The organism is Casimicrobium huifangae (assembly GCF_009746125.1).
In the GTDB taxonomy this organism is placed as follows: domain Bacteria; phylum Pseudomonadota; class Gammaproteobacteria; order Burkholderiales; family Casimicrobiaceae; genus Casimicrobium; species Casimicrobium huifangae.
Genome location: NZ_CP041352.1, coordinates 3,389,992 through 3,503,884, shown reverse-complemented (window position 1 = coordinate 3,503,884; position 113,893 = coordinate 3,389,992). Strand labels below are relative to the sequence as shown.

The window sequence follows — 113,893 nt, the reverse complement described above, 5'->3', positions numbered from 1 at the left end:
GGACTATCTGCTGAAGCCGGTGGAGATTGCCCGACTGCGCGAGACGGTGGCGCGCCTGCGCAAACGCATCGAGCAGCAGCCGGCCAGCGCGCCGGCTGACCTGACGGCGCTGGTGAAATCGCTGCTGGAACAGGCGAAGCCGGCAGCGCATCTCAAGTGGATCCGCGCGTCGGTGGGCAACGTCACGCGGCTGATTCATACCGACGACATCCTGTTCATCCAGTCCGACAACAAATACACGCGGATTGTCTGCAAGGGCGCCGACGCCTTTGTTCGCACGCCGATCAGCGAGCTGCGCGAGGGGCTCGACCCGGAGCGGTTCTGGCAGGTGCATCGCGGCGCAATCGTCAACGCCCACGCCATCGACCGCGCGGTGCGCGAGGAAAGCGAACGACTGGTGCTGCACTTCCGTGGCCACCACGAAAAGATCGTCGTTTCGCGGCAGTATTACCCGCTGTTCAAGCAGGACTAGCTGCGGCGCCTGCGGCGGTGGCTACGTCGCGCTGAAAGCTGGCCAGCACCCGGCATCAACTGCCCGAAACTCGCGCCTGTTCTCGCGCACCGGCACACGACGCATGCACACGGATCGGGTGCGTTCGGCGGTCACGCAGCAAAAACGCAGCAGTAGCTTTTTCAGAAAAGTGCCGTTTGAATCGAGCTAATCGGCTAATTAAGCCGAAAGTCGACTTCATGGCGTTCAGCGCTTGAGGCCCAATGAAATGGTGATTTGAAGAAAAAGTTGATGCACTTTTCGGGTTCTGCGATGACTTGTGTATTATTGTAGTAATACAGTAATTTATGACCGTCTTCAGATACCTCCAACGTGTTCCGCTTCGAGCTGCAACCTTCGTCCGCCACGCCGCTGTATCGACAAATCGTCGAGCAGGTGACACGCGCGGTCGCGGCTGGCGTACTGCGCGACGGCGAAGAGCTGCCCTCGGTGCGCGCCGTGGCGCAGGAGTACGTGATCAACCCGATGACGGTGTCAAAGGCGTACTCGCTGCTCGAAGCGCAAAGCATCGTCGAGCGGCGGCGGGGGATGGGGATGTTTGTGCGCACTCGCGAGGCGACCGCGGAAAGCGATCGTCTGGCCCTGCTGCAACCGGCACTGGAGCACGCAGCCCGCGTCAGTCGCCAGCTTGGTATCAGTGCCGACGAAGCTATCGCCGCATTCCAGCAAACACTCGCTCACTTGCAACCGGCGTCCGCCATCGGCGGGCAGGAGACTTCGGATGAATGAAGCTACGACGGTGTTCGTCGAAAAACCGATACCTGCGGGTAGCTTGCCAGCGATAGTGGCAAGCGGTCTGACCTTGCGGTATGGCACGCGCACGGTGCTTGATAACGTGACTTTCGAGCTAGCAGGCGGATCAGTGCTGGGACTGGTAGGGCGCAACGGAGCAGGCAAGACATCACTGCTGCATTGTCTGCTGGGCTTGACCGCACCGACTTCAGGACAGTCCCGCGTGCTGGGCTGTCCGAGTCTTGATCTCGACAATGAGACGAAAGGCAATCTTGGCTTCGTCGGCCAGACTCCGGAGCTGTTCGAGTGGCTGCGCGTACGTGAGCATGTTTCGCTGCTGGGGCCGATGTACCCAAACTTCTCTGCGAGCCGGGCGCAAGATTTGTTGCGACGCTTTGAGGTGCCTGATCTTCGCGCCGGCAAACTCTCACCGGGGGAAAGGCAGCGCCTCGCCATCGTGCTCGCGCTGATGCACCGTCCAAAGTTGCTGATCTTCGACGAGCCGGTGGCAAGTCTCGACCCGATGGCGCGGCGCGACTTTCTGCGCGCGTTGATTGAGCTCGACGCTGACGATGCGCAGGCGCCGACGGTGGTGATTTCAAGTCACCTCCTCGAAGACCTTGAGCGCGTGGCGACACACCTGCTTTTCCTTCGGGACGGACGGGTGCAGCTGATTGGGGATCGCGAAGAGCTGTCCGAAAACATTGTCGCGGTGTACAGCGAGTCGCCGCCGTCAGCGTCGCCGGGGGTGATCAATAGCCATCGGCTGGAGAGCGGTGGCTGGCGAAGCCTTCTGGATCGGCGGCTTGCGGGCGCTGCCGCGAACGATGGCGAACCACTCGCGCTCACCGACTTGTTCCTCGCATTGAACACGTGAGCGTACAGTGATCAGTTCATCCGCCGTTGTCTGTGCTGGAACGCGACACCATGGTCTGACACTTCAGCAATGGTGGCAATTCGCAGCTGGCTTGCTGGGCGGTCGCCTGATGCTGATCATGGCCTCGGCTTTGCCGCCGTTGGCTTGCGCCTATGCTGCTTACCTCGCTATACATCCGGTAGCCGTATTGAGCGGGCATGGAAGTGCGATAGCTGCCGCGGTTGCCATTTCGTCGTATGCGTTTATTGGCGGCGTCGCGGCATTCATGACTTGCCGGCGATTCGTTCGCCAGCACGCGATCGCACGACTCACTCCGAAGGTTGGTGCGAGCGTCCGCAGTTTGCAGGTCCTGGCTTTGGCCTACTCAATCGTTATGCTTCCAATTGCAGTAGCGCTACGTACCTACATGCAGGCGCCGCACGTGTATCTGCCGGGGGCAATGATGTCATTCGCAGACGTCCGAATGCAGGACGTTGCCGGTCAGGTGGCAGTGCTGCTGTTTGCAGCGGTCATGCTCGCGGCCTATCTGGCGCAGCAAACGGTTCGACCTTGGCTTGGTTACCTGATTGCCTACTACGGTGTTGCCCCCTGGGGTACGACGACATTCGCTGTCGGCGTCACCCTGATCCTGGCTGTCGCGGTAGTCATGGACCGGCTGTGGTTCACGCCTGTCCAGCATCGTCGATTTGGGCGCGGGCCGAAGGTGGAGAGACTGCTTACAAAGAGCGATATCGAACAGTTGATCGCTCGCGAAGTAGGCTGGCCAGAACGGCTATACCAGTGGCGCATCGCTCGTGCAGCGCGATCGGCGCGGAAGTCAGGTGCTGCAAGGCTTGTCGCATTGCTTGGGACTCGCGATCAGCCCCTCCAATACGGGCTTGCGATTGTGCTGACACTACTGTTCTTCATACAGACAGGCGGCGCGAGTTTTATGGGACGATTTGCGTTGCTATACCTTCCCATGGTTGCAATGACGCTCGCCATGCCATTGCCACAACCGCTTACGCGGATGTGGCTGATCCCGGGCGGTTGCGCGCGCCCAATGCTTGGACGCCTGGTATTGCGCGTGTGGCTGGCAGATGCCTGGCGTCGTTTGGCTGCGGGAGTCGCGTGCTGGCTGGTGCTGAATACACTCTTCTGGGTCGTCGGCTGGCGCCCGCTCAACTTCGCTGCGCTTTTGCCGAGACCGCCAACCAGCCTCGAAGTGCTCGTTTGGCTACCGCTCACCCACACAGCCGCTCTGGCCGGGTTCACGCTTGCCACTTGTCTGCTCATGGCGGCTTGGCCGCGCTTGCTGGCCAAACCAGGAGCGATGCGTGGCGCGGTATTTGTTTCGGCTCTCGCGGCTGGCGCCCTGGCAATCGTCTTGATGCGAGTGTTGTCGGGCCCTGGCGAGGCCAGCTTTTTCCGCCCACAGGATGGTGACGACCTGCGCACGTATCTGCTGGTCAACGCCTTGCTGCTGCCGCTATGTGCTGGTACGGTTTTTGTTGCATTGCAGCCAGCCTGGCGGCGGGCAAACATCGCGCAAATGTCCGCATCCATGCAGAAGTTCAGTCAACGACTGGAGATGCTGCACAAACAGGGTTGGTGAAATCCCGAAATGGCCCGTCACAGCCCGTCAATCACCGCCAGATGCCGCGCCTTCTGCACCTCGTGCAACCAGCTGGCGCGGATGCTGTTGGCGGCTAGTTTCTTGAGGTCTTCCGCCGTGAGGTCGAGCGCTTTTGCGGTGGCGCGATAGTTTTCGCCGACGTAGCCGCCGAAGTAAGCCGGGTCGTCGGAGTTGATGGTGACCAGTACTCCGGCGTCCATCAGTTTCTTGATCGGGTGCGCCTGCATCGACGACACTGCACAGAGCTTCACGTTGGACAGCGGGCACACCGTCAGCGGCATCTGCGCGCGGGCGAGGCGTGAGACCAGCGCCGGATCGTTGATCGACCGGATACCGTGATCGATGCGGGCGACGTGCAGGATGTCGAGTGCTTCAACAATGTATTCCGGCGGTCCTTCTTCGCCGGCGTGTGCAACTACTGGCAGGCCGCGGGAGCGAATCTCCGCGAATACACGCGCGAACTTGGATGGCGGGTGTCCGACCTCGCTGGAATCAAGCCCGAAGCCATGGAAGTTATCCATGTAGGGCTCCAGTTCGGCCAGCGTGTCTATCGCGTCCTGCTCGGTGAGATGGCGCAGGAAGTTCGGGATGAGCCGCCAGGTGATGCCGAGTTCGGCCTCGCCGTCATGCAGCGCCTGGACGATACCTTCGACGAAGACTTCGGGATCAATACCACGTGCGGTGTGCGTCTGCGGGTCGAAGAAGATTTCCGTGTGCACTACGCCGTCGGCCTTGGCGCGCTGCAGATACGCCCAGGTGAGATCGTAGAAATCGTCCTGGTCGCGCAGCACATCGGCACCGGCGTAGTAGAGGTCGAGGAACTCCTGCAGGTTGCCGAAGTTGTAGGCAGCGCGCAGCGCCTCGACGTCGGCATAGGGCAGGGTGATGCCGTGCTTCTTGGCCTTGGCGAACATCATCTCCGGCTCCAGCGAGCCTTCAATGTGCAGGTGCAGTTCGGCTTTGGGCAGCCGCGCAATCAGCGTGTCAACGCCGGCGCGGTCTTTCTGGAGGAGGTCGGCGAAGGAAGTCATGGCCGCAGTGTATGCCGCCGCATCCGCCTTCGCCAGACGTCAGGTCGTCACCACTACGCGCGCTTTTTCGGGGCGCGCCAGGCGGCGAGCTTTTCCTGCACCACTGGGGCGAAGCGGGTGCCGGTGCTCTGCCCAATCTGGATGAACGCGGCGCGAGCATTGAAATCGGTGCTGGCGATGCGTGCGGTGTCGGGGCGTATCACCACATCAGCCTGCTCGGCTTCCAGCTTGGCCAGTGAGCGGCCCATGATGTCGAAGCTGTGCATCACCTGCTCATAAATGCCCACCGGCGTGGCGTTGAGCGGGCCGCTGCTGACGTCCACCGCGATCACGAAGTCGGCACCAGCGTCGCGCGCAATGCGCACTGGTACGGGCGCTACGAGGCCGCCATCGACATATTCCTGATCGTTGATCTTCGGTGGAATGAACACGCCCGGCACGCTGCAGGACGCACGCACGGCGAGACCGAGATCGCCACTGCGGAATGTCTTCACCTCACCGGTACGCAGTTGCGTCGCCACCGCGATGAACGGAATGCCCAGCGATTCGATCGGACGCTCGCGGGTGGCCTTGTTGACGAACATCTGTAGCGTGTCGCCCATCACCATGCCGCGTTTGGCGCCTGTGCCCATGTCGACGATGTCGATGTCCTTCACCCGGATGGCCAGCTCCTCCATCTGCGCGCCGGTGAATCCGGCAGCGTAAAAGGCGCCGACCAGGGCGCCAGCGCTGGTGCCAACGATCAGATCGGGCTTGATGCGGGCGGCCTCCAGCGCCTTGATCACGCCGATATGCGAGAAGCCGCGGGCTGAGCCACTGCCGAGCACCAGAGCCACGCGCGGGCCGTCTGCGCGGGCTGGCGCCTTGCCTGGCTGCGCCGAGGCGGCGCCAGCCAGCAGCAGCGGGGCCGTGGCGAGCATGCGCAGGCTGTTGCGACGGTTGCGGTCGTGATTGCTGGACTCGGACATCAGCCTTTCCCCTTCCCGGCTTCAAGGGCGGCCTTGACGCGGGCGGCGGCGTCCTCGAACGAGTTGGCGGGCTCGCCGGCGGTTAGGGTTTCGACTTTTTCGTCAATGACGATCAGCTCGGTGCGGCGATTGAGGCGGCGGCCCGCTTCGACGTCATTCGGTGCCGCTGGCTGGGTGAACGAAAGCCCCCGGCGCGACAGCCGTGCCTCGGGCACGCCGCGAGCGATAAGCGCGGCGGCGACAGCATCGGCACGCTGCTCGGAGAGCTTTTGATTGAGCGCGGCCGCGCCGACGTTATCGGTATGGCCCTCGACGGCGACGCGCTTTTGCGTCTTGCTAACCAGCAGACCGGCGATGCGATCGAGGTAGGCGCCACTTTCCGTTTCGTTCAGGTTGGCCTTGCCAGTTTCAAACAGCACAGTATCGGGCAGCACGATCTGTACGCCGCGATCGAGCTGGGCGATTGGCAACACCACTTTCGGACGCGCCGCCACCGGGGCTGGGGCAGCGGGCGGGGCCGACGAGCAGCCGGCGAGCAGGGCGCCAGTCAGCGCGAGGACGGTGAAGACAAGGGCGGTACGCGCAACGGCGGGCGCCGTCGCGGCGTGAAATCGGGTCATTGGGAGCTCCGTGCAGTAAGGGCGGTAAGGGCCGGGCAGTGGACTGCCGGTCTGTTTTTCTTTGCGGTATCAGCGCGGCGCGAAGCGTAGAAGAGTGCACCGGCCGGTGCAAGCCAACGGCCGATGCCATTGTCCTGTCAGGCCCGCGGTTGCAGCTTGTCAGGTGGGCTCAAGTAATTGATTTATCGAAATAATTTCACCAATGGCCAAGCGTCACACGGGTATGATGTGGGGTGAATTTCTAGATTTTTCCTAAGCTTGCTGGCAAGCCCGGTTGCTGCCTTCGACAGGTAACCGGGGCTCGCCGTCTTGACCCGCGTCAGAGACACGCAAGCGATTTCGGGCAAACTGGGAACATATTCCGCATAGTAGAAAATGTGCGTTTTCGTCGGCCGTCATCAGACGCCTGACGTGTACCAGACTGACGCAAGAACGGACGAACCCAGGAGGATCGCGATGAGCACCCAGCAGCCGACAATCATTTACACCCTGACCGACGAGGCCCCGCTTCTGGCGACCCGTGCCTTCCTTCCCATCATCCGCACGTTCACCGCGCCGGCGGGAATCAACGTCGATACGGCGGACATCTCGGTCGCCGCGCGCATTCTGGGCGAGTTCCCGGACTACCTGACGCCCGAGCAGCGGTTGCCGAACACGCTGGCCGATCTTGGCAAGCTGACCCTGCGGCCGGAAGCCAACATCATCAAGCTGCCCAACATCAGCGCGTCGGTGGCCCAGCTCAAGGCTGCCATCAAGGAGCTGCAGGGCAAGGGCTACAAGATCCCCGATTTTCCGGAGGCGCCGAAGACCGACGAAGAGAAGGAAATCCGCGCCCGCTACAACCGTTGCACGGGCAGCGCGGTCAACCCGGTGCTGCGCGAAGGCAATTCAGACCGTCGCGCGCCCAGGGCGGTGAAGGAATACGCCCGCAAGAACCCGCACAGCATGGCCGAATGGAGCCAGGCGTCGCGCTCGCACGTGTCGCACATGCATCACGGTGACTTCTACCACGGCGAAAAGTCGATGACGCTCGACCGCGCGCGTGACGTCAAGATGGAGCTGATCACCAAGAGCGGCAAGACCATCGTGCTGAAGCCGAAGATTTCGCTGCTGGACCGCGAAGTGATCGACAGCATGTTCATGAGCAAGAAGGCGCTGCTTGCGTTCTATGAGAAGGAAATCGAGGACGCGCGCAAGACGGGCGTGATGTTCTCGCTGCACGTCAAGGCGACCATGATGAAGGTGTCGCACCCGATCGTGTTTGGCCATTGCGTAAAGATCTTCTACCGCGAGGCGTTCGAGAAACACGGCGCGCTGTTCAAGGAGCTCGGCATCAACGTCAACAACGGCATGATCGACCTCTACACCAAGATCGCATCGCTGCCGCAGAGCAAGCAGGACGAAATCAAGCGTGATCTGCATGCTTGCCATGAGCATCGTCCGGAATTGGCGATGGTCGACTCGGCCAAGGGCATCACCAACTTCCACTCGCCGAACGACGTCATTGTTGACGCCTCGATGCCGGCAATGATCCGCAATGGTGGCAAGATGTGGGGGGCCGATGGTCGCCTGAAGGACGTCAAGGCGGTGATGCCGGAATCGACCTTCGCCCGCATCTATCAGGAGATCATCAACTTCTGCAAATGGCACGGCGCGTTCGACCCGAAGACCATGGGCACGGTGCCCAACGTTGGCCTGATGGCGCAGCAGGCCGAGGAATACGGCTCGCACGACAAGACCTTCGAAATCACCGAAGACGGCGTGGCCAACATCACTGATCTCGAGACGGGCGAAGTGCTGCTGTCGCAAAACGTCGAAGAAGGGGACATCTGGCGCATGTGCCAGGTGAAGGACGCCGCCATCCGCGACTGGGTGAAACTCGCTGTCAACCGTGCCCGCAACTCCGGCATGCCGGTGGTCTTCTGGCTCGACAGCTACCGTCCGCACGAAGCGCAGCTGATCCGCAAGGTGAAGATGTACCTGCATGAGCACGACACCACTGGCCTAGATATCCAGATCATGAGCCAGGTGCGCGCAATGCGCTACACGCTGGAGCGGGTGATCCGTGGCATGGACACCATCAGTGCCACTGGCAACATCCTGCGTGATTACCTGACCGATCTGTTCCCGATCATGGAGCTGGGTACTTCGGCCAAGATGCTCTCGATCGTGCCTCTGATGGCCGGTGGTGGCATGTACGAGACCGGTGCCGGTGGCTCGGCGCCCAAGCACGTGCAGCAACTGGTGGAAGAAAACCACCTGCGTTGGGATTCACTGGGTGAGTTCCTGGCGTTGGCGGTCAGCCTGGAAGACCTTGGGCTCAAGAACAAGAACGCGCGCGCGCAACTGCTGGCGAAGACGCTGGATGCTGCCACCGGCAAGCTGCTCGACAACAACAAGAGCCCGAGCCCGAAGACGGGCCAGCTCGACAATCGTGGCAGCCAGTTCTATCTGGCCATGTACTGGGCGCAAGAACTTGCGGCGCAGACTGAAGACAAGGAACTGGCAGCGCACTTTGCGCCGCTGGCCAAGGCACTCGCCGACAACGAAAAGGCGATTGTCAGCGAGTTCGCCGCAGTCCAGGGCAAGCCGGCAGACATCGGCGGCTACTACTGGGCAGACGTTGCCAAGGTCGAGGCCATCATGCGTCCGAGCAAGACGCTGAATTCAGTGCTGGCGTCGGCCAACGCGTAAAGCTGCCGCCACGCGGACCGCCGCGCCAGTGTGGCTGGCGCGGACAACAAAAAAGGGCCATCACGGCCCTTTTTTTACTGGTCGCTACCGACCCACCCCGCCAGGCGAGGTACCGCTTATTGCGGGTTCTGGATGTTGGATGCCTGCTTGCCCTTGGGGCCGGCAACGACTTCGAACGAAACCTTCTGCCCTTCTTTCAGCGAGCGGAAGCCGTCCATCTGAATCGCGGAGAAGTGCGCGAACACGTCATCCGAGCCGTCGTCGGGCTTAATGAAGCCAAATCCCTTGGCATCGTTAAACCACTTCACCGTACCTGTCGTCATAAATACTCCCTGAACTACCTGGATTTGTAAGTTTTCTCTGCGGACTGACTGCCGCGCCGTGCGTCGTGCGACGCTCGTCTGGAGCTCCGAACTGGCGCTTCGGCGGGTGTTGTACAGTCATACAACCTTGATCGTCAAGGGGATAAATCAAGGTTGTGGCAATGATGTCTCCCGAGCCAAATTTTTGTTTTTTGGTCAGCAATTGGTCAGGTTGGGTCAAGCTTCCGCGTGCTGTCAGGCCGGCTGAATCGTTCCTTCGCGGTCCGCGCCGCACTTCGCAGCGACGCACTGGCATACCGTATGCTCTTGAAATCGTGATTTTGTGACCGACATTTGCCGGTATTCCCAGTTTCGTATGGCCGTTCATCACAACCGCCCCCACGACGATTCGGTGCTTGAAGCCGAGCGCGTCGATGTCAAGCCGCCACCGATGTACCGTGTGCTGCTGCTCAACGACGACTACACGCCAATGGATTTCGTGGTGGGTGTGTTGCAGCAAGTGTTCGCGATGACTCGCGAACAGGCGACACACGTCATGTTGCAGGTGCATCGTTCGGGCATGGGCACCTGTGGTGTCTTTACGAAGGAAGTGGCGGACACCAAAGTGGCCCAGGTGGTCGATCTCGCGTCGCAACACCAACATCCGCTTCAGTGTACGATGGAGCCTGAATAGTTTGCAGGGCAGCTCGCCCGCAAGGGTGATACCAAGCCTGCAATCTGCAAGGCGATCCCGCACAAGTTGCTATGGTGCAGCCGCGGGTACGAGCCGGCCAACCGCCGGCAGTGAAGGCAGTAGTCAATGATCGCGCAAGAGTTGGAAGTCAGTCTGCACATGGCGTTTGTCGATGCCCGGCAAAAGCGCCATGAGTTCATCACGGTCGAGCACTTGCTGCTGGCCATGCTGGACAACCCGAGCGCCGCCGAGGTGCTGCGCGCCTGCGCGGTTGATCTTGATGAACTGCGTACGGCGCTCGCCAACTTCATCAACGAACACACGCCCCGGCTGCCGCAGAACAGCGAGAGCGACACCACGCCCACCCAGGGATTCCAGCGCGTGATCCAGCGCGCCATCCTGCACGTGCAATCGTCTGGCAAAAAAGAAGTGACCGGCGCCAATGTGCTGGTGGCCATCTTTGGCGAGAAGGACTCGCACGCCGTCTACTTCCTGAATCAGCGCGGCGTCACGCGCCTCGACGTCGTCAACTACATCAGTCACGGCATCAGCAAAGTGCCGAAGGACAAGACCGAGAAGGCCGAGGCAGGTAGCGGCGAGCAGGAGAAGGAAGAGGCACCGCAGGGCGCGCTCGAAAACTTCACCGTCAATCTCAACGCGCAGGCCAAGGCTGGCAAGATCGATCCGATGATCGGCCGCGCCGCCGAACTCGAGCGACTGGTGCAGGTTCTGTGCCGCCGCCGCAAGAACAACCCGCTGCTGGTCGGTGAGGCCGGCGTCGGCAAGACCGCCATCGCCGAAGGCCTGGCCAAGCGCATCGTCGACGGCGAAGTGCCCGACGTGCTCGCCGACTGCGTCGTCTACTCGCTCGACATGGGCGCGCTGCTCGCGGGCACCAAGTACCGCGGCGACTTCGAGGCGCGCCTCAAGGCCGTGCTCAAGCAGTTGGGCGAGAAGGCCAACGGCATCCTGTTCATCGACGAGATCCACACCATCATCGGCGCCGGCGCCGCCAGCGGTGGCACGCTCGACGCGTCCAACCTGCTCAAGCCCGCGCTCGCCAACGGTGGCCTCAAGTGCATCGGTGCCACCACCTATGCCGAGTTCCGCCAGGTGTTCGAAAAGGACAACGCGCTCGCGCGCCGCTTCCAGAAGATCGATGTGGTCGAGCCCACCGTCGGCGAGACGGTGGAGATTTTGCGTGGACTGAAGCCGAAGTTCGAAGCGCATCACCACGTGAAGTATTCGCCGGCGGCCATCACCGCAGCGGCCGAGCTCGCGGCACGCCACATCAACGACCGTCACCTGCCCGACAAGGCGATCGACGTGATCGACGAGGCCGGCGCGGCGCAGAAGATCCTGCCGAAGTCCAAGCAGAAGAAGACCATCGGCAAGACCGAGATCGAGGAAATCGTCGCCAAGATCGCGCGCATCCCGGCCAAGAATGTGTCCAGCGACGATCGCAATTCGCTGAAGACGCTCGACCGTGATCTGAAGAACGTGGTCTTTGGCCAGGACAAGGCGATTGACGCGCTGGCTGCTGCCATCAAGATGGCGCGCAGCGGCCTGGGTAATCCGCGCAAGCCGATCGGCTCCTTCCTGTTCTCCGGCCCGACTGGCGTCGGCAAGACCGAGGTGGCGCGCCAGCTGGCGTACTGCCTGGGCGTCGAGCTGCTGCGTTTCGACATGAGCGAATACATGGAGCGTCACGCGGTGAGCCGCCTGATCGGCGCGCCTCCGGGCTACGTCGGTTACGACCAGGGCGGCCAGCTGACCGAGGGCGTCACCAAGCATCCGTACTGCGTGCTGCTGCTCGACGAAATCGAGAAGGCGCATCCGGACATCTACAACGTGCTGCTGCAGGTCATGGACCACGGCACGCTGACCGACAACAACGGACGCAAGGCCGACTTCCGCAACGTCATCATCATCATGACGACCAATGCGGGCGCCGAGACGCTGACCAAGAACGTGATTGGTTTCACCAACACGAAGGAGGCCGGCGACGAGATGGAATCGATCAAGCGCATGTTCACGCCGGAGTTCCGCAACCGGCTCGACGCCACCATCAGCTTCGGTGCGCTGACGCACGAGGTGATCCTGCGCGTGGTCGACAAGTTCCTGCTCGAGCTCGAGGCGCAACTGCACGAGAAGAAGGTTGATCCGGAGTTCTCACAGGGCCTGCGCGACTACCTCGCGAAACATGGCTTTGACCCGCAGATGGGCGCTCGCCCGATGGCTCGCCTGATCCAGGACACCATCCGCAAGGCACTGGCCGACGAACTCCTGTTCGGCAAGCTGGTGGGTGGCGGCAAGGTCAGGATCGATGTCGACGCGGACGGCAAGGTCAAGCTGGCGTTCCCCGAGAGCGACGCGCCGCAAGAGCCTGCGGAGGAGGCGACGGCTTGATCGTCACATTGTGACCCAACGAAAAACGGCAGCCAAGGCTGCCGTTTTTTTATGGTTTCAAGGACTATCAGCTTTTCGCAGAAAGCCCCATTCAATAAGGGCCAAGTGCCACAAAATACCAAATACCGACTTTGTGACTATTTGCCGCGTTTGCCCAATTCAGACGCGGGTTTCGTACAAAAGCTGAAGTGAGCTCGCGGCCGATCAGCCCAAGCGTTTGATCAGGCTCGACGTGTCGAGCCGCCCGCCGCCGGCTTGCTGCACGTCGGCGTAGAACTGGTCCACCAGCGCGGTGACCGGCAGCCGCGCGCCGTTGCGCTTGGCTTCTTCGAGGCAGATGCCGAGATCCTTGCGCATCCAGTCCACCGCAAAACCGAAGTCGAACTTGCCGTCGACCATCGTATTGCCACGATTTTCCATCTGCCAGCTTTGCGCAGCGCCCTTGCTGATGACGTCAAGTACCAGCTTCGGATCGACACCAGCCTTTTGCGCAAAGGCGAGCCCTTCCGACAGCGCCTGCACGAGCCCGGCGATGCAGATCTGGTTGACCATCTTGGTGAGCTGGCCGGCACCGGCGTCACCAATGCGCACCAGCGCCTTGGCGTAGACGTTGAGCACATCCTTCACCCGATCGAAAGTGGCCAGATCACCGCCGCACATGATGCCCAGCTTGCCGTTCTCGGCGCCGGCCTGCCCGCCGGACACTGGCGCGTCGATGAAGCCCTTGCCTTGCGCCTTGGCTGCCGCGTCCAGTTCGCGCGCCAGCGCCGCCGACGCCGTGGTGTGATCCACCAGCACCGCACCGGCCTTCATGCCGGCGAGCGCGCCGTCGTTACCGTAAACCACCGAACGCACATCGTTGTCGTTGCCGACGCACATCAGCACGATGTCGGCACCGGCTGCCGCCTCGCGCGGTGTTGCCGCCGAGGCACCGCCATGGGTTGCCACCCACTTCGCCGACTTCTCTGCGTTGCGGTTGTAGACAGTCACGCTGTGGCCTGCCTTCTGCAGGTGGCCTGCCATCGGGAAGCCCATCACACCAAGGCCGAGGAACGCGAGTTTCATCTTGGATCTCCGATATCCTGTTTGTCAAAACGGTACTTCATCACGCAGATTGCGAGCGACAGCACGAAAGTGATGGCATTGGCAATGATGATCGACGGCGCGCCGATCAGCACCCCGTAGACCAGCCATAACGAAACGCCGACGCAAAACACGGCCGCCATGCCCCACGACAAGTCGCGCGCCGAACGGGTCTTCCAGATCTTCAGCACCTGCGGCACGAACGACGCGGTGGTGAGGGTGCCGGCGATAAGGCCGATAGTTTCCTGATTCATCGATATTCAGTGCAGGGGCCGAGTCGCCGCGACCTTGTGATGGCTACGGTCAGTCAATATTGGTCGCGGCATGGCCGCTGCTACAGGGAGGCCAGGCGCGCTTTCGCCAGCGCAATCTCTGCCAGCACGCGCTCCGGCGCAGTGCCGCCAATGTGTTTGCGTGCGGCGACCGAGCCTTCCAGCGTGAGCGCCGCGAACACGTCGTCGGCGATGACCGGCGAGAACGCCTGCAGCTCGGCGAGCGACAAATCTGAAAGGTCAACGCCCTTGACCTCGGCAGCCTTGACGGCGCGAGCGACGCATTCGTGCGAGTCGCGGAACGGCACGCCCTTGCGCACCAGGTAGTCGGCGAGATCGGTTGCCGTCGCAAAGCCCTCGCGCGCGGCTGCGCGCATGCGATCGGCCTTGACGCGGATGCCGCCCACCATGTCGGCGTAGATGATCAGCGTCTGCGTGATGGTGTCCACCGTGTCGAACAGCGGTTCCTTGTCTTCCTGATTGTCCTTGTTGTAGGTCAGCGGCTGGCCCTTCATCAGTGTGGTCAGCGCCACCAGGTGGCCCTGCACGCGCGCCATCTTGCCGCGCACCAGTTCGGCGACGTCGGGGTTCTTCTTCTGCGGCATGATCGAGCTGCCGGTGCAGAAGCGGTCGGCGATGTCGATGAAGCCGAAGCGCGGGCTCATCCACAGGATCAGCTCCTCGCTCATGCGCGACAGATGCATCATCGTGATCGTGCAGGCGTTAAGGAATTCGATCGCGAAGTCGCGGTCGCTCACGGCGTCAAGCGAGTTGCGGCAGACGGCATCGAAGCCGAGCGCCTTCGCGGTCATCTCGCGATCAATCGGGAAGGTGGTACCAGCGAGCGCCGCCGCGCCCAGCGGCGACCGATTCACACGCTTGCGGCAATCAAGCATGCGCTCATGATCGCGCGCAAACATCTCGACATAAGCCATCAAATGATGACCCAGCGTCACCGGCATCGCGACTTGCAGATGCGTGAAGCCGGGCAGGATGGTTTCGGCATGCTGTTCGGCCAGCGCGACGAGCGATTGCTGCAACTTCACCAGCAGCATCGCCACGTTGTCGCAGGCAGCGCGGGTGTAGAGGCGAACGTCGGTCGCTACCTGATCGTTGCGCGAGCGGCCCGTGTGCAGGCGCTTGCCGGCATCGCCGACCAGCGCGGTCAGACGTTTTTCAATGTTGAAGTGCACGTCTTCGAGATCAAGCGACCACTCAAACTTGCCCGCTGCGATCTCGGCCTGGATCGTCGTCATGCCGCGTTCGATGTCGGCGAGGTCCTGCGCCGAGATCACGTTGCAGGCGGCGAGCATGCGCGCATGTGCCAGCGAGCCTGCGATGTCGAACTCGGCAAGGCGGTAGTCGAACGGAATCGATGCGGTGTAACGCTTGACGATTTCGGCAACCGGTTCGTCAAAACGGCCGGACCAACCGGAAGAAGGGTTGGCGGCGGGCGATGAGTTGGCTTGCATGTTGCTCTGCGGTTGTTCAGAATCGAACGCACGGGCGGACGGCGATGCCCGGGCGGGAAGTGAACGACCTTGAATCCGTGTGACAGAAAAGATGGTTGATGACAGCGGTCCGGCGCCGCGGGATGCGTCTCGCGCGCAATGGCAGATGACCGGATCGGATCGCCACGTTCGCACGGAGGCCGAGCAGCCGCCGAAACACCCTTCGAAGACGTCGCCAGCGCCGGCGTCCGGTCGTCGTGACGGCCGTCTGGAAGGCAAGGCGGCATCCCGGTCGGGCGCACAGCAAATTTTAGCCCGCAGGGAGCGCGAGGTCCGGCGCGCGGTATTCCCGGATTTGCGCAATCTCGGCGTGCTGGCGCGCGCGCTGATCATTTTTGTCGCGATGGTGGCCACCCACTCGCTGGCTGTTTCGGCGAGCCCGGCCGATGTGCCGCTCAATATCGCGCTGGCAATGGGCGCCAGCTTGCCGATTGCCGCCAGCACGGCATTGATCTGGGCGCTGGTGAGCCCGGTGCTGCGTCGTCTTGCCTACTGGCAAGCGGCATTCGCGATTGGCGCCGCGATGGTGCTCATCACCATCCTGTCGGCGCGCTGGTTCGATGCCGCCGTCTGGCGGGCGGTACCGCTGGCCCTGAGTGCGCTGGCGGCGATGCTGGTTTACTTCCATACCCTCGGGCGGGCGCTGTCGCCGGCGGTGACCGAGGCCCGGCTGCAGGCGTTGCAGGCGCGAATACGGCCGCATTTCCTGTTCAACTCGATCAATGGCGTGCTTGGGGTACTGCGCAGCGAGCCCGGCCGCGCCGAGTCCGCGCTGATGGACATGGCGGACCTGTTCCGCGTGCTGATGCGCGAGAACCGTGACTTGCAGCCGCTGGCGGACGAGATTACCCTGACCCGGCAGTATCTCGATCTGGAAAAACTGCGCCTTGGTGATCGCCTGAATGTGAGCTGGAAACTCGACAAGATGCCCGCCGACGCGATGGTGCCACCGCTGGTGCTGCAGCCTATCGCCGAGAATGCCGTCTACCACGGCATCGAGCCCACACAGGCTGCCGGCGAGATCGAGATTGAAGTGACGCGCCTGCGTGGCCAGCTTTTCATTACGGTGCGCAACCCGTTTCTCGAACAGGCGGGGCGCCACCACGGCGGGAACAAGATGGCGATGAGCAATATTCGAGAGCGGCTGGCCCTGCACTTCGATGCCGAAGCGAGCATGACCGCCGGGCCGCGCGACGGCCGTTATCAGGTGCAATTGATCCTGCCCTATCGCCGGTCGTCCGACACCAAGACCATTGTTTGACTCAGCATGACTCATTCCACCCTAACCGCTGTTGTCGCTGGCGCCGCTGCGCCGGTACGCCCGCTTCGGATCATCATCGCTGACGACGAAGCCCCGGCCCGCCGCCGGCTCTGCGACCTGCTGGAGGAATTGCAGCCGGCGTTTCCGCATGTCGTCGTTGCCGAGGCCGAGAACGGCGAGCAGGCACTCACTGCCGTCAGCCATGGCGCCGATATCCTGCTGCTCGATATCAACATGCCGGGAATGGACGGCCTCGAAGCCGCGCGCCATCTGCTGCGGATGGAAAACGCTCCTGGCGTCATCTTTGTCACGGCCTACGACCAGCACGCGCTGGAGGCCTTTGAAGTGCAGGCGGTCGACTATCTGCTGAAGCCGGTTCGCCGCGAGCGCCTGCTGGCGGCGCTGCAGCGTGCCAAGCCACTGGACGCGGTGAAAGTGGAGTCATTGCCGCGTGGCGCCCGCCGCTTCTTCAGCGTCAGCGAGCGTGGCCGACTGATCCTGGTGCCGGCCGATGACGTCATTTTCTTCCGAGCCGAGCAGAAGTACATCACCGTGGTCACTGCGGCACGCGAATATTTGATCGAGGATTCGCTCACTCGCATCGACGAGGAATTCGGTGGCCGCTTCCTGCGCATCCACCGCAATTGCCTGGCGCGCACCGATCTCATCGAATCCTTCGAGCGTGACGCCGATGCCGATGGCGAAGCGCAGTGGGTGGTGACCCTGCGCGGGCGGCCCGACCGGCTGCCGGTGAGCCGCCGCCAACATGCCGAGGTGCGAGCGCTGGCGAAGCGGGTGCGCGAGTAGCTCGCGTCACCGCGCCTACTTGGCGAAGAGCTGGCCGATGTCCTTGAACGCCTTGAACTCCAGTGCGTTGCCGCAGGGATCAAGCAGGAACATCGTGGCCTGTTCGCCAACCTGCCCCTTGAAACGGATGTAGGGTTCGATCACGAACTTCGTTCCTGCTGCGCGCAGACGTTCCGCGAGCGCTTCCCACCGGTCCCAGTCCAGCACCACACCAAAGTGCGGCACCGGCACGTCGTGACCATCCACCGCGTTGGTATGGGCGTGGTCCTGCGACGCAGTTTTCGGGTGCTGGTGGATCACCAGTTGATGACCGAAGAAATCAAAGTCGACCCACTCAGGCGCAGACCGCCCCTCCGCGCAGCCAAACACCTGCCCGTAAAAGTGCCGCGCAGCGACAAGGTCGTAAACAGGGATGGCGAGATGGAACGGATTGATTTTCATGCTGGGATTTCCGCTTGGCCAACCTGCGATCGTCGGTTGGCCTCGATGAGCCGACGGTGTGCGGCAGAAACAATATTGTAGGGTGCACGAAAAATGCAGCACCTGGACCAGTTCACTGCAGCATGCCTTTGCGGCCCGCATGTTGGCGGCATCGCCAGCAGCATCAATCAGTCGGCTTTACTCGCGTCGGGGCGGCTTGCCATTGAAGGAGTTTTCCCGAAACGCCTTTTGAATTCGCGCACAAAGTGCGAAGAGTATTCAAAGCCGAATTCCACGCAGGCTCTCGCCACCGCACCAGACCCGCGATCATTCTCTAGCGCGGCATGGACGGCCTGATAGCGCAGATTCAGGATAAATGACTTCGGAGTGGTGCTGCGATAGCGCTGAAAGGCCACCTGCAAGCTGCGCACAGAGACTCCGACGTGCCGCGCAACATCCGCTGTGGATGGTGGTTGCGTGATGCACAACTCGATGTATCGCTCAGCACGTTTTAGGTAGAAGGGTTCTGCGTCATTGGCGACGGTTTCCTGCTGCGCCTGTTTTTCAGCCGAGAGTTGCTGCCAGAGTCGGGTATAGGCTCGGTGATGCAGAAGCGCGATCTTGTAATCCCCTGTCTTTTCTGCCGCAACGGCGTAGTCGTAATGTAGCGTCACCAGAAGGGGTTTGGCATCAAGAGACTCCGCAATTGCTATGGCTTCCTTGATGTGGCGAAGCGCGGTCTGGTGGCGTGAGGCGCACAGGTGCGCCCATCCGATTGCCTGCAGCGCATCTGCCTCTTGAAACTTGTCGTTGCGCTCGCGGGCTGACATCAGGAACTCAAGCATCAGCGGCAGCGCGGCGTTGATCTCATTCATGAGCACCATCAACTGCCCGATGTTCGATCCGTAGAGCGCTGCCTGGTGCCGGTTGTTGCTTGCGATGGCGATTTGACGCACCTCGTCCATCAAAGCGCGCGCGCTACGACAATGCGACAGCACCTGTGTCGACGCCGTCGGGCCGAGCGCAGTGATGTGGGTGGCCAACGCGTTGTCAGGGTGTGACTGGCAGGCACGACGAAAGTGCACGCCAGCAAGTGCATTCGCTGCCTTTGGAAAGTAAAACGGCAAGTCGCTGCTTTTTTTGGCCAGAAGCACTGCTCGGGTGCCAGTCACGATCGCCTGCTCGTAGCGCTGCGCTCGCGAATGCAAAGAGGTCAAATGTGTCAAACACCGGACTTCACCATCGATTCGCGCCTTACCCTCCCCCCAACGCTCCCAGTGCACTAGCAGTTTCTGGAAGAGGGTTTGCGCACGCGCGTTTTCGCCCAGCTTCCAAAAGATTCGTGCCTCGATCTCTTGTGCACGCACCGCTTCTTGACGGCGGCCAAGGCGAGCTAGCGACACGGCGGCCGCGCGTGCATCAATGCGCGCCGCATCAAATCGGGACCGTGACATTGCCAGTTGCGCCCTCGCAAGCCGGATCGCGGCAGTGAGTTCCGCATCGTGCTGACCGAAACTCTCACACCGCTGCAATGCAGCTTCTGCGTCCTCGCATTGCCCGCGGAAGGCAGCGTCGGCAGCTCCCAGCGCCAGACGCAACAGCTTGCTTCTGGAGTCCGCGCGCATTAGTCGTTCGTTGGCATGCCGCAACTATCCTTCAGGTAATAGCGAATATTTGACCATGTGTTTCGGGTCCCGGGGGCAAACGAGATCCCGTCAAGAACGGCTGCCCCCGTAAGGCCGAGAGCCACGCGCAGCAAAATGAGTCCATCAATGGCGGGATTGAGCTGTTGATCGCCGTCTACGTCCAGGTTGGTGCAGATAGTTCCCGCGCATTGGACTGACACGGAATTGACATCGCTGCTACCCATCGTCCCGCTCCCGTTGACGACATTACACATCTGGCCCAGAGGCTGATCTCGTATGCGCACGTTGTATGCGGTGCCACTGAGAAGCGGCCCTGGGAAGAAGAAGTCGACGTTAACGGTTGCGCCGCCGGCATCCGAGTTCGTTGCCACCAGAAGTTGATCTGCGAGCTCCAGCGCGACGGACCGCCCTGCGTAGAGGCCGGACACGCTACCCCCCACGACTTTGCCCGGCGAGCAAGTGACGCGCACATCTGTGATCGGTCCTTGCACGAAGAAGGTCGCGTTTGCCACCTTGCAGGTCAGGCCTGTCGGCTGGGTGACAACGCCCACTGTATATTGCCGCGTCAGGCGCACGGGGCTACCAGCGAAGGCGAATGACTCTTCAGCCATAGCGGGGGTCACAGTTCCCAGACGCTGGCCCGCAGTCGAGTCGCCGGCAAACAGTCCCAGAACCAATCCCGGCTGTGACAACCCGTACAACGAGCCACTAACGTAGTATGGATCGTCGACGCAACCCACTGCGACGTTGCCAACATTGCCGCTGACGGTGCCGCTGGCATTGTTGACGTAACAGGTTTGTCCCGCAGGTTGCCTTTTGATCGTTACGTTGTAAGCGTTACCCGCCGGCAAGGGGGTCCAGAAGTGATAGAACGTGGACAGGTATTCGTAGCCGGTTGGCCTTACTGCTATTTCCTCGCTGCCGTTGAGCCCTAGCACCAAGCCATCGGCCCAAAATCCGGGATCAATGGCACCACCGACACGATACCCAGGTGCAAACCAGAAAATCGCCTGTCCGTTGGCACCGTCATTGCCGATGTATACGGGCGTCACTGGGGTTACTGCACTAGCGCCCGCACCGCCGCCGGGGTATGTGCCAGCGCTGCCTCGCTCACCGGTATGCCCGTCACCGCCACGGCCAAAGCCGGCGCCGCCAAGGCCACTGTCGTTGGTGGTCGAGTCCTGACCGGGGTAGCCGTTGCCATTGCGATAGGCTGATCCGCCGCCGCCACCGGCATGACCCTGGGTGCCGCCACCCCGGCCGCCGGAGTAGCGCAGGCGATTGATCGCCACGTCAGTGATGGCGCACTGCTCCGCGTCCCCGCCTTCGCCGCCCCATGCCAATGTCACGGTGAGGGGCAACGGTATCGCAGGCAACTTGCCGCCCCGCCCACCTTTGCCGCCTGCGGCGCGGAATCCCGCAAGCCCCGGAGGGCCGGTCACCGTGCTTGCCCCCCCGTTGTCGCCGTACTTCCAGCCGTCAACGTTTTGAAAGACGCTGCCTGTGCCCGCTCGCCCGACTTTGAGAGTAATTGAATTGCCGGGGTCAACCGCGACCATGCCGGAGCAGTAAGCGCCACCGCCGCCACCGCCAGCACCACCGAAGTCTCTGCTTCCCGCTGCGGATCCCCCGCCGGCGCCCCACAATTCAACCGTCACGAAACCCGTGCCACTCGGCACGGTGCACACGGTGTCTTCGGCCGTGATGATCGTGCCATGAGGACACTCTGCCGCATGTGCGCCGACCATGACACTCATTCCGGCAACGAGTGCCAACATGGCGATGACTCGCGATCCGGTGCCTGCACCCGCGGAGCGCAACGGCACCACTGTACGGGCTAACGCGCTGTACGGGCGTGGGGAGCTGATCCGGGCTGGGGGTGTTTCGATGCGGCAAGCGTTGTGCTCATCAATCGAGTAATCGTGGTGTTGGTCCATTTTCATTCGGCTTCTCATTCAAACTCATCTCGTCCAGTGCGACATCGTCATGGTTCGACGCATCGATCACCACGGCAATTTCATGCGGCCCGAGCTATGGCAGCGCCATGCCACACCTTAGATTGAGGTAGTCGCGCAATGCCCCCCAGTTGTTGCGCCTGGCGTTTGGATGATTCAAGCCAGAAAGTACCGCTTGACCCCGCAGGCCCCGCATGAGGCGATTGACAATTTGGCCGTCCGTGTTTGCCAGCACGCGACCGTCGTCATCGACATCCGGTGAACAGTTTGATTCGTGGATACAGGTGACATCAATGTTGCTAACTACCGATGAGGCCATGGTGCCGGTGCCGTTTTGCACCACACAATGCCAACTTGCAGGTTGTGCAGCCACCCACACGTCGTAGCGATCCCCCGACGGTAGATACTGCGAAAAGCGATACACGCCAGATGGCGAGAGCGACGCGGTTACTTGTTGACCACCCGTTTGCAGCACCAACCCCGGTACGAATCCTTTACCTCCAATTGGTTTGCCAGGCGCACACACTACATCTACGTTGGTAATGTTGCCGCCATCGTTCGCAAGCGCATATTCGCGCGTGAGCACGCAGAACGAACCCGGTGGTTGGGCCGTGACCGAAAACGAATGCCCGTATTGGGTGTTGAAGTTGGAGGTGAACGTGTATTGCGTGGCCCCGCTGGGTACGGCCAACACTTCCGACCATGAGACACCGTCCTGAGTTGGTGTGGTGACCTGCAACTGCAACCCGGCTTGGGTCAATCCGGTTACGTTCCCGCCGATCGTCGCTGACATCGAACCGATACTTGTCACCGCGCAGCCTATCCAGATCGCGACCTTGCAGAGCCGTACTGTGAATGAGGTGGTGTTGCTGCCTAAAAAAACAAAAGCACGATGAAACATATTGGTTTGCCGGAAGCGATTGTGGGGCACGAGGCGAAAACGGACATCCTCCGAAGCGATGCGGCAACGGAAAACGGGTGTGTCGTAGGAAAAGACAGTCTAAGTTGACTGGCAGTCGACAATATGTCGCTTTTCGCAGGAAGGGTAGAAAAGCGCAGAGTCAACGCTGCGACGGCGGAAGTAAATGCCCACGACCGCATAGCGTTCCATGAGTGCGCTGCGGACGAGACAACCAAACTCAGCATTGCGCATTCGGGCGTTGGCGGAGACGTAAGACGTTCGACGATCGTTGAGGTGGACGGTGAAGTGCAGCGTTGGAGGAGAGCGCTGAAGGCGGGAGTTCGGCCAGGAGAATTCAGCTGACGGCCGCAACATTGATTCTGAGGCGCGCTTTCGATCAGGACGGCCACGTCATGCGATGAGTGGTTTGCACCCAGAGATGAGGAGAGGTTTTCGGCACCGTGTCCGAAAGGTTCTCCGACATGGTCGATGCGCATCGGCGGCACTATTGCGTCGCAATGTAGGTGGGAGACTACAACCGATATGAGCGATTTCTGATGGTTGCTTTCGCGGTGCCGCAGAACAATTCATCCATGGCACCGCGCTGTGCGGATGCCAGCAAAACCGTAAAGGAATCAAGCCATGAACAAGGATCAAGTCGAAGGTCGTGTCGATCAGGTCAAGGGCAAGCTGCAGGAGGTCGCCGGCAAAGTCATGTCGGATGAACAGCTCAAGGCCGAAGGTCGCGCCAATCAAATCTCTGGCAAGGTGCAGGCCAACTACGGCGATGCCAAAGAGGCGATCAGGGACAAGGCGAAAGACATCGTCGACAAGCTCTAGGCCGGGTGATGAACGCCCAGCCAGGCGAGGCCCTCACGCCCTCGCCGCTACCACCGGCGCCTGGGCCGGCGCCGGTGGTGCCACCGGGTCAACCCAGTACACCGGCCCCCATCCGCGAACCGGCGCTACCCAATCCATTTCCACTGGAAGCACCACCGCCGGTCGTACAACGAATTGATGTTTGACGCAGGAGGTTCACATGCCTTTGCCATCACAAGAAACACTGAGTCCTTCCGCTACCCGCAAGCCTGTTGCGGCTGCCATCGTGACCGCAGTAGTTGCCGCCTTCACGCTGCCCTTTCTGGTGGCGTGCGGTGAACAGGACAGCACGCAGACGGTCGGTCAGCGCCTCGATGCGGCGGTTGCCAGGACCGAGCAGACCGCAACACAGGCGACGGAATCAGCGAAAGAGGCGGTGGATCAGGCGCGCACGGCGGTGCTCGATAGCGTCGACGGCGCAAAGCAGTCGGCCGAACGTGTGAACGACACCTTGGCGCGCGATAGCGACGACATGGCGATCACCGCTTCCGTCAGTGCCGGACTGTTGAAGGACCCGGATCTCAGTGCCCTGAAAATCGATGTCGACACTCGCAACGGCGTGGTCAGCATGTACGGCCCGGCCCCGACTGCGGCGGCAAAGGATCGCGCCACCACCATCGCCAGAGCGGTGAAAGGGGTTGCAAGCGTCAACAACGAGCTGACTGTCAAGCGATCGTGATCGCCAGACGGCGAGAGTACGTGCCACGACGAGGCAATTCTGTCTTAGCTTCGCTGCAGGCAGTTATGCTGCTGCCGCCAACATCACACGCTGCGCGTGTGATGCACGACGGTGAATCCCTCATCTTCTGCCGGTGATTGAAAGTACTCCGTGATTGCATCGAACTCGGCATCCGTCGTCCACGGCGCACCCGCTGGCAACCCGGCGCTGCGCTGCTTCAGTTGCTGCTTGCAAAGGTCGTCGGGTGCGTCGATGTAGTGCAACTCATGCGCCACACCCGCACCCTCGAACAGCGTGCGGAACCATTCGCGCTGGGTGCGCGTGTTGCCGGGGAAGTCGAGCACCACAGAAACGCCATGTGACAGCAGCGCCACAATGTGCGGCGTCAGCGCATCACGCAGCCGCGCTGAATACTTCACGAAATCCGGGATCACCAGTATCTCGCCAGGATACAGGCCCGCCAGCAGATCGTCCTGCACGATGAGCACGGCGTTCTTCGCCTCTGCTAGCGCCTTGGCATGCGTGGATTTGCCAGCGGCCATCTTGCCGCACATGAAGTAGAGCGTTGCGGGGTGAGTTGGCATCGTCATCTCAGTTTACGGCGATGACGATTGATAGCGCATTGCCGTAGGGTGGGCAACTTGTTGCCCACGCGACGCCTTGGTAGCGCCTATCCCGCTTGGTCTGGTGACCTTTGTGAATGCGTGGGCAACGAGTTGCCCACCCTACCTGGCTGGCTACGGTTGAAACATCTGACGCATTTCATCTTGCTGTTGGCGAAGAACGCTAACGACGAGATCAAATTTATCTAGCCCATCACTAAGGCTGCTAATTCGCTCCGCTAGATTGCGGATATTGATGAGCGTAATTTCACCTAAACTGCTCTTACCAAATTTGCTTGTTGGGTAGCGAAACGCCATTGACTCTGGGTCGACATCTGTGAAACAGGCAATCACAGTCCCAATGAGGTCGACGTCATCAGACTTGATGTAATCATCAACTGACGGATCAATTTTTTCGGCAATCTTCCGCATGAGTCCACTCGCAAGATCCCATAAGTGATGGATCTTATGGTGTTCCGGAAAACCACTACCTTCCGACAGGAGAATTCGACTTTCTTTAATGACTTCTTTGAGTTGGAGTTCGATGTACTGTCTGTACAGAAACGCAATCGGGTAGACAAGAATGTCTTGATCGTGAGAAGTGGCCCCACATTTCAAGACAGCAGGATAAGTGGAAACTCGGATAGCAAATGACGCGGCGGAAGCCGCGAGAAAGACTATTCGATGTCAACGAAGAAGAGCAGCGCAATTCGGCGCCAGCGGCGCAAGCTCACACCGGAATTCAAAGCCAGGGTTGCCCTGGCAGCGCTGCGGGAGGACGCAACGACAGCCGAGTTGGTGGCACGTTTTGACGTTCACGCCAACCAGATCAGCGAATGGAAGAAGCTATTGCTGGAGCGCGCCACACTCGCCTTTGGCGGGAGCACGACGCTGGCCGCTGGCGACGACGAAGCGCTCGTCAAGGCCCAGACCAAGATTGGGCAACAAGCCTTGGAGATTGATTTTTTAGAACGCGCGCTCACCAAGGTCGGATTGCTGAGCGCCGGGAAATGATCGACCGGACGCACAAACTATCGCTGACGCGGCAGGCCACGCTGGTTGGCATCAGCCGCTCGGCGGTGTACTACCAGGCCGTGGCGGTCTCCGAGCGCGATCTGGCGCTGATGCGGCGCATCGATGAGCTGCATCTGGAGCAGCCGTTCTGGGGCTCGCGGGGCCTCTTGCGCATGCTCAGGCGCGACGCATCGATCAAGCCCTGGATCGAGCAACAACCCTTGGGGCGCAAGCACGTCGCCACCCTCATGCGGCGCATGGGGATTGAGGCGCAGTGTCCAAAGCCCGGCACCAGCAAGCGAGGGCGTGGCCCCCGGCACAAGGTGTTCCCCTACCTGCTCGGCAGCATCAACTTCGAACAGATGGACGCCAACACGGTCTGGGCGCTCGACACCACCTACATCCCGATGCGTCACGGCTTCGCCTACCTCACCGCCGTGATCGACGTGGCCAGCCGCCGAGTGCTCGCGCACAAGCTCTGCACCACGCTGGAGGCGTATCACGCCGTCGAGATCGTCGAGCAGGCGATCCATCGCTTCGGTACGCCCGAGATCGTCAACACCGATCAGGGCAGCCAGTTCACCGCGCTCAAATTCGTTGAGGCGATCACGACGCGCAACATCAAGCTATCGATGGACGGTAGGGGGGCGTGGCGCGACAACGTCTTCGTCGAACGCTTCTGGCGAACAATCAAATACGAGCGCATCTACAAGCGTGCCTACGATACGGTGAGCCAGGCACGCGCCGACGTGGCTGAGTACATCGACTGGTACAACGAGCAGCGACCGCACACTTCCAACGAAATGGAGCAGACGCCGAAACAAGCCTACGACAATTCACGGGAGAAACTGGCGGCACGGAGCTTGAAGGCGGCTGCGTAGAATGAAGCGAACCGGCGTGCTCCGCGTTACCCACGGCGCGCGCGAAACGTGCTCTATACGACGAGTTTTCGCGCGCGCCGTGGATAACGCTACGCTCTCAACCCACCCTCCGAGTTCCACTTATCTTTCGGGGTTTGTTGTCTTGACGAATGGGGCCACTTCTGTGAGCTGTCTCCACCACTTGCTGGGCGAGAAGGTCTGCTGCTTTCTTATACCCTAGGATGTATAGGCGCATTGGCACGTGGCTGCGACTAATGCACGCGTTGCTCCGCCAGTCTTGCCCGGAAGTAAACAGAGGGTTGTTCATTGAAGGGCTAACTTAAGTGGCGAGATTCACACCGTGGTAGCGAGTGTAGCCTCGATGCAGCGCAGCGGTATCGAGGTTTCGTGACGTCAACAGTCCTCGATTTCGTTTAACTGCATCAAGGCTACGGCGTGATCGGTTGCATGAGGTTGCCCGCATAAAATGCAATCTTTCCCTGTTCGAAAGCACCGCATGTCCGCCGAACCCCGCGTCCTGATTTGTGGCTCGATGGCCTTTGACACGATTTGCGTGTTTCCGGGGCGGTTTGCCGAGCACATTGTGCCGGGGGCGACGCACAAGATCAGCGTGTCGTTCTTGGTGGAGAACATGCGGCGCGAATTCGGTGGTTGCGCGGGCAACATTGCCTACACGCTGAAGCTGCTCGGTGGCGCACCGGTGATCTGCGCGGCGATTGGTGACGATGGCGCCGAGTATCGCGACCGCATGGCGGGCTTTGGCATCGGGCTCGACGCGTTGCGCGCGGTGCCCGGCTCGTTCACGGCCAACTGCCACATCACTACCGATCTTGACGATAACCAGATCACCAGCTTTCATGCAGGCGCGATGTTCCAGTCGCAGGTGAACGATGTGACTGCGGTGGACAACATTGCGCTGGGCATCGTGGCACCGGATGGGCGCGACGGCATGTTCAAGCATGCGCGTGGCTTTGCGTCGAAGAAGATCCCTTTTATCTTCGACCCCGGTCAGGCGATGCCGGCGTTCTCGGGCGACGAGATTGCCGAGCTGATCGGGATGGCCGATTACCTGAGCGTGAACGACTACGAAGCCGAGATGATTGCGCAGAAGACCGGGCGTGCGATCGAATCCTTCGCGCCAAACCTGAAAGCTCTGGTCGTTACGCTAGGCGCCACTGGTTCACGCGTGTACACCGACGGGCGCGTGGTCGACGTGCCGGTGGTGCCTGCGAGCGCGCTGGTCGACCCGACCGGTTGCGGCGACGCATTCCGCGCCGGATTGCTCTACGGCATCGCGCACGGCTGGAACGTGGAGAAGGCCTGCAAGCTGGGCAGCCTGGTGGGTTCGATCAAGATTGCCGAACGCGGCGGGCAGAACCACAATTTCACCGAGCCGGCGATTCGCGCGCGCTTTGCCGAAGTGTGGGGCGAGCGCTGGTAGCCCGATTGCTCACAGCGGGTTTCGCGGACGCAAATGGCAAACCCGGTTGCGAGCAACCGGGCCACGGGCAGTGAGAGGATTGCGGGCCGGAGCGGTTCGCGTCCGACGGCCGAAAGTTAGCGGCGCAGCGCGGATTTTTGCGAGACGGTGATGTGCATGGAGGAATAACCTTCCTCGAAGCCAGCAGCCGGCGCGCCGCCTTCGTCGTCTTCAAAAATCCGTGGCACGACGCGCTTGATGTCGGCGTCGTTGGTGTTCGACTCAGCGGAGATCGCGAGATCGAGCGCGCGAATCTTGCCGCTGATCTTTGAGCGCGGATAGAAACTCACCTTGCCTTTGACCTGCATCGAGCCATCGAACTCGCCGCGAACCTCGGCCTCATTGGTGCGCACCGAGCCGATCACCGCGCCGCCTTCGGCAATGATGATCTTCCTCGCGTACACAGTGGCTTCCAGCGTGCCGAGCACACGGATGGTCTCGCAGCGGATTGGCTGGTCGGTGGTCATCACCATGTCTTTGCCGACCGTCAGTACGCCGTCAAGACCGGAGACGGTCAGCGAGGCATTGCCGTCGCGTGGCATGATGGTTTGCAGCACCGACGGATCAATGGTCGGCTTTGCAGTGAAGTCATGACCGCCCATCAACTCTGCTGCAGCCTTGCGCAATTTCGCGTCGGACGAGGGCACGGGGGCGCTCTGCGGCGCCTTTTCGCGTGCTTGTAACGGTGGGCCGCCTGCCGGCACCGGCTGCAGCATGCCAGTGCCGCGCCCGAAGGCCGCGCTGACTTTGTCGCTGATCCAGTTCTCGAAGAAGCCCATGTGACCACCCCCACGGAGTTTGATTCGATTGATCAATGGCGATCTCCGTGCCTGCCGTGAACGCGGAAAAAATGGCTTCTAAAACAAAAGCTTACGAATTGGGTGTCGCAGGCGACGCATGTCAATTTACGTCACAAAAGTGACGTTGACGTAGCGTGTCGTGGCGTTTATGACGACAGAATTGACCAATCTAAATTGGATCAGCTTTTCAGTGAAAGTCTTATTCAAACTGGGCCCAATGCATAAAAGTTCGAATACTCGACTTTTAGTCTTTTCGCCTGCCGAGCCCAATAGAAACGTCATTTGAGTAAAAAGTTGCTGCACACTGCTAACGTGTCAACGCTGTCAGTGCATCCGCCGAGTGCCCGAAGCCCCGCTACAGATTGGCCCGATGCTGTCCGCCGTCCACCGGCAAATTGACGCCGCTGACCCAGCTGGCAGGGGCCGAGGCGCAGAACACCACAGCGGCGGCGATTTCCTCGGGTCGCCCGAGGCGCTGGAACGGGATGCCGGTGCGGATGGCTTCATAGAGCGGCGAGCCATCGCGCTTGCGCTGGTCCCACAGCCCGCCGGGGAATTCCACCGATCCCGGCGACACGCAATTGACGCGGATGTTCTTCGGCGCCAGCGTCAGCGCCAGCGATTTGGAGTGAGAAATCATCGCCGCCTTCATCGCCGCATAGGCGGCCTGCCGCGTGGTGCCTTCCATGCCCGAGATCGACGAGATGTGCACGATGGCGCCACCGCCGCGCGCTTCCATCCACGGCACCACCTGACGGCTGGCGCGCACGGCGGCCATCATGTCCACGTTGAAACCGAGCGACCAGGCTTCTTCGCTGTCACCCAGACCGAAGCCGGACGGATTGTTGACCAGCACGTCGACGCCACCAAGCGCCGCGTTGGCCGCATCCAGAAAGGCCGCCAGCGCCGCCGCGTCGCCCACATCGCAGGACTGGGCGAACGCCGTTACGCCCCGCGCAGTCAGTTCGTCGCGGACGCTCGCCAGCGCGTCCATGCCGCGCGCACAGATCGCCACGTTGGCACCTTCGTCGGCGAACGCCAGCGCAATCGAGCGCCCAATACCGCGGCTGCCGCCAGTGACGATGACGTTTTTGCCTTTGAGTCCGAGGTCCATAGTGGGTGTTTTCTAAAGCGGATAAACGAGTGAATTGGGGATCAGCGCGTTGTCGTAGACGGCATTGCGCGCGGCGAGGCGCAGACCTTCGGTTGTGGCGACCAGCGTATCGTGATAGCAACCGGTTGCCAGCATCTCGGGCGGCTGGGGGCCGACGGTCTGCGCGACGATGAATGGCGTACGGGCATGCACGCCGTCGAGCACCGGCAGGCCGATGATGTGTCGCGTGCTGCGTGGCGCGAACACCAGCGTCTTCTCGATCCCGGTGATGCGGTCGGCCATCATGCCGTGGCCATCGAGATAGATCGCGGCGAGCGGCAGGCCACGGTCGAAGTTCTCGCGCGCCTGCGCGCGGTACACGGCAGCGGGCGTGAAGAGCGCCTCCCATGTCGCTAGATCAAAGCGGTCGAGCGCGTCGCCGTAGCGCGCATTGAGCGCGAGGACGTCGAGCAAGGCGATATCGCTCATAGACCAAGCGTCTCGCGGTAGTAGCGGTACATGCCGCGAATCAGTGTTTCGGTGACCATGTGCGGGCTGGCAGTGCCACTGTCGTTGCCGCCCAGCGCGACGACGCATTCGCCGTCGGGATAAGCGCTGGTTGCCTGCTGGCAATATTCGATCACTTCGCCGTCGTCGAGCGACACAAGCCCTGCCGGGCCGAACAGATTGGCCTGCTTGAGGCGGCGTTCGGTCATCTCGGGCGTGTCGTCGGCAAAGCCGAAATGCGTCCACACGAAATCAAACGCGTCCGGCCCCTGCGGGATGATCTGCCGCGTGGAGAGCGAGTTCACCTGCTGCTGGATGATCACGCTCGGGAAGATGGTCTGCATCACGGCGGTCGGCCCCTGCCACCAGCCTTCCTGCACCACGTCCATCAGGCGCGGGTCTTCGAGCTTGAGTGCCCGTTTGAAACTGGTCACGCCTTTGGTCACTTCGGCGTTTTCGCCGCCGGCATTGCGGGTTGAGATCATCTGCGCGTGACGGCCACGCGGGTCAATGCGCAGCTCGCTCTTCTGGTCGGCGCGCCAGAGGCCGAAGGTCACGAAGAACACATGCAGGAGGCCGGGGTGGTACGGGTCTTTGATATTCTCCTGCATCAGCTTCCAGTTGCCGCGAATGCGCTGCCGGTTGTACCCAAGCAGGGTGAGCTTGCGGCCGTCGAACGTGCGGTTGAAGAAGGGCATCAGCCCGCTGCCAATGAACTGCTCGAACGGTTCGACGTCCGGGTCGAAACTTGCGAACACGATGCCGTTGTGCACCTGCACCTTGAGGCGGTTGAGGCCGTGTTCTTCCAGTTTGAAATCGGCGTCCATGCCACCCTGACCACCGACGCCGTTCTTCATCGGCACCCCGGCCAGTTCGCCATTCAGCCGGTAGCCCCACTGGTGATACGGGCAGACGAAGACTTTCGCGTTGCCGAATTCCTTCTGGCAAAACTTCGCGCCCTTGTGCGCGCAGCGGTTCTCCAGCACATTGACTGAACCATCGCGATCACGCACCACGATCACCGGGCGTTCGCCGATCATCGTCGCCTTGTAGTCCCCTGCGTTCGGTATCTCGCATTCGAGCGCGACGTAGCACCAGTGACCCTTGTAGAAGAACGCCTCCATCTCGCGCTGGTAGAGACCGTTGTCACTGTAGACGCGATTGGGAATCTGTTGCGGGCCGCAGCCGGCGAATGGGGAGATTAGGATCGTTTCGGTCATGGTGCCTGAAAGGTCAAGCCACACTGCTTGGCCAATTGGATTGTCGCGCATCACCGCTGTCAGAAAGCAAAAAGGCCCGCATATAGCGGGCCTTTTGGAGCGTGACGAGAATTACTTCGCCAGCTCGTTCATCGTGGCCTGGTCGAGCTGCCCAGAGATGGTCAGGCGACGGTCGCGCTGGAAGGCGCGGATGCCGGCGACCGTGGCGCGGCCAAGCTGGCCATCCGCTGCACCGACGTTGTAGCCGAGCTGGTTCAGCTTGACCTGCACGTCACGCACCGAGAGGTTGGCGTTCTGCGCCGGGTTCGACGACGGGCCGGCGGCCTGGCTGGACTGCACCGATGCGCCCTGTTGCTGCGACGAGCCTTCGACAGTCAGGCGACCACCAGTGCCCATGCCACGATCACCCATCGATTGCGGCGCGTAGTTGCGCACGGCGGTGATGATGTTGTTGTAAGCATCGGTGAAGGCAGCGGTGACGACCTTGCCCTGCGGTGTGTTGGTATAGCCACCCGCGCCGCCAAAGCCGGACGAACCGACCAGTACAGCGCCGAGGTTGAAGTCCGTATTCGACGACGAGCCTTCTGCGGCAGCGACCTGCACGCCTGAACGGTTGTCGACCAGTGTCAGCATGACGGCCGCTTCGTTGGTCTGAATGCCACCGGCCACGGCGCCGAGCACGCCGAGACGACCACCGAAGCCACCGAGCGCAGCGCCAAGACCGCTGGTGCCACGGGCGCTCATCAGCACCTCCGGTGTCAGCGAGTAATCCGCTGCAACCATCTGGCCTTTGCCAAAGTTGGAGTTCTGACGCATTTCGCCGGATTGCTGCAGCGCGCGCTCCTGCTGCATGTTGGCCATCGCGCGGCCGCGCTCAACCACGATGAAGCAGTTCGACTGCTGGATCAACAGGCGCAGCACCGGCGATGTGGAACCAAGGCGATATTTGTCCATGTAGGCGCGGTACCAGTCGAGGCTGGTGTCTTCCACCAGCGCGATGGTGCCGGCCGGGCGATCACAACGGCCAAGCTTGGCGTTGACGTTTTGTGCCGCGGCGCCGCCGGCGGATCCGGTGGCGGCGGTGCGCGCCTGATCGGAGCCGACTTTGGGCTGCGAGGCTTCACAGCCAGCAAGGACCACGGCGACGGCGACCAGGCTGAATGCGAAAATGCGTGACATATGGTCTCTCCTGAAAGTATGTTCGTGTTCCGGATAGGACGCATTCGGAGCGCGCGAAGCGTCATGTCGCGCGTCATTTGGTGCGTTTGGCACGCAGGGCGCATGCACCCTTCCGGCGTTGCTGTGAGTAATGATAGAGAAATCCCCGCAGCGCGGCTACCGGGGTTGTCCACAATCGGGTGTGGCGGGTGAGGAATCTGACCTTCGCGTGGCGCGTGGCGCGGCTGTTCGCCAAACTGCTCGTCGGGCTGTGGATTTCTGCGACATCGTTTGCCCGGGCCGATTCGCCGCAGCGGCACGCCATCATCCGCTCGTGGTCACGTGATCTGCTGCACCTGGCGGGCATCGAAGTGCGCGCAGTCAACTTTCCGGACGATGCCGAGCGACCCGTGACACTGGTTGCCAATCATGTGTCCTGGGCTGACATTTTCGCGCTCAATACGCAGCGCGCCTGCCATTTCATTGCCAAGGCGGAGTTGCGTCGCTGGCCGCTTGCCGGTCGCCTGCTGGCGAACGTCGGCACCGTGTTCATCAATCGCAGCGAACGCAAGGAGACGCACCGGCTGAAGGAGGTCGTACATCGTCTGCTTGATGCCGGTGAGACGGTAGCGGTGTTCCCGGAGGGCACGACCAGTGCTGGTCGCGATGTGCTCAAGTTCCACGCGTCACTGCTGGAGCCGATCGTCGCCAGCGAGGGGGAGGTGTGGGTGGTGGCGATCCGCTACTTCCGGCGGCCGGCCGCGCATGGCGTGGTGGCTGAACAGCGTACTGACGCCGCTGCCTACATCGGTGCGATGAGCCTGATCGAGTCGCTGCGCGCGATCCACGATGCCGAGCCGGTGATTGCCGAAGTACGCTTCATCGAGGCGATCAATTGCGCCGGAATGTCACGACGTGAGGTTGCGCAACGGGCGCAGGCGCTGATCGGCGAGGCGGTTCGGGCCTAGGGAAACGCTGAATAAGTCCCCCGTGCGCATCGCATCGTCGGACTTGGGCGATCTGCAAACCCAAAATTCTTCAACATAGCCCCGCTGTGCCTCAGAATTTTGGGCTTACAGCTCATCCTAATCCGCCGCGCGCTGCATCACGCGGACTTATTCAGCGTTTCCCTAGTCGCCAGTCGTCAGCGCCAGCGGTTGTCGGCTGGGCACCTGGAACACGGCGCGGTCTTCAAGTCGCAGCGCGGTGAGCGCACCGCCCCACAGGCAGCCTGAGTCGAGCAGACTCACATTCGGCCACAGCCGCAAGCCTTCGCTGGACCAGTGGCCCGCCAGCACGTGGCCGCCTGCCGATCGCCGGCCAGGCAGCGCGAACCAGGGTGCAAAGCCGGCCGGAGCGAAACTGGCGTCCCGCTTTTCACGGAAATCGATCTCGGAGAACGCGGTGCAGAAACGGAGTCTCGCTAGTGCATTCACGATGACGCGATGTCGAGGCAGGCCGCTCAAGGCTTCGTGCCAGGTGCGCGGTTCGTTGCCGAACAGTGAGCGCAGGAAGTCCTGGTAGTCGGGACCACGCAGCTCACGTTCGATTTCGCGGGCGAGCGTGCGTGCGTCGGCGAGGCTCCATGCTGGCAGCAAGCCGGCGTGGACAATCGTGTGCGGACCGACGTCAAGCAGCAGCGGGCGATGGCGCAGCCAGGCGACCAGCTCGTCGGCATCTGGCTGGGCAAGTACCTGATCGAGTGTGTCGCCCTCGTGCAGCGACGAGAACCCCTCGTGCGCCATGATCAGAAAGAAATCATGGTTGCCGAGTACGCTGTCAGCAACACCTTGCTGCTGCAACGCCCTGACGCGCCGCAACACGGCCGCTGAATCAGGCCCACGATTGACCAGATCGCCGACGAAATACACCCGGTCATGCGCCGGGTCGAAGCGGATCAGTGCCAGCAGCGCATCAAGCTCGGCCGCGCAGCCCTGCACATCGCCGATCACCCACGTGCTCATGCAGTTACCCGCCGGGTATCAGCATGCAAACTGGCGAGCTTGGCATGACCGCAGCAGAAACAAAAAACGCGCCGATGGGCGCGTTCATTGCGGATTGCGTAAAGCCTCACTTGGCCTTGGCTACCAGCAGATCGACACCGGCTTTTACCTCGGCGTCCGACAGCGCGGAGGCGCCACCCTTCGGGGGCATTGCCTTGAAGCCCTTGATGGCGTGGTCATAAAGTGTTGCCACGCCTTGTGCCACGCGCGGTGCCCAGGCGACCTTGTCACCCGTTTTTGGCGCGCCAGCCGCACCTGTCCCGTGGCAGGCCACGCAGGCCTCGTTGTAAACCTCGTCGCCGCTTTTGGCCTTGGCAGCAACGGCAACCACGCCTGCAGCGGGGGCCGGCGCCGGAGCTGCGCCTTCAAGCTTGACCAGTTCGCCAACCGGCTTGACGCGTTGCTCGACGGACTTCTTGTCTTCGGTCGTGTCGATGCGTTTGCTGCCGGTAACCAGTTGCGCGCCCAACAGTGCGATCGCGACCGGCGTGACAAGCGCCAACACGCATACGACGATAAGTTGCTTGGGGGTCTTGATCAGTGTGCCGTGTTCTTCGCTCATGGCCGTGTGCAGGTGGTGACTGTGACGGGTGGATCCGGATTTGCTTTTTGCTCTGGCCAAGCCGTCCGGGCTGCGACTGGCAACTTTTAATTATAGCCAGCCGCCAGGCTGGTCCCGGCACCGCCTATAATCCTGACCTATGCGCCCGTAGCTCAGCTGGATAGAGTATTGGTTTCCGAAGCCAAGGGTCACAGGTTCGACTCCTGTCGGGCGCGCCACGCAGTCCTGCGTTGATCAGTCGACCAATGTCGCGATGCGTCGAATGGCGCCGCTGTCGTTTTTTTGACCGTACATGGCATCAATTAGAGTCGGCATTCGTCACGGCGAGCGACACTCGCATCATATTTGCATCTTTGGTGGCGCAACCATCGTCCCGATCTTCGAGGACGCCGCGCACGCAGTCGCGGACGCACTCGAAGCGATCGGTCTACGCCCAACGATGGCTGCCAACGAGTTTCTGCGGGAAGGCACCAACTACATTTTCGGGGCTCATACCATCACGGCGCCTGCAGTGATCGCTGCGCTGCCAATGTCGTCGGTGATCGTCAACTCGGAGCCATTTGCCCAAAGCCATCAGGTGGACATCGCGTGGAATACGCTGGCCCAAGCTATCAACGGGCGCCACGTCTGGGATTACAGTATTCGCAATTTGTCGGCAATGGACCGGTTTGGCGTTCGTCCGCGTACGCAAAGTTGGGTGCCACTCGGGTACGCAGAGCGTTTGCGACGAGTCGCGCGCACGGTAGATCGCGATATTGACGTGCTGTTCTATGGTTCCCTCAACCATCGCCGCATGCACGTGCTGCAGCAATGCGACGAGCGCGGACTTCGTGTCCACGCTGCAGGGCAATCCTGTTTTGGCGAGGGACGCGACGCGCTGCTCGGACGTAGCAAGTTACTGCTCAACATTGGCCTGGTAGAGAACAGCGTTTTTGAGCAGTATCGCGTCTTCTATGCGTTGACGAACGGTGTGCCTGTGGTTACTGAGATGGCAGCAGGCGAACAACTTGGACTCGTATACGAGCAGGGGCTTGCGATAGAAGGCTACGGCGGACTTGCTCAGCGTTGCGAGGCGCTGGTGCGCGACGCGGAAAAACGTAGCGCCCTCGAAGCGCGCGCTATTCAGGCGGCCCGATCAATCGATACTACCGCAAGAATTCGGGAGGCCCTCGCTCGTCATCGGGAATCGACGTCGGGCGTCGCAAGCTCGGGCCTAGTTTGACGGTTGCGGGTGAAGACTACTCGGACAGCGTCGCCGGACGCGACAGCCGCAGTTTGGCAGCGGCCATAATTTGACAAGCGAAGACTGTAGCAGTGGGCAAAGGTCGGTTGGACTTCAAGTCATCGCCGCCACCGGATGGTTGTGAGCACGCAAGTTAGTCCCGGCGCGTCCCGCCAGCCAGGCGTTCGTGTTCAGTTCGTTCGCGTTCCACTATCGTCAGGATGAAGGCACGGCCGTCTTTCATGTGCGCAAAAGCGGCATAACCGCGTTCGAGGAATTCGTGCAAACCGCCAACGCCGCCAGCATGCGCCGGACCTCGCATCATGCGCAGCAGGCCCGCAAGCAGCGGCATCCGCGCCAGTTTGTCCAGTGCCAGGCCAATCTCCTCGGTTAGCGCGATCTGGCGCAGGCGCAGATGGTAGTCACCCATGGCCCGATAGGCGACTTCGTAATTCGCTGGGGTGATCGTCAGCGGCTGAGTTGTCACGGGGGATTGCTCCCGCAGCGCTTTGCCAAGTCGGGCGTCGAGCAGCTCGGAGAGCGCATCCATTTCGAGGGCCGCCGCGAGCGTGGCCAGCGCTTTGTCCGGGAGGAATTTCACCAGAATGCGGATCACGCGCTCGATGTCGGCATCACGCTGCGTCAAGTCTTCGGTGGAATAGAGTTCGGACAGAAAGAACCTTGCGGCGGGGCCAAACTCGCTGGATGCAAGCAGATCGGCGTGAGTTGCCGCCAGGCGGGCTTGCTGCCAGCGGCGGACGGCGAGGCGATCATCAGCACTGACTGCAGCATCGCGTGCCGCCGCGCGTTCTGCACGGGCAGCTGCAAAGTGGGCCCGCAGCGTGGACTCGTAGGATGTTCCCGATTTGGCCATGCCGCAAGCGTAGGGCAAACCGAGTTGTTCTTGCTGGACCTGGATCAAGCCCGCGATCGCCATTGTGGCGGGCAGTGAACGTCGCCGGCGTGATGCACTGCGTGAAATTCGCGCTGCGGACGGTAGGCCACAGACTCTAGCGCCTCTCCCTACAATCCCCCGCAACTGGTGCAGGAGGACGCTGCAATGTGGACACGCCGTAGAGTCATTTTTGTGGGCGTTGCCGGGGTGCTGGCCGCTGGCGCTGCCGTGGTTCTGCCGCGCCTCAAATCAGCTGGTCCGGCGCCCGCCGGCGCAGAGCTGGTGGCAAGTCATACCGACATGCTGCGCGCCGTTGCTCTCGCACTGTTGGGGCCCGCATTGCCCACAGCAGGGAGCGAACGCGATGCGCAAGTTAGCGCCGTACTGAAGGCGTGCGGCGCGCTGATCGACAATCTGCCTGCCAGCACGCGTCGTGAAATCGGCGATCTGTTTGGCCTGCTCGCCCTCAAGCCGGCGCGGGCGCTGCTCGGCTACGGCGGTGATTGGCCGGACGCCGACAGTAATGTTGTCAACGCCTTTCTGGCCGGGCTGCGTGACAGCAGCATTAGTCTCAAGCAACAGGCGTATTTCGCGCTGCACGACATGGTGCTTGGCAGTTTCTACGCCGAGCCGACCACCTGGGCCGCGACTGGCTATCCCGGCCCTCCCAAGCTGGCGTGACCCCCACCGGGCAGCAATCCCACCCCTATAAGGCAAACGCAGATGTTCGTTGATCCCATCAAGGAAGGCCTGGCCAAAGGCTGGTTGCACATTGACGCGTCGCAGCTTGGCAAGGATGCCGTGCTCGAAGCCGACGTCTGCATCATCGGTACCGGTGCCGGCGGCGGCATTGCCGCCGACGTGCTGTCCAGCACCGGCCTCAAGGTGGTGATGATTGAAGAGGGCATGCTGAAAAGCTCGACCGACTTCCGCATGCTGGAGGCTGAGGCGTACCCGACGCTCTATCAGGAGTCCGCATCGCGCAAGACCGCCGACAAGGCGATCAACATCCTGCAGGGGCGCACGGTCGGTGGTTCCACCACAGTGAACTGGACCAGCAGCTTTCGCACGCCAACGCCGACGCTCAAGCACTGGCGCGAGCGTTTCGGTCTGACCGAGCTGACTGATGAACACATGGCCGGCTGGTTCAAGCTGGCGGAGCAGTTGCTCAGTATCTCCGACTGGACGGCACCGGCCAACGAGAACAACAGCGTGCTCGAGCGCGGCGGTCAGAAGATTGGCGTCAAGGTCGAGCGTATCCGTCGCAATGTCAAGGGTTGCTACAACCTGGGCTATTGCGGCATGGGTTGCCCCACCAATGCCAAGCAGTCGATGCTGACGACCACCATCCCGGCGGCCTTGTCGCGTGGTGCCGTGCTGGTCAGCCGCGCCCGCGCTGACCGACTGGTCTGGCAGGGTAGCCGCGTGAGCGCGCTGGAATGCACCGCCATGCGCGGTAGCGGCTACGACGAGGGGTCAGCACGGGTGCGGGTGACCGCAAAGCACTTTGTGGTCGCTGGCGGCGCCATCAATTCGCCGGCGCTGTTGTTGCGCTCGAAGATGCCGGACCCGCACGGCCGGATCGGTCGCCGTACCTTCCTGCATCCCTCGCTGATTTCCGGGGCCGATATGGGCAGCAAGGTCGAGGGCTGGTCGGGTGCGCCGCAGACGATGTACAGCGACCACTATCTCGGCACTCAGCCGGTCGATGGCGCGATGGGCTTCAAGCTGGAAGCGGCCCCGGTGCATCCGGTGCTCTACGCGATTTCGGTCAATGGCATGGCGGAGCATCATCGCGCCCGCATCACCAACATGACCAATACGCAGGTGATGATTGCGCTATGCCGCGACGGCTTTCATCCAGACAGTGAAGGCGGCACGGTCAAACTGCTTGGTGATGGCTTTCCGCAACTGGACTACGGCCTCAATCGCTATTTCTTTGATGCGGCGAAGCGCGCCTTTCTGGCGATGGCCGAAATTCAGTTTGCTGCCGGTGCGAGGGAGGTGTTTCCCGTCGATGAACGCATCAACGGTTATCGCTCGTGGGCCGAGGCCAAAACCGGTCTCGAAGCGCTTGACCTGCGCCCGTTGTCGACCCGTGTCGCCAGCGCTCACGTGATGGGCGGCTGCGCCATGGCGGCCAGCGAGAAGGAGGGTGTGGTCAACGGCTATGGCCGCCACCACCAGATTGAGAACCTGAGCGTGATGGACGGCTCGGTATTTCCGACCTCGATTGGTGCCAATCCGCAGCTTTCCATCTACGGTTTGACCTGGCGCAACGCCGCACGACTTGCCGGAGACATGCGTCGGGGTTGATACTGTCGTTATCGAAGCTCCCTGGCTGATGCCCATCGGCTGATCGCATGAATGAAGTGATAGGTGTACCCGGCAAGGCGATCTCCCCGGCGCGGGGTATCCCCATGTGGGCGCTGGGCGTGGTCGCGCTGACCATTGAGTTCACGCTCTGGCTCTGGTTACTGGTGTTGCCAGTGGTGCAGCATCGCGGTGTTGCCGCAGGAATACTTTGCCTGGTGCTCGGGCCGCTGCTGCTGCGTTTGCTGATCGCCTTTGCCAGCTATGTCGTATCGCGAGTGAAGGGCATTGAGATCCCCGCTGAGTTGCGACTGGGCCCAATCAGTTGGTGCCGCTTCTTCATGGCTGAGTATCTGCAACTCTGCGTGCAGAACTTGCTGCTGATTCCATTCCGTACGCTGTTTCGCACTGCCGCCGAACGCGGAGACACGCAGGGCGGCGGGCGTGTTCTGCTTTTGCAGCACGGCTATTTGAATAATGGCGGCGTGTGGTTTCCGACAACGAAAGCACTGTCGGCGATGGGCTACCGCGTGTTCACGAGCGACCAGCCGGCGTTCGCGTCGATCGACGCCATGGGGGCGAAACTGGCGGCGCGTATTGACGAGGTGCTGGCAGCCACTGGTGCCGGGCGCCTGACACTGGTGGCGCACAGCATGGGCGGCTTGGTCTGTCGGGCCTACTTGCGGAGTTTTGGCGGCGACAAGGTCGAGGCACTGGTGACCATGGGTTCTCCTCATCACGGGACCTTTCACGCCTTCGTGGCCAACGGCGAAAACGGCCATCAGATGCGGCCGGGCAACGCGTGGTTGCGCGAACTCAGCGAAGCTGTCGTGCCGGTGCCGTTCACCAGCATCTACAGCGTGCACGATACGGTGATCTCGCCGCAGGATTCATCGGTGATGCCGGGAGCAAACAATGTACGCATTTCGGCGATCGGTCACGTGAGCATGCCCGGCGGCGCGCGGGCTCGTGATGTCCTGGTGCGGGAGCTGGGGCGGCTGCACGCGCGAGAGGCATCATGAGTAGCCGTTTTCGTCTGCAATTTCTTGGTGCCACCGGCACCGTCACTGGGTCGAAGTATCTTTTGCAGGCCGGTGACCACCGGGTGCTGGTCGACTGCGGACTGTTTCAGGGCTGGAAGCAATTGCGGCTGAAGAATTGGGCGGAGCTGCCGTTTCCAGCACACTCGCTGGATGCAGTGCTATTGACCCACGCCCACATTGATCACAGCGGCTATCTGCCGGTGCTCGGCAAGCGCGGCTTCCGGCGTCGCGTGTACTGCACGCGTGGCACGCAGGCGCTGGCGGAGATTCTGCTGGTTGATGCGGCCCACTTGCAGGAAGAAGAAGCGAACTTCGCCAACAAGCATCGCTTCTCGCGTCATCAGCCCGCGTTGCCACTGTTTACTGCCGACGACGCGCGCGCGGTTTGCCGGCATCTTGCGCCGGTGGATTATGGACACACGATTGAAGTGGCCAAAGGCGTGACGGCATGCTGGCGGCCAAACGGGCACATCATCGGCTCGGCGAGTATCGAGATCGCGCATGCCGGGGTCAAGATCGCCTTCTCCGGCGACCTTGGCCGCATGAATGATCCGCTGATGCGACCGCCGAATCCAATCACTGAGGCTGACTATGTGGTGGTCGAGTCGACCTACGGCGACCGTCGGCACCCGGCAAGCGACACTGAAGCGACCTTGCGCGACGTCGTGACGCGCACCGTCGCGCGGGGCGGCAGTGTGCTGATTCCGGCATTTGCGGTGGGGCGGGCGCAGGTGATCCTGTTTCATCTCTACCAGTTGCGGCAGCGCGGTGAACTGCCACCGGTGCCAATCTTTATCAACAGCCCGATGGCAATTGATGCAACCGAGATCTATCGTGAGTTTGCCGGAGAACACAAGCTCTCCGAACGTGATTACTCAGCGATGTGCCGGATGGCGAAGTTTGTCCGCACGCCCGAGGAGTCGAAACTGCTCTGCCAGCAGAAGACGCCGATGATCGTCATTTCTGCCAGCGGCATGGCAACCGGTGGTCGCGTCTTGCATCATCTGGTGCAGATGGCGCCGGATGAGCGCAACACCATTTTGTTTACCGGCTTCCAGTCCGGCGGAACACGCGGCGCAACGCTGGTCAGTGGCGCTGATGTGGTGAAGATTTTTGGCGAGTACGTACCCGTGTGCGCTGAGGTGGTGAACATCGAAACGATGTCAGCGCATGCCGATTATGAGGAGCTGCTGCAGTGGCTCGCCGGCTTCAGGCGGGCGCCACGCCACGTGTTTGTGACGCACGGCGAACCGTCCGCCGCCGATGCCTTGCGCCGGAAGATCGGCGAGCGCTTTGGCTGGAGCTGCTCGGTGCCGGAGTACCGCGACGAAGTCGCGCTCGACTGAGCTGATCAGCAGTCGCCTAACAGGGCAAAAAAAAGCCGGCGCGAACGCCGGCTCACCCCTGTGCGGTGACGTTGTTATTTGAGGTGGTTCGAGACCAGTTTGGTCATTTCGAACATCGAGACTTGCGCCTTCTGGAACAGCTCTTTCAGCTTGGCGTCGGCATTGATCATGCGCTTGTTGAGGGCGTCCTGCAGCTTGTTCTTCTTGATGTAGTCCCAGATTTTCTTGGTGACTTCGGTGCGCGGCATCGGCGTGGCGCCGATAATGGCGGCCAGCGTTGCCGACGGCGTCATCGCCTTCATGAAGGCAGCATTCGGCTTGCGCTTGGCTGCGGGCTTCTTGGCGGCAGGCTTTTTCGCTGCGGGCTTTTTGGCAGCAGGTTTTTTCGCGGCCGGCTTCTTGGCTGCCGGTTTGGCTGCTGGCTTCTTCGCGGCGGGTTTCTTTGCTGCTGCTTTGGCGGCGGGCTTTTTAGCTGCCGGCTTTTTCGCGGCGGGCTTCTTGGCTGCGGGTTTCTTGGCGGCTGCCATGGATGGATTCTCCCAATTTCAATCGATTGATAACAGTGCACACATGTGTGGTGAATCTTGCCGCTGCATGTCCTGATTTCGCTCTGACCTGCGGTGCCAAGTTCATCGCGGATTAAAGACCATTTCACGCGTAGTGCATAGCGAATCGCGCAGAGTTTTCATAGTGCAGCGCGGGAGCGTACCCTTCGCGCAACACTCATGCTGCACGCATCAGCTTTTTCCGCGCTGTGGATGGGAGATGCGGGCCAGGTGCCAGAACGGCAGGAAGTCGACTTCAGGGGCAAATCAGCCTGGGGCCCTTTGCGAACAAGGCATTGGTGGGAGAGCTGTTGCCGCATTCCGATGGCATGGCAGCGGGTGACGCGCCACCGGAAGTTGTGCTGTAACCGCACTGACCATAGACGGCCGACCGGGTCGAACCCACGGTCATGCCGCCTATGCCAGTCGCCGGGCTTGCTGCTGGCGAGCGATCAGAAGTGAATGCCGCGCATCAGGTTCGACAATGCGAGCTGATCGGCGGACGGTCCCACCACTTCATTCTTTTTGCCCTTCGCCGCGTCACTGTCGCCGAACATGCGGAAGCTGGTGTTCATCACGATTTGCGCAATACGGGGCGCAAACGCATGCAGCACCTGCCCGAACACGCCAAGGCGGGTGGCGATGCGTACCGGCTTGTAGACGATGGCGCGGATGATCATGTCGGCGGCCTCGTCGGGCTCCAGCGTCGGCACGTTGTTGTAGATCTTGGTCGGCGCGATCATCGGGGTCTTCACCAGCGGCATGTTGATGGTGGTGAAGCTGATGCCGCGATCGGAGTATTCCGACGAGGCGCAGCGCGTCCACGCATCCAGCGCTGCCTTCGAGGCGACGTAAGCCGAGAAGCGGGGCGCATTGGTCAGCACACCGATCGAGCTGATGTTGATGACGTGGCCACGCTTCTGCGCGCTCATGTGCGGTAGCAGCGCCATGGTGATACGCAACGCGCCGAAGTAGTTGACCTGCATCGTGCGCTCGAAGTCATGGAAGCGGTCATAACTGTGCTCCAGCGCGCGACGAATGGAGCGGCCCGCGTTGTTGACCAGGATATCGACGCCGCCGTGGTTCTCGTGCAGCTTCTTCGCGAATTCGGCACAACCCACTTCATCGGACACGTCGGCAGAGTAAGCAACGATCTTGACGCCGCGCTTCTTCGCCAGCTTCAGGGTTTCGTCAATCTTCTCCTGGTCGCGACCGCAGACGATCACTGCCTTCGCACTGCCCGCTTCCGCGATCTTCAGCGCTGTTGCCTGGCCGATGCCCGAGGTGCCGCCGGTGATCAGGATGACCTTGCCTTCGACCTGTCCCTTCAGCGTGCGATCGATAAAGAGATCGGGATCGAGGTTGCGCTCCCAGTAATCCCACAGCCTGGCCGCATAAGTGTCGAGTTCCGGCACGGCGATCTTGGTGCCCTCCAGCGCCTTCAGCGTGTCGCGGCAATCAAAGCGGACCGGGTAGTTGATGAAGCCGAGCACGTCATCGGGGATGCCGAGATCCTTCATCACCGCGTTCTTGATGCGCCGCACGGGTGGCAGCGCCATCATGCCTTTCATCACGCTCTGCGGAATGAAGCCGAACAGCGCAGCGTTGATGCGCATGGTCATCTGCGGCGCGTGCGCAGCGCGGGCGAAGATGTTGAGCGAATCGCCGATGCGCAGTGGCGCCGGATCGGTCAGGTGGAAGGCGCGTTTGTTGAGTGTCTTGTCGGCGCTGTGCGCGATGTGGTCGGTGGCGTCGACGACGAAATCCACCGGCACCATGTTGACGCGGCCACCCTCAATGCCGATGGTGGGCATCCACGGCGGCAGCATCGAGCGCATGCGTTGCAGCAGCTTGAAGAAGTAGTACGGCCCGTCAATCTTGTCGATCTCGCCAGTCTTCGAATCGCCGAGCACGATGGCCGGACGATAGGCACGCCACGGCATCGTGCAGTGCTCGCGCACGTAAGCCTCGCTCTCGTGCTTGGTCTGCATGTAGGGGTGATCGAGGTAGTCCTTCGCCTCGTCGAACATGTCCTCGCGGAACACGCCCTCATAGTTGCCAGCCACCGCGATGGAACTCATGTGGTGGAACAGCCCGGCCTTGATCTCATTGGCCAGCGCGACAGCGTGCTCGGTGCCGAGCACATTGGCGGTGTGATTGTCCTCTGCGCTCGCGGTCATGTCGTACACCGCCGCAAGATGGAAGAAGTGCTTGATCTTGCCTTTCAGTTTGGCGCGGTCATTGGGGTGCACACCGAGAAAGGGCTTGGCCAGATCACCGACCACCGGGATGCAGCGTTTGGCCGCGTCTTCACCCCAGAAGGCGAGCAGCTTGTCGACTTTCTTCTTGCTCTCGGCGCGGATCAGAAAGTAGACCGTGCTGTTCTTGCGCGCCAGCAGCTTGCGCACCAGTCGTTTGCCAATGAACCCGGATGCGCCGGTAACGAAGTAAGTCATGTTGCCTCCATTTGTTTAGTTGCCGCTTCGCGGCAGGACGTTAGCCGCTGCGCGGCAGGACGAAGGACGAATGACGACGCTCCCGTTGGTCGCTAGGACGCAAAGCTGTGCGATCGAATTGCCCCATTCCTGGCGGCCTTCGTTGCAGACCTTTGCGTCCTAGGCCGCTAGGCCGTCGTCCTCCGTCCTTCGTCCTTCGCGCGAAAGCGCGAACGTGCAAAACCATTCTAGAGCCAAGCTCCTAGCGAAATCGAGGGTTTCTAGGATGCGCGCTCTATGCGCCGTGCATACAGTTCACACCATCGCAACCCGCCAACAATCCGGCAACCACAGGGAGTTACACAATGGTCAAGAAATTCAGCAAAGCCTCCGCCGCAGCGGGCACGGCCGACAGCAATCTGCTCGGTACCGTGAAGGAATCTTCCAGCCAGATCTGGCTGGCCGGTCTCGGTGCGTTTGCCAAAGCTCAGGAAGAAGGTAGCAAAGTGTTTGAAGCACTCGTCAAAGAAGGCGCAGGCCTGCAGAAGAAATTCCGTCAATTCGCCGATGCACAGGTCAGCGACGTGACCAACGAAGTGTCGGGCAAGATCACCGAAGCCACCAGCAAGGCGGCTGGCGCGTGGGATCGCCTGGAGACCGTGTTTGAAGAGCGCGTTGGCCGCGCCGTGGGCCGCCTGGGCGTGCCCACCAAGGCCGACATCCAGAAGCTCACCGAGCGCGTGGAAGAGCTGACCAAGCAGGTACAAAAGCTCAACGGCGGCAAGGCTGCACCGGCAGTTGCCGCTGCGGCCAAGAAGCCTGCAGCGCGCAAGCCGGCCGCGAAGAAGGCGGCCTAAGGCGGGCCCGGGTGCGGGCACAAGCAGTTGACGAACGAATCCTCCTCCTCGAGCATCATCGTCCGTTGGTTTGCGCACTGCACCAATCGCGTGGACACGCAAAAACGAGACGGCCACTTCGGTGGCCGTTTTCATTGCCGCCTATGATTGGCGGCTGGTTGACGCGCCGCAAACCGGTGCCTGTCCGCCAGAGATACAAAACGTCAGACACGGAAACCTTATGACGCAGCAAACCTCTTCTGATCGCCCCCCCATTGCACTGGCGCTCGCCGGTGGCGGGCCGCTGGGGGCTGTGTATGAGGTGGGCGCGCTGGCGGCGCTGCATGATGCGCTGCCGACGCTCGACTTCACGCGGCTGCATTCCTATGTGGGCGTCAGCGCCGGTGCCTTCGTCACCGCCGGGCTCGCCAACGGCATCACGCCGCGCGAGATGGTGCAGCTTTTCATCGAGAACGAGGGTGAAGACGGCGACGCGCTGTCACCCGGTGTGTTCATGCGCCCTGCGCTGCGCGAGTACGCCTCGCGCGTGGCGAACCTGCCCGGCGCGGTGATGGCGGCATTGTGGGCCAGTGCGAAGTCACTGCGACCGAGCCGCGCACTGTCCGAGCTGCAGCGCCTGGCTGCTGCGATCCCGACCGGGCTATTCGACAATCGCGCCATCGAGCGCGCCATGCGCGAGCTGCTCAGCAAACCCGGTCGCAGCAACGATTTTCGTGAACTGCCGGCGCGCCTGTTCCTGATCGCGACCGATCTCGATTCCGGCGAGACGGTTGAGTTTGGTGCCAAAGGCATGGACCACGTGCCGATTTCACAGGCGGTGCAGGCGAGCGCAGCGCTGCCCGGCATGTACACGCCGGTGAAGATCGGTGCCAGGCATTACGTCGATGGCGCGTTGAACAAGACGCTGCATGCATCCAGCGCGCTCGACGCCGGCGCCAAACTGGTCATCTGCGTCAATCCGCTGGTGCCCTTCAACAGCACGGTGGCTAGACACGCGCAGTCGCATCTGGTCGAGAAGGGCCTGCCGACGGTGCTGTCGCAAACTTTCCGGGCGTTGATTCATTCACGGCTGGAGAAGAGCCTTTCCAGCTATGCGAACACCTACCGCGATGCGCGGCTGATTGTGCTGGAGCCGTCGAAGGGCGACGCCGACCTGTTTTTCTCCAATCTGTTCAGCTACAGCAACCGCCGCCGCCTCGCTGAGCACGCCTATCAGCACACGCGTGAGCAATTGCTGGCCCGTGCCGACGTGCTCGCGAAGGAGTTCGCGCACTATGGCGTCAAGCTCAACCTGCACGCGCTGCGCGATCCGCACCGCCGGCTGCTGCCCACGGCGCGGCATGTGTCGCGCGGCAACACCGGTGTCGTCATGTCGCAGCTGACCCATGCGCTGGATGATCTGGAGCTTGCGCTGGTTGAGCGAGGCTAAGCGATCAGCTTTTTTCAGAAATGGCGTCAGCAAAGGGCATTAGGCTGAATTTGGCTTGAAGTCGACTTCAGGCGTTTTGTGCTCGCATGCCTTGCGTGGCTGTCTTTTCACGCAAAAGACGATCGACTTACTCTAAATTGTTGCCACTCTGCAAAGGTTCTCCGACAATAGCTGTAGAGGAAGAGAAAAAGGACGGAGAAACGCATGGAGCCGGATGACGATAGCCGCGATGGAGCCGGAGGCACGAGCCGCTATGGAACGTAAGGCCCCCCGCCGCACCAAGGAGCGCATTCTCGAAGTGTCGCTCGGCATGTTCAATTCGTTCGGTGAGCCGAACGTCACGACCAATGCCATCGCCGACGAGATGAACATCTCGCCCGGCAATCTCTACTACCACTACCGCAGCAAGGACGAGATCGTCACCAAGATCTTCGCGCAGTTCGAGCGCGAGCTTGACGAGCTCTTCGCGATGGGCAAGGACCGTCCGGCGAACGTGGAAGACACTTGGTTCTGGCTGCATCTGCTGTTCGAAAAAATCTGGAAGTACCGCTTCATCTATCGCGATTTGAATGACCTGCTGTCGAAGAACCGCATCATCGAGACGCACTTCAAGACCATCCTGCAGAACGCGCAGAAGAACACGGAGCGGCTGATGAACGAAATGCGTTCGATCAACCAGCTCAAGGCTACCGACGGCGAAATTCGCGCCGTCGCGACCAACCTCGTCATGCTCGCCACCTACTGGCACTCGTATTCGTATGTGATGAACCCGCGCAAGCTCGACGAAGCCGAAGCGATGGGCCACGGCGTGTTTCAGGTCATGGTGCTGCTGGCGCCGTATCTGCAGGGTGACGCACGGTTGCTGTTTGAGAAACTGGCGTCGGAGTATCGTTAACAAAGTCAGGACGAATGACGAATGACGACGCTCCCGTTGGTCGCTAGGACGCAAAGCTATGCAGACTGCCTTCCCCATTCCGGGCGGTCGCGGCTGCATGCCTTTGCGTCCTAGGCCCACAGGCCGTCGTCCTTCGTCCTTCGTCCTGTTTTCCAAAGGAAAACACCACCATGGCAACCAAAAAAGGCGGCTGGACCGCATTCCCGCACGACAACAGCGCATTCGTCTACGACGGTGCTGCACTGAAGAAAAACTGGGCACGTCTGCACAAGGGCGATGCTGAACCGTTCCCTGCTGACAAAGCCGTCGAGGAAGCGTGGCGTCTATATCACGCCGGTGATTTTCAGGGAGCGTATGAGGCGGGGCTCGCTGCCGGGCTTGACGGCTACAACGCCGCCAACAAGGCCGCGTGCATCTACAACAACTATCTCGAAACCAGCGACGCCAAAAAGCAGAAGGCGTACGAAGAAATCGCCGCCCGGTGCGAAGAGCTGCAAGCCGCGCAGAAGAAGAACGCCAACGCCTACTACCTCGCCGCCTACGCGCTTGGTCGCTACGGCCAGTTGATCGGCGTTGCCAAGGCGCTCACGCAAGGCATTGGCGGCAAGGTCAGCGCCGCGCTCAACACCGCGATCAAGCTGGAACCGAAACACGCCGACGCGCACATCGCGCTCGGCACCTTCAACGCCGAAGTCATCGAAAAAGTCGGCAGCATGATCGGCAAGATGACCTACGGCGTCAGCAAGGAAGCGGCGGTCGAGAACTACGACAAAGCCCTGAAGCTCAACCCCGACTCCGCCATCGCCCGCACTGAAATGGCCGACGGTCTCTACAAGCTGTTCGGCGACAAGAAGATGAAGGACGTCGAGAAGCTCTACGCGGAAGCAGCAGCCTGTGAGCCGAAGGATGCGATGGAGTGTCTGGATATCGAGGCGGCCAAGGCGGAGATGGAGTAAAGCGCTACTGCGCGGCCCGATCTCGTCGTTGGAGGGCTCCTTGCGTACATGAGTACGCGGCGTCGCCCTCCGCCTAGACCTCGGGCCGCTCGCTACGCGCTAGACGTTTTCAAGTTTGCTCGTTGCAATGCAGCGTTTGACCGCTACGCGCCGCGAGTTCTATGCGGCGTGGGTTAGCCCACTTGCGGTACTGCCAGTGTTTGCGGTTCTGCTTTATGTCGGCCAATACGGCGACCAGGCGGGGATGTTTTCTGCACTGTGGGTTATGGTGGTTGTCGCGTACCCAACAATGTTCTTTTTGGCGTTGCCAGCATGGCGAAACGCGACCGAGCGCGGCGCCGTTAGCTGGACGCGAGTCTTGCTTTATGGGGCTGCGCTCGGTTCTATTGTGCCGTTCCTGATGGCGGTTGTGCTCGTGTGTGTTGCACTTCGCGACGGCCGCAAATACGGCGTTTTGAGTGCAGTTCAGGAATGCCTCGCGATGTTGGTCTTGGGCCTTGTCTGCGGAATTGCGATAGCAATAACGTTTCGGTTGATCGTCGGTAGTCCGAAGGCAGTGCCGTAGCCTCGATGCAGCGAAGCGGAATCGAGGGTTCGCCGATGCCAGCTTCCTCGATTCCACGTTGTTCCATCGAGGCTACTGTCCCTGAAGTGCGCTGAAGGCGCAACCTACGCCGGCTGCACCTTCGGCGGCAACGCCGCCTCCTTGATCGGCATGTGCACCAGCGCGGCGCCGACGGCGAGCAGGATGTCGATGATCCAGATGGTGTCGTAGCTGCCAGTCATGGTGAAGACCTTGCCGCCCAGCCACGCACCGGTGAAGCCGCCGATCTGGTGCGACAGCATGACGATGCCGAACAGGGTGGCCATGTTGGCGGGGCCGAAGAACTTGGCAACCAGACCTGCCGTGGGCGGCACCGTTGACAGGTAGGTGAGCCCCATGACGGCGGCGAAGATGAGCATCGTCGTCGCCGTCTTGGGCGACAGCAGGAACACCAGCACCGCGACGGCGCGCGCGGCGTAGACCAGCGACAACAGCGACTTCATCCGCCAGCGGCCCACCGCCCAGCCCATCGTGAGGCTGCCGACGATGTTGAACAGCCCGAGCAATCCAAGCGACCACGCGCTCACCGAAGGCGGCAGGCCGCACATCGCCACCACATTCGGCAAGTGCGTTGCGAGGAAGGCCACGTGGAAGCCGCAGACGAAAAAACCGCAGGCGAGCAGCCGGTAGCTCGGATCAGCAAGTGCGCGGGTGATCGCAGCACGCGTGCCTTCGCGCGCGGGCGCAGGGCCGCCTGCGACACCCGCGGGTGCCGAGGTCGCTGCAGCTGACGAGTTGCCACGCAACACCCACGCTGCCGGAAGCGCCAGCAGCACGATCAGCCCGAGCACCTGCATCGATGTCATCCAGCCCAGCGCGGCGGTGAGGCCCGCGGCGACTGGCGCCATGATGAACTGCCCGAATGAACCGCCAGCGTTGACAATGCCGGTTGCCATTCCGCGTCTTTCTGCTGGCAGCATGCGTGTCGTCGCTGCCATCAGCACGGAAGGCCCGGCCATGCCGGCGCCGCCCGCAGCGAGCACGCCGATTGCAAACACGAGCCCGGCGGTGCTGGTCATCAGTGGCGTCAGGATGGTGCCGAGCGCGACCAGACTCACGCCGATCAACAGCACGCGTCCGGCACCGACGCGGTCGGCGAACGCACCGGCGAAGGGCTGCGTGAGCCCCCACCAGAGCTGGCCAAAGGCAAAGGCCAGGCTGATGTTGGCGATGCCCAGGCCGGTGGCGGAGTTGACGTCGGACAGAAAGAGACCCATCGTCTGCCGGGTGCCCATCGTCAGTGCAAAAGTGCCTGCGGCAGCAAGCAGAATCATCCAGACGGCGTATCGGGATGCGGTGTTACTCATGCTGCGTTCCTGTCGTCAGTGGTGTCATTGGCGAGCGCCTCGCTCATGCGATCAATCAGTGCGTGCAGCGCGATCACATCGTCCACGCCGACGGTGTCGTTCAATTGCAACTGCGCCTTCTTCCAAAGTCCCTGCGCTTCGCTGCGTTTGCGCCGCCCGGCGGCGGTGAGCGCCAGTGCGTTGCTGCGTGCGTCGTCCCCTGCGCGAACGGCAACCCAGCCGGCGGTCTGCAGCGGCTTCAGGTTGCGCGACAGGGTGGACGAATCCATCGCCATCGCCCGCGCCAGATCGGCCTGCGTGATCGGCCCGAGGCGATCAACATGGGTCAGCAGCGAATACTGGGTGATTTTCAGCCCGCACTCCGCCATCGCGTGGTCATACACCAGCGAAACTCGCCGCAGCAGTTGCCGCAACTTGAAATTGGTGCAGCCGCGAGGCTGGTCTGTCGTCATGTTGTTACATCGGCACAATGTTGTATATGCAATAATTGTATCTGCAATTGATTGCGATGGAAAAGCAAGGTGAGTTCATGAAGCAGGATGCAAGTGCAGAAGCAACCCTCAAACGCTGGCAGGACGAAGAGGCGGCGGTGCGTGCGCGCATCTTTGGTCGCGGCGTTGCCACACGCGAGCAGATGGCGGGTCTGACTGGCTTGCAGCAGATGCAGTTGCTGCTTGATGGCAAGGCGCCGGCGCCCCCGATCTCGGAGACGCTGGACTTTGCGCTGATCGAAGTGGCGCACGGTCGCGCGATCTTTCAGGGCAAGCCATCACCGCGCCTGCTGAACCCGATGGGCACCGTGCACGGCGGCTGGTACGCAACGCTGCTGGATTCAGCAGTCGGCTGCGCCGTGCACACCGCCATGCCAATCGGGCGTGCCTATACCACGCTGGAGCTCAAGCTCAACATCGTCAAGGGGATCTCGCTAAAGGTGCCGCTGGTGCGGGCCGAAGGCTACACCGTGCATGTGGGGCGGCAAACGGCTACCGCAGAAGGCCGTCTGTATGGTGCCGATGGCACGCTGTACGCGCACGCGTCAACGACCTGTCTGGTGTTCGAAATGCCTGCGGAAAAGGTCTGACCTCAGGCGAGCTTTGCGACGCGTGCCTGCAGGCGCTGCACGTCTATGCGCAGGCGCTGGATATCAGCGGCGAATTTCGCGACATCGTCGCGCTCGGCGACCAGTTGCGCTTCGTCATGCAGGTAACGCTTGCCGGCTTCGTGCAGGCTCGCCCGCGCGTTGTCGCCCAGCGCTTTCAGCGCGCGCAGGAAGCGCACGGCTTCGTTGGCGAGAATCGGCCCGACCACACGTTCAAGCTCGGCCTCGGCGGCCAGCGGCAGTGACGAAAAGGCTTTCGACACATCCTGCAACAGCGCCGCCTTGCCGGCGACTTTGGCGCTGCGCAGAGCGGCCTCCTTGCCCTGTGCCAGCAGCGGCAGCGAGGTGAGCGGGAATTCGACGCTGCACGACACGTCGTTGTCGCCGGCAGGACCCTCAACGGCAGCGAAATCACCAGCATCGGTGACGCGAAGCGTCAGCGCGAATGGTGGCGTGCGCACCTGCAAGGTCTCGCCGCGATGCGCCGCCAGCAGCTTGCGGGCAGCGTCGTCATGCGAGAGCAGACGGGAGAGGGCACGGGCGATCAGCGAGGCGGGAATCATGGCGTAATTGTCGCAAACTGCACGGTGACCTGCGCTACGGATGTCGGGCACAAAAAAAGCCGGCGCGAGGCCGGCTTTTTTGCGGAGCAGTGCTGGCGTCAGGCCTGCTGGATGCCGGCGACCAGCCAGCCCTTGCTGCCATCCACCGGCTTGACCAGGTTCCAGATTTCGCGGAAAGGTGAAGCCATGACCATGCCGTCTTCGCGCATCTTGCCACTGAACTGCACGCTGGCCCAGTACTGGTTGCGCTCGGTCTCGATGCCAAGCAGTTCAGCGTGCAATTCGTCCACCAGAGTGGATTCCTTGTTGCCGCTGATGACGTCCTTCGCGATCTCGTTGTAGAGCTCGTCGGTGACGAAGTTGCGCACACCGTCGAGGTCGCCCTTGTCGTTGGCGCCCTGCAGCGTCATGAACTGCTTTTTGGCGTTGTCCTCGAACCCGGCCTTGTCGAACCCGGCCGGGATACCGAAGCCACCGCCCAAGCCACTGGCCATCACCGGGGCCGCAGCGCCGGCCGCTGCGCCAGCGCCGGCGTATTGCGTTGGCTGTGATTGCGGTGCGGCGTCGAAATTCGACCCGCCTGCACCCGCGCCAGCGGCGGCCGGTTGCCCGCGACGTGCGGCGCTACGCGCAAACCAGATCAGCGCCACGACGGCGATGCCGACGATCAGCAGCAAACCGAGGAAGCCGCCGGCGCCCATCTTCGAGAACAGATAACCGAGACCGATGCCGGCAGCGATGCCAGCCAGCGGCCCAGCCATGCGCGACATCAGGCTTGGCTTAGCGGCTGCTGCGGCTGCACCGGCGGCGCCAGCCGCAGCGGGAGCTGCCGTGGCCGCACTGGCGGGCGCTGCGGCGGGAGTTGACGTAGCCGTGGGGCCGGCCGATTGCGTGGGCGCGCTACGTTGCGCACCGACCGATTTGCCGCCACCAAACTTTTTGGCGTCTGCCTCGACGGCACCGAAGGCGACCGTCGCGGCAACGATTACGGTGGATAGGGATTTGAGCATGCGTCCTCCTCTAAAAAACATCAACGCATAGGCGCAATATGCGGATTTGTCCGAAAAATCACAAGGGGTGAAAGTACAGGGTTATCCCATCCGGTAGCCGCGGTGAACCGCGACGATGCCACCCGTCAGATTGAAGTATTCGACCCGACGGAAACCTGCCGTCTCGAACATCGTCTTCAGTTCCTCCTGCGGCGGGTGCATGCGGATGCTCTCGGCGAGATACTGGTAGCTCTCGGCGTCGCCGGCAATGCTGGCGCCCAGCTTGGGCAGCACGTTGAACGAGTACCAGTCGTACGGCCCCTTGAGCAGCGCGTTCGGGCGCGAGAACTCAAGCACCAGGGCGCGGCCACCCACCTTTAGCACGCGGCGCATCTCGGCCAGCGCGCGATCCTTGTGGGTCACGTTGCGCAGACCAAACGCGATGGTCACGGCGTCGAAGCTTTTGTCGGCAAACGGCAGGCACTCGGCATTGCATTGGGCCGTTGGCGCCACGACGCCTTGATCGAGCAGGTGATCGCGGCCCACCTCCAGCATCGCGGCGTTGATATCGGTATGCAGCACAAAGCCCTTGCTGCCGACCTCGCGACTCATCAGGCGAATCAGGTCACCGGTGCCGCTGGCAAGATCAAGCACGCGCTCGCCCGGGCGCAGGTGCAGCTGGGCCACGGCGAAGCGCTTCCAGACGCGGTGCAGGCCGCCCGACATCGCGTCGTTCATGATGTCGTATTTGCGGGCGACGGAATCGAACACGTCGCGCACCTTGCGCTGCTTTTCGTGCTCGGGGACGGTCTGATAGCCGAAGTGGGTGGTGCCGTCGGCGAAATCGGTGTTGCCCGCTGCTTCAGTCACGATGTGCTCCTGCCCGTTCCAGCCGCGCCAGATAGTCGCGCCAGAGGGTTTCCTGCTCGCTGCACAGTTTGTGCAGATAGTCCCATGAATAGATGCCGGAATTGTGACCGTCGCTGAACGTCGGTCGCACGGCGTACATGCCGACCGGTTCCAGCTCGGTGATATCGACGGCACGCTTGCCAACCTGCAGCACTTCCTGACCCGGGCCGTGTCCGCGCACCTCGGCCGAGGGCGAATGCACGCGCAGGAACTCGAAACTGAGCTCATGACGCTGCTCGCCGCCAGCATGGCCGTAAGCCAGCACCAGCACGTGACGCTTGCGGTCGAGGGTCAGCTCGGTCGGGATTGGGGTATCGGGTTCCAGACCGGGCATCGGTCGTGTCCTTCGGAAGTGATGCCGCTATTTTCGCAGAGCGGTCGCCGAGTCAGCCATAGATGCAGCGGCACGCGACGGCCAGGTCGCCAGCAGTACGCCGGCGATGGCGCAACCGAACGCGATCAGATGCACGGTGGTGAATCGTTCGCCAAGAAACACGATGCCGACGATGGCGGAGGTCAGCGGCAGAAAGACGGTGAACACCCCCGCCTTGGCGGCCGGGATGCGCTTGAGCCCTGTCATCCATAGCCACACAGTCCACATGCTGGCCGCCAGCGCATAGAGCACCAGGCCAAGCCAGATGTTGCCGCTGACAGCGCCGAAGTCAAATGACCACGCCGCCCAGAGCCCAAACGGAGTGACCAGAATCAGCCCCCACAGATTGATCAGCGCGCTGATGCGTCGCGGCGACAGATTGCCGGTGAGCCGCTTGCCAATCACCACATAGCTTGCCTCGCAGAACACCGCCCCGACCAGCAGCACCATGCCGAGCGCTGAGGTGTGGGCGTCGTCCGGACCGGCGCGGGTGAAAGCGAGCACGACGATGCCGGCGACCGCCAGCGCGATCGCGGCCAGCATGCGGCGCGACAGCGTTTCGCGCAAGAAAAGCCACGACAGCAGCGCCACCGCCGCCGGAATGCCGGCCATGATCACACCGGCCGAGATGGCCGTCGCCTCACGCATGCCGAACAGCATGCAGATCGAGAACAGAAAATTGCCGAGAAAGGACTCAAGGAACAGCAAGCCGCGGGAACGGCCGTCCAGCGGCGGCTCATCGGCGCCACGCGGCAGCCAGTGCGCCATCGCCACGGCAGCAATGCCAAAGCGCAGCCACGCGAGCAGGAACACCGGCAGGACCGCCACCAGCAATTTCGAGAAACCGACGTAAGCGCCCACGATCATCATGGCGCTGGCGAGACACAGATAAGCGAGCATGACGAGATGCTACGCGGAGGGCGAAGGCCCTATGGCTTCTTGCTGGAAGCCGCAATGGCTATGGGCAGAAGCATCGTTTCCACCAATAGTCGATTTATGCCGAAATGACCGGCAGTGCCCAACGTAGATGCGGCTTTCGCGAAAAAGCTGACTGCGCTACTTGACGATGTCGAGATGCTCCAGCCCGGCCAGCATGTTGCGGCCTTGTGCCTCGTGGCCTTCGAGCTTGATGCGCAGACGCAGGTCGTTGACGCTGTCGGCGTTGCGCAGTGCGTCCTCGTAGCTGATGTGGCCGGCCTCGTGCAGCTGGAACAGTGACTGGTCGAAGGTCTGCATGCCGAGCTCGTTCGATTTCTTCATGATTTCCTTGATTTCGCTCACTTCACCTTTGAAGATGAGATCGGAAATCAGCGGTGAGTTGAGCAGGATTTCAACGGCGGGTACGCGGCCCTTGGCGTCGCGCCGTGCGATCAGGCGCTGCGACACGAAGGAACGCAGGTTGAGCGAGAGGTCCATCAGCAGTTGCTGGCGCCGCTCTTCCGGGAAGAAGTTGATGATGCGGTCGAGCGCCTGGTTGGTGTTGTTGGCGTGCAGCGTGGCGAGGCAGAGGTGGCCGGTTTCGGCGAAGGCGATGGCGTGGTCCATCGTCTCCCGCTCGCGAATTTCGCCAATCAGGATCACGTCGGGCGCCTGCCGCAGCGTGTTCTTCAGTGCCACGCCCCAGCTGTCGGTGTCGGTGCCGATTTCGCGCTGGGTGACGATGCAGTTGCGATGCTCATGCACGAACTCGATCGGATCTTCGATGGTGATGATGTGGCCGCGTGAATTGCGGTTGCGGTGATCGAGCATCGCCGCCATCGAGGTGGTTTTGCCGCTGCCGGTGGCGCCGACGAAGATCACCAGACCGCGCTTGGCCATGATGATGTCGCGCAGAATCGGCGGCAGCATCAGCTCTTCAAAGCGCGGGATGGTCGTATTGATGGTACGGATGACGATGCCGACCTGGTTCTGCTGGATGAACGCGCTGCAGCGGAAGCGCCCAGTGCCGGCCGGGCTGATCGCAAAGTTGCACTCGCTGGTGCGCTCGAACTCGGCGGCCTGCTTGTCGTTCATGATCGAGCGCGCCAGCGTCAGCGTGTGCAGGGCGGTCAGCTGGGTCTTGGATACCGGCTGAATCTCGCCGTCGATCTTGAGCGCGGGCGGGAATCCGGCGGTCAGGAAAAGGTCGGAAGCCTTCTTCTGCACCATCATCACGAGCAGCGAGTTCATGAAGGTAGTGGCTTGTTCGCGTTCCATAAGATGGCTTTCCTGTCAGCGGGCTCGGGGCGACGTTGCGGTGGGATCAGGCGAACATTTCGCCCTGTTTGGCGTTGAGGCGAGCTTCCGCTGGCGTGATGAGATTGCGGCGGATCAGCTCCTGCAGACACTGATCGAGGGTTTGCATGCCGGCGCCGAGGCTGGTCTGGATCACCGAGTACATCTGCGCAATCTTGTTTTCGCGGATCAGGTTGCGGATCGCCGGCGTGCCGAGCATGATCTCGTGCGCGGCAATCCGGCCCGAGCCGTCCTTGCGCTTGAGCAGCGATTGCGAGATCACGGCCACCAGCGATTCCGACAGCATGGAGCGGGTCATGTCCTTCTCGGCGGCGGGGAACACGTCGACGATACGGTCGATGGTTTTGGCGGCAGACGATGTATGCAGCGTGCCGAACACCAAGTGGCCAGTTTCCGCCGCCGTCAGCGCCAGGCGGATGGTTTCCAGATCGCGCATTTCGCCGATCAGGATGATGTCCGGGTCTTCACGCAGCGCGGAGCGCAGCGCATTGGCAAACGACAGCGTCTGCTCGCCCAGTTCGCGCTGGTTGATCAGGCATTTTTTGCTCTCATGTACGAATTCGATCGGATCTTCCACCGTGAGGATGTGACCCATGATGTTCTCGTTGGCGTGGTTCACCATCGCCGCCAGCGTGGTGGACTTGCCGGAACCGGTCGGCCCCGTCACCAGCACCAGGCCGCGTGGTTTCAGCGCCAGCTCGGCGAAGATCTTGGGCGTGGCCAGATCTTCCAGCGTGAGCACGCGCGACGGAATGGTACGGAACACTGCGGCGGCACCACGGTCCTGATTGAACGCGTTGACGCGGAAGCGGGCGAGGTTGGGGATCTCGAACGAGAAGTCGACCTCGAGGTTTTCCTCGAACACCTTGCGTTGCGCGTCCGACATGATGTCGTAGACGAGGCTGTGCACATCCTTGTGCTCCATCGCCGGCAAGTTGATGCGGCGAATGTCGCCATGCACGCGCAGCATCGGCGGCAGACCGGACGACAGATGCAGGTCCGATGCCGAATTCTTGACCGAGAACGCGAGAAGCTCCGCGATGTCCATCCCTATAATCCTTTGCCCCGTTGAGCGCCCTGCAACGTTGCAGTGACTGGATACGGACCGCGACGCTCTTCAATCGAGTTGTGACTGTGACATTGGCATTATGACCGCAAGCTCAGAGGCTTCGCAAGCCAAAGACCGCTTCGTGCGCGTGTGCGAGCGAATTCGCACGGCGGCACAACAGGCCGGCCGCGATCCGGCAGCCGTTGCCTTGCTCGCCGTGAGCAAACTGCAACCGGCCGCGAAGGTCAGTGAGCTCTACGCCGTCGGTCAGCGCGCCTTCGGCGAAAACTACGTGCAGGAAGCGGTGCAGAAGTGCGCTGAGCTCGCGGATCTTGCCGGTATCGAATGGCACCTGATCGGGCCGCTGCAATCAAACAAGACGCGTGTGGTGGCGGAAACAATGCATTGGGTGCATTCGGTCGATCGCCTGAAAATTGCCGAGCGCCTGTCGGCGCAGCGGCCAGCAGATCTGCCGCCGCTGAATATCTGTATTCAGGTCAACATCAGCGGCGAAGCCTCGAAGAGCGGTTGCGCACCGGACGAAGCGGTGGCGCTGGCGAAAGCAGCCAGCGGCCTGCCACGGCTGCGCGTGCGCGGCATGATGGGAATGCCGGAACCCGGCATTGGCGCGGAGGCGACGCGCAGCCAGTTTGCGCTGCTGGCGCGGCTTTACGCCGAGGCAAAACAACAGGTCGCGGGCATCGATACGCTGTCGATGGGCATGTCCGACGATCTCGAAATCGCGGTCGCGTCCGGCTCGACGATGGTGCGTGTCGGCACCGCGCTGTTCGGCGCCCGACCAGTCAATCAGCAACCAGGATAACTGTGTGAAGAAGATTTGTTTTGTCGGCGGCGGCAACATGGCGAGCGCGATGCTGGCGGGATTGCGCCGCGAACATCCGGCGCCGAGCTGCCATGTGATTGAGCCTTATGCGCCAGCGCGCGAGAAGCTGACCGCGCTCGACGTGGTGGTGCATGCGGCTGCCTGTCGTGAGGCAGTGGACGGCGCCGATGTCGTGGTGCTCGCCGTCAAGCCGCAAATGCTCAAGCAGGCGTGCGCCGAGTTGTTGCCGCATCTTCAGGGCGAACTGATCGTCAGCATCGCTGCCGGCACCCGCCGCGCCAGCATTGCGCGCTGGCTCGGTGCCGACCCCACCTCGGCACGCATCGTGCGCACCATGCCAAACACGCCGGCGCTGATCGGCCAGGGTATTACCGGGCTGTTCGCGCCACCATCGTTGTCGGAGGCTGACGTAGCCACGTCCACCGAACTGATGCGCTCGACGGGGGCGGTGGTGCGAGTGGAGAGCGAGGCGATGATCGACGCCGTGACCGCCGTGTCGGGCAGCGGCCCAGCCTACGTGTTCCACTGGATTGAGTCGATGCTGGCGGCGGCGAAAGGCGTGGGTTTCAACGATGCCGATGCGCGCACGCTGGTGTTGGCGACACTCAAGGGTGCGACGGCGCTGGCGGAGGCCTCCGACGAATCGCCGGCCGTACTGCGCGAACGCGTGACGTCCAAAGGCGGCACCACAGCAGCGGCGCTGGCCGTGATCAATGAGCGCGGCGTGCAGCAGGCGCTGATTGATGCGGTACGCGCGGCGCGGGATCGTGGTGCCGAACTGGGCGCGATGGCAGACGATTAGTGGCGACGCCGGAGCCAGCATCGTCGGCGTTGCCAGTGTGGCTGAAGGCAACTGCTGATGGCGTTGAAATCACGCTCTACGTGCAGCCCGGCGCGAAGAAATCTGAAGTCGCGGGTGAACATGATGGCGCGCTGAAACTGCGCATCAACGCGCCACCGGTGGAGGGCAAGGCGAACGCTGCGGTGATCGCTTTCGTGGCGGAGCGCTGCGGCGTTGCCAAAAACCGCGTCGCGCTGATTGCAGGCGAACTGAACCGTCACAAACGCGTTGCCGTGCAAGGTGTCACGCTGGCGTTTGTGCAGAAGCAGCTTTCGTAAAAATAGGCCTGGAGACCGCTTACAAAAAGGGCATTGATAGAAATTTGCAACATAGTCGACTGTACGTCAAACGTCGTGCGAGCCCTGATTAGATAAGGATTTCCATAAAAAGCCAATACCTTGCGCTATGCTGCCTGCATGGCTGCCAGGCTGACCGACGAACTCTACGCCGAGCTGCGACAGATCGCGCAGGCCGTGTTCGCGCACGAGGCGGCGGGTCACACCCTGTCGCGCACGGCCGTCGTGCATGAAGCCTGGCTGCGGCTGGCAGCGGGCGCAATGCCGGTGGAGCGGACGGATTTTCTGCGGCTGGCGGCGAGGGTGATGCGCAACCTGCTGGTCGATCATGCCCGGCAACGCAACGCCGTCAAGCGCGGCGGTGGTGTGGCGGCGGCCAGTTTTGACGACACTGTGCGTGACTACGAGCAGGCCTGTGCGCAGGGGCTCTACCCGCCGTCCGGCGACACCACACAACTGCAGCGCATTGGCCGCGAGCTGGACCTGGAGTCGCTTGACCAGGCCATCAACGCGCTGGCCCGCCAGAGCCCGCGGCAGGCGGAGATTGTCGAGCTCAAATTCTTCGCCGATGTTGGCATTGATGACATAGCGCGCCAACTGGGCACCTCGCCATCAACCGTCAAGCGCGAGTGGACCGTGGCCCGACTGTTTCTGCTGCGCGAGCTGGCGGCGATCCGGGCGGAGCGGGACGCCGCGTCGTGAGCCGATTCCGGCAATTCACGCTTTCAGCTTTGTGGGCAAAAGAGGCTGCGGGAACGGGGTGACAGGCGCATGGTGACGAGAACAGGGGACGACGGGCGGGAGGTGGGCACGGCGGACGATACCCGCGGGCGCCCACTGCTGGCAGAGGAGACCTGGTCGCGCGTCGGCGAAATCATCGAAATCGCGCTGAGCATCCCGGATGCGGCGGCGCGAGCGGCCTTCGTTGATACCTCTTGCGCCAGCGATCGGGCCTTGCTCGCCGAGGTGCGCTCGCTGCTCGCTGCCGATACCCACGCCGATTTTGTGTTGCCAGCAACGCGCTGGCTGGATGCGACGACGCTGGCGCGCGATGCGGCAGCGACGATGTCCGATCCGCCGGAGCACTGGATTGGTCGTCGTGTCGGCGCCTGGCGAATCGAGCAGTGGCTGGCCAGCGGTGGCATGGGGCTGATCTTCCGGGCACGCCGGGACGATGCGGCCTACGAGCAGACGGTGGCGATCAAGCTGCTGCGCGCGCGTGGCACTGCCAGCACACAGTGGTTTCTGGATGAGCGACAGATGCTCGCCTCGCTCGCGCATCCGTGCATTGCACGACTGCTGGATGGCGGCGCCGCCGAGGACGGCACGCTGTATCTGGTGATGGAGCTGGTCGAGGGCGAGGCGATTGATCGCTGGTGCGTACGCAAGCGGCCGGCGCCGGATGAGTGGCTGGCGCGGTTTCTGGATGTATGCGCTGCCGTGCAGTACGCCCATCAGCGGCTGATCGTGCATCGTGACATCAAACCGGCCAACGTGATGGTGACGCACGACGGCAGCGTCAAGCTGATCGATTTCGGCATTGCTCAAATCACCGATCGCGCCGGTGGCCCGGCTTCGGCAGACAGCGCCGCAGTTGCACTGACCCCCGGCTGGGCGAGCCCTGAGCAACTGCGTGGCGAACCAGTCACCACCGCCAGCGACATCCACGCGCTGGGCGCCCTGCTGCAGCGGCTGGCGAATGGCGGTGAACCGCTGGCCAACGGCACTGACGTTGCCGATGACGACTTGCGCTGCATCGTACGCAAGGCCATGGCAGAGGTGCCCTCGCAACGCTACGCCAGTGCGGCGCAACTGGCAGATGATGTGCGCCGCTATCTCGCACATGAGCCAGTACAGGCTCGCGGCGGCGGCGTGGGCTATCGTGCAACACGATTCGTGCAGCGCCACACGGGTGGCGTCGCCCTGGCGACGCTTGCACTAGTGGGAGTGCTGGTGGCCGCGTCGATCGCGTTGTATCAGGCGCAGGTTGCCCGCGCGGCCGAGCGCGAGGCAAGTGTTCAGCGCGCCCGCGCCGAGCAGCACTTCGCCAGCGTGCGCAAGATGACCAATCAGCTGCTGTTCGATCTGCACCGCAAGCTTGCCGGCATCCCTGGCACCACACAGTTGCAGAAAGACCTGATCGGCCAGTCGCTCGCCTATCTCGATGGTCTGCGTGCAGACGCTGCTGGCGACGCAGGACTGTTGCATGAGGTAGGCGCCGGTTATCGCCGGCTGGGGCGCATTCTTGGCGGTATTCAGGGCGCCAACACGGGCGAGCGCGACGCCAGCGAACAGGCCTACGAAAAGGCAGTAGCCGCACTCGATGCGGCGCTTGCCATTCGCCCGCAGACCACCACGGCCGTCGAGCAGCTCAAGACGCTGACCGAGTTTGCCGAGCAGCAAGGGCTGTACCGCAACTTTCCGAAATCATCGGCGCTGTTCGCCCGCGCGGCAGCGCTCGGCAGCGAGGCGACAACGCGCGCGGCGGACGACGCCGACCTGTTCTACGCCGTGCAGAAAGTGATCGTCGCCCGCAACATCTCGGCGCTCTATCTGGGCAACGGCAGCTTCGACCAGTCTGCGATGGAGCAAAGCGCACAGGCGCTGGTGGCCAGGCAGGCCGCCCATGCCCCGGCGTCCGATGATACCCAGACGATTCGCGCCATTCTCTGGCGCTGTTACACCGCGCTCGCGGAAGCGTCGCGCCGAAGTGGCGGCGCCGACGGTGCCCGGCAGGCCGTCAATTGGCACCAGCGGGGCGTGGCGCTGATGCGCGCCAACGAGCAGTTGCATCCCGGCGATGCTGGCTATCGCCGCAGCACGCTGAACGCGCGCGTGGAGCTGGCCAACGCCTACGCTGCGGCCGACGATCTGAAAGCAGCAATCGCCGAGGCAGACGCCGTTCTTGGCGAATTTGAAGCACTGCGCCAGGCGGACGCGGCCAATGAGGACGCCGTGCTCGACCTGTTGAAGACCATCGCATCGCTCGCCGACTATCACCGGCGCGCTGGCGATGTTGCGCAGACCAGTGCAATGGTCGAGCGGGGTCAACGGGTGCACACGGCGCTCGCCGCCAGACTTCGCGATCACTTCGTCGCACGGCAGAGCCAGCTCAAACTGCTGCTCGCACAAGCGTGGGTGGAGGCGCGCGCTGCTGCGCCCATGACCGCTGGTGCCCGCTCCCCGGCGCAGACGTGCGCGCGGGCAGCGCAGCACCTGGCCACCGCGAGGCAGCTGGCTGCCAGTGACCCCGCGCTTACAGCTACCGACGTGTTTGCGGGTGTGGACGCCGCGGTCAATGCCTGTGAACAAAGCGCCTCAGCTGGCCGCAGGCGCGGCTGACGTTGGCGCTCACTTGCCTGAGCTACCCAGGTCCTTGCGTACGTCGTCGATCTTCTTGCCCGACATCTTTTCGTATTGGGCGCGCTGGGCTGGTGTCATCTGGTCGAGAAACGCTTTGACCTGCGCGTTTGCTTCGTTACGTTGCTTCGCCGCGACTGACTGTTCCTCCTTTTCACGGCGCTGATAGAGCGCGGTGAGGGCTTTTTCGTCCATCGCGTCGACGCGTGCGCGGTTCTCGTTGAAGCGGGCACTGGCCAGCTGCTCGCGCAGCGCCTGTTCGCGTTGCCGCTTCGCCTCGGCTGCTGCGCGCACCGCGTCGGCACGCGCCTTTTTCTGCGCGGCCTGGTAACGCGCTTCTTCAGCCGGGTCCCAGTCAGCGTTCGCTGCTGGTACTGCAATCAGGCTGACACCCATGGTCGTGTGCAGGACGAGCCGGGCGGAGACGCGGGCAAGGCGGCGAGCCAGGCGAATTGACGGGATGGTGACTGGTTGCATCGAACACTCCTTCAGGGTGACAAGCCGGTGACGCCGCAACGGGCCGTCAAGTGTTGCCATTGCGCAAACCATGTCTGGCGGGTGCCAGCGGTGGCCGTGGCCGATTGCGTGACCGCGTTGCCGTTGCGCAGACCGAGGGCGCGTGCGAGCAGCAGTCCGTCGCTGCCGAGCATCGCCACGCCATCGCCATCAATGTCGAGCGCGCAGCCCGGCGCCGCAACGTACTGCGGCGTGGTTTGATAGGTGCCGCCGTGGCCGTGGCCGCCCTGCCCGAATTCGTTGTATCCCCAGCAGCGGATACCGCCGTCAGACATGATGGCGCAGCTGGTGTTGTCGCCCGCCGCCAGGCTGGCGGTGGTTGCATTGACGCCGGCCGCTGCCGGCGCGAGGCCGACCACGGTGCTTGGGCTGAGACGATAGGTCACGCTGCCATCGCTGCCATCACCGACAGCGCCGTAGAGGGCAAGGCCCCAGCATTGCACGGTGGCATCCAGCAGGCGCGCGCAGCTGTGCTGGGCACCCGCCGCGATGGCATCCGGGGTGTTGCCGGCGCTGCCCAGGTTGGCCACCGTCACCGGCGTGTTGCTGAAGCCACCATTGCCGCCGTCACCCAGTTGCCCTGTCGAGTTGTCGCCCCAGCAAACGACGCTGCTCAGGCTCAGCACGCCGCCGGGTGCCAGCAAAGCGCAGGTGTGTGAGCGACCCGCTGATAGCGCGATCGCGGTGCTGATACCGGTGACCGCAACCGGCGTATTGCTCGACGTCACGGCGCTGCCATTGCCGAGCTGACCACTGGTGTTCTGGCCCCAGCACGACACTGTGCCGCCCACGCGGGCGCAGGAGTGATAGTGTCCGACCGCGATTTCATCAACGTTGAGGATGGGCACACTCCACGGTTGATTGGCCGGGTTGGGGGCGAAGCCTGCCTGCCCCCAATCGTTGCGGCCGGCGCAGAAGGGTCGCCCGCCCTGCTGCAGGATGCAGGTGTGCTGCGCGCCGACGCCGATCTGCCGCGCCGGCCCGGCCGCGCCGAAGCCCCACACGGTTACCGGCACTGTGCTGTTGTCGAAGCTGCCCTGCGTGAGGGCGCCATCGCTGCCCTTGCCCCAGCAGCGGGCGCTGCCATCGCCCAGGCGCGCGCAGGTGTGAAACAGCCCCGCTCGCACCTCCACCGCGTTGCTGATGCCGCGTACCGGCACTGGCACGGCACTGGCGCTGATACTGCCATTGCCGAGCACGCCAAACACTGTGTTGGCGCCCCAGCAGTGAATGCGACCGTTGTTGGTCACGGCACAGCTATGACTGCTGCCCGCAGAGAGCTGCGTGTAGATGGTCTGCGCCGATGCCGGCGCAGCGACGATCAGGGACAGGCCCAGTGCGGCCACGCCAGCGGCTACCAGCCGGCCTGATGATGGTTTGCTGTTCATGGTGCGAGCCCCGCGACGCCACAGGCGCGAATCAGGAAGTTGCGAATCTGTGGCCAGCTGGTGCGCGTTGCCCCGCCGCCAATGGCGCCTGCGGTGACCGCGCTGCCGCTCATGCCAGCCAGGGCACGTGCCGCCAGCACACCGTCGGTGGCCGCAGAGAAGATGCCATCGCCGTCGATATCAAGCTCGCAACGCGGCGCGACAAACTGTGGCACCGCGTGATCGTCACCACCAGTCGCGAAGTGGGTGGTGCCAATTTGCCCGGCACCATTGGCCCCCCAGCACTTGGCACTGCCGGCCGCGGTGAGGGCGCAGGTGTGGGTGCGTCCGGCGCTGACACTGACGAAGTTGTCGTTGCCAAGCACTTTCGCCGTGCCAACGGTGATGCCGGTGCCGACGATCGTGCCGTAGCCCAGTCGTCCGTTGCCGTTGTAGCCCCAGCATTCGATGCGCCCGGCGGCCTGGCGAACTGCGCAACTGTGCTGTTCGCCGGCGGCAATGGCCGTCACGCTGGTCAATGTCGGATAGGCGTTCACCCAGGTGTTGCTGGCCGTGGTGTTGCCGGTGCCCAGCATGCCGTAGGTATTGCTGCCCCAGCACACGACACCGCCCGAGACCAGTGCAGCGCAGGTGTGCAGCCAGCCAGCGGCGATCTGGCTGACGTTGGTGAGACTTTGCACGTCAACCGGCGTCCGCCGCGGCGAAACGTAGCTGCCGTCGCCAAGCTGGCCGTCGCTGTTGCGGCCCCAGCACTTGACTGTATTGCTGGCGAGCAGGGCGCAGGTGTGCAGGTGCCTGGCGCTGATCGCCGTGGCGGTGGTGATGCCAGCCACGTCAACCGGGTTGGTGAGATAGAAGTCGCTACCGCCATGGCCCAGCTCGCCGTCGCCGTTGTAGCCCCAGCACTTGATGCCGCCGCCCTGGCGCAGCGCGCAGCTGTGATCGCCCCCGGCGGCCACGGCGATGGCGTCGGTCACCGTGCCCACCAGCACTGGTGTACTGCTTGGGGTGGTGCCGCCATTGCCGAGCTGGCCACGAAAGTTGTAGCCCCAGCACTGCACCCGGCCATCGCGCAGCGCAGCGCAGTTGTGCGATGTACCGGCGGCAATGTGCACGGCGGTGTTGAGGCCGGCCACGCGGACCGGTTCCGGTGATTCCTGCCCGTTGCCGGATATGCCGTTGCCGAGCTGACCGCGAAAGTTATCGCCCCAGCAGTGCACGCCGCCGCTGTCGAGCAGGGCGCAGGTGTGATATTCGCCAGTGGCGATTTGCGTGTAGGGCTGCGCGATGGGCGCGCCGATGCTGCCCGCGAGCAGCAGTGTCGCCAGCACCGCCAGCAAGTGACGTAGCAGGCGGCGGGCGTTGAACGATGGGTAGAAAGGCGTCATGGGTGGCCGGAAAGAAGATCCGATACCCATCAAAGCGCAGCCGGGAAAAACCGGGTCAAAACCGCATTGGCAGACGGTTCGTTACAGCATCATCTTTTCGCTGTAAACCTTATTCAATAAGGGCTAGCAGCGCAAAAAGCGGTTAAGTCGACTGTTGGTACTTTTTGCCATGGAGCCCATATCGGTAGGCACTTTTACGAAAAAGCTGCTTGCCCGACAGAACGCCACGAGCGATCCGCGTCTACTGCTTCGCCGGTACCCGTTGCCGCAGCAGGCTCAGGTAAAGCGCACCATCCAGCGCCTGCCCGGTGCGCTGTGATTGCCACAGCGTTTCGCCGAGACACTCAAGGATTTCGTGCTTCGCTGCGTGCTCGTCGTCGTGCTTGGCGGCAAGCTGGGCGTGAATGGCGCGAATGCCTGGCGGCTGATCGATATCGAGCTGCTCCTGAATCGCAAGATGGAAGCCGAGATGCAGGAAAGGATTGATGTCCCCCGCTTCCGGCCGCCAGTCGGTCGTGATGAACGACTCCGGGTTCTGCAGGATGCGGTGGTATTCCGGGTGCAGCGCAATGATGGCGACGGTCTTTTCTTCCAGCGGCGTCAGCGCATCGCCACGGCGGAATTTTGCCCAGCTGTCGATGAAGAATTGCCGCGCCTGATCGCGGGAGGGGTTAAACATTTGCGCTCCGCGCAAGGACGAAGGACGACGCTCGCTGGCGCTCGCTAGGACGACGGCCGTTTCGGCCTATGACGCAAAGCTTGGCAACGAGGGTTGATCGAACCGAGAGAAGTGGTTGCATACCTTTGCGTCCTAGCGACCAGCGGGAGCGTCGTCCTTCGTCCTTCGTCCTGCGCGTGTTCGGCCCGAGTACTCGCACAGTTCGAAAACACAACAGACATCGCATCGAGGCGATCGGGCCGTACACGTGTATCTGCCATGCAGGATCAGCCAGTGATGCGCCGATTTCAGGAATTCTGGCGGCGTGAACTTCAGCAGTTTGCGTTCGACCTCGTCGACCGTTTTGCCGGGCGCGAGCTTCATGCGGTTGGCGACGCGGAACACGTGCGTGTCCACCGCCAGCGTGGGCTCGCCGAAGGCCTCGTTCAGCACGACGTTCGCCGTCTTGCGACCGACGCCCGGTAGCGCCTCCAGCGCGGCCCGATCATGCGGCACCTCACCGCCATGGCGCTCGATCAGTTGCCGTGCAGCGGCGATTGCGTTTTTGGCCTTGTTGCGAAAGAGTCCGATGGTCTTGATGTGCTCGGAAAGTTGCGCCTCGCCGAGCTGCACGAGATCGGCCGGTGTCTTCACGAACGGGAAAAACTTGCGCGTGGCGGCGTTCACTGATTTGTCGGTGGCCTGCGCCGAGAGCAGCACCGCGATCACCAACTGAAACGGGTTGCCGTATTCGAGCTCGGTCTTCGGATCGGGATTCGCCTTCGCCAGTGTGGCGAAGATGCGGTAGCGCTTTTCGGCGTTCATTTGCGCACTCTCACGCCCGCGGCGGTACGGCGGCACGCGCTTTCGCGCGGGCGAGAATGTCCGCAAGCAGCGCCTGCTTGTCCGACTGCGGCTTCGGCACATGCGCCGCCGCCCTGGCTTCGGCCCGTTCTGCAAAGCGCCGTTGATGCGCGATGTACTTCTTGCGCAGGTCACTGGCTTGAGGCTGGCGGGCAAGCAGCGTGTCGTGGACACGATTGGCAGGGGTGACGGCCGGGATCAGTGCGATGCAATCTACCGGGCAGGCGATGATGCAAAGCTCGCAGCCGGTGCAGTCGGCTGCGATCACCGTGTGCATCCGCTTCGAGGCGCCGACGATGGCGTCGGTCGGGCACACGGGCAGGCAGGCAGCGCAACCGATGCACGCGGCCTCGTCGATCAGCGCGACGTGTTCCGCCGCATAGGCATCAACGTCGTCAGCGAGAGCAATCGCGTCGCGTTGCAGCAAGCCTGCTAGTGCAACGCGGGTGACTTCGCCGCCTGGCGGGCAGCGGTTGAGATCGGCCTCGCCTGCGTGCATCGCGGACGCATAGGTGCGGCAATCGGCGTAGCCACAGCGCTGACACTGGGTTTGTGGCAGCAAAACATCGATTGCATCAAGGTCGGGTGAAACGGCAGCGGCTAACATCGGTGCAAATTATCGTGGAACCGCCCTTGCCGGCGGCTGCAATATGGCGGTGGAGGAGGTAGTGCCGGGAACAGTGCGTGCACAGGACGGCTCCGTGCCGCGTCTGGAGCGCGCGCCAGGGCATCGCGTGCCGGGCAGCTATGGGCCACTGTCGCGCTTGTCCGCCTGGTGGTTACGGCAGCGCGGCTGGCGCCTGGAGATCGCAGAGCCGATGCCGGACAAGTGCGTGATCATCATGTACCCGCACACCAGCAACTGGGATTTTCCGATTGGCCTGCTGACCAAGTGGGCGATTGGCCTCACGCTGCAGCGCGACGCCCTCCGCTTCGCTGGCAAAGAGAGCCTGTTCAAGTGGCCGTGGGGCTGGTTCTTCCGCGGCGTTGGCGGCTTTCCGGTCAATCGCAAGGCGTCAACCGGATTCGTGGAACAAATGGCGGCACGTTTCACCGCCGAACCGCGCATGCGCTTCGTGATCGCGCCAGAAGGTACGCGCAGCTATGTGCCGCATATGCGGTCGAGCTTCTACTACGTCGCAGTCGCGGCGAGGGTGCCCATTGCGTTGGGCGCCTTCGACTTTCCCGGCAAACGCGTCGTCGTTGACACCTTTCTCACGCCCTGCGGCGATGCAGCCACTGACCTGGCTGCGATTGATGGCTACTATCGCCAGCTGGGCAATCGTGGTTGCGTGCCGGAGAAGGCAGCGCCGTGGAAATTTCGCTCAAACGATGGCGGCTAGTCACTAGCTGCAAAAGATCCTCATTCGCGCAGCGTTGCTTGCGTGGTCCGCAGGAACGCGTCGTTTGCCGCGTTGAATCCCTGCGACGCACTACCTGTGCGGATTCGCAACAGATAGTAAGACGAGGGCAGGTTCCATAACACGCGCCCGTGGCGCAGCAGGCGGATCCACAGCTCGAAGTCCTCGGAATATCCACGCAGGCCGGCGTCGTACATGCCGACCGCGGTCAGCACGGACTTGCGATACATCACCGTACCGTGGTTCATGAACCAGCGGCTGCGCAGCCCAATCTCGCGCGTGATCACGTCCGGGTGTCGCACCAGCTGTCCTGCGGCCCAGGCACCGCCTGGTTGTTGCATGTAGTAGTTCAACGCCGTGCCGAGCACATCAATCGACGGCGTCGTCTGCATCAGTTCCCACTGCGCAAGGAAGCGGCCCGGCAGCGTGATGTCGTCCGAATCGACGCGGGCAATCAATTCGTGGCGGCAAGCCTCAATGCCAAGGTTGAGCGCCGCCGGGATGCCTACATTGGACGCTGAGTGCACGACACGGTAGCGCGGCTGCTTTGATCGCCCTTCGAGGTAGTTGAGAAGGTCCGTCTGATCGCTGCCGTCATTGACGATAACTATCTCCGCCGGCGGTTGGTCTGGATGCGCATTCTCGAGCAGGGCAAGATCGTACTCAATCGATGCGAGGCACTGGTTAAACCATGCGAGAGGGAGGCGGTGGACGGGAACCAAGACGGAAATCATTCCCGTATTGTGCTGTACACACTTGAATTTCGCCTCGACTGCATGTAGTCGGCACGATCAATATCCGGCTCGAAAGTCTGATGAAACAGCGCGAATTGGGGGCCACGTCAATGTCGCGGCAGATAGCCATCTGTTCGTGGGGCGACCGATCATGCGGCCCAAAAACTTCGGCAAAGCACTATTCGACGGGCGACCTAATCACCACACTGATTGTCATTGGTTGTCGTGCTATACCCATCCATACCGGAGGAGATCAACATGAAAAGAACATCTGTCGCACTGGCAGTGGTGGCAGCGTTGCTGGCGTGCTCGACGCTGGCGGAGGCAGCCGCGCCCGCTAGCGTTGCACTCCAATCGCATTCGGGCAATATGCTGCGCTGGGCAGCGGAGTTCCCGCATGCGATGGCGGTGATGCGTGTCGCAGCACCCGACGGCTCGGTGAGCAAGCGAAAATTCGGCGCCGAACAGCTATGTGGTCGGGGTGATGTTGGTGTCTACCCTTCCAGTAAGTCGTGACGTCAATCGCGCACCGCCACAAGTGGCGCGCCTGACCGCCTGTTGGTTACGGCAGCGCGGCTGGCGCCTGGAGATCGCGGTGCCGATGCCGGACAAGTGCGTCATCATCGTCTATCCGCACACCAGCAACTGGGACTTCCCGGTCAACCGCGAGGCGTCCACCGGCTTCGTCGGCCAGATGGCAGCGCGCTTTGCCACCGGGCCGCGCATGCGCTTTGCGCTGGCACCCGAGGGCACGCGCAGCCATGCAGTGCACATGCGGTTGAGCTTCTATACTGTGTCGCGCTCGGCACCTTCGACTTTGCGCGTCGGCGCATCGTCGTTGATACCTCTCTCATGCACTGCGGCGAGGCCACGACCGACCTCGCCGCCATCGAACGCTACTACCGCGACATCGAGGCCGTGGCTGCGTGACCGAGAAGGCGGGGGTGTGGTGGTTTCGTGACTGACCGTCGTACTGGGAGTGCGGCGCTTTCGCCAGTGCGTTTGCGCTGGGCTGCGCGTCAGGGGGGCTTGGGTGCCGCGAGCACGCCGAAGTCGAGCGTGCGCTCGTTCGCGGACGGTGCCAGCCAGATTGTCCAGGCATTGGTTGGCGTCGGTGCGGTGGCGTTGGCTTGACGCGCTACGCGCCAGACGCACGCTGGCACGACGCCGGTCTCTTGCTCGTTCAACAGTGACTGGATGACGAACGGGTGCAGGCGCGGCGCGTGTTCGCCGTGGGGCGCGTGTTCGCCTTCGCCTTCGTGGCGTGGCGTTTCGAGGGCGCGTCGAATCTGCGCGCGAATGGCCCCCAGCGAATCGCGCAGCGGCAGCGCCGTGGCCGACCAGGTTGCGGCCGTAGCCGAGGGGGCTGGCGCCGGCGCGGCATCGAGCGCCTGGACGGCGGCGATCGCGGCGTCGGCGGAGCATTGCGTCGCCGCCAGGGCGCGCATGCGCTCCAGCGTTTGTCGTTGTGACACGGCGGCCGCCGACAGCCGGAAGATCGACTGAATGTCGGCGTCGTCCGCCAGACGATAGCGCGACGCGAGGCGCATGACCTCGTCGTGCTTGCCCGCGCCCTGCAGCGCGCGAAGCTCGGCCAGTACCGCATCGCGCCGTTCGGCCAGTGCGGCTTTTTGCGCTGCTGTTTCGTTGGCCAGCGCGGCGCGCGCCGCCTCCAGCCGCTGCACTTCGCGATGTTGCTGCCATGCGCGAAGCGCGCTGGGTGCGAGCGCGGCGCTGAGGGCGATAGCGCCGAGTGCGACGAGGATTCCAGTGCGTGTGATCATCGGCATGGCTGCGTCGGCGGGCGGGTGTCGATTTGCGGAGGCCGAAAAAAATCACCGCCTGCGCGGCGGTGATCATAGGCACGGAGACGGTTGCGGCCGGTCAGGCGCGACGGCGCGACCACCATGCACCGCCCAGCAGCAGCAAGCCCAATGCGCCGAGGGTGTATTCGTTCGTCGTGGGAACAGGCGTTGCCGCCGTTGCGCCTGGTGTGACGACGGAAGAACCGAAGCCATCGAGATAAGCGTAGCCCGCGTGTGCGGAGGGCTCGCAATCCGAAGCCAACAGGTAAACCTCGATCGAATCGCCCAGATCGGCATCGGGCACGATCACGTCAGCCGCTTTCCACGGCAGATAACTCCATCCGCTTTGGCTCGGCACCGGTTGAAACTGCGTACCCGTTTGTGCAGCGAACGAGAAATCCTCGTACAGCGTGGTGTTCTTCGTCACGTTTCGCACGCGCAGGTAGAAGAACGGCTGACCGTTGGGGGCGTGCCCGCCATCGTTGAGCACCACGGCATACGAGAACCGGACGTGCAATTTGTTGTCGCTGCTGTCGCGGTCAGCGTTCGTGATGGTGTCGGCCTGGCTGATGAAATTGGCAATGCCGCCGGTCGCGGTGTTGTTGACGCGCGCGGTGGCGGTGCCGGCGTACGGCAGCGCCAGCGGCGCCCCCTTGAGATCAGGACCCGCAGTCACCACGGCGCCACGAAAAGCGCCGCCAGCGCCGATGTTGAGGCTGCTGCCCGTAAACGGCTGTGACCCGGTGAGCCCGTTGTTGACGCCCGACCCGGTGGTCCAGCCGGAGAAATTGCCGCTCTCGAAGCCGCCGTTCTGGAAGATGGCGGCAGCTGGAAAAGCCATGGCGGCCACGGATGCGCAAAGGACTACGCGTGCAATCTTGTTCATATGCCCCCTTACGTTGATATTGATATTGACAAAATTTTGCCAAGCAAGCATAGCAGACCGGCGTCGGAAAACCTTGGCGAGCGTCCGGTTTCCATCGATGCAGCCCGCGACGCTCCGGCTGCGGTTCGCCTAGCGTTGTCGGCCGGTGCGGTTGCGCGTCAGCCCAGGGACGGACGGCCGTGGGGGAAGCCGCCGCCCAGACGCGTCGCGGGTGACTCAAACATCGTCATCCAACCCATACTCGTGAATCTTGCGGGTCAGCGTGTTTCGACCCCAGCCGAGCCACTCGCTGGCCTCGATGCGGCGCCCTTTGGTCTGCGTCAACGCGGAGCGGATCATGGTGGTCTCGAACTCGCGGGTGAGGCGTTCGCCGGGTGCCTGTTCGCCGTGCTGAATGGCGGCAGCCAGCGCCGCAGCCAGCGCCTGTTGCCAGTCGCCACTGACGGCGGGTGAGCCCGACGCGTGATGGTTGCCATTGAACGCAACGGTTGCGCCCGGCGTCACGCCGGTGGCTTCTGTCATGACAGCGGGAACGGTCGCCGGTCGATCCTGCGGCACCGCAGTGGCGGGGGCGGCGACCGCTTCCGCTGTCGTGCTGCCGGCAGCCGCACCGCGCACTTCGGGCGGCAGATCGGCGACATCCACCTGGCTGCCAGGTGCCATCACCGTGATCCAGTGGCAGATGTTTTCGAGCTGGCGCACGTTGCCGGGGAAGCTGAAGTTCTGCAGCACCTGCATCGCGGCTGCGGTCAACACCTTTGCCTCGCCGCCCAGCGTCTGCGCGCTCTTCGACAGGAAGTGCTTCATCAGCAGCGGCACATCCTCGCGCCGCTCACGCAGCGGCGGCAGACGCAGTCGCACGACGTTGAGGCGATGCAACAGGTCTTCGCGGAACATGCCTTGCCGCACGCGCTCGTCAAGGTTCTGGTGGGTGGCCGCGATGATGCGTACGTTTGACTTCATCGGCGCCTGGCCACCAACGCGGTAGTACTCGCCGTCCTGCAGCACGCGCAGCAGACGCACCTGCAGGTCGGCCGGCATGTCGCCGATCTCGTCGAGGAACAGGGTGCCGCCCTCGGCCTGCTGGAAGCGGCCCTGCCGCGTGGCCGCAGCGCCGGTGAACGAGCCGCGCTCGTGCCCGAAGAGTTCGCTTTCGAGCAGATCCTTCGGGATCGCTGCAGTGTTGATGGCGATGAAGGGCTTGCCTTTGCGCGGACTGTGCTCGTGCAGCGCGCGGGCAACCAGCTCCTTGCCGGTGCCGGACTCGCCGGTGATCAGCACGGTCACGTGCGACTGCGACAGCCGGCCAATGGCGCGGAAGACATCCTGCATCGCGGCGGCCTTGCCGAGCATTTCACGCTCGCCCGCTGTACGTTCCTCGCTGCTCGGTGCCGTCTCGGTGACGGCGGCCGCGCGGCGAATCAGGTCCAGCGCCTGCTCAACGTCGAAGGGCTTCGGCAGATACTCGAAGGCACCGCCCTGAAACGCCTGTACAGCCGTATCGAGATCGGAGAACGCCGTCATCACGATCACCGGCACCTGGGGATGCGCGGCCTTGATCTTCTTCAGCAGCGAGAGACCGGATTCGCCAGGCATGCGCACGTCGCTGACCAGCACGGCGGGTGTCTCGTTCTCCAGCGCGTTCTGCACATCAATCGCGTTCTCGAAGCTGCGCCACGGCAACCCCTCACGCGACAGCGCTTTTTCCAGCACCCAGCGGATGGAACGATCGTCGTCAACGATCCACACGTTTTTCATGTCTTGCTCTCTCTGCTACTTGTCTGCTTCCGACGGGTGGTCGAAGGGCAGGATGACCCGGAACTCGGTGTGTCCCGGTTCGCTGTCCACCTCGATGGCGCCATAGTGTTGGGCGACAAAGGTTTGCGCAATCGACAGGCCGAGACCGGAGCCGGTGCCGTCGGTGCGCGTGGTGAACAGCGGATAAAAAATGCGATCGCGGATGTCGAGCGGAATGCCGGTGCCGTTGTCGATAACCGAGACTTCCAGCGCCATGCGGTAACGTCGCTTGGCCAGCACCACCTGGCGGGCGACACGCGAACGCAGGGTGACGTGCGGTGCCTTGACAGTGGCTGTGGACTGGCACGCGTTGCGGGCGATGTTGAGCAGCACCTGCGTGATCTGCTCGGCGTCACACTCAACTTCGGGGAGGCTGACGTCGAAATCCGGCTCGATCACGTGCGTGCTGCCGAATTCGTTCTTCAGCAGTTGCAGTACGCGGTCAAGCAGTACGTGGATGTCGGTGCGCACGTAACGCGGCAGCTTGTGCGGCGTCAGCAGGCGGTTGACCAGATTCTGCAGGCGATCAGCCTCGGCGATGATGACCTGGGTGTACTCCACCAGTTGCGGTTCATTCAACTCGCCTTCGAGCAACTGCGCAGCGCCACGAATGCCGCCGAGCGGGTTCTTGATTTCGTGGGCCAAATTGCGCACCAGCTCGCGGTTGGCCTGATTTTGCTCGGCGATCTTGGCCTCGCGCGCGATTTTCAGCTGCTGGTCGATGTGGCGGAACTCGACGATCAGTTGCGGCTCGTCGGGCGCCACGCTGTCGAGGAAGCTGGCAGTGCAGTTGACCAGCAGGCGCGAGGCGCCATTCGAGCCGGCGGCCTTGCTGGCGAGGTGCAGTTCAAGTTCCTGCTCGGTGTAGCTGGCGCGATGGGTGAGCGCGAGTTCGAGGGCGGGCGCCAGGCGGTCAGCGTCGCGGAGGACGTCACCAATGCGGGCACCAACCAGTTGCCGGCGCGATTGCGCAAACAGGTTTTCAGCAGCGGGGTTGGCGTAGACGATCCTGTGGTCGCGCTTGAGCAGCAGCACCGCAGTGGAGATGAGATCGAGTCCGGCCGTATCCGTCATGGCCCCGTTTTAGCAAGAAGGGGGCCAGCCTGTCGAAGCAGTGCAGCCGCGCTGCTACAGCTTGAGGTTCGACAATTCCTGCTTCAGCGAGGCGACGTTGCGCTCATGATGGCGCATGGTCTGTTCGATCTGCTTGACGCGATCGATGTACTTCGGCGAACCGAGGCCTTCATCGGCCAGTGGCAAGGGTTTGCCGTTGTTGTAGGACACCCGCGCTTCGTTCAGCAGTTTTTCTTCCGACGCCAGTTCGTCAGCAAGGACCTGTCGTCGCGTACCGTCGCGCGTCTTTTGCGTGCTGGAATCAACCGCTGCCGCCGCAGTCCCGGCACTCGCATTGGCCGAGGTCGAAACCTTGACGGCCCCACCCCGGTTGGGTTTGTTGCCGGTTGGAATTTCGGAAAGCGTATCGCCGGTGCTCATGCGCACCGCACCCTTTTTGGGCTGGTTGGTGTACTCCACCGTGCCGGTGACCGGGTCCACGTATTTGTAGATTTCCGCCTGCGCCAGACCAGCAGCTAGTGCCAGGCTGATGGCTACAAGTCTCGCGACGGCGGAACTTTTAACGGAGAACATGGCGGAAAGTTTAGTCAAAACAGACACTTAGCGCAAATTTTGCGGAAACAACAATAAAAAAGGCAGGTTTCCCTGCCTATTTTGGAGTGGGCAGTACCGCATCGGTTCCACCCTGACTCGCTGCTGGTGCACTTGCTCCAGTGGCTGGAGCCGCGCGCCGGCCTGTTTACATCGAGTAGTACATGTCGTACTCGAGCGGATGCGTGGTCATGCGGAAACGCGTGACTTCTTCCATCTTGAGCGCGATGTAGGCATCGATCATGTCGTTGGAGAACACGCCACCACGGGTCAGGAACTCGCGATCCTTGTCGAGGTACTCCAGCGCCTGGTCGAGCGACGAGCACACGGTCGGGATCTTGGCATCCTCTTCCGGCGACAGGTCGTAGAGGTTCTTGTCAGACGGCTCGCCCGGGTGGATCTTGTTCTGCACACCGTCTAGACCGGCCATCAGCATCGCTGCAAAGGCGAGGTAGCTGTTGGCCATCGGATCGGGGAAGCGCACTTCGATGCGGCGGGCCTTGTCGGACTGCACGTACGGAATGCGGATCGAGGCCGAGCGGTTACGCGCCGAGTAAGCCAGCTTGACCGGTGCCTCGAAGCCGGGAACCAGACGCTTGTAGCTGTTGGTGCCGGGGTTGGTGATCGCGTTCAGCGCGCGGGCATGTTTGATGATGCCACCGATGTAGTACAGCGCGAATTCGCTGAGGCCGGCATAGCCGTTGCCCGCGAACAGGTTCTTGCCATCTTTCCAGACCGACTGGTGAACGTGCATGCCCGAGCCGTTGTCGCCAACGATCGGCTTTGGCATGAAGGTCGCCGTCTTGCCGTACAGGGCGGCGGTGTTCCAGATCGCGTACTTGAGCACTTGCGTCCAGTCGGCGCGTTGCACCAGCGAGCTGAAGCGGGTGCCGATTTCGCATTGGCCGGCGTTGGCCACTTCGTGGTGGAACACTTCGACCGGCACGCCCATTTCTTCGGCGGCCAGCACCATGGCGTTACGCAGATCCTGCAACTGGTCGACCGGGGGTACCGGGAAGTAGCCGCCCTTGACGGTCGGACGATGGCCCTTGTTGCCGCCTTCGTGCTTGGCATCGGTTTCCCACGCGGCTTCTTCCGAGAAGATCTTGCAGTAGGAGCCGGACATGTCAACTTTCCACTCGACGGAGTCGAAAATGAAAAATTCCGGTTCCGGACCGAAGTAGGCGGTGTCGCCCACACCGGACGCCTTGAGGTACGCCTCGGCGCGCTTGGCGAGCGAACGCGGGTCGCGGTCGTAGCCCTTGCCGGTGGACGGCTCAATGACGTCGCAGGTGATGTTGAGTGTCGTCTCTTCGACGAACGGGTCGATCACGGCAGTGGCCGGGTCCGGCATCAGCAGCATGTCGGAGGCTTCAATGCCTTTCCAGCCGGCAATCGAGGAGCCGTCGAAGGCGTGGCCCTCGGTGAATTTTTCGGCGACGAACTGGTGGTGCGGCACCTGTACGTGCTGCTCTTTGCCGCGGAAGTCGGTGAAGCGGAGGTCAACGAATTTCACCTCCTCATCTTTGATTTTCTTGAGGACGTCGGCTCCAGTGGCCATGCGAGTTCTCCTAGCGCTGAAGTTAAGTGGTGCGTTTGTCAGGTGGCTTGCAGCGTTGGTATTGGCTCGCCGGGGCGGGCACACGTCGCGCTGTTTGCAACGCACAATGCAGAAAACATGCCATTGCCACGTCGCTCCAGACGCAATGCTAGCCGGTCGCCCGCGATGGTGCAGCGGCGGCGCCTGGCCGCATGCTGGCGCTGCCTTCGATAAAACGTGAGGTATCGTGCCGCGCGACGCTTAACTCCCGGACCGCACCAAAACAATGCAATCAGACGATAGGGCGATTGGTTGGCGATTTATTTTGGTGCATAGAGAGATTTGCACCAAAACAATGCGTTACGTCATTACCTTTTTCAGGAAGGCAATCTTGAACAAGGTCTCCGACATGATTTTGGCAAAAGTCGACTTTTGCCAATATGCAGCTCATAGTCCAATGCAGATGGGCACTTCAGCAGAAAGATGTAGCAGCAGTCAGTAGCGGTAAGTCAACGTCAGCCACGTCTTGTTGACCGAGTTTCGCTGCGGCGTGTCGCGGCCGGCGCGGAAGCGGGCGAGTTGCAGGCGCGCCTCCGTGTCAGCGCGCAAGTGGTAGGTAACGCTCGCATCCCACTCGTCACCCAAGTCTAGCGCGCCCCATGCCGAGCGGAAGCGGTGGTATTCGGCCCGCGCTTCAAGCGCCGCGAAATTGCCACGCATCGTCAACCAGCTGTCGCGCAGACCGGCGCGCGGCGTGGTGGTGAACTGCAGCGCCCAACCGTTGAAGGCGTAGAAGTCGGTGAGCGGGGTCTGAAAGCCATAGTCGCCGCGACGGCTGCCTTTTTCTTCGTGATCGGCGCGTAGCGTCCAGACGTCGTTACCGACACCGGCGCCTAGCCGGTAGTAGCGGGCGGCAATGCGGGCGTCACCGCTGCCGATGGCGCGCTGCCATGCGACCTCGCCCAGGTAATTGGCGCGCAACGCCCCGGGCAGGCCCAGTTCTCCCTCGGCGCGCAGCCCGACGATGCGTTGTGCGTTGCTGGCAAAGCCGGTCTGGGCACCGGTGGCGGCGTTGTTGTGCCAGTAGCCGTAGGCGACCAGCGATTGGCCCGGCGCCGGATTCCACGCCCCATGAGCGACCGTCAGGCGCAGTGGGGAGGTTTCACCCAGCACGCTGCGCATCCGCCAGTAGTGGCCAAGGATCAGTTCGGCGTTGCCGATACGCTGGCTGTTGATCGTGATGCCGTCGAATACCTGCGGCGTCTGCCGGAAATCGACATCACTGATGAAGCGCTCGTCGTCCAGTTTGAGGATCTGGCGGCCGACGCGAACTTTCGTGGCGTCGAACCCGCTGTAGTCGAGGTGAAGCTGGTTGATGCTTTGCCGCGCTGGATCGGGCAGTAGCGGATAAGGTGATGAGGCAAAGCGCCTCGGGTCATCATTCAGCCGATGGGGGCCGACGATGCCGGTGAGAATCGCCTGGGCAGTGAGCCGAAGGTCGTGTGCCGGTGCCGAACGCCAGCCGACGAGCGCGCGCACGGTGGTGACCTCCGTCGTCTTTGGCTTGGCAGTTTCGGTGATCAGGTTGAAGCGCGGGCGCACCTCCAGCAGCAAACTGCCGCTGGTCAGTGCCTCGCTCAGGCGCAGGTTCGGGTTGGTGGTGGCGTCATCGCCGGCGCGTGTGGTCGTCGGTGAAATCGCGAGTGCGCACAGGAACGCCCGCGCTGCAAAGGCGTACGTTCTCGGCTGCCAGCCGCATGCAACATCGCGGTCGCGCGCACGCGAGGTCGAGGCGGGCGATGGGAGAAAGATGGCTGGCGGGCGCGATATCAAGTGGGGGCGGCAATGTCCGGCGCCGAAAAACACAAAAGTGCCATGCGCCGGGCTCAATGAAGTCCTATCCTATCTTCTTTGCGGCCTGGCAAGAACGCGGCCGGCTGCGCCGGCGTGAACGCGACCAGCTGCTGTGTTAGCTTCGCCACAAGTAACAGGCTCACGTATGGAATCATTTCTGCTTTTCCTGCGGTCCCATGGCATGGCAACAGCCCATCCGCTCTGTCGCTGGCGTCAATTTGCTGTCGCACTGTTCTGTGCTGGCTGCGCGGTCATCGGGGTGACCGTCAGCGCCGCGCCGCTAGCGGCAATCGTGCGCGATGCGGCAGGTGCTGTGGTCGCAGACGCCGTCGTCTATGCGATACCGGCAGCCGGCACTGCAGCCGGCCCGCGCAGTGCACGCAATGTCGTCATCGAGCAGGTTGGGCGCGAATTCGTGCCCTATGTGACGGTGGTGCAGGCCGGCACTACGGTCGCGTTCCCGAACCGCGACAAACTTCTACACCACGTCTACTCGTTCTCGCCGACCAAGACGTTCGAGATCAAGCTGTATTCAGGCGCCGCGCCATTTGATGTGCTGTTCGACAAGGTCGGCGTGGTCACCATTGGCTGCAATATCCACGACTGGATGATCGCCTACGTTTATGTGGTCGATACGCCATATTTCGCCCGCAGCGATAGCGCCGGCAAGGCAGCGGTCGGTGAAGTGGCTGCCGGCGAATACGATCTCTATCTGTGGCACCCTCAGCAGCGCAACCAGCCGGCCACAACACGACTGAAACTGGACGGCAAGACCGCCGCCGAGCTGGCGCTGACCATCGACGTCACGCCGCGCCGGCAGAAATTCAAACCACCGGCGAACCCGGCCAGCTACCAGTAAGCGTCGCGTGAAGCTCGTGCCGGCCAGCCTGCGCGTACGGATCATCGTACTGTTCTCGGCGCTGCTGATTGTTTTGCAGGTGCTGGGCTATCTGTTGCTCAATCGCGCCAGCAACGAAATCGCGCGTGACACGCTGGCACTGGAGCTCGGCGTTGGCGAACGCATCTTCTTGCGCTTGCTGGAACAGAACCGCAACAGGCTCGAAGAGAGCGCCAGTCTGCTCGCGTCCGATTTCGCCTTTCGCACGGCCGTCGGCACCGGCGATATCGCGACGGTGACTTCCGTGCTCGCCAATCACGGCGCACGCGCGTCCGCAGCGGTGATGATGCTGATTTCGCTCGACCAGATGGTGGTGGCGGATACCGTGCGTCCGGAGGCACGCGGCAAGCCGTTCGGCTTTCCGGAGCTGACGCGCAGCGCCGAAAGCGACGGCAAGGCGTCTGGTGTGGTGCTGCTCAACGGCAAGCTTTATCAACTGGTGGTGGTGCCGGTACTGGCACCAACAGCCATCGCCTGGGTGGGCGTCGGCTTCAATATCGATGATCGCACGGCGGACGATCTGAAGCGCCTGACCGCGCTGGAGGTCTCGTTTCTCAGCCGCAACCGCAACGGTGGATGGCAACTGCATGCGTCGACGCTGCCCGAGGCGGTCCGCAGTGGCTTGCCTGCTGTGATGCCGGCGCCGGGCCAACCGGGTGAGGTCAGCGAGCACGGCAGCGCTACCGAGATTGAGCTTGCCGGCACTGCATATCAAGCGCGTGCGGTTGGCATTGAGCGACAGGGCGACACCCAGTTCACCGCCGTTCTGCAGCGCACGGTTGCGGAGAGTCTGCAACCGTTCCGTCGCGTTACTGCCGCGTTTCTTTCTCTGGCTGCGGCCAGTCTCGCGCTGTCGGTGCTGGGTAGCGTGCTGATCGCGCGCAACATCACGCGTCCGCTCAATGAGTTGGCGGCGCTGGCTGGGCGCGTCGAGCAGGGCGACTACACAGACCGCGCGGCCACCGGGCAGCGCGGAGAGATCGGCGCGCTGGCGTCCAGCTTCAATCACATGCTTGATGGCATTCTGGCGCGCGAGAAGGAGAATCTGCGTCTCGCCTTCGAGGACCATCTTACTGCCTTGCCGAATCGTGCGCGCTTTCATGAGCGCCTGCGTGCTGCGCTCGACGCGTCACGCTCATCGCGGCAGCCGCTGGCTGTGCTGGTGCTCGATCTTGACCGCTTCAAGTTCGTCAACGACACGCTGGGGCATCCGGTGGGCGACCGGGTGCTCAGCGCGGTGGCAGCGCGGCTGGCGTCTGTGCTGTCACCGGGCGACACGGTAGCGCGTCTCGGCGGCGACGAATTCGCCATCCTGCTGCCGGCGGGTGATTCAGCACATGCCATGACAGTGGCAACGCTGGTGCAGAAGTCACTCGAAGCGCCGATCATCGTCGATGAACAGCCTATCGACATTGGCACCAGCGTTGGTGTTGCCGCCTATCCGCAGCATGCCGATGACGCCGACGATTTGCTTCGCTTTGCCGATATCGCGATGTATGCCGCCAAACGCAGCAAGAGCGGCATCGCGGTTTATGACCCGCACTACGAACAGTACCGCGAAGCGCATCTCACGCTGCTGGGGGAATTGCGCCGTGCCATCGAGCAGGGTGAGTTGCGCCTGTTCTACCAGCCGAAGTTCGCCATCGCGTCCGACCGTGTCACTGGCGTTGAGGCGCTGGTGCGCTGGCAGCACCCGGTACGCGGGGTGCTGCCGCCGTCAGAGTTCATTCCGTTCGCCGAGCAGACCGGAAACATCCGCATGATCACGCGCTGGGTGATCGCTACGGCGGCCGCGCAATGCGGCGCCTGGCGGGTGGCAGGAATTGAGCTTGCGGTGGCGATCAACGTGTCAGCGCGTGACCTGCTGGATCGTGATCTGGTGAGCGTGATTGATGCCGCGCTGCGCCGCCACGCGGTGCCGCCGGCCCTGCTCTGTATCGAACTGACCGAAAGCGCGCTGATGGAAGACCCTGGCCGTGCGCGGGCGACGCTGCACGCGCTGCGCGATCTTGGTGTGCGGCTGGCGATGGACGACTACGGCACCGGCTACTCGTCGCTGGCTTACATCAAGGACCTGGCACTCGACGAAATCAAGATTGATCGCGCGTTCGTTACCGCAATCGACGCCAACTCGCAGAATGCCGCCATTGTGCGGTCAACCATCGAGCTTGGGCACAGCCTGGGCATGATGGTGATTGCCGAAGGCGTCGAGACGGAGGCGGAGCTGCGGCATCTGCAGGCATTCGGCTGCGACTATGCGCAGGGCTACCGCATTAGCCGGCCGATGCCGGCCGACGATATCCCTCGCTGGATGGCCGCACGGCAGCGCCGCGTCAGCTAAGCCGGAAACGACGCTACTGACCAACGCGCTGGTCGATGCGAATCGCGCTGGTTGCCGGCAGCTTGGTGCTTGTCTTCTCGCTTTGCCAGTCGCCGTTCTGCGCCGTCGGCTGGCCATTAAGCGATAACCGCGCCTGCAAGGTCACTTCGGCACCGTCTTTCAGGCCGGCGCCGCCAATCATCGCGTCTGCGGCGTTGAGCAGGACCGGTTTGTCGAGCGAGCCAACGTCGATCCGCTTTGCTGCGAGCGGCGGACCGCGGTCGGCACCAGTGGCGCGTACGATCAGAAAGACGGCCGATGATGCCGTCGCCGCTTTCCTCGCATCAGGGCTCAACTGCAGTTGCAAAGTTGCCAACGGGGCGCTGCTGGCAGCCGCAGTGGCGGTTCCGTTGCCACTTGTACCTGCCCCGCGCGACTTGATATCGGCGAGCGCGTTATCGGCAATCTGCGCGAAGCCCGAATTCGCCTCAACCAGCGAGCGGGCGAGAGAAAAGGTCTTTTCCGCCGCTGCAAACTGGCTTTGCTGGATCTCCCAGGTACCTTTCAGCAGCAGGGCCTTCGGGTTGCGTGGGTCGATGGCCAACGCCTTGTTGACCAGTGCGATTGGCTGGCCATCGATCTTGCCCTGACCCTGCCCGGCGGCGGCGTCGGCATAGTCGGCCCAGACGTCGGCATCGTCTGCGGCCAGAGCGGTCGCCTTTTCGTACGCCTGCAGTGCCTCTGCGAAGCGGCCCACCGACGATTTGGCGCGCGCCAGCAGCAACCAGCCCTTGAGATCGCCCGGGTTCTGCTTCAACCGCTCTTCCGCCATGCGGAACAGCTCGTCCATCTGCTGATCGGCGTTTTGGGCAGTGGTTGCTGGCGCCGGTGGGCGCACGACTTCGGGAATGGCAGCAGCGGGCGAGCCGATCAGCAGGTAGCTGCCGATCGCCAGCAATGGCACCGTCACGCCCAGCGCAACGGCCGTTCTTGGATAGCGACCAGCACTGACCACGCGTTCTGCTTCAGCCTCCGCCAGCACGCGCGACTGCAGTTCGCGCTCGGCTTCGGCCAGTCCCTCGGTTGTGAGCAGACCAAGCTGATGGTCGCGACGGGCCTCAGTCAGCTCCACACGCAGCGCGTCAACATTGGTGTTACCGATGTCAGTGTCATTCGCCTGATCACGGCCTGCGACGGTCGCTACACGTCGCGCCAGCAGCGGACGCAACAGCAACCAGAGCACCATGATTGTGATGAAGAGGATGGCAGCGACGAGTACGATGGCAGGATTCATGACGGGGTACGTGGCTGGGTTTCGCTGGCATCCGGGCTGACGGATGAGTTTGCTGTGTCGCCCAGCAGCGCGCGGGCGCGGGCACGCTCGGCGTCGCTGAGCTCGCCGCTGCCGGTCCGGGCGCCGGACTGCCGCAACCGGCGGGTGAGCAGGAACGCCGCAAACAGCAGCACTGCAAAGGGCCCGAGCCACAGGGCGACGGTAGCTGCCTTGAGTGGCGGCTTGTAGAGCACAAAGTCACCAAAGCGGTCGGTCATGTACTGCTTGACCTCTTCTTCGCTCTTGCCTGCTGCGAGTTGGGTACGTACCTGATCACGCAGATCGCGGGCGACCGGTGCATCGCTGTCGGCAACGGTCTGGTTCTGGCAGACGAGGCAGCGCAGCTCGGTGGAGAGCGCCTTGACGCGGGCCTCGAGCGCCGGGTCTGCCGCAGTGGATGAAGCGGATTGCGCCAGTGTCACCGTCATGGCGAGCGCCGCGGTCAACCCGGCAACGGTCGCGATCACGCCGCGATGGCTGTCGCGTACCGATTGGATTGATGGCATGGCAGGTGCAGACATCATTCCGCTCCTGCGGCGGCCGCGTTGCCGGCTACCGCTTCACGCTGCGCCCGCCGCGCACGGCGATAGCGCGGATCGAGCGCGCCGAGCAGCCCGCCCAGCGCCATGATCACGCAGCCAATCCAGATCCAGTTCACCAGTGGCTTGTAGTGCACACGCACTGTCCATGATCCCCCGCCCAGTTCATCGCCGAGCGACACGTAAAGATCTCGCAACGGCGAACGGTCGATGGCGGCCTCAGTCATCGGCATGGACCGCTGTGATGCGTAGAAGCGCCGCTCCGGCGTCAGCGTGCCGACGACGCGCCCATCGCGCGAAAGTTCGAAACTGCCCCGCTTGGCGTTGTAGTTGGGACCGGCGATATCGGTCACGCCGAGAAACTTCACATCGACGCCCGCCACGCTTTTGGTCTGTCCAACGGTCAGCGCAACGTCGTGCTCTTTCTCGAAGGCTTTTACGGCAGTGACGCCGATGATGAAGGCCACAACGCCAAGATGCGCTATCTGCATGCCGTGGAACGCAAGCGGGATCTGCTTCCATTTGTTTGCGGTACTCGCCATGCCAGACGCGTGGCGCAGCCGGTCGCGATAGCCATCGATCACCCCCCACGAGAGCCACGCTGCGAACGCCATGCCGCAACAGGCGAGCAGCGAAAAACGGCTGCCAAGCAGCGCACAGGCGACAAAGGCAACCGCTGCGGCAATGGCGGGCGCGATCATCCGACGCAGCAGACTCTTGCCGTCGTCGTCCTTCCAGCGCGCGTTCGGGCCGACCCCCATCAATGCAATCAAAGGCAGCATGATCGGCACGAAGACGATTTCGAAGTAAGGCGGCCCGACACTGACCTTGCCAAGACCGAATGCGTCCGCCAGCAACGGGTACAGCGTACCCAGCAATACCGCGCCGGCCGCGACAACCAGCAACAGGTTGTTGCCGAGCAGGAAGGCTTCGCGCGACAGCAATCCAAAGCGCCCGCCGTCGTTGACCTTCGGCGCCCGTAGCGCGTAGAGCGTCAGCGAGCCACCGATGATCGCCACCAGGAAAGCGAGGATGAATACGCCGCGCTTCGGATCGGTGGCGAAGGCGTGCACGCTGGTCAGCACGCCGGAGCGCACGAGGAAGGTGCCAAGCAACGACAGCGAGAAGGCAGCAATGGCGAGCAATACGGTCCATGCCTTGAACGCGCCACGCTTCTCGGTGACAGCCAGTGAGTGAATCAGCGCAGTGCCGACCAGCCAGGGCATGAAGGAAGCATTCTCCACCGGGTCCCAGAACCACCAGCCGCCCCAGCCCAGCTCGTAGTAAGCCCAGAAGCTGCCCAGCGCAATGCCGCAAGTCAGAAAGATCCACGCCGCAATGGTCCACGGCCGGCTCCAGCGCGCCCAGGTGGAGTCCAGTCGCCCACCCCATAGTGCCGCGATGGCGAAGGCAAACACCACCGCCATGCCGACGTAGCCCATGTAGAGCAGCGGCGGGTGGAAGATCATGCCCGGGTCTTGCAGCAGCGGATTGAGATCGCGGCCTTCTGGTGCGGCCGGAATCAGCCGCTCGAACGGATTTGAGGTGAGCAGCGTGAAGGCGAGGAACACCGCAGTGATGGCTGCCAGCACCACCAGTACGCGGGCAACCATGACATCGGGTAACTGCTTCGAGAATTGCGCCACGGCGGCGCTCCAGCCGGTGAGCATCAGCACCCACAGCAGCATGGATCCCTCGTGTGAGCCCCAGGTCGCGGAGATGCGGTATTGCAGTGGCAGCAGCGAATTGGAATTGGTCGCCACGTTGAGCACGCTGAAGTCGCCAGCGGCAAACGATTGCATCAGGCACAGAAACGCAAACAGCACCAGTGCAAACAGCAGCAGCGTTGCATTGCGGGCGAACGCCACCAGTGCCACACCGCGGCGCAGATTGGCAAAACCGGCGACGCCGGCACTGGTCAGGCAGACAAAAAATGCCAGAACGAGGGCGAAGTGACCGAGCTCGGGGATCATGAGGAGGGCGCCCGGGAAGGCGCTGGCGACTGCAGAACTCCTGATTTTATGGGGCCGCCATGAAGCGGACATGAAGCGGCGACACGGGCGGGGGACAAGATGTGCCCCTCACCACAGCGTGGTCATGGCAGGACAGCGCCGGCAAGTAAACTGCCCGCATGACTGATCCCGTTGTTCCCGGGTCGCTGGCCGCGCTGCAGGCGCGCTACGGCGAGCGTCACCGCTGGCTGTTGCTGCTTTCGCTGATGATTGGCACCATGGCGTCGGTGATGTCGTCGACGATTGTCAACGTCGCCATCCCCGACATGAGCCAGCACTTTGCGCTAGGGCAGGATCGCGCGCACTGGGTGAGCTCCGGCTTCATGGCGGCGATGACCGTGTCGATGCTGACCACGCCGTGGTTGCTGGCACGCTTCGGTTACCGCCAGACCTACTTGATCTGCATGTGGCTGTTGCTGCTGGGCGGCATCGGCGGCGGCTTTTCCAATCACTTTGGCTTGGTGCTGGTGGCCCGCGCCTGCGAAGGGCTCGCCGCCGGGGTGGTACAGCCCATCCCGGCCATCATCATCCTGCGCGCGTTTGCGCAGAACGAGCAGGGCCGCGCCAGCGGCATCTTTGGCATGGGCGTGGTGCTGGCACCGGCGATTGGTCCTAGCATCGGCGGTGTGCTGGTCGACTGGTTTGGCTGGCGCTCCATTTTTTTCATGGTGGCGCCGTTTTGCGTAGTGTCCATGTGGCTGGCCTACAAATTTGTGCCGATTACTGCGCCCGGCGGTGTGGCAGCTGATCGGGGCGGCGCGCCGCTGGACTGGATCGGACTGCTGCTGGCAACGGCCGGCACGCTGAGCCTGCTGAACGGGCTGGTTCACTTGCATGATGGTGCGCCCTTGCTGGCCGGCGGGTTGCTCGTGATTGCAACGCTGTCCTGCGCCGGTTTTGTGTGGTGGGAGCGCCGTATTGCCCGTGCGGGCAACACGACCGCTGGCGCGACCCGTGGTGCTGCTGCGCCGCTGATGAGCTTCGATCTGTTCGGCTATCGCCAGTTTGCGATGGGCACGGTGGTCGCCTTCATTTACGGCACCGCGCTGTTCGGCTCGACCTATCTGCTGCCGGTGTTCATGCAGCGGGGCCTTGTGCTCTCGCCCTCCTATGTCGGCACCATCCTGCTGCCGGCCGGATTCATTCTGGCCGGCACCATTGCACTGGTCGGGCGGCTGGCAGATCACCAGCCCGCGCACCGGCTGGTCAGCATCGGCCTGCTGCTGCTGGCCAGCTCTTTTGCGCTGATGGTGACGGTCAACACGACGACCAGCCTGTTCGTTCTGGTTGCCTGGGCGATCATTGGGCGTATCGGCCTCGGCTTCATCCTGCCGTCGCTCAACCTTGGCTCGATGCGCGGCGTTGATCGGGCGTTGATTCCGCAGGGTGCCAGCGTGATCAACTTCATGCGCATGCTGGGCGGTGCGATCGGTGTCAGTCTCTGCGGCATCCTGCTGGAATGGCGGCTGGCCGCGCATGGCGATTCGTTGACCGCACTGGCAACCAGCAGCGCGCGCCTTGATGCCTTCGATGAAGTGTTTTGCGTGGTTGCCGGGATCTGTGCGGTGGCGATCATTGCTGCGTGGCAGTTGCGCGAGCGGGCCACGCCAGCGCCACCTTCGGCGGACTGAAGATCAGCCAGCAGTCGCCAGTTTGAGCACCAGCGCGGCGCAATCGACCGGTGCTTCCATCGGTATCAGATGACCGGTCGGCAAGGCGTGGAAGCGCGGCGCGAATAGCCGCTCGTTTTCTGCGTAGCCCGCCATGCGCGTTTCTTCCGACTGGGTTCCGGCGATGTAGTGCACGGCAATCCCCTTGCGGCGGAGACGTTGCAGTGCATGGAACGCCGGGCGATGCACGACGTAGGCATAGATGTCGCGTTCAGTGTCACGCGGCACGCGCAATGTGACGCCGCCATTGGCGGCGGTGACAAGGGCGTGCGCAACGAAATCGTCGAGCACACCCGGCGCCCAGCGCTGTACGAACGCCTTGCCAGCGAAGAACTCGCGGGCCGCTGCGCGGCTCGGCCACTGGTCGCGCCGACGGGCGGCGATGGGAGCGGGTCCCGCACGATAGGCGAGCCCGGTGAGCTGGGAAAAGCTGAGCAGCTTGCCACGCCAGCCGGTCGGAATTGGCGAATCAATCAACACCACGGCCGCGACCGCCTCCGGGTGCCGTGCCGCCGCCTGCAAGGCAAGGTAGCCACCCATCGAGTGCCCGACCAGCACATGGCGGCTGCCCGCGCGTGGCTGTGTCAGCCCGAGAGCCTGATCCAGCATTGTCGGCCAGCGCCGATGCGCGGCACAGTCCGGTGCGCTATCGAGCACGGAAGGCGCGTGGACGTGTGCATGACGCTCCAATGCCGCAAAGAACTGGCGATAGACGCCTGACGGGTAACCGTTGGCGTGAAAGAACGTGAGGTGCAGGGAAGGCTTCAATTCAGTTCGGCGGATGAGGAGAGCGGCAATGTGCGTGACGCAACGTCTTCGTGTGCGCGCCGCGCCGCACACGCATCGCAGCGGATAGCGTAGAGGCGCAAACTGGAGTCAACCATCCAATCACTCCGCTTCGCCGTGCAACATCAACCTCGCATCAACCAGGCCGAGCAGACAACAAAAAACCCGCCCGGGTTGCCCCAAGGCGGGTTTTGCAGAGTAGCCTGGGCTTACTCTTTTTCGGCGATCACGATGACCTTGATCTCGCTCGTCACATCGGTGTGCAACTGCAGCTTGACGGCGGTTTCGCCGATGGTCTTGATCGGGCCGGATGGCATCAACACCATCGACTTGGTGACCTCGTAGCCCTGGGCGCGCAGCGCTTCGGCGACGTCAACGTTGGTGACCGAGCCGAACAGACGGCCGTCAACGCCGGCTTTCTGCGTCATCTTGAGCTCGACGCCGTTGAGCTTTTCGCCCAGTGCAGTTTGCACGGCGAGCTTCTCGGCGGCGACCTTTTCGAGGTCAGCACGACGGGCAGCGAGGTCGGCGATGTTCTTCTCGGTCGCGCGCTTGGCCTTGCCTTGCGGGATCAGGAAGTTGCGGGCATAGCCGTCCTTGACCTTGACGATGTCGCCGAGCAGGCCGACGTTCAATACTTTTTCAAGAAGGATGATTTGCATGATGAGGGTTCCTTCCGTCGATTACTCGTGCAGATCGCAATACGGCAGCAGCGCCAGGAAGCGGGCGCGCTTGATTGCGGTGGTGAGCTGGCGCTGGTAGCGGGCCTTGGTGCCCGTCACGCGGCCCGGCATGATCTTGCCGTTTTCCTGGATGAAATCCTTCAGCGTGTCGATGTCTTTGTAATCGATCTCTTTTACGCCAGCTGCCGTGAAGCGGCAGAACTTCTTGCGCTTGAAGAGGCTCGGTTGACGATCGCGCTTGGGGCGCTGGCCGAACTTGGGTTTGCCGAATGCCATGGTGTGCGCTCCCGTGCGTTAGGCTGCCGTCGCTGCTTCGGCAGCGTCAGCGGTGTTGAGGTTCTTGGCCTTTTCGCCAGCCATCATCGGCGACGGAGCCACTTCGGCGCCATCTTTCTGCACCGTCAGGTGGCGCAGCACGGCGTCGTTGAATTTGAACGCGGTTTCGAGCTCGACCAGCGTGTCGCGATCGCACTCGATGTTCATGCACACGTAGTGCGCCTTGTAGATCTTGTTGATCGGATAAGCCAGCTGGCGGCGGCCCCAATCTTCAAGACGATGGATCTTGCCGGTCTTGCCGGTCACCAGGGAGCGATAACGCTCGACCATCGTGGGCACTTGCTCGCTTTGGTCCGGATGGACGATAAAGACGATCTCGTAATGACGCATGGGTCATTTCCTTTCAGTCTATGGACAGTGGATGGCTTTCGCTGCAACGCAACCAAAGCCGCTCAAACTGACCCCCGGCGTTTGTTGTTGGCGCCTTGCTGATGGCCTGGCTATCGGATGAAAGCAGACCGCACACAAGACGTGTTTGCCGTGGAGCAGAGCCATAAATTATAGCCCGACCGGCGTTGGCGCGCCAGTGACGTCGCCCGCCTCAGACAATGCCGCGCAATTTGTCGCATCGCAATAAAACCACGATTTCCTTAGGGTTGCTCGGGACAAAATTGACTTGTGTCAATTCTGCAAATCGCCAACACGGAACAATGCCCAGACGATTCTTGGGCATCCGGCGGCCGCCAGCATCAGGCGGGCACTCACCGGGCACCATGCCGGCGTCCTGGCGGGTGACTACACCAGTGGGCGCAATCGACACGCGATCAAAGGAGTACGCATGTTCGCTCCCACCGAGCTTTACAACGACGGCAAGCACATCTGCATTTCATTCTCTGACCTGGTTGCCGAGGCCGGAGAGGCCGTGCAGGCCAACCAGTTTCTGGTGGTCGACAACGGCGATGACGCCCTGATCGATCCGGGTGGCAACATGACCTATCACGCGCTCTACATGACCATGTCGCGTTATGTGCCGCCGAAGAAGCTGCGCTACGTCTGCGCCTCGCATGCCGACCCGGACATCATTGCGTCGCTCGCGCGCTGGATCGGCGGCACCGACTGCCAGCTGGTCATTTCCAGCATCTGGTCGCGCTTCGCACCGCACTTCTGCACCGGCACCAGCACCGAGGGCCGCATCATGGCGATCAAGGACGAGGGCGCCATCCTGCCACTCGGCAAGAGCAGCCTGCACGTGATTCCGGCGCACTTCCTTCACTCGGAGGGCAACTTCCAGTTTTACGACCCCGTCGCCAAAATCCTGTTCTCGGGCGACCTCGGCGCATCGTTGATGCCGCCCAAGATCTGCGGCCAGCCAGTGCCCGACTTTGCCCGCCACATCCCGAACATGGAGGGCTTCCACCGCCGCTACATGGTGTCGAACAAGGTTTGCCGACTGTGGGCGCGCATGGTGCGCCAGCTCGACATCGAGATGATCGTGCCGCAGCACGGGCCGTTCTTCAAAGGCAAGGCAATGTGCAACCAGTTCATCGACTGGATCGACAACCTCTCCTGTGGCGTTGACCTCGTGTCCGAGGCCAACTACATGCTGCCGCAGTCGCGGGTCTAGGCCATTGGTGTGCCGTTTGGCGGCGCACGACGCGTCGCCACGGATAATCCGCCTCAATCAGCTTTTTGCCGAAATGCCCATTCAAATTGGGCTTGAAGCTCGAAACAACCTAAACTCGATAAATGGCGTAAATAGCCCTTACGCCCATTGAAATCTGGGTTTCATTGGAAAGTTGATAACCAAAATTGCCCGGTCGAGACGATTCGTCGCAATCGCCGCAGGCATCTGTCGCGGTTGAAATGTCTGGCGACGGACTAACATAGTCACTTACTGAACGCGTTTTGCGCTCACCACGATTTCCGGGCCCGACCTGGTTTCGACGGGAGTTCTGATATGCGCTTGGGGCATGTCGAGGGGTAGCTCCTCGTAAATCCGCTGCAAAGCAATTTAATTGCAAACGATAGCTTCTACGGCGAAAGCCGTCTCGCAGCCTAATTAAAAACTAGGTTCGAGTGTTGCAGCAGGGGACGTGGACTCTGCGCCGAGCCGGGCAACTGGTAAAGCAGCAACATCATCTTCCCACGGGTAGGGTGCGTGAGTGTCTGCGGCGCGCATCCGAAATCAAGCGGGCTGGCTGGTGGCGAGGGTGCTCATGCTCGCGTCAACGGCAAGATCAAATCACTGAGCTAAGCATGTAGTCCTGACCATCGATGGCTTTCGGACGCGGGTTCAATTCCCGCCGGGTCCACCACTATTGAAGCCCCAACTGTTCTCAGTTGGGGCTTTTTCTCGTCTGTTGCCGACAGTTCCCGCGTGTTTGCGCGGGTTCATGCGGACACCTGCGGACTTCGCCGGTTGCCTGTCTGGCCCGTTCTCGGCCGCTTTTCGCTCTCTCCTGGCCATTCTTCTCCCGGGCTTCGCTCTCCGCGAATGGCCCGGAGTCCGCAAAGGCACAGTTCAGCACCCTTTCAAATCAACGGGTTACGCGCGGACGGTTCAAGCGGTTGGATCGCGGCATTGCCTACCCGGAGGGGAACTGCCGCGGCCAGGAGGCTGTCCGTTCCGACCTTACCGCCTTGGCTCGACAGCAGCGGCCCGCTGAATCTGCTCGAACAGACCCTGCGCGGCCTGCTTGGCAGCCGCATCTTGCTCGGCGCTGATAGGGGCGAGATCTATGCCGTCGCGGCCCGCTGCATAGGCGGGACCGCCGACATCATCGTCGTAGTCCGAGCCGTCCTCGTTGATCGCGTAGTAAGCGTCCTTGGACAGGTCCGTGCCGACTAGCCTGGACAGATACACCCAAGTCCAGCACCGAGCCAGATCTCCTTGATCGTGCTCCTCGATCAGGCGGAGCATGGCGTCCGTGTCCCCATTCTCGGCAGCCACGGTAAGCCAGTGCTTCGCATCAGCCACGCGCCCCAGTCGCTCGGCAATCTCGGCAATGGCCGATGGATCTGCACCAACATCGTGACGCGGCCGCTCGAAGAATGACGGGTCACCAAAGCGTTCCGCCAAGTCGAGGAGCGCATGTTGATTGCCGAGTCGACCAGCCTCGCGAAGATGGCTGGCGTACTTGTTCGCTTGAGTGAGTCGAGCCGCATGGGCCTCTGCCCACTCCTTTTCCACGCCTGTCAGCACACGACCCTGTTGTGCCTGGGAGTGCCAGTAGGAGCTTCCCGCCCCCCGGTCGGTGTCGTCATCGTCGTCGGGGGCATGGATCAGCGCCAGGGCGTAGTGAGCGAGAGCGTTGCCTTTGCTGGCCGCTGCCTCCAACCCATCGAGCATGAGCGGTGCGATAGCAGCCTCGTCACCATCTGCCCATCGGGCACCAAGCCGATCGTCCTGCTCGTCGCCGAACTGCTCGGGGTCGTCATCAGCCGGATCGTCGTCTAGGCTGGACCAATCCCCTCGCAGTTGGCTGATCAACGCCGAAATCTGCACGGCGCCAATCTGGCGCTCTGCCAGGAAGGACCCTAGGGCAACACTGAACAAGTCCACCGTAGAGCTGTAGCGACGTTATGAATGTATGAAGCAACAGACTCTAGCTGCAGCGGCCGATCAAGGTGCCGGATTTGAACAGTACCGGCGCGCAACCAAGCGCGACGTGTTCCTCGCAACGATGGAGCAGATCGTGCCGTGGTCCGAACTGTGCGCCGTCATTGAGCCGCACTATCCCAAGCCGGGCAATGGGCGCCCGCCGGTTGGGCTGGAGCGCATGCTGCGCATGTACTTCGTGCAGCACTGGTTCAACCTGGCAGACGAGGCCTGCGAGGAGGCATTGCTGGACAGCACGGCACTGCGCCGCTTTGTGGGTATCGACCTTGGCCGCGAGCGCGTGCCCGACGGCACGACGCTGTTGAAGTTCCGCCGTCTTCTGGAGCAGCACAAGCTGGGCGAGCAACTGTTTGCCACGGTCGGTCGGGTACTGCAGGAGCGGGGGCTGAAGGTAGGTACGGGCACGATTGTGGATGCCACCATCATCGGCGCCCCGAGTTCGACGAAGAACGCCGAGAAGGCGCGTGATCCCGAGATGTGCCAGACGAAGAAGGGCCAGCAGTGGTACTTCGGCATGAAGATGCACATCGGGGTGGACAGCCGCACAGGGCTGACGCACAGCGCGGTGGTGACTGCGGCGAACGTGCACGACAAGCACCCGCTGCCTGAGCTGCTGCACGGAGCCGAGCGGCGCGTGTACGGCGACAGCGCCTATGCCAGCCAGAAGGAGTTGATCAGCTCGAAGGCGCCACAGGCGCGGGACTTCACCAACCAGCGGGTGCGCAGCGGTGGCGAGATAGACGAAGTCGAGCGGGCGAAGAACCGCAACAAGTCCAGGGTGCGCGCCCGTGTGGAGCACGTGTTCGCGGTGGTCAAGCGGCTGTGGGGCTTCAGCAAGGTGCGCTACCGTGGCTTGGCGAAGAACGCGACGCGCTCGTTCGTGGCGCTCGGTCTGGCCAACATCTACCTGGCGCGCAAGCGCCTGATGGCATGAGTGCGCCCGCAGTGGGCGTAAAGCACGCCCGTGGGGCCGATACGGCACTCATTGGAGCGAAATCGGACCACTGCGGCCCAAAAATCTCGTCGTGCGTAACTTTGACTCGCCGCACTCACCGTCACCATTGAAATCAATGGCTTGTTCAGCGTTGCCCTAGTGCAGAGACGCTTCTCCACCAAGTGCAAATGATGCGTCTTGTTCGATCATAGGCGAACTATCGCTTGAGCTACCAAGGTGGGACCAGTGTGATCGAGTTCATGTCGATGGCAAGGATTTCGGTTCATCGGACCGCGCGCATTTGTTGCTCCGGTTCGATCGCGCTTCTTCGAACCGATTTACCAAGTAGAGCTTGCTGCTACACGGGTCTGGCAGTCGATGCGTTTGCAAGTGACTACCTCAAATATGCAATCGATTCAGGGGCTGATCATATTTTGCGCCGGTGCGCCATCTTCAAATGACCTAGTTTGCATTCGTTTATCAATACCAAACACAAAGTTCTTATTTTAAAAAGACACGGTTTATGTAATACTTTCGCTAATTAATAACTGCTGCCCAACGGCTTGACTAATGCCGCCAAGAAAAGCCGGCGCAACGAGTGACAACTATCGGAACCATAGCAATGCTCACCTCAACAAATAGGACTCAGACGATAGTTGCTGGCAGCGCCCTGCTGTTAATCGTTGCGCTCGCCTGCGCTGCTGCGAAGTCACTGCTCTTGTTCGTGGTCGTGGCGTATGTAATGTTCGCTTGCTGGTACATCACAAAACCGGAAGTACCGCCCCCCCAAAACAGGCGACCCCGCATCGCCCGGTCAACAGGAGTACCTGCCGCCGGCCAAGCATTTGCCTGGATCGACAGCCGATGGAGCGATTTGGAGCCGTTTGACCGCAACGAAATGGGCTTCGACGATTCGCCCGACGACTTTCCCGTTAGACACATCGCGCTCGCGGGCAATCTTGCCGGTTACATTGATTGCGGTTGTGATCCAAGTGGAATGGGTATTCACGTAGACGACGCGACGGATTTAGAAGTGGCCCCACATTTCAAGACAGCAGGATAAGTGGAAACTCGGATAGCAAATGACGCGGCGGAAGCCGCGAGAAAGACTATTCGATGTCAACGAAGAAGAGCAGCGCAATTCGGCGCCAGCGGCGCAAGCTCACACCGGAATTCAAAGCCAGGGTTGCCCTGGCAGCGCTGCGGGAGGACGCAACGACAGCCGAGTTGGTGGCACGTTTTGACGTTCACGCCAACCAGATCAGCGAATGGAAGAAGCTATTGCTGGAGCGCGCCACACTCGCCTTTGGCGGGAGCACGACGCTGGCCGCTGGCGACGACGAAGCGCTCGTCAAGGCCCAGACCAAGATTGGGCAACAAGCCTTGGAGATTGATTTTTTAGAACGCGCGCTCACCAAGGTCGGATTGCTGAGCGCCGGGAAATGATCGACCGGACGCACAAACTATCGCTGACGCGGCAGGCCACGCTGGTTGGCATCAGCCGCTCGGCGGTGTACTACCAGGCCGTGGCGGTCTCCGAGCGCGATCTGGCGCTGATGCGGCGCATCGATGAGCTGCATCTGGAGCAGCCGTTCTGGGGCTCGCGGGGCCTCTTGCGCATGCTCAGGCGCGACGCATCGATCAAGCCCTGGATCGAGCAACAACCCTTGGGGCGCAAGCACGTCGCCACCCTCATGCGGCGCATGGGGATTGAGGCGCAGTGTCCAAAGCCCGGCACCAGCAAGCGAGGGCGTGGCCCCCGGCACAAGGTGTTCCCCTACCTGCTCGGCAGCATCAACTTCGAACAGATGGACGCCAACACGGTCTGGGCGCTCGACACCACCTACATCCCGATGCGTCACGGCTTCGCCTACCTCACCGCCGTGATCGACGTGGCCAGCCGCCGAGTGCTCGCGCACAAGCTCTGCACCACGCTGGAGGCGTATCACGCCGTCGAGATCGTCGAGCAGGCGATCCATCGCTTCGGTACGCCCGAGATCGTCAACACCGATCAGGGCAGCCAGTTCACCGCGCTCAAATTCGTTGAGGCGATCACGACGCGCAACATCAAGCTATCGATGGACGGTAGGGGGGCGTGGCGCGACAACGTCTTCGTCGAACGCTTCTGGCGAACAATCAAATACGAGCGCATCTACAAGCGTGCCTACGATACGGTGAGCCAGGCACGCGCCGACGTGGCTGAGTACATCGACTGGTACAACGAGCAGCGACCGCACACTTCCAACGAAATGGAGCAGACGCCGAAACAAGCCTACGACAATTCACGGGAGAAACTGGCGGCACGGAGCTTGAAGGCGGCTGCGTAGAATGAAGCGAACCGGCGTGCTCCGCGTTACCCACGGCGCGCGCGAAACGTGCTCTATACGACGAGTTTTCGCGCGCGCCGTGGATAACGCTACGCTCTCAACCCACCCTCCGAGTTCCACTTATCTTTCGGGGTTTGTTGTCTTGACGAATGGGGCCACTTCTTTTCGACCCGATGGGCTATGACCATGGGGTACACACGGAATTCGACGATCACCTGTTCCGCGACTTCATAGATTCCGGAAATCAAATCGACACCGATTGGCTGTCAACCCCCTGCTGGGAATCGATCTAAAAACGGAAATCCCACCTGCGGCGTCTAGAGCTGCGGCTTCGCCCAGCAAGGGAGGCGTATCCGCCAATGTGAGGCGTTACCGCTCAAGGGACGCCTTGCGGCGTTGCAGAAGGGAGCCCTTGAGGGCGATGGTGCTCGCTAATCGGAAAACAGGCCCACCCACCTGACTGAAATCAAACGCAATCAATGTCAGCAAGATACTACGCCGCTAGTCAACTGTGCGCGGAAGAAGGCAATACCATTGGATTCCGCCATAGTTTCTATTGATCAACGGCAACGGGAACCGTAGCAGGGGATCAAACGTCAGTGCGTGTGTACGTGATGAGCATCAGGTACATGCGGATGGGAGTGCGTTTGCGCCCGATGAACGTGCGGATGCGAATGTCGAGTGCCTGGCGCTATCGGGCCGTCGTGTGTGTGATCATGGTGATCGTCCTCGGGACCATGCACGTGGCTGTGCGTGTGTGACAAGGCTTCATGATCGTGCACGTGGGCATGCTGCTCGGACAGATGCAACCACACACCGATGGTCATCAACATCCCTGCCACTACCAGCGACGCGGTGACAGCTTCGTCAAGCAGCAGCAGGGACAGCGCCGCGCCGAGAAACGGCGCCACGGCAAAGTACGCCCCAGCCCGCGCGGTGCCAAGATGACGCAGCGCGATGATGAAAAGCACCAGACTTACACCGTAGCACGCAAAACCGAGTACAGCGGCGGCACCTACGGCCGACGCAGCCGGTATCGTTGCGCCCGTTGCCAACGCAATCACGAGATTGGTGGTGCCCGCCACCAGTCCCTTGACCATGGCGATGAAGGATGCGTCATTCAGCGCTACTTTGCGTGTGAAATTGTTGTCGAGTCCCCAGCCGAGGCATGCCCCCACGACGGCCAACGCTGACAGCCAGTTGCCCCCGACGGTTTCTCCCCAACCGAGCACGATGCCACCAGCGACGATACAGACCAGACCGAGCGCAACTCGACCATCCACGTTCTCCTTGAAAACGACCCATGCAATCACGGCAGTGAGAACAGCTTCAGCGTTGAGCAGTAGCGACGCGCCAGATCCTGTCATGCCCAGCAAACCAAATACCAGTAGTACCGGTGCAACGATACCGCCCAAGAGCACCGCGAGCAGCAGCCAACGCCAATCGGTTCGACTCAGCGTCGGCGTTTTTGACCGCGTTACCCTACGCGCGAGGTAGAGGCCGATACCTGAGCCTAGATACAGCAGCGCGGCTAACAACCACGGTTCGATCTGCGCAAGTAGCAGTTTGGCAAACGGCGTGCTGGCCCCAAACAGCGCCGCAGCGAATAGCGCGCCGGCAACGCCGATTTGTCCGGTTCTCATAATTCAATGCTCCGCGTGGCAGGCACACGCCTCGCCGTGCGCCGCAGAAACCAACTCGTGCAGGATGCCACATTCCTTTGTTGAATGCGGCTCGTTGCATTGGCGACGCAATGCTGTCAGTTGTTTCTCCAGCGCTCGCATGCTCTTCAAGCGCGCCTTGACGCGACCGATTTGCTCATCGACAAGAACATTGATGTCGCCACAGTCCGATGCCGGTCGATCCACGAAATTGAGCAATCGCGTGATGTCTGCCAGCGGCATGTCGAGCGCCCGACAGTGGCGAATGAACGCTAAGCGCTCAAGATGCGGCTTGCCGTAGCTGCGATAGCCATTGGCCTCACGCGCCGGTGGCGGCAACAGGCCTGACTTCTCATAGTAGCGCACGGTTTCTACGTCTACGCCAGTCGATTCTGCAAGTTCACCGATGCGCATGGCTGCCTTTTTACAGAGGATGGTTCGATCATCAAATTTTACGCTTGACTCTGTAGCGGCTACAGGGTTTTTAATGCGATCATCCTGTCGATGTATCGGCCTCGCTATGTCTTCCGCCAAAATTCCTGAAACCCAGACGAGCTGCGAAAGTTCCGTCTGTTGTGATGTTCCTTCACCGGTCGAATTGACGAATCCATTGCTTGCTGTTGCTTCACCGCGGAGCACCCTTTGGCGAATTTCTACGATGGATTGCGCGTCGGAGGAAGGTGAGATTCGGCGAGCGCTGGAGCCAATTGCGGGCATTCGATCCTTGTCATTTCAGCTCCGAGCGCGAACGCTCGCGATTGATGCGGACGATGCTGCGTTGCAACCCGCGCTTGAAGCAATTCGTAAGGCAGGCTTCTCTCCGCAGCCTGTCGCCGACGGGACGCGTCAAACTAGCGCTGACAACGCAGCCGGCGACCAGTCGCATGCTGAACACGATCATCACGACCATGACCACAGCAGTGAATCGGGAAGTGGCTGGTCAGAAGTGACGCGCTACTTCGCGGCACTCGCCTTCGCAGTCGCAGCCGAAGCGCTTTCGTACTTTGCGCCCGATACCATACCGTGGAAGGCCACAGGCATGCTGCTTGCCGCTGTTGCCATCGGGTTGGCGGGACTATCCACGTACAGCAAAGGCTTTGGCGCGCTTCGGCATGGTCGGTTGAACATCAATGCCTTGATGACGGTCGCCGTCACCGGTGCTTTCCTGATTGGCCAATGGCCAGAAGCCGCTATGGTCATGGCGTTGTACGCGATAGCCGAACTGATTGAAGCCAGGTCGGTGGATCGTGCGCGCAATGCCATTAAGAGCCTCATGGCGCTCGCCCCGGAAGAATCAGATGTTAAGCAGGCGGACGGCAGCTATGCGCGCATGCTGTCGAGCGCTGTGCCGCTCGCCGCGCTCGTTCGGGTGAAACCGGGTGAACGGATTCCGCTGGACGGTGTGATTGTCAGCGGCAACAGTGCGATCAACCAGGCACCGGTGACGGGAGAAAGCATCCCGGTCGACAAGCAACCCGGTGACACCGTATTCGCAGGCACGATCAATGAGACGGCAACGCTTGAACTCAAGATTACCGCCGTGGCGAGCAACAGCACCTTGGCGCGCATCATTCACGCAGTCGAGCAGGCACAAGGCACACGTGCGCCGACGCAGCGCTTTGTTGATCGCTTCGCTGCTATCTACACGCCAGCCGTTTTTGCACTTGCACTGGCAGTCGCGCTCCTCACACCGTGGCTACTCGGTTGGACGTGGACGCTCGCCGCCTACAAAGCGCTCGTGCTGCTGGTGATTGCCTGCCCGTGCGCGTTGGTGATCTCGACCCCAGTGACCGTCGTGAGCGCACTCGCAGCGGCGGCGCGACGCGGCATTCTGATCAAAGGCGGCACATACTTGGAAGCGGCGCGCAACCTCAAAGCCATTGCGCTCGACAAAACTGGCACTGTCACGGAAGGCAAACCCAAGCTCGTTGCGTTTGAAATGTTGACGGAGAGCCATTCGCGAGAAGCCACAGCAACGCTCGCGCATAGTCTCGCCGCGCAATCGGATCATCCGGTGTCCAAGGCGGTTGCAGCAGGCTTGGAGGCGACGTCACAAACCGTCGAAACGTTCACTGCGATTGCCGGTCGTGGCGTCAGCGGCATCATTGATGGCGAACAGTATTGGCTCGGCAATCATCGTTTGATCGAGGAGCGCGGCATCTGCAGCCCTGCGATTGAAGCCAAGTTACAGGAACACGAACGTCAGGGCCGCACAGTGACCTTGCTCGCGACCGATAAGGCGGTGATCGCACTGTTGGCGGTCGCCGACACGATCAAAGCTTCATCGAAGCAGGCGGTGGCTGAATTGATTGCCTTGGGCGTCACACCGGTCATGCTTACCGGCGACAACGCTGCCACCGCGAGCACCGTCGCGGGTCTTGCCGGAATCAAAGACGCCCGAGGCAATTTGTTGCCGGAAGACAAGCTCAAGGCGATTCAAGAGATGCAGCGACAATACGGCGCAACGGCCATGACGGGCGACGGCATCAACGATGCACCAGCGCTGGCTCAGGCCGACATTGGTTTCGCGATGGGCGGGGCTGGCACCGACACCGCGATGGAAGCCGCTGACATCGCCGTGATGAACGACGATCTGCGCCGTATCCCGGAAACCATTCGCTTGTCAAAGCGAACCCATGCCATTTTGTGGCAGAACATCACGCTCGCACTCGGCATCAAAGTCGTGTTCATGGGACTCGCGCTGTTCGGTAATGCGACGATGTGGATGGCTGTGTTTGCTGATATGGGCGCGAGCTTGCTGGTCGTGTTCAACGGCTTGCGGCTGTTGCGCACGCCGGAACTTTCACGGAAGTCATTACACTAATCCATCATGCGTCGGTTCATTACCCTGTTATTGCTGTGCGTCCTGCCGTTCCAGTTTGTGCTGGCGGCTTCGGTCGACGCCACTGAGCACGCCACTGGCGGACACCGTTATCATGACAACGCATTTCACTCGCATGACGTTGCCGCAGAAGCTTCAGCAGGTGCATTGGACACGGACGATTCCGCATCTCGCGCTCACGGCGAATGCGGCATCTGTCACTTCTTCCATTCGCCCGCCATGATTGAAGCACGCGCTGATTTTGAGCGAGCGGAGATTGTTGCGGCCATTAGCCCCAACGGACGCGAAAAGCATCATCGCAGCGCGATTAGCGAGCGCCCGGAGCGCCCCAACTGGTCTTGCCTCGTCTAGCCGACGAGGACGTTACTCATTCACAGTCCTGACGCATTGGCGTCAGACGTTTTAGCCGTTTTCCTCGTCGGTTCCCACCTGATCATTTTTTGATTCCGGAGAACCGAATATGTGCCTTTTTCCCCGAGCACCTGTGGGGGCCCGATCCCTGCTGGTCATCGCCATGTGCGCCAGCATTGCCGCGCTGCCTGTGGCTGCACAAAACGCGCCACCCGTGCCAACTGGTGTGACCGCGTCCGCAGCGTCAATATCGATTGCCGAGGCCTTTCAGCTTGCGTTGGCGCAGCAACCGTGGACGCTGGCAGCGAGCGAGCGTCAGCGCGAACTGCAAGCGCGTGAAGCGCTCGCCGATTCGTGGCTGGCCGACAGCCCGACCATTGCCTCTGGCCTCAAAACGGGCAACCGCGACGGCGCACGCGAACTCGAAGTCGAAATCAGTGCGCCGATTGCCACCGCTTCACGGCGTTCACTGCAACGCGCCAGCGTGCGCGGTGAGTCTTCTGTCTACACCGCCAACCTTGCGCAACTTTCGCTCAAGCTGGCGGGCGAGGTGCGAGATGCCTACTGGGCGGTGCAGCTCGCGGCAAGCGAGTTGGTATTGGCAGATGATGAGGTCAAACGCTCTGAGGTTGTTGCGGCTGATTCCGCACGGCGAACTGCTGCGGGCGACTCTGCCCGCGTGGACACGCTGCAAGCGGACCTGAATGTGCAAACGCTGCGCTCGACACGCGTGGAAGTGGAGCAACGCTTGCTCGTCGCGCGGCAGGTTTTACGTGGGTTGATCGGCGATGCGGCCAGTCGCGGATTGTCGGATCGGGCGGAGGCACGCGACGGGAGCGCGCAGCAGATTCGTGACGAGCATCCAGCGCTGTTGCTGGCCACTCAAACGTCACAGCTTGCGCGAGCGAAGTTGAGCGAAGCTTCTGGCTTGACCAATGGCGCGCCCACGGTGTCGTTCGCGCTGACTAATGAACGCAGCAACGGTGGTGGCAACGCGTCCACTGCGCGTATCGGCATCTCGGTGCCGTTCGGTGGATCGCAGCGCGCAGCCCCGCGCATCGCACAGGCGAGCGCGGAACTAGCCGAAGCCCAAGCCAGCATCCCGCTGCAGCGCCAACATTTGCAGGCGGAGGCGGCAAGTGCGCAAGCCGCAGTGACAAGCGCAGAGCGTCGCATCAGCGCACTGACCGAGCGCGAGCGGCTGGCGAATGAAGTCGCAACGCTTTATGCCAAAGCCTATCGCCTGGGCGAGCTGGACTTGCCAACGCGCTTGCGCGCGGAGGGCGAACGCGCGAACGCCAGTCTGGCGCTCAGCCGCGCCCGCATCGAACTCAAACACGCGATCTCGCGTGTCAATCAATCTCTGGGACTGTTGCCATGATTTTCTCTTCTGTAGTCAAAGTAAGCGCCGCTGCCGCAGGCGTCTTATTGGTTTCTCTGGCGATGGCGGTAGAAGGCCATGACCACGGTGACGCCAAGCCCTCCGCATCTGGCCCTGCGCTGCCGCGTTTCACTGTGCAATCGGATTTATTTGAAGCGGTCGGTGTGCTCGGCAAGGACGAACTGGTGGTCTACATCGACCGCGCTGCAACGAACGAACCGGTGGTCAATGCCACGGTTGAGCTTGCGAGCACCGGCATCAAGCAGGTTGGTAAATTCGAAGCGAAGCTCGGCGAGTATCACTTTGACGCGAAACCGTTCGCAAAGGCGGGCGAATATCCGATAACGCTAACGGTAAAAGCGGGCGCGGATAGCGATTTGCTCACCGGGGACTTCGATATTCATGGCCCAGCCGCTGCCACTGCTGCAACCAGCGTGCAATCGCACGGCTGGCAACGCACGGCGCTTTGGGGTGGAGGCGGGCTTATTGCCACTCTGCTGTTGTTCTTAGGCGCTCGACGCTTTGTCGCAAACCGCCGCAACGGCCGCAATCGTATGGGAGCGGCAGCATGAACTGGCGCAAATTATTGACGATAGCCTTTGTTCCTTTGCTGATCACGATGTCCACACCGCTCAAGGCAGGTGAAGGCCACGACCACGGCGACAGTGGTCCCGCAACCAACGCGGGCGGCCCCCAACGGCAACCCGACGGCAGCGTGTTTCTGCCGAAGCCTGCGCAGCGACAACTTGGTGTGCTCACCATGCTCGCCGCAGTCGCAGATTTGCCCCGTACGACGGAACTCGCGGGCAAAGTCATGATGGATCCGAATGCGGGTGGCAAAGTGCAGCCGACGATTGCCGGTCGCATTGAACCCGGCCCGCGTGGACTGCCAAGCGCAGGGCAGACTGTGCGCAAAGGTGAAGTGCTGGCCTATGTGATTCCATCGTCCGGGCAGATTGAGCGCTCCAACCAGACTGCGCTGATTGCGGAGTTGCGCGGTAACAAGGCGCTGGCTGAGAAGCGACTGGCACGACAGAGGGAACTGGCCGACACCATTCCGCGCAAGGAAATTGAGGCCACAGAAAACGAAATCGCCAGCCTCACGGCGCGTGCGAATGCGCTGGGCAGTGGGCTCACCAGTCGTGACACACTGGTTGCGCCGATCAGCGGCGTCATCGCATCGGCCAGTGTGGTGAGCGGTCAGGTGGTTGATGCGCGTGAGGTGCTGTTTGAGGTGATTGACCCGACTCGCCTGCGTATCGAAGCAATCGCGTTTGACCCTGCGATGGCCGCAGACATTGGCGCGGCAACGATTGCCATCGGCGACAAACGGGCGACGCTGACCTTTGTCGGTGCAACGCGGTCACTTCGCGAGCAGGCATTGCCGTTGATATTCAAAGCCAATGATGCGTCGCTATCGATGCTGGCCATCGGGCAACCAGTGCGCGTGTTTGTGCAGAGCAAAACAAAAGTGAACGCGATTGCGGTGCCTGTCTCATCGCTCATGAAGAGTTCATCGAACCAGACCATCGTCTGGGTGAAAACCGCGCCGGAGAAATTTGAACCGCGCGTGGTGATGACGGAGGCGCTTGACGGCATGTCGATCGCGGTGACGGCTGGTTTGAAGGCGGGTGATCGTGTTGCTACGCGCGGCGCAACGCTGATCAATCAAGTACGTTGATCGGGGCTAAACACAATGTTTAACTGGCTCCTAAAAAGCAGCCTGAGCAACCGCTTGCTGGTGATGATCAGCAGCGTGGTGCTCATGGTGTACGGCGCATTCACCCTGTCAAAGATGCCGGTGGATGTGTTTCCTGATTTGAATAAACCGACAGTCACCATCATGACTGAATCGGGCGGCATGGCCGCTGAAGAGGTGGAACAGCTCATCACCTTTTCGCTGGAAACCACGATGAACGGCTTGCCCGGCGTGGAGACGGTGCGTTCAACCTCTGGCTCCGGGCTCTCGTTTATCTACGTCACCTTCAACTGGAGCACCGATATTTTTCGTGCTCGACAAATGGTGTCGGAGCGGCTCTCATCCATGGAAGAAGGCCTGCCCGCAGGTGTGATTCCGCGCATGGGGCCGATCAGCTCGATCATGGGCGAGATCATGCAGATCGCGATCCCCATTGATGTCGCAAAAATCTCACCGATGGCTGTGCGCGAGTATGCCGACTGGGTGCTGCGACCGCGATTGATGGCGATTCCCGGTGTGGCGCAGGTGATCCCGATTGGTGGCGAAGTGCGGCAGTATCAGGTGCAGCCCAACACGCTGCGTATGGCGCAACTCGGTATCACGCATGAGCAGATCGAGGCTGCGCTCAAAGGCTATTCGTCCAATACCTCGGGTGGCTTTCTCGAAATCAATGGCCGCGAGTATCTGATCCGCAATCTGGGGCGAACCTCGGCGCTTGAGGACTTGCGAAATCTCGCAATCACGGCGAAGGACGGTCAGCCAATCCTGCTGCGGCAGATTGCCGACGTTGCCTTCGCGCCAGCGATCAAACGCGGCGACGCGGGCTTCGAGGGCAAACCGGCGGTGATCCTTGGCATTCAGAAACAACCGACGGCCGACACTATCGGGCTCACGCGAAACATTGAAACCGCGTTGGCGGAAATGAAGAAAACATTGCCAGTGGGATTGAGCGAACCGAAGGTCACGTTCCGTCAGGCAAGCTTCATCGAAAGCTCGATCAATAACCTGAACGGCAAGCTGATAGCCGCCTCCGCTTTCGTCGCGGTGATTTTGTTCGTGTTTCTCGGAACAGTTCGCACGACTGTGATCGCGCTCACCGCCATCCCCGTTTCCATCTTCATCACCGCGCTCGTGTTCAAGTATTTCGGCTTGTCGATCAATACGATGACACTGGGCGGACTGGCGATTGCCATCGGCGGTCTGGTGGATGACGCGGTGGTCGGCGTGGAAAACGTGTTGCGACGTTTAAAAGAGGATCGCATCAAGCATCCCGAGCATCGAATGAACCCGGTGGAGATCGTCGTGCGCGCCACGATGGAGGTGCGCTCGGCGATTCTGTACGCCACGATCATCATCGTGCTGGTGTTTGTGCCACTGTTTGCGCTGCCGGGCATGGAGGGTCGACTGTTCGTACCGCTGGGCATTGCCTTCATCGTGTCCACACTGGCCTCACTCGTCGTTTCCGTCACAGTGACGCCAGTGCTCTCCTACTACCTGTTGCCGCGCATGAAGTCGCTGGATCATGGCGACACGAAGTTTCTGGTGTGGCTCAAGCGCAGTTACAGAGGGGCGCTCATCGGCGTGCTTTCGCGTCCGCGTGCTGCGCTGACAACCGGCGCGGCGACCATCCTTCTGGCAGCCGCCACTGTACCGTTCTTCGCCACGACCTTTCTGCCGCCCTTCAACGAGGGCACGCTGCTGATTGGCATGCGCCTCAATCCGGGCGTGACGCTGGCAGAAACCTCCGCGCTAGCCAGGCAGGCCGAGGTGCTCATAAAGCTTGTGCCGGAGGTTACGCACGTCGGTCGTCGCAGCGGTCGCGCGGAGCTGGATGAGCATGCCGAGGGCGTGCATGTGAGTGAGCTGGATGTGGGCCTGAAGGCCGCAGGCGAACTCACTCGCAGCATGGATGCGGTCAAGGCCGACATCCGGTCAAAACTCGTGAATTTTCCGGTAGCCATTGAGATTGGGCAGCCGATTTCGCATCGCATTGATCACATGCTCTCCGGCGTCCGTTCGCAAATTGCGATCAAGCTGTTTGGTGACGATCTCGATGTGTTGCGTGGTCAGGCGGATGTGTTGCGCGCAAAGCTTGCTGCCATTCCGGGACTCGCCGATCTTGCGATTGAAAAACAGGTGCTGGCACCGCAGATCAAGGTACGCGTTGATTACGCAGCTGCCGCGCGCTATGGCGTGCCGACGCCGCAAGTGCTCGCCACGCTGCAAAGTCTGGTTGAAGGCGAAAAGATTGTGCAGATCGTGGAAGGCGGTCGTCGTTTTGCGCTGGTTGTCAAACTGCCCGAGTCAGCGCGCACGATGGAAGGTTTGGGCAATATCCTGATCGAGACGCCGACGGGACGCATTCCGCTATCAAAAATCGCGACGATTGAAGACAGCGACGGCCCGAACCAGATCAGTCGCGACGATGGCAAACGCCGCATCGTCCTTTCGGCGAACGCACAGGGGCGCGCGCTGTCCGAGGTCGTAGCCGACATCCGCAAAGTGGTCAACGAATCGAAGTTGCCGGAGGGCTATTTCGTCACGCTCGGTGGCCAGTTTCAGGCGCAGGAGGAGGCGTCGCGTCTGGTCGGCCTGCTGTCCATCGTGTCGCTGATCCTGATGTTCGTCGTGCTCTACAGCCGTTATAAAAGCTCGACGCTGGCGCTGCTCATCATGGCCAACATTCCGCTGGCGCTAGTCGGCGCGGCGCTTGGACTGTGGCTTTCAGGGCAGCCACTGTCGATTGCGGCGCTGATTGGCTTCATCACCCTGGCGGGCATCTCGGTGAGGAACGGCATCCTGAAGGTCAGCCATTACATCAACCTGATGCGTTTCGAGAATGAGGCGTTTGATCAGAAGATGATCGTGCGCGGCTCGCTGGAGCGGCTGGCTCCGGTACTGATGACGGCGCTTGTCACTGCGTTCGCACTGGCTCCGCTGTTGTTTGAAGCTGAGCAACCGGGCACCGAAATTTTGCATCCGGTGGCGGTGGTCATCTTCTCGGGCCTCATCAGCTCGACGCTGCTCGACACTTTTTTGACTCCCGCGATGTTCTGGCTGTTTGGTCGTCAGTCCGCTGAACGCCTTGTAGCGGACAGCGATTCCGAAGCACTCTAGTTTTTTTGCCCACGAAGAAAGGAAACATCATGAAACATACAACCCGACTGATCACACTGGCGGCATTGACGCTGGGCGTCGCAATTACACCCGCCGCCTTCGCCGCAGGCAACCACGATCACTCGCCGAAGCACGGCGGCATCGTGGCCGAAGGCAAAGCGTTCGACGCCGAGCTGGTCGCCAAGCCAGACCTGATCACCGTGCACTTCAGTGACCATGGCAAACCGATGATGACGAAGGGCGCGAAAGGCAAGATCACGCTATTGACGGGAGCCGACAAGACGGAGGTCGAACTGATGCCCGCAGGTGACAGCCGCATGGAGGCGAATGGCAAATTCAACCTGAGCGCTGGCACCAAAGCGGTTGCAGAAATTACGCTCGAAGGCCGAAAGCCCAGCACGGTACGTTTCGCCATCAAATGAGCGAATAGAGTGCGTTTTGAGTAACAGCCGCCCGGCGGTACCGCTTCAGGTTGCCTTTGTAACTATCGCTACACTCTTCACAAAATGCCACTACTGAATGTCCTGAGTTATGCAGCCATTCCGGTTGTAGCCGTAGTTGCAGGAGGTATTCTGTCGTCGCTGCGGCCACCCGGTGCGGCGATGCGCAGTGCCGTGCAGCATTTTGCTGCGGGTGTGGTCTTCGCTGCACTCGCAACCGAGTTGCTACCCGAAGTCATGCATCGCCGGTTACCGCTGCAAACAATAGGCGGCTTTGCGCTGGGCGTCGTGGTGATGCTTTTACTTAAAGCATTCACCGAGAAAAAATCAGAGGGTGCAGATACGGTCACAACCGGATTGCCGACGACACTCCTCATAGCGCTCGGTGTGGACATCGCGCTTGATGGGCTCTTAATCGGTGTCGGCTTCGCCGCCGGAGAAAAGCAGGGACTGCTGCTGACCATTGCGTTGACCCTGGAGGTATTGTTTCTCGGCGTGTCGGCGTCGGCGGCATTAAGCGGCGGCGGAGCAACGCGCCCAATGATCGCGCTGATAACAGCGGGGCTGGGCGGGCTACTGCTATTGGGCGCGGGATTGGGGGCTGTCGTGTTGAGTGGCGCGTCTAGCTCGACGATAGACGTGGTGCTGTCGTTCGGCATCGCGGCACTGCTGTACCTTGTTGTTGAAGAGCTGATGGTCGAAGCGCATGAAGGGCCGGAAAGCCCTTGGTTGTGCGCGACGTTTTTTGTGGGGTTTCTGGTGTTGTTGATCGTTGAGATGTTTATTTGAAGCGCGCTACTCGTCATCACACCGCAATGTCAGGGTTTCGAGCGTGTCGTCAATCGTCGCAAATCCCCGCTTACCTCCTGAGTGGCTGATTCCCCTGCGGTTATCAACCAATCCCGATCTTTGAATCCGAGTTGCCCGGTGGTTTCTATCTTCGGCTGAATGACCAAGTCCGCCGACAGTAGTTCACTCTCCTTGATGCGTTGACAGGCAATCATGAACGATTGAAACATGACATCCGGCAAACTGGAGATATTCGCATGCTGCGATGGGTAGGTCGCGTCCACCGCGATCACTATGTCCGCACCGAGCGAACGTGCCGCTGCGACAGGCAGTGGACTGCTGACCTGGCCGTCAATGTAGAGTTTTCCGGCGATTTGTGGCGGCACCAGCAATCCAGGCACCGATGAGGATGCACGGACGGCCAACCCGACATTCCCGTGCGTAAACGATGTCGGTTTGCCCGTTTGCATGTCGGTCGCGACGAGTGCCAAGCGTCGCGGCAACACCTCTATGGGACGGCGCGATACGAGTTCTTCTACAAATTGCTGCAACCGTTCGCCGCGAACAAGCCCCAGATCGCCGCGAATGATGGGTTGCCCGAGATGCGGTAGCGTGAAGTCCATGAGTATCGATGCGTTAGAACGGGCCGCAGCCGCCTGAAGCTGATCCGCACTCAGGCCCGCCGCATAGCCCGCCCCCACGATGCTGCCCGCGCTGGTGCCGACGATCAGGTCGGGCTCGATGCCCATTTGCTCAAGCACGCGAATCACGCCGATATGTGCGAAGCCGCGCGCAGAGCCCCCGGAGAGGACGAGCGCCACTACTGGGCGCTTCGCATCAAATGGCCGTACCGCACCAGTACGCGGCTCTGGTATTGCCGCTGATCGGTCAACACGCGCAGTTGCGCATCCGGCTAACGCGAGTGTCAGTAGACAGCCAAAAATCAGGCATTGTCGGCGTCGTGCTGATAGGTGTTTTGAGTCATCGAACATGCCGAGTCTCCGTGTTTGTGTGATTCGTCAAACGTGCGCAATCGCCATACGCTCTGCGCTATTTCACCGATTCAACAACGTAGTCGCGACCCTGTTGTGTAAACACGAATTCGACTTTCCTGCCTTCCGTCAGCTTCTCGAACAAAGCCGGATTCTTGACCTTGAAACCCATCGTCATTGACGGCCAGTCGAGACTCTTGACCGGTTCGTGGAACAGGGTTACCGAGCCCGATTTAGCGTCCACCTTCTTGACCACACCAATCGCGGTATGTGAGACGACGGTGCTTCCCGATTTGTCGGCTGCTTTCGGAGCATCCGCCGCGTACGTGATCGCGATAAAGGCGGTGGACGTGAGCAGCACCATCAGCACTGGAGCAATATTTTTCAGTTTCATGGGAATACCTTTTGTTGAACTTGAGAATGAGCGTGATGGACGCCCGGCCAAACGTAATGGGTTCATGTCGATGCTGATGCGGGAACGGTTTCGGGCGCGAGGCTAGTTCGTGGAGGCTCACGCCTCCTCCGCATCAACAGATAAACCGCAGGCACCACAAACATTGACAGCAGCGGCGCGGTGATCATGCCGCCCACCATCGGTGCGGCGATGCGTTGCATGACCTCCGAGCCGGTGCCGCTGCCCCACATGATCGGGAACAAGCCCGCCAGAATGACGGCAACCGTCATCGCTTTCGGACGCACCCTCAGCACCGCTCCTTCACGAATCGCATCGAGCAAATCCTCATTGCCCGTCTTGCCTTGCGCAACGCGCTCATCCCACGCATGCTTGAGATACAGCAGCATGATCACGCCAAACTCGGCCGACACCGCCGCCAGGGCGATGAAGCCCACCGCACCGGCCACCGACAGGTTGTAGTCGAGCAGATAGAGCAACCAGATGCCACCGACCAACGCGAACGGCAAAGTCGCCATGATCAGCACCGCCTCATCCATGCGTTTGAAGGTCAGATACAAGAGCACCAGAATGATCAGCAACGTAAACGGCACCACCACCTTGAGCTTGGCGGTGGCGCGCTCCAGAAACTCAAACTGCCCCGACCACGACACCGAATAGCCCGCTGGCAGAATGACCTTTTCGGAAACGATCTTCTGCATGTCCTGGACGGCCGAGCGCAGGTCGCGGCCCCGAATATCCACATACACCCAACCCGACAGCCGCGCGTTCTCGCTGCGCAGCATCGGCGGGCCGTCGGTCACGCGAATGTCGGCAACGTCCGAGAGCACCAGCCGTGCACCGCGTTCGCTGACAATCGGCAGCTTGCGAATCTTCTCCAGCGAATCACGAATTTCGCGTGGATAGCGCACGCTGATCGGGAAACGTTGCAGCCCCTCCACCGTCTCGCCAATGTTGTCACCACCGACCGCAGCAGTGATGACCGACTGTACGTCGGCGATATTCATGCCGAAGCGGGCCGCGTCATCACGACGAATGTTCACGTCAACGTAGCGGCCCCCGGTGAGCCGTTCCGCCAGCGCGCTACTGACACCGGGCACGTCTTTCAGTGCACGCTCAATGTCGCCCGTGATACGATCAATCACCGCGAGGTCGGTACCCGCCACTTTGACGCCGACCGGACTTTTGATGCCGGTGGCCAGCATGTCGATGCGGTTACGGATCGGCGGTACCCAGATGTTGGCCAGTCCTGGCACCTTGACGATGCGATCCAGCTCATCGACCAACTTGTCCTGCGTCATGCCGGGACGCCATTGATCGCGCGGCTTGAACTGAATCGTCGTCTCAAACATTTCCATCGGCGCAGGATCGGTCGCCGTCTCGGCGCGACCCGCTTTGCCGTAGACACTGAGCACTTCGGGCACGGTTTTGATCAAGCGATCCGTCTGCTGCAACAGTTCTGCCGCCTTGCCCGCAGACAGCCCCGGCAACGCCGAGGGCATGTACAGAATGTCACCCTCATCCAGCCGTGGCATGAACTCGCCACCGATGTGCTGCAATGGCCAAACGCTCAAGCCCAGAATTACCGCAGCGAAGGCCAGTGTGAGCTTCGGCCAAGCGAGAACGTAGTCGAGCAGCGGACGATACATCGCAATCAGCAGGCGATTGAGCGGATTGGTCTTTTCGTCAGGGATGCGGCCCCGTATCAGGTAGCCCATGAGTACCGGGATCAGCGTGACCGAGAGTCCGGCGGCGGCCGCCATCGCGTAGGTCTTAGTGAAGGCGAGCGGCGCGAACAGACGACCCTCCTGTGCCTCCAGCGTGAATACCGGCACGAACGAAAGCGTGATGATCAAGAGTGAGAAGAACAGCGCGGGACCGACCTCCGCCGCTGAATCACCAATCACTTGCCATCGCGCCTCTCCGTCGAGTGTTTCGCCCGGATGCGCATGGTTCCAGTGCTCCAGATGTTTGTGGGCGTTTTCGATCATCACCACCGCCGCATCCACCATCGCCCCAATGGCAATGGCAATGCCGCCGAGCGACATGATGTTGGCGTTGACGCCTTGGTAATGCATCACGATGAAGGCCGCCAGAATGCCGAGCGGCAGCGACACGATGGCCACAATGGCCGAGCGCAGGTGAAACAGGAAGATGAAGCACACCACGGCGACCACCAGAAACTCTTCCAGCAGTTTGAAGCCCAGGTTGTCGACAGCACGCTTGATCAGCCCGGAGCGGTCGTAGACGGGCACAATCTCCACGCCTTTTGGCAAACTCGCCTGCAATTGCGCAAGCTTCACCTTGACCGCTGCGATGGTTTCCAGTGCGTTCTTCCCGGAGCGCAGCACGATGACGCCGCCGGTCGCCTCACCATCTCCGTCCAGTTCACCAATGCCACGGCGCATTTCCGGCCCGACTTGCACGCGCGCCACGTCGCCGAGTCGTACGGAGACGCCCGCATCGGTGGTCGTCAACGGCACTTTGCGAAAGTCGTCCAGCGATTGCAGATAGCCCGAGGCGCGCACCATGTATTCGGCCTCACCCAGTTCCAGCACCGAGCCCCCCGCTTCCTGATTGGCGCGCTGGATCGCGCTGACAACTTTGGTGTGCGAGATTCCGTACGCCGCCAGTTTGTCGGGATCGAGCACGATTTGATATTGCCGAACCATGCCGCCAACTGCGGCTACCTCCGCCACGTTTGGCACCGTCTTCAATTCGTATTTGAGAAACCAGTCCTGCAAGGCGCGCAGTTGCGACGCGTC

The 113,893-nt window shown here is 61.9% G+C and carries 107 protein-coding genes, 1 tRNA gene and 1 other RNA gene (2 of these 109 running past the window's edge); 50 read left to right on the top strand and 59 right to left on the bottom strand.

What is annotated here, in order from left to right:
• The 4 genes from FKL89_RS15820 to FKL89_RS15805 form a co-directional block, all read left to right on the top strand.
• Positions 1–472, top strand: partial view of a LytR/AlgR family response regulator transcription factor gene (locus FKL89_RS15820; protein ID WP_156863715.1) — the 3' portion only. It extends 284 nt beyond the left edge of the window; 472 of the gene's 756 nt are visible here — the last part of the coding sequence; its start codon lies beyond the left edge, outside the window; the stop codon is at positions 470–472.
• 351 nt (positions 473–823) lie between these two features.
• Positions 824–1,240 carry a GntR family transcriptional regulator gene (locus FKL89_RS15815; RefSeq protein WP_156863714.1) on the top strand — a complete coding sequence of 139 codons (417 nt, stop codon included), beginning with the start codon at positions 824–826 and terminating at the stop codon, positions 1,238–1,240.
• Positions 1,233–2,120, top strand: coding sequence for an ABC transporter ATP-binding protein (locus tag FKL89_RS15810; RefSeq protein WP_156863713.1), 888 nt, complete (start codon positions 1,233–1,235; stop codon positions 2,118–2,120). Before FKL89_RS15815 ends, FKL89_RS15810 begins: the two co-directional genes overlap by 8 nt.
• A 109-nt stretch (positions 2,121–2,229) precedes the next feature.
• Positions 2,230–3,714: a hypothetical protein gene (locus tag FKL89_RS15805; protein WP_156863712.1), complete on the top strand. Its 1,485-nt coding sequence runs from the start codon at positions 2,230–2,232 to the stop codon at positions 3,712–3,714.
• 17 nt (positions 3,715–3,731) lie between these two features.
• On the opposite strand, the gene FKL89_RS15800 is transcribed toward FKL89_RS15805, so the two are convergent.
• From FKL89_RS15800 to FKL89_RS15790, 3 genes are read right to left on the bottom strand one after another with little or no spacing between them, the layout of a single operon-like run.
• Positions 3,732–4,766, bottom strand: coding sequence for an adenosine deaminase (locus FKL89_RS15800; protein ID WP_156863711.1), 1,035 nt, complete (start codon positions 4,764–4,766; stop codon positions 3,732–3,734).
• Between the two features lie 53 nt (positions 4,767–4,819).
• Positions 4,820–5,734 (bottom strand): patatin-like phospholipase family protein, encoded by a 915-nt coding sequence (locus FKL89_RS15795; protein ID WP_156863710.1) that lies wholly within the window; start codon positions 5,732–5,734, stop codon positions 4,820–4,822.
• Positions 5,734–6,354 (bottom strand): OmpA family protein, encoded by a 621-nt coding sequence (locus FKL89_RS15790; protein ID WP_156863709.1) that lies wholly within the window; start codon positions 6,352–6,354, stop codon positions 5,734–5,736. Before FKL89_RS15790 ends, FKL89_RS15795 begins: the two co-directional genes overlap by 1 nt.
• A gap of 456 nt (positions 6,355–6,810) precedes the next feature.
• Here FKL89_RS15790 and FKL89_RS15785 point away from each other — a divergent pair, with 456 nt between their 5' ends.
• Positions 6,811–9,048, top strand: a complete 2,238-nt coding sequence (locus FKL89_RS15785; protein ID WP_156863708.1) for an NADP-dependent isocitrate dehydrogenase — start codon at positions 6,811–6,813, stop codon at positions 9,046–9,048.
• A gap of 116 nt (positions 9,049–9,164) precedes the next feature.
• On the opposite strand, the gene cspD is transcribed toward FKL89_RS15785, so the two are convergent.
• Positions 9,165–9,371: a cold shock domain-containing protein CspD gene (cspD, locus tag FKL89_RS15780; protein ID WP_156863707.1), complete on the bottom strand. Its 207-nt coding sequence runs from the start codon at positions 9,369–9,371 to the stop codon at positions 9,165–9,167.
• A 355-nt stretch (positions 9,372–9,726) separates the two neighbouring features.
• On the opposite strand from cspD, the gene clpS reads away from it, so the two are divergent.
• Both clpS and clpA read left to right on the top strand, forming a co-directional pair.
• Positions 9,727–10,044 carry an ATP-dependent Clp protease adapter ClpS gene (clpS, locus tag FKL89_RS15775; protein ID WP_156863706.1) on the top strand — a complete coding sequence of 106 codons (318 nt, stop codon included), beginning with the start codon at positions 9,727–9,729 and terminating at the stop codon, positions 10,042–10,044.
• Between the two features lie 126 nt (positions 10,045–10,170).
• The gene (clpA, locus tag FKL89_RS15770) at positions 10,171–12,453 is read left to right on the top strand and encodes an ATP-dependent Clp protease ATP-binding subunit ClpA (protein WP_156863705.1); all 2,283 of its coding nucleotides are present in this window, start codon (positions 10,171–10,173) and stop codon (positions 12,451–12,453) included.
• Positions 12,454–12,657: 204 nt separating this feature from the next.
• Here the strand turns inward: clpA and FKL89_RS15765 are convergent, their stop codons facing one another.
• The 3 genes from FKL89_RS15765 to argH form a co-directional block, all read right to left on the bottom strand.
• On the bottom strand, positions 12,658–13,518 hold the full coding sequence (locus tag FKL89_RS15765) for an NAD(P)-dependent oxidoreductase (protein WP_156863704.1): 861 nt from the start codon (positions 13,516–13,518) through the stop codon (positions 12,658–12,660).
• On the bottom strand, positions 13,515–13,790 hold the full coding sequence (locus tag FKL89_RS15760) for a SemiSWEET family sugar transporter (RefSeq protein ID WP_156863703.1): 276 nt from the start codon (positions 13,788–13,790) through the stop codon (positions 13,515–13,517). The genes FKL89_RS15765 and FKL89_RS15760 overlap by 4 nt, the downstream gene beginning before the upstream one ends.
• An 80-nt stretch (positions 13,791–13,870) precedes the next feature.
• Positions 13,871–15,280 (bottom strand): argininosuccinate lyase, encoded by a 1,410-nt coding sequence (argH, locus tag FKL89_RS15755; protein WP_156863702.1) that lies wholly within the window; start codon positions 15,278–15,280, stop codon positions 13,871–13,873.
• A 145-nt stretch (positions 15,281–15,425) separates the two neighbouring features.
• Here argH and FKL89_RS15750 point away from each other — a divergent pair, with 145 nt between their 5' ends.
• The gene (locus FKL89_RS15750; RefSeq protein ID WP_238363387.1) at positions 15,426–16,580 is read left to right on the top strand and encodes a sensor histidine kinase; all 1,155 of its coding nucleotides are present in this window, start codon (positions 15,426–15,428) and stop codon (positions 16,578–16,580) included.
• A 6-nt stretch (positions 16,581–16,586) separates the two neighbouring features.
• Positions 16,587–17,387 carry a LytR/AlgR family response regulator transcription factor gene (locus tag FKL89_RS15745; RefSeq protein ID WP_156863701.1) on the top strand — a complete coding sequence of 267 codons (801 nt, stop codon included), beginning with the start codon at positions 16,587–16,589 and terminating at the stop codon, positions 17,385–17,387.
• A gap of 15 nt (positions 17,388–17,402) precedes the next feature.
• Here the strand turns inward: FKL89_RS15745 and FKL89_RS15740 are convergent, their stop codons facing one another.
• From FKL89_RS15740 to FKL89_RS15725, 4 genes are all read right to left on the bottom strand, one after another.
• Positions 17,403–17,828 (bottom strand): VOC family protein, encoded by a 426-nt coding sequence (locus tag FKL89_RS15740; RefSeq protein ID WP_156863700.1) that lies wholly within the window; start codon positions 17,826–17,828, stop codon positions 17,403–17,405.
• Positions 17,829–17,995: 167 nt separating this feature from the next.
• Complete coding sequence (locus FKL89_RS15735; protein ID WP_156863699.1) at positions 17,996–19,432, bottom strand: helix-turn-helix transcriptional regulator; 1,437 nt, start codon at positions 19,430–19,432, stop codon at positions 17,996–17,998.
• On the bottom strand, positions 19,432–21,231 hold the full coding sequence (locus FKL89_RS15730; RefSeq protein WP_156863698.1) for a glycine-rich domain-containing protein: 1,800 nt from the start codon (positions 21,229–21,231) through the stop codon (positions 19,432–19,434). The genes FKL89_RS15735 and FKL89_RS15730 overlap by 1 nt, the downstream gene beginning before the upstream one ends.
• A 253-nt stretch (positions 21,232–21,484) precedes the next feature.
• A complete protein-coding gene (locus FKL89_RS15725) occupies positions 21,485–22,339 on the bottom strand; it encodes a hypothetical protein (RefSeq protein ID WP_156863697.1) in 855 nt (284 codons plus the stop codon).
• Between the two features lie 612 nt (positions 22,340–22,951).
• Between FKL89_RS15725 and FKL89_RS15720 the strand changes: the two genes are divergently transcribed.
• Positions 22,952–23,149 carry a CsbD family protein gene (locus tag FKL89_RS15720; RefSeq protein ID WP_156863696.1) on the top strand — a complete coding sequence of 66 codons (198 nt, stop codon included), beginning with the start codon at positions 22,952–22,954 and terminating at the stop codon, positions 23,147–23,149.
• A 199-nt stretch (positions 23,150–23,348) separates the two neighbouring features.
• Positions 23,349–23,867, top strand: coding sequence for a BON domain-containing protein (locus FKL89_RS15715; protein ID WP_156863695.1), 519 nt, complete (start codon positions 23,349–23,351; stop codon positions 23,865–23,867).
• Positions 23,868–23,950: 83 nt separating this feature from the next.
• On the opposite strand, the gene FKL89_RS15710 is transcribed toward FKL89_RS15715, so the two are convergent.
• A complete protein-coding gene (locus FKL89_RS15710) occupies positions 23,951–24,451 on the bottom strand; it encodes a P-loop nucleotide/nucleoside kinase family protein (RefSeq protein WP_156863694.1) in 501 nt (166 codons plus the stop codon).
• 153 nt (positions 24,452–24,604) lie between these two features.
• Positions 24,605–24,901 carry a hypothetical protein gene (locus FKL89_RS15705; protein ID WP_156863693.1) on the bottom strand — a complete coding sequence of 99 codons (297 nt, stop codon included), beginning with the start codon at positions 24,899–24,901 and terminating at the stop codon, positions 24,605–24,607.
• 252 nt (positions 24,902–25,153) lie between these two features.
• Between FKL89_RS15705 and FKL89_RS15700 the strand changes: the two genes are divergently transcribed.
• Positions 25,154–26,364, top strand: a protein-coding gene (locus FKL89_RS15700) for an IS3 family transposase (RefSeq protein WP_156860844.1) whose coding sequence is annotated in 2 segments (ribosomal slippage) — positions 25,154–25,439 and positions 25,439–26,364 — 1,212 coding nt in all. Because the reading frame shifts where the segments join, the coding sequence is not laid out codon by codon here.
• A gap of 496 nt (positions 26,365–26,860) precedes the next feature.
• Positions 26,861–27,805, top strand: a complete 945-nt coding sequence (locus FKL89_RS15695) for a carbohydrate kinase family protein (RefSeq protein WP_156863692.1) — start codon at positions 26,861–26,863, stop codon at positions 27,803–27,805.
• A gap of 116 nt (positions 27,806–27,921) precedes the next feature.
• Here the strand turns inward: FKL89_RS15695 and FKL89_RS15690 are convergent, their stop codons facing one another.
• From FKL89_RS15690 to FKL89_RS15670, 5 genes are all read right to left on the bottom strand, one after another.
• On the bottom strand, positions 27,922–28,659 hold the full coding sequence (locus FKL89_RS15690) for a bactofilin family protein (protein WP_156863691.1): 738 nt from the start codon (positions 28,657–28,659) through the stop codon (positions 27,922–27,924).
• A 340-nt stretch (positions 28,660–28,999) separates the two neighbouring features.
• On the bottom strand, positions 29,000–29,758 hold the full coding sequence (locus FKL89_RS15685) for an SDR family NAD(P)-dependent oxidoreductase (RefSeq protein ID WP_156863690.1): 759 nt from the start codon (positions 29,756–29,758) through the stop codon (positions 29,000–29,002).
• Positions 29,759–29,770: 12 nt separating this feature from the next.
• Positions 29,771–30,226 carry an aromatic-ring-hydroxylating dioxygenase subunit beta gene (locus FKL89_RS15680; protein WP_162527548.1) on the bottom strand — a complete coding sequence of 152 codons (456 nt, stop codon included), beginning with the start codon at positions 30,224–30,226 and terminating at the stop codon, positions 29,771–29,773.
• Positions 30,223–31,464, bottom strand: coding sequence for an aromatic ring-hydroxylating dioxygenase subunit alpha (locus tag FKL89_RS15675; RefSeq protein ID WP_156863688.1), 1,242 nt, complete (start codon positions 31,462–31,464; stop codon positions 30,223–30,225). Before FKL89_RS15675 ends, FKL89_RS15680 begins: the two co-directional genes overlap by 4 nt.
• Positions 31,465–31,575: 111 nt before the next feature.
• A complete protein-coding gene (locus FKL89_RS15670; RefSeq protein ID WP_156863687.1) occupies positions 31,576–32,643 on the bottom strand; it encodes a peptidoglycan-binding protein in 1,068 nt (355 codons plus the stop codon).
• A gap of 188 nt (positions 32,644–32,831) precedes the next feature.
• On the opposite strand from FKL89_RS15670, the gene FKL89_RS15665 reads away from it, so the two are divergent.
• Complete coding sequence (locus FKL89_RS15665) at positions 32,832–33,590, top strand: lysophospholipid acyltransferase family protein (protein WP_162527547.1); 759 nt, start codon at positions 32,832–32,834, stop codon at positions 33,588–33,590.
• A 162-nt stretch (positions 33,591–33,752) separates the two neighbouring features.
• On the opposite strand, the gene FKL89_RS15660 is transcribed toward FKL89_RS15665, so the two are convergent.
• On the bottom strand, positions 33,753–34,586 hold the full coding sequence (locus FKL89_RS15660; protein ID WP_156863685.1) for a symmetrical bis(5'-nucleosyl)-tetraphosphatase: 834 nt from the start codon (positions 34,584–34,586) through the stop codon (positions 33,753–33,755).
• Between the two features lie 106 nt (positions 34,587–34,692).
• Positions 34,693–35,187: a c-type cytochrome gene (locus FKL89_RS15655; RefSeq protein WP_156863684.1), complete on the bottom strand. Its 495-nt coding sequence runs from the start codon at positions 35,185–35,187 to the stop codon at positions 34,693–34,695.
• A gap of 141 nt (positions 35,188–35,328) precedes the next feature.
• On the opposite strand from FKL89_RS15655, the gene FKL89_RS15650 reads away from it, so the two are divergent.
• Positions 35,329–35,405 (top strand) — tRNA-Arg (locus FKL89_RS15650).
• A gap of 74 nt (positions 35,406–35,479) precedes the next feature.
• On the top strand, positions 35,480–36,409 hold the full coding sequence (locus FKL89_RS15645) for a hypothetical protein (protein WP_156863683.1): 930 nt from the start codon (positions 35,480–35,482) through the stop codon (positions 36,407–36,409).
• 154 nt (positions 36,410–36,563) lie between these two features.
• Here the strand turns inward: FKL89_RS15645 and FKL89_RS15640 are convergent, their stop codons facing one another.
• Positions 36,564–37,283 (bottom strand): DUF8198 family protein, encoded by a 720-nt coding sequence (locus tag FKL89_RS15640; RefSeq protein ID WP_156863682.1) that lies wholly within the window; start codon positions 37,281–37,283, stop codon positions 36,564–36,566.
• A 186-nt stretch (positions 37,284–37,469) separates the two neighbouring features.
• Between FKL89_RS15640 and FKL89_RS15635 the strand changes: the two genes are divergently transcribed.
• The 4 genes from FKL89_RS15635 to FKL89_RS15620 are packed head-to-tail and all read left to right on the top strand — an operon-like array spanning position 37,470 to position 42,006.
• Entirely contained in the window at positions 37,470–37,985 is a 516-nt protein-coding gene (locus FKL89_RS15635) for a hypothetical protein (protein ID WP_156863681.1), read from the top strand.
• A gap of 42 nt (positions 37,986–38,027) precedes the next feature.
• A complete protein-coding gene (locus tag FKL89_RS15630) occupies positions 38,028–39,620 on the top strand; it encodes a GMC family oxidoreductase (protein WP_156863680.1) in 1,593 nt (530 codons plus the stop codon).
• A gap of 47 nt (positions 39,621–39,667) precedes the next feature.
• The gene (locus tag FKL89_RS15625) at positions 39,668–40,639 is read left to right on the top strand and encodes an esterase/lipase family protein (protein ID WP_156863679.1); all 972 of its coding nucleotides are present in this window, start codon (positions 39,668–39,670) and stop codon (positions 40,637–40,639) included.
• Positions 40,636–42,006 (top strand): MBL fold metallo-hydrolase RNA specificity domain-containing protein, encoded by a 1,371-nt coding sequence (locus FKL89_RS15620; RefSeq protein ID WP_156863678.1) that lies wholly within the window; start codon positions 40,636–40,638, stop codon positions 42,004–42,006. Before FKL89_RS15625 ends, FKL89_RS15620 begins: the two co-directional genes overlap by 4 nt.
• Before the next feature lie 74 nt (positions 42,007–42,080).
• On the opposite strand, the gene FKL89_RS15615 is transcribed toward FKL89_RS15620, so the two are convergent.
• Together FKL89_RS15615 and FKL89_RS15610 are read right to left on the bottom strand one after the other, a co-directional pair.
• Positions 42,081–42,533: an SWIB/MDM2 domain-containing protein gene (locus FKL89_RS15615; RefSeq protein WP_156863677.1), complete on the bottom strand. Its 453-nt coding sequence runs from the start codon at positions 42,531–42,533 to the stop codon at positions 42,081–42,083.
• A 470-nt stretch (positions 42,534–43,003) separates the two neighbouring features.
• Entirely contained in the window at positions 43,004–45,007 is a 2,004-nt protein-coding gene (locus FKL89_RS15610) for an SDR family oxidoreductase (protein WP_156863676.1), read from the bottom strand.
• A 344-nt stretch (positions 45,008–45,351) separates the two neighbouring features.
• On the opposite strand from FKL89_RS15610, the gene FKL89_RS15605 reads away from it, so the two are divergent.
• The 5 genes from FKL89_RS15605 (at position 45,352) to FKL89_RS15585 (ending at position 49,688) form a co-directional block, all read left to right on the top strand.
• Positions 45,352–45,843, top strand: a complete 492-nt coding sequence (locus FKL89_RS15605) for a phasin family protein (protein ID WP_156863675.1) — start codon at positions 45,352–45,354, stop codon at positions 45,841–45,843.
• A gap of 220 nt (positions 45,844–46,063) precedes the next feature.
• A complete protein-coding gene (locus FKL89_RS15600) occupies positions 46,064–47,272 on the top strand; it encodes a patatin-like phospholipase family protein (RefSeq protein WP_156863674.1) in 1,209 nt (402 codons plus the stop codon).
• A gap of 253 nt (positions 47,273–47,525) precedes the next feature.
• The gene (locus FKL89_RS15595; RefSeq protein WP_156863673.1) at positions 47,526–48,167 is read left to right on the top strand and encodes a TetR/AcrR family transcriptional regulator; all 642 of its coding nucleotides are present in this window, start codon (positions 47,526–47,528) and stop codon (positions 48,165–48,167) included.
• A gap of 170 nt (positions 48,168–48,337) precedes the next feature.
• On the top strand, positions 48,338–49,123 hold the full coding sequence (locus FKL89_RS15590) for a tetratricopeptide repeat protein (RefSeq protein WP_156863672.1): 786 nt from the start codon (positions 48,338–48,340) through the stop codon (positions 49,121–49,123).
• A gap of 136 nt (positions 49,124–49,259) precedes the next feature.
• Complete coding sequence (locus FKL89_RS15585) at positions 49,260–49,688, top strand: hypothetical protein (RefSeq protein WP_162527545.1); 429 nt, start codon at positions 49,260–49,262, stop codon at positions 49,686–49,688.
• Positions 49,689–49,792: 104 nt separating this feature from the next.
• On the opposite strand, the gene FKL89_RS15580 is transcribed toward FKL89_RS15585, so the two are convergent.
• On the bottom strand, positions 49,793–51,034 hold the full coding sequence (locus tag FKL89_RS15580; RefSeq protein ID WP_156863670.1) for an MFS transporter: 1,242 nt from the start codon (positions 51,032–51,034) through the stop codon (positions 49,793–49,795).
• Entirely contained in the window at positions 51,031–51,486 is a 456-nt protein-coding gene (locus tag FKL89_RS15575) for a MarR family winged helix-turn-helix transcriptional regulator (RefSeq protein ID WP_156863669.1), read from the bottom strand. Before FKL89_RS15575 ends, FKL89_RS15580 begins: the two co-directional genes overlap by 4 nt.
• A 77-nt stretch (positions 51,487–51,563) precedes the next feature.
• Between FKL89_RS15575 and FKL89_RS15570 the strand changes: the two genes are divergently transcribed.
• The gene (locus tag FKL89_RS15570) at positions 51,564–52,115 is read left to right on the top strand and encodes a PaaI family thioesterase (protein WP_156863668.1); all 552 of its coding nucleotides are present in this window, start codon (positions 51,564–51,566) and stop codon (positions 52,113–52,115) included.
• Positions 52,116–52,117: 2 nt separating this feature from the next.
• On the opposite strand, the gene FKL89_RS15565 is transcribed toward FKL89_RS15570, so the two are convergent.
• The 7 genes from FKL89_RS15565 to FKL89_RS15540 all read right to left on the bottom strand — a co-directional run bounded on the left by FKL89_RS15565 (position 52,118) and on the right by FKL89_RS15540 (position 58,250).
• Positions 52,118–52,696 carry a ubiquinone biosynthesis accessory factor UbiJ gene (locus tag FKL89_RS15565; RefSeq protein ID WP_156863667.1) on the bottom strand — a complete coding sequence of 193 codons (579 nt, stop codon included), beginning with the start codon at positions 52,694–52,696 and terminating at the stop codon, positions 52,118–52,120.
• A gap of 98 nt (positions 52,697–52,794) precedes the next feature.
• On the bottom strand, positions 52,795–53,706 hold the full coding sequence (locus FKL89_RS15560; RefSeq protein WP_156863666.1) for a Tim44 domain-containing protein: 912 nt from the start codon (positions 53,704–53,706) through the stop codon (positions 52,795–52,797).
• A gap of 81 nt (positions 53,707–53,787) precedes the next feature.
• Complete coding sequence (gene ubiE, locus FKL89_RS15555) at positions 53,788–54,555, bottom strand: bifunctional demethylmenaquinone methyltransferase/2-methoxy-6-polyprenyl-1,4-benzoquinol methylase UbiE (RefSeq protein ID WP_238363386.1); 768 nt, start codon at positions 54,553–54,555, stop codon at positions 53,788–53,790.
• Positions 54,548–54,928, bottom strand: coding sequence for a gamma-butyrobetaine hydroxylase family protein (locus FKL89_RS20395; protein ID WP_238363385.1), 381 nt, complete (start codon positions 54,926–54,928; stop codon positions 54,548–54,550). Before FKL89_RS20395 ends, ubiE begins: the two co-directional genes overlap by 8 nt.
• Before the next feature lie 27 nt (positions 54,929–54,955).
• Positions 54,956–55,867, bottom strand: a complete 912-nt coding sequence (locus tag FKL89_RS15550) for a DMT family transporter (protein WP_156863664.1) — start codon at positions 55,865–55,867, stop codon at positions 54,956–54,958.
• A gap of 156 nt (positions 55,868–56,023) precedes the next feature.
• Positions 56,024–57,163, bottom strand: coding sequence for a PilT/PilU family type 4a pilus ATPase (locus tag FKL89_RS15545; RefSeq protein ID WP_156863663.1), 1,140 nt, complete (start codon positions 57,161–57,163; stop codon positions 56,024–56,026).
• A 46-nt stretch (positions 57,164–57,209) separates the two neighbouring features.
• Positions 57,210–58,250: a type IV pilus twitching motility protein PilT gene (locus tag FKL89_RS15540; protein ID WP_156863662.1), complete on the bottom strand. Its 1,041-nt coding sequence runs from the start codon at positions 58,248–58,250 to the stop codon at positions 57,210–57,212.
• A gap of 100 nt (positions 58,251–58,350) precedes the next feature.
• On the opposite strand from FKL89_RS15540, the gene FKL89_RS15535 reads away from it, so the two are divergent.
• From FKL89_RS15535 to FKL89_RS15515, 5 genes are all read left to right on the top strand, one after another.
• The gene (locus tag FKL89_RS15535) at positions 58,351–59,073 is read left to right on the top strand and encodes a YggS family pyridoxal phosphate-dependent enzyme (RefSeq protein ID WP_156863661.1); all 723 of its coding nucleotides are present in this window, start codon (positions 58,351–58,353) and stop codon (positions 59,071–59,073) included.
• 4 nt (positions 59,074–59,077) lie between these two features.
• Entirely contained in the window at positions 59,078–59,896 is an 819-nt protein-coding gene (proC, locus tag FKL89_RS15530) for a pyrroline-5-carboxylate reductase (RefSeq protein WP_238363384.1), read from the top strand.
• 29 nt (positions 59,897–59,925) lie between these two features.
• Positions 59,926–60,213: a DUF167 domain-containing protein gene (locus tag FKL89_RS15525; protein ID WP_156864739.1), complete on the top strand. Its 288-nt coding sequence runs from the start codon at positions 59,926–59,928 to the stop codon at positions 60,211–60,213.
• 138 nt (positions 60,214–60,351) lie between these two features.
• Entirely contained in the window at positions 60,352–60,933 is a 582-nt protein-coding gene (locus tag FKL89_RS15520) for an ECF-type sigma factor (RefSeq protein WP_156863660.1), read from the top strand.
• A 69-nt stretch (positions 60,934–61,002) separates the two neighbouring features.
• Positions 61,003–63,573 (top strand): serine/threonine-protein kinase, encoded by a 2,571-nt coding sequence (locus FKL89_RS15515; protein WP_156863659.1) that lies wholly within the window; start codon positions 61,003–61,005, stop codon positions 63,571–63,573.
• A gap of 9 nt (positions 63,574–63,582) precedes the next feature.
• Here the strand turns inward: FKL89_RS15515 and FKL89_RS15510 are convergent, their stop codons facing one another.
• From FKL89_RS15510 to FKL89_RS15485, 6 genes are all read right to left on the bottom strand, one after another.
• Complete coding sequence (locus tag FKL89_RS15510; protein ID WP_156863658.1) at positions 63,583–64,068, bottom strand: hypothetical protein; 486 nt, start codon at positions 64,066–64,068, stop codon at positions 63,583–63,585.
• An 11-nt stretch (positions 64,069–64,079) separates the two neighbouring features.
• Complete coding sequence (locus FKL89_RS15505; RefSeq protein WP_156863657.1) at positions 64,080–65,495, bottom strand: RCC1 domain-containing protein; 1,416 nt, start codon at positions 65,493–65,495, stop codon at positions 64,080–64,082.
• Entirely contained in the window at positions 65,492–66,883 is a 1,392-nt protein-coding gene (locus FKL89_RS15500; protein ID WP_162527544.1) for an RCC1 domain-containing protein, read from the bottom strand. The genes FKL89_RS15505 and FKL89_RS15500 overlap by 4 nt, the downstream gene beginning before the upstream one ends.
• 241 nt (positions 66,884–67,124) lie before the next feature.
• The gene (locus tag FKL89_RS15495; protein ID WP_156863655.1) at positions 67,125–67,562 is read right to left on the bottom strand and encodes a DUF1841 family protein; all 438 of its coding nucleotides are present in this window, start codon (positions 67,560–67,562) and stop codon (positions 67,125–67,127) included.
• Positions 67,563–67,694: 132 nt separating this feature from the next.
• The gene (gene nth / locus FKL89_RS15490; protein WP_156863654.1) at positions 67,695–68,366 is read right to left on the bottom strand and encodes an endonuclease III; all 672 of its coding nucleotides are present in this window, start codon (positions 68,364–68,366) and stop codon (positions 67,695–67,697) included.
• Positions 68,367–68,376: 10 nt separating this feature from the next.
• A complete protein-coding gene (locus tag FKL89_RS15485; RefSeq protein ID WP_156863653.1) occupies positions 68,377–69,012 on the bottom strand; it encodes an RnfABCDGE type electron transport complex subunit B in 636 nt (211 codons plus the stop codon).
• Positions 69,013–69,055: 43 nt separating this feature from the next.
• Between FKL89_RS15485 and FKL89_RS15480 the strand changes: the two genes are divergently transcribed.
• Positions 69,056–69,748: a 1-acyl-sn-glycerol-3-phosphate acyltransferase gene (locus FKL89_RS15480; protein WP_156863652.1), complete on the top strand. Its 693-nt coding sequence runs from the start codon at positions 69,056–69,058 to the stop codon at positions 69,746–69,748.
• Positions 69,749–69,768: 20 nt separating this feature from the next.
• Here the strand turns inward: FKL89_RS15480 and FKL89_RS15475 are convergent, their stop codons facing one another.
• Entirely contained in the window at positions 69,769–70,500 is a 732-nt protein-coding gene (locus FKL89_RS15475; protein WP_156863651.1) for a glycosyltransferase, read from the bottom strand.
• A gap of 258 nt (positions 70,501–70,758) precedes the next feature.
• On the opposite strand from FKL89_RS15475, the gene FKL89_RS15470 reads away from it, so the two are divergent.
• Positions 70,759–71,016: a hypothetical protein gene (locus FKL89_RS15470; protein ID WP_156863650.1), complete on the top strand. Its 258-nt coding sequence runs from the start codon at positions 70,759–70,761 to the stop codon at positions 71,014–71,016.
• Positions 70,991–71,461, top strand: a complete 471-nt coding sequence (locus FKL89_RS15465; protein WP_156863649.1) for a lysophospholipid acyltransferase family protein — start codon at positions 70,991–70,993, stop codon at positions 71,459–71,461. The genes FKL89_RS15470 and FKL89_RS15465 overlap by 26 nt, the downstream gene beginning before the upstream one ends.
• A 58-nt stretch (positions 71,462–71,519) precedes the next feature.
• Here the strand turns inward: FKL89_RS15465 and FKL89_RS15460 are convergent, their stop codons facing one another.
• The 7 genes from FKL89_RS15460 to FKL89_RS15430 form a co-directional block, all read right to left on the bottom strand.
• Positions 71,520–72,284, bottom strand: a complete 765-nt coding sequence (locus FKL89_RS15460) for a hypothetical protein (protein ID WP_156863648.1) — start codon at positions 72,282–72,284, stop codon at positions 71,520–71,522.
• A 100-nt stretch (positions 72,285–72,384) separates the two neighbouring features.
• Positions 72,385–73,191, bottom strand: coding sequence for an IPTL-CTERM sorting domain-containing protein (locus FKL89_RS15455; RefSeq protein WP_162527543.1), 807 nt, complete (start codon positions 73,189–73,191; stop codon positions 72,385–72,387).
• Positions 73,192–73,407: 216 nt separating this feature from the next.
• Complete coding sequence (gene ntrC, locus FKL89_RS15450) at positions 73,408–74,949, bottom strand: nitrogen regulation protein NR(I) (protein ID WP_156863646.1); 1,542 nt, start codon at positions 74,947–74,949, stop codon at positions 73,408–73,410.
• Positions 74,950–74,964: 15 nt separating this feature from the next.
• Positions 74,965–76,062: a nitrogen regulation protein NR(II) gene (gene glnL, locus FKL89_RS15445; RefSeq protein ID WP_156863645.1), complete on the bottom strand. Its 1,098-nt coding sequence runs from the start codon at positions 76,060–76,062 to the stop codon at positions 74,965–74,967.
• A 54-nt stretch (positions 76,063–76,116) separates the two neighbouring features.
• Positions 76,117–76,635, bottom strand: a complete 519-nt coding sequence (locus tag FKL89_RS15440; protein ID WP_156863644.1) for a DUF4124 domain-containing protein — start codon at positions 76,633–76,635, stop codon at positions 76,117–76,119.
• Positions 76,636–76,801: 166 nt separating this feature from the next.
• Positions 76,802–78,214, bottom strand: a complete 1,413-nt coding sequence (gene glnA / locus FKL89_RS15435; protein WP_156863643.1) for a type I glutamate--ammonia ligase — start codon at positions 78,212–78,214, stop codon at positions 76,802–76,804.
• 474 nt (positions 78,215–78,688) lie between these two features.
• Complete coding sequence (locus tag FKL89_RS15430) at positions 78,689–80,026, bottom strand: alginate export family protein (RefSeq protein ID WP_162527542.1); 1,338 nt, start codon at positions 80,024–80,026, stop codon at positions 78,689–78,691.
• A gap of 202 nt (positions 80,027–80,228) precedes the next feature.
• On the opposite strand from FKL89_RS15430, the gene FKL89_RS15425 reads away from it, so the two are divergent.
• The gene (locus FKL89_RS15425; protein ID WP_156863641.1) at positions 80,229–80,906 is read left to right on the top strand and encodes a methylamine utilization protein; all 678 of its coding nucleotides are present in this window, start codon (positions 80,229–80,231) and stop codon (positions 80,904–80,906) included.
• Positions 80,907–80,913: 7 nt separating this feature from the next.
• Positions 80,914–83,286, top strand: coding sequence for a putative bifunctional diguanylate cyclase/phosphodiesterase (locus FKL89_RS15420; RefSeq protein WP_156863640.1), 2,373 nt, complete (start codon positions 80,914–80,916; stop codon positions 83,284–83,286).
• A gap of 13 nt (positions 83,287–83,299) precedes the next feature.
• Here FKL89_RS15420 and ccmI read toward each other — a convergent pair whose 3' ends face one another.
• From ccmI to FKL89_RS15405, 3 genes are read right to left on the bottom strand one after another with little or no spacing between them, the layout of a single operon-like run.
• Entirely contained in the window at positions 83,300–84,559 is a 1,260-nt protein-coding gene (gene ccmI, locus FKL89_RS15415; RefSeq protein WP_156863639.1) for a c-type cytochrome biogenesis protein CcmI, read from the bottom strand.
• Positions 84,556–85,119: a cytochrome c-type biogenesis protein gene (locus tag FKL89_RS15410; protein WP_337786213.1), complete on the bottom strand. Its 564-nt coding sequence runs from the start codon at positions 85,117–85,119 to the stop codon at positions 84,556–84,558. Before FKL89_RS15410 ends, ccmI begins: the two co-directional genes overlap by 4 nt.
• Positions 85,119–87,110, bottom strand: a complete 1,992-nt coding sequence (locus tag FKL89_RS15405) for a heme lyase CcmF/NrfE family subunit (protein ID WP_156863638.1) — start codon at positions 87,108–87,110, stop codon at positions 85,119–85,121. The genes FKL89_RS15410 and FKL89_RS15405 overlap by 1 nt, the downstream gene beginning before the upstream one ends.
• Before the next feature lie 158 nt (positions 87,111–87,268).
• Between FKL89_RS15405 and FKL89_RS15400 the strand changes: the two genes are divergently transcribed.
• Complete coding sequence (locus FKL89_RS15400) at positions 87,269–88,780, top strand: MFS transporter (RefSeq protein ID WP_156863637.1); 1,512 nt, start codon at positions 87,269–87,271, stop codon at positions 88,778–88,780.
• 3 nt (positions 88,781–88,783) lie between these two features.
• Here FKL89_RS15400 and FKL89_RS15395 read toward each other — a convergent pair whose 3' ends face one another.
• The 4 genes from FKL89_RS15395 to rpsF form a co-directional block, all read right to left on the bottom strand.
• Positions 88,784–89,587: an alpha/beta fold hydrolase gene (locus tag FKL89_RS15395; RefSeq protein WP_156863636.1), complete on the bottom strand. Its 804-nt coding sequence runs from the start codon at positions 89,585–89,587 to the stop codon at positions 88,784–88,786.
• Positions 89,588–89,814: 227 nt separating this feature from the next.
• Positions 89,815–90,267, bottom strand: a complete 453-nt coding sequence (rplI, locus tag FKL89_RS15390; RefSeq protein WP_156863635.1) for a 50S ribosomal protein L9 — start codon at positions 90,265–90,267, stop codon at positions 89,815–89,817.
• 21 nt (positions 90,268–90,288) lie between these two features.
• Positions 90,289–90,564 (bottom strand): 30S ribosomal protein S18, encoded by a 276-nt coding sequence (rpsR, locus tag FKL89_RS15385; protein WP_156863634.1) that lies wholly within the window; start codon positions 90,562–90,564, stop codon positions 90,289–90,291.
• Positions 90,565–90,582: 18 nt separating this feature from the next.
• Entirely contained in the window at positions 90,583–90,954 is a 372-nt protein-coding gene (gene rpsF, locus FKL89_RS15380) for a 30S ribosomal protein S6 (RefSeq protein ID WP_156863633.1), read from the bottom strand.
• A 448-nt stretch (positions 90,955–91,402) separates the two neighbouring features.
• Here rpsF and FKL89_RS15375 point away from each other — a divergent pair, with 448 nt between their 5' ends.
• Positions 91,403–92,188 carry an oxygen-binding di-iron domain-containing protein gene (locus FKL89_RS15375; RefSeq protein ID WP_156863632.1) on the top strand — a complete coding sequence of 262 codons (786 nt, stop codon included), beginning with the start codon at positions 91,403–91,405 and terminating at the stop codon, positions 92,186–92,188.
• Positions 92,189–92,489: 301 nt separating this feature from the next.
• Positions 92,490–92,879: a transfer-messenger RNA gene (ssrA, locus tag FKL89_RS15370) on the top strand.
• A 317-nt stretch (positions 92,880–93,196) separates the two neighbouring features.
• Here ssrA and FKL89_RS15365 read toward each other — a convergent pair.
• Positions 93,197–94,120, bottom strand: a complete 924-nt coding sequence (locus FKL89_RS15365; protein WP_181955201.1) for a hypothetical protein — start codon at positions 94,118–94,120, stop codon at positions 93,197–93,199.
• A gap of 34 nt (positions 94,121–94,154) precedes the next feature.
• On the opposite strand from FKL89_RS15365, the gene FKL89_RS15360 reads away from it, so the two are divergent.
• From FKL89_RS15360 to FKL89_RS15350, 3 genes are all read left to right on the top strand, one after another.
• Positions 94,155–95,117 carry an IS5 family transposase gene (locus FKL89_RS15360; protein WP_156863518.1) on the top strand — a complete coding sequence of 321 codons (963 nt, stop codon included), beginning with the start codon at positions 94,155–94,157 and terminating at the stop codon, positions 95,115–95,117.
• A gap of 622 nt (positions 95,118–95,739) precedes the next feature.
• Complete coding sequence (locus FKL89_RS15355; RefSeq protein WP_156863631.1) at positions 95,740–96,180, top strand: hypothetical protein; 441 nt, start codon at positions 95,740–95,742, stop codon at positions 96,178–96,180.
• Between the two features lie 53 nt (positions 96,181–96,233).
• A protein-coding gene (locus tag FKL89_RS15350; protein WP_156860844.1) for an IS3 family transposase occupies positions 96,234–97,444 on the top strand; the annotation gives its coding sequence in 2 pieces (ribosomal slippage) (positions 96,234–96,519 and positions 96,519–97,444; 1,212 coding nt in all).
• A 596-nt stretch (positions 97,445–98,040) separates the two neighbouring features.
• Here FKL89_RS15350 and FKL89_RS15345 read toward each other — a convergent pair.
• Together FKL89_RS15345 and cadR are read right to left on the bottom strand one after the other, a co-directional pair.
• On the bottom strand, positions 98,041–99,087 hold the full coding sequence (locus tag FKL89_RS15345) for a DMT family transporter (protein WP_156863630.1): 1,047 nt from the start codon (positions 99,085–99,087) through the stop codon (positions 98,041–98,043).
• Between the two features lie 3 nt (positions 99,088–99,090).
• Complete coding sequence (gene cadR / locus FKL89_RS15340; RefSeq protein ID WP_156864737.1) at positions 99,091–99,519, bottom strand: Cd(II)/Pb(II)-responsive transcriptional regulator; 429 nt, start codon at positions 99,517–99,519, stop codon at positions 99,091–99,093.
• 106 nt (positions 99,520–99,625) lie between these two features.
• Here cadR and FKL89_RS15335 point away from each other — a divergent pair, with 106 nt between their 5' ends.
• The 8 genes from FKL89_RS15335 (at position 99,626) to FKL89_RS15300 (ending at position 109,724) form a co-directional block, all read left to right on the top strand.
• Entirely contained in the window at positions 99,626–101,929 is a 2,304-nt protein-coding gene (locus tag FKL89_RS15335; protein WP_156863629.1) for a heavy metal translocating P-type ATPase, read from the top strand.
• 6 nt (positions 101,930–101,935) lie between these two features.
• Entirely contained in the window at positions 101,936–102,298 is a 363-nt protein-coding gene (locus FKL89_RS15330; protein ID WP_156863628.1) for a DUF2946 family protein, read from the top strand.
• Between the two features lie 133 nt (positions 102,299–102,431).
• Positions 102,432–103,679, top strand: coding sequence for a TolC family protein (locus tag FKL89_RS15325; protein ID WP_162527541.1), 1,248 nt, complete (start codon positions 102,432–102,434; stop codon positions 103,677–103,679).
• Positions 103,676–104,251 carry a hypothetical protein gene (locus FKL89_RS15320; RefSeq protein WP_156863626.1) on the top strand — a complete coding sequence of 192 codons (576 nt, stop codon included), beginning with the start codon at positions 103,676–103,678 and terminating at the stop codon, positions 104,249–104,251. The genes FKL89_RS15325 and FKL89_RS15320 overlap by 4 nt, the downstream gene beginning before the upstream one ends.
• Entirely contained in the window at positions 104,248–105,360 is a 1,113-nt protein-coding gene (locus tag FKL89_RS15315; protein WP_156863625.1) for an efflux RND transporter periplasmic adaptor subunit, read from the top strand. Before FKL89_RS15320 ends, FKL89_RS15315 begins: the two co-directional genes overlap by 4 nt.
• 15 nt (positions 105,361–105,375) lie before the next feature.
• Positions 105,376–108,495, top strand: a complete 3,120-nt coding sequence (locus tag FKL89_RS15310; protein WP_156863624.1) for an efflux RND transporter permease subunit — start codon at positions 105,376–105,378, stop codon at positions 108,493–108,495.
• 29 nt (positions 108,496–108,524) lie between these two features.
• Positions 108,525–108,917 carry a hypothetical protein gene (locus FKL89_RS15305; protein WP_156863623.1) on the top strand — a complete coding sequence of 131 codons (393 nt, stop codon included), beginning with the start codon at positions 108,525–108,527 and terminating at the stop codon, positions 108,915–108,917.
• 84 nt (positions 108,918–109,001) lie between these two features.
• Positions 109,002–109,724, top strand: a complete 723-nt coding sequence (locus FKL89_RS15300) for a ZIP family metal transporter (protein ID WP_156863622.1) — start codon at positions 109,002–109,004, stop codon at positions 109,722–109,724.
• A gap of 29 nt (positions 109,725–109,753) precedes the next feature.
• Here FKL89_RS15300 and FKL89_RS15295 read toward each other — a convergent pair whose 3' ends face one another.
• From FKL89_RS15295 to FKL89_RS15285, 3 genes are all read right to left on the bottom strand, one after another.
• Positions 109,754–110,545, bottom strand: coding sequence for a patatin-like phospholipase family protein (locus FKL89_RS15295; protein ID WP_162527540.1), 792 nt, complete (start codon positions 110,543–110,545; stop codon positions 109,754–109,756).
• Positions 110,546–110,774: 229 nt separating this feature from the next.
• Entirely contained in the window at positions 110,775–111,110 is a 336-nt protein-coding gene (locus tag FKL89_RS15290) for a copper-binding protein (protein ID WP_156863620.1), read from the bottom strand.
• Between the two features lie 62 nt (positions 111,111–111,172).
• Positions 111,173–113,893 carry the 3' portion of an efflux RND transporter permease subunit gene (locus FKL89_RS15285; RefSeq protein WP_156863619.1) on the bottom strand. It continues 453 nt past the right edge of the window, so 2,721 of the gene's 3,174 nt are visible here — the last part of the coding sequence; the start codon falls outside the window, past its right edge; its stop codon occupies positions 111,173–111,175.

Excerpts from the sequence above, each read along its gene's own strand:
- FKL89_RS15810 (WP_156863713.1), top strand. The coding sequence starts at position 1,233 with ATGAATGAAGCTACGACGGTGTTCGTCGAAAAACCGATACCTGCGGGT.
- FKL89_RS15805 (WP_156863712.1), top strand. The coding sequence starts at position 2,230 with ATGCTGATCATGGCCTCGGCTTTGCCGCCGTTGGCTTGCGCCTATGCT.
- FKL89_RS15800 (WP_156863711.1), bottom strand. The coding sequence starts at position 4,766 with ATGACTTCCTTCGCCGACCTCCTCCAGAAAGACCGCGCCGGCGTTGAC.
- FKL89_RS15795 (WP_156863710.1), bottom strand. The coding sequence starts at position 5,734 with ATGTCCGAGTCCAGCAATCACGACCGCAACCGTCGCAACAGCCTGCGC.
- FKL89_RS15790 (WP_156863709.1), bottom strand. The coding sequence starts at position 6,354 with ATGACCCGATTTCACGCCGCGACGGCGCCCGCCGTTGCGCGTACCGCC.
- FKL89_RS15785 (WP_156863708.1), top strand. The coding sequence starts at position 6,811 with ATGAGCACCCAGCAGCCGACAATCATTTACACCCTGACCGACGAGGCC.
- cspD (WP_156863707.1), bottom strand. The coding sequence starts at position 9,371 with ATGACGACAGGTACGGTGAAGTGGTTTAACGATGCCAAGGGATTTGGC.
- clpS (WP_156863706.1), top strand. The coding sequence starts at position 9,727 with ATGGCCGTTCATCACAACCGCCCCCACGACGATTCGGTGCTTGAAGCC.
- clpA (WP_156863705.1), top strand. The coding sequence starts at position 10,171 with ATGATCGCGCAAGAGTTGGAAGTCAGTCTGCACATGGCGTTTGTCGAT.
- FKL89_RS15765 (WP_156863704.1), bottom strand. The coding sequence starts at position 13,518 with ATGAAACTCGCGTTCCTCGGCCTTGGTGTGATGGGCTTCCCGATGGCA.
- FKL89_RS15760 (WP_156863703.1), bottom strand. The coding sequence starts at position 13,790 with ATGAATCAGGAAACTATCGGCCTTATCGCCGGCACCCTCACCACCGCG.
- argH (WP_156863702.1), bottom strand. The coding sequence starts at position 15,280 with ATGCAAGCCAACTCATCGCCCGCCGCCAACCCTTCTTCCGGTTGGTCC.
- FKL89_RS15750 (WP_238363387.1), top strand. The coding sequence starts at position 15,426 with ATGACCGGATCGGATCGCCACGTTCGCACGGAGGCCGAGCAGCCGCCG.
- FKL89_RS15745 (WP_156863701.1), top strand. The coding sequence starts at position 16,587 with ATGACTCATTCCACCCTAACCGCTGTTGTCGCTGGCGCCGCTGCGCCG.
- FKL89_RS15740 (WP_156863700.1), bottom strand. The coding sequence starts at position 17,828 with ATGAAAATCAATCCGTTCCATCTCGCCATCCCTGTTTACGACCTTGTC.
- FKL89_RS15735 (WP_156863699.1), bottom strand. The coding sequence starts at position 19,432 with ATGCGCGCGGACTCCAGAAGCAAGCTGTTGCGTCTGGCGCTGGGAGCT.
- FKL89_RS15730 (WP_156863698.1), bottom strand. The coding sequence starts at position 21,231 with ATGTTGGCACTCGTTGCCGGAATGAGTGTCATGGTCGGCGCACATGCG.
- FKL89_RS15720 (WP_156863696.1), top strand. The coding sequence starts at position 22,952 with ATGAACAAGGATCAAGTCGAAGGTCGTGTCGATCAGGTCAAGGGCAAG.
- FKL89_RS15715 (WP_156863695.1), top strand. The coding sequence starts at position 23,349 with ATGCCTTTGCCATCACAAGAAACACTGAGTCCTTCCGCTACCCGCAAG.
- FKL89_RS15710 (WP_156863694.1), bottom strand. The coding sequence starts at position 24,451 with ATGCCAACTCACCCCGCAACGCTCTACTTCATGTGCGGCAAGATGGCC.
- FKL89_RS15705 (WP_156863693.1), bottom strand. The coding sequence starts at position 24,901 with ATGCGGAAGATTGCCGAAAAAATTGATCCGTCAGTTGATGATTACATC.
- FKL89_RS15695 (WP_156863692.1), top strand. The coding sequence starts at position 26,861 with ATGTCCGCCGAACCCCGCGTCCTGATTTGTGGCTCGATGGCCTTTGAC.
- FKL89_RS15685 (WP_156863690.1), bottom strand. The coding sequence starts at position 29,758 with ATGGACCTCGGACTCAAAGGCAAAAACGTCATCGTCACTGGCGGCAGC.
- FKL89_RS15680 (WP_162527548.1), bottom strand. The coding sequence starts at position 30,226 with ATGAGCGATATCGCCTTGCTCGACGTCCTCGCGCTCAATGCGCGCTAC.
- FKL89_RS15675 (WP_156863688.1), bottom strand. The coding sequence starts at position 31,464 with ATGACCGAAACGATCCTAATCTCCCCATTCGCCGGCTGCGGCCCGCAA.
- FKL89_RS15670 (WP_156863687.1), bottom strand. The coding sequence starts at position 32,643 with ATGTCACGCATTTTCGCATTCAGCCTGGTCGCCGTCGCCGTGGTCCTT.
- FKL89_RS15660 (WP_156863685.1), bottom strand. The coding sequence starts at position 34,586 with ATGAGCACGTGGGTGATCGGCGATGTGCAGGGCTGCGCGGCCGAGCTT.
- FKL89_RS15655 (WP_156863684.1), bottom strand. The coding sequence starts at position 35,187 with ATGAGCGAAGAACACGGCACACTGATCAAGACCCCCAAGCAACTTATC.
- FKL89_RS15645 (WP_156863683.1), top strand. The coding sequence starts at position 35,480 with ATGGCATCAATTAGAGTCGGCATTCGTCACGGCGAGCGACACTCGCAT.
- FKL89_RS15640 (WP_156863682.1), bottom strand. The coding sequence starts at position 37,283 with ATGGCCAAATCGGGAACATCCTACGAGTCCACGCTGCGGGCCCACTTT.
- FKL89_RS15635 (WP_156863681.1), top strand. The coding sequence starts at position 37,470 with ATGTGGACACGCCGTAGAGTCATTTTTGTGGGCGTTGCCGGGGTGCTG.
- FKL89_RS15630 (WP_156863680.1), top strand. The coding sequence starts at position 38,028 with ATGTTCGTTGATCCCATCAAGGAAGGCCTGGCCAAAGGCTGGTTGCAC.
- FKL89_RS15625 (WP_156863679.1), top strand. The coding sequence starts at position 39,668 with ATGAATGAAGTGATAGGTGTACCCGGCAAGGCGATCTCCCCGGCGCGG.
- FKL89_RS15620 (WP_156863678.1), top strand. The coding sequence starts at position 40,636 with ATGAGTAGCCGTTTTCGTCTGCAATTTCTTGGTGCCACCGGCACCGTC.
- FKL89_RS15615 (WP_156863677.1), bottom strand. The coding sequence starts at position 42,533 with ATGGCAGCCGCCAAGAAACCCGCAGCCAAGAAGCCCGCCGCGAAAAAG.
- FKL89_RS15610 (WP_156863676.1), bottom strand. The coding sequence starts at position 45,007 with ATGACTTACTTCGTTACCGGCGCATCCGGGTTCATTGGCAAACGACTG.
- FKL89_RS15605 (WP_156863675.1), top strand. The coding sequence starts at position 45,352 with ATGGTCAAGAAATTCAGCAAAGCCTCCGCCGCAGCGGGCACGGCCGAC.
- FKL89_RS15600 (WP_156863674.1), top strand. The coding sequence starts at position 46,064 with ATGACGCAGCAAACCTCTTCTGATCGCCCCCCCATTGCACTGGCGCTC.
- FKL89_RS15595 (WP_156863673.1), top strand. The coding sequence starts at position 47,526 with ATGGAACGTAAGGCCCCCCGCCGCACCAAGGAGCGCATTCTCGAAGTG.
- FKL89_RS15590 (WP_156863672.1), top strand. The coding sequence starts at position 48,338 with ATGGCAACCAAAAAAGGCGGCTGGACCGCATTCCCGCACGACAACAGC.
- FKL89_RS15580 (WP_156863670.1), bottom strand. The coding sequence starts at position 51,034 with ATGAGTAACACCGCATCCCGATACGCCGTCTGGATGATTCTGCTTGCT.
- FKL89_RS15575 (WP_156863669.1), bottom strand. The coding sequence starts at position 51,486 with ATGACGACAGACCAGCCTCGCGGCTGCACCAATTTCAAGTTGCGGCAA.
- FKL89_RS15570 (WP_156863668.1), top strand. The coding sequence starts at position 51,564 with ATGAAGCAGGATGCAAGTGCAGAAGCAACCCTCAAACGCTGGCAGGAC.
- FKL89_RS15565 (WP_156863667.1), bottom strand. The coding sequence starts at position 52,696 with ATGATTCCCGCCTCGCTGATCGCCCGTGCCCTCTCCCGTCTGCTCTCG.
- FKL89_RS15560 (WP_156863666.1), bottom strand. The coding sequence starts at position 53,706 with ATGCTCAAATCCCTATCCACCGTAATCGTTGCCGCGACGGTCGCCTTC.
- FKL89_RS20395 (WP_238363385.1), bottom strand. The coding sequence starts at position 54,928 with ATGCCCGGTCTGGAACCCGATACCCCAATCCCGACCGAGCTGACCCTC.
- FKL89_RS15550 (WP_156863664.1), bottom strand. The coding sequence starts at position 55,867 with ATGCTCGCTTATCTGTGTCTCGCCAGCGCCATGATGATCGTGGGCGCT.
- FKL89_RS15545 (WP_156863663.1), bottom strand. The coding sequence starts at position 57,163 with ATGGAACGCGAACAAGCCACTACCTTCATGAACTCGCTGCTCGTGATG.
- FKL89_RS15540 (WP_156863662.1), bottom strand. The coding sequence starts at position 58,250 with ATGGACATCGCGGAGCTTCTCGCGTTCTCGGTCAAGAATTCGGCATCG.
- FKL89_RS15535 (WP_156863661.1), top strand. The coding sequence starts at position 58,351 with ATGACCGCAAGCTCAGAGGCTTCGCAAGCCAAAGACCGCTTCGTGCGC.
- FKL89_RS15520 (WP_156863660.1), top strand. The coding sequence starts at position 60,352 with ATGGCTGCCAGGCTGACCGACGAACTCTACGCCGAGCTGCGACAGATC.
- FKL89_RS15515 (WP_156863659.1), top strand. The coding sequence starts at position 61,003 with ATGGTGACGAGAACAGGGGACGACGGGCGGGAGGTGGGCACGGCGGAC.
- FKL89_RS15510 (WP_156863658.1), bottom strand. The coding sequence starts at position 64,068 with ATGCAACCAGTCACCATCCCGTCAATTCGCCTGGCTCGCCGCCTTGCC.
- FKL89_RS15505 (WP_156863657.1), bottom strand. The coding sequence starts at position 65,495 with ATGAACAGCAAACCATCATCAGGCCGGCTGGTAGCCGCTGGCGTGGCC.
- FKL89_RS15500 (WP_162527544.1), bottom strand. The coding sequence starts at position 66,883 with ATGACGCCTTTCTACCCATCGTTCAACGCCCGCCGCCTGCTACGTCAC.
- FKL89_RS15495 (WP_156863655.1), bottom strand. The coding sequence starts at position 67,562 with ATGTTTAACCCCTCCCGCGATCAGGCGCGGCAATTCTTCATCGACAGC.
- nth (WP_156863654.1), bottom strand. The coding sequence starts at position 68,366 with ATGAACGCCGAAAAGCGCTACCGCATCTTCGCCACACTGGCGAAGGCG.
- FKL89_RS15485 (WP_156863653.1), bottom strand. The coding sequence starts at position 69,012 with ATGTTAGCCGCTGCCGTTTCACCCGACCTTGATGCAATCGATGTTTTG.
- FKL89_RS15480 (WP_156863652.1), top strand. The coding sequence starts at position 69,056 with ATGGCGGTGGAGGAGGTAGTGCCGGGAACAGTGCGTGCACAGGACGGC.
- FKL89_RS15475 (WP_156863651.1), bottom strand. The coding sequence starts at position 70,500 with ATGATTTCCGTCTTGGTTCCCGTCCACCGCCTCCCTCTCGCATGGTTT.
- FKL89_RS15470 (WP_156863650.1), top strand. The coding sequence starts at position 70,759 with ATGAAAAGAACATCTGTCGCACTGGCAGTGGTGGCAGCGTTGCTGGCG.
- FKL89_RS15460 (WP_156863648.1), bottom strand. The coding sequence starts at position 72,284 with ATGATCACACGCACTGGAATCCTCGTCGCACTCGGCGCTATCGCCCTC.
- FKL89_RS15455 (WP_162527543.1), bottom strand. The coding sequence starts at position 73,191 with ATGAACAAGATTGCACGCGTAGTCCTTTGCGCATCCGTGGCCGCCATG.
- ntrC (WP_156863646.1), bottom strand. The coding sequence starts at position 74,949 with ATGAAAAACGTGTGGATCGTTGACGACGATCGTTCCATCCGCTGGGTG.
- glnL (WP_156863645.1), bottom strand. The coding sequence starts at position 76,062 with ATGACGGATACGGCCGGACTCGATCTCATCTCCACTGCGGTGCTGCTG.
- FKL89_RS15440 (WP_156863644.1), bottom strand. The coding sequence starts at position 76,635 with ATGTTCTCCGTTAAAAGTTCCGCCGTCGCGAGACTTGTAGCCATCAGC.
- glnA (WP_156863643.1), bottom strand. The coding sequence starts at position 78,214 with ATGGCCACTGGAGCCGACGTCCTCAAGAAAATCAAAGATGAGGAGGTG.
- FKL89_RS15425 (WP_156863641.1), top strand. The coding sequence starts at position 80,229 with ATGGCAACAGCCCATCCGCTCTGTCGCTGGCGTCAATTTGCTGTCGCA.
- ccmI (WP_156863639.1), bottom strand. The coding sequence starts at position 84,559 with ATGAATCCTGCCATCGTACTCGTCGCTGCCATCCTCTTCATCACAATC.
- FKL89_RS15410 (WP_337786213.1), bottom strand. The coding sequence starts at position 85,119 with ATGTCTGCACCTGCCATGCCATCAATCCAATCGGTACGCGACAGCCAT.
- FKL89_RS15405 (WP_156863638.1), bottom strand. The coding sequence starts at position 87,110 with ATGATCCCCGAGCTCGGTCACTTCGCCCTCGTTCTGGCATTTTTTGTC.
- FKL89_RS15400 (WP_156863637.1), top strand. The coding sequence starts at position 87,269 with ATGACTGATCCCGTTGTTCCCGGGTCGCTGGCCGCGCTGCAGGCGCGC.
- rplI (WP_156863635.1), bottom strand. The coding sequence starts at position 90,267 with ATGCAAATCATCCTTCTTGAAAAAGTATTGAACGTCGGCCTGCTCGGC.
- rpsR (WP_156863634.1), bottom strand. The coding sequence starts at position 90,564 with ATGGCATTCGGCAAACCCAAGTTCGGCCAGCGCCCCAAGCGCGATCGT.
- rpsF (WP_156863633.1), bottom strand. The coding sequence starts at position 90,954 with ATGCGTCATTACGAGATCGTCTTTATCGTCCATCCGGACCAAAGCGAG.
- FKL89_RS15375 (WP_156863632.1), top strand. The coding sequence starts at position 91,403 with ATGTTCGCTCCCACCGAGCTTTACAACGACGGCAAGCACATCTGCATT.
- FKL89_RS15360 (WP_156863518.1), top strand. The coding sequence starts at position 94,155 with ATGAAGCAACAGACTCTAGCTGCAGCGGCCGATCAAGGTGCCGGATTT.
- FKL89_RS15355 (WP_156863631.1), top strand. The coding sequence starts at position 95,740 with ATGCTCACCTCAACAAATAGGACTCAGACGATAGTTGCTGGCAGCGCC.
- FKL89_RS15345 (WP_156863630.1), bottom strand. The coding sequence starts at position 99,087 with ATGAGAACCGGACAAATCGGCGTTGCCGGCGCGCTATTCGCTGCGGCG.
- cadR (WP_156864737.1), bottom strand. The coding sequence starts at position 99,519 with ATGCGCATCGGTGAACTTGCAGAATCGACTGGCGTAGACGTAGAAACC.
- FKL89_RS15335 (WP_156863629.1), top strand. The coding sequence starts at position 99,626 with ATGTCTTCCGCCAAAATTCCTGAAACCCAGACGAGCTGCGAAAGTTCC.
- FKL89_RS15330 (WP_156863628.1), top strand. The coding sequence starts at position 101,936 with ATGCGTCGGTTCATTACCCTGTTATTGCTGTGCGTCCTGCCGTTCCAG.
- FKL89_RS15320 (WP_156863626.1), top strand. The coding sequence starts at position 103,676 with ATGATTTTCTCTTCTGTAGTCAAAGTAAGCGCCGCTGCCGCAGGCGTC.
- FKL89_RS15315 (WP_156863625.1), top strand. The coding sequence starts at position 104,248 with ATGAACTGGCGCAAATTATTGACGATAGCCTTTGTTCCTTTGCTGATC.
- FKL89_RS15310 (WP_156863624.1), top strand. The coding sequence starts at position 105,376 with ATGTTTAACTGGCTCCTAAAAAGCAGCCTGAGCAACCGCTTGCTGGTG.
- FKL89_RS15305 (WP_156863623.1), top strand. The coding sequence starts at position 108,525 with ATGAAACATACAACCCGACTGATCACACTGGCGGCATTGACGCTGGGC.
- FKL89_RS15300 (WP_156863622.1), top strand. The coding sequence starts at position 109,002 with ATGCCACTACTGAATGTCCTGAGTTATGCAGCCATTCCGGTTGTAGCC.
- FKL89_RS15290 (WP_156863620.1), bottom strand. The coding sequence starts at position 111,110 with ATGAAACTGAAAAATATTGCTCCAGTGCTGATGGTGCTGCTCACGTCC.